This is a genomic window from Acinetobacter sp. V115_6, from assembly GCF_031799025.1.
In the GTDB taxonomy this organism is placed as follows: domain Bacteria; phylum Pseudomonadota; class Gammaproteobacteria; order Pseudomonadales; family Moraxellaceae; genus Acinetobacter; species Acinetobacter pittii.
The window spans coordinates 230,686-312,818 of record NZ_JAVQNO010000016.1 but is presented as its reverse complement, the minus strand read 5'-3'; the positions used below and the strand labels follow the sequence as shown (position 1 = coordinate 312,818).

Genomic DNA, 82,133 nt, shown 5'->3' with positions numbered 1-82,133 from the left:
AAGGTACCAATTCTGGCTCATCAATTACTGACTTAAATTTCGCTCAAATAAACTTCGAGTAATTTAAACCAATCAATCAATGAAAATTATTTCGATTAATCAATCAGTAAAAATCCACACAAGTTGTTCTTCAATTCTCTTAATGATCTTCTTCCTGGTTCGTCACCAGCAAGCTAGGTCGGCTATATTACTCTTAATCTCTTAAAAGTCAACAGGTAATTTCGATATTTTTAAAACTCATCTCTCAAACCAACTTACCATCAAATTCATCACTTAAAGCAATCAACTTAATCACAAGTAACTGTTTTTCAACAAGTTTCTATCTGCATCACCGCCGATGGATGTGCATTATAGACCATTACATTCCCTTTGCAACCCTTTTTTTAAATCAATATTATCAACTGGATACTTTTTAAGCTTTTTAGCATTTTATCTATATTATTTGATCAATTTTACATTGATAATAGGTTATCAATTTTGTATTAAAACATATCTCCACCCAACTGCACATTTAAGTATTAGCCTGGCTGGCGGTTAAGGAATTATATGAATTATTCTAATTTAATTTTATTAAGCGTATTATCTGTAGGTGTTTGTACCTCTCTATATGCTCAAGAAAATACTATAAGTGAATCTTCTGATGCTAGCTCACTAGAAGAAACAGTACCGACTCATACGCGCTCACAAATTATTAAAGATTTAAAAAATATTAAAGTTAAAGATTTAAAAATTAATGCGAATGCAGCACAACCAGATCCTGTAAAAGACCCATTACAATCATTAAATCGTCCAATTTACTCATTTAACGACATGTTGGATCGAAATTTTTTACGCCCAGTAGCTGTGCAATATAGAGAAAAGACTCCAGAAGATGTCCGTGGTTCTTATCGTCAGTTCCGCAAAAATCTTGGAGAACCTTGGAATGCTGTTAACCAGCTTATTCAAGGTCGCCCTAGTCGTGCAGCAAAAACTCTAGGTCGCTTTACAATTAATACGTTAACGACTCTTGGATTAGCTGACCCTGCGAGCCGTTTAGGCTTACCGACTGAAGAAGAGAGTTTTGGTGTAACGCTCGGTTACTATGGTGTTCCTTCTGGCCCATTCCTGATGTTGCCTTTTTTCGGCCCAAGTACCTTGCGTGATGGTTTTGGTTTAGCAGTAGACGCCCAAACACGTCCACAGAAATATGTTATGGATGATCAAGAGGGTCTTTATTGGTCAAGTAATATGTTACAAGCGGTTGATACACGCGCTCAATATCTGGACCTAGATCAGACCTTACAAGGTGATCAATACGCCATGATTCGAGATTTATATCTCCAACGTAAAGCATTCCAAATTGCAGAGAAAAAGGGTGACTCAGCTGATGTATCTTTCATTGATGATGATTCAGAAGATACACCGGATGAGAATCAAAACCCTTAAAAGATAAAATCGAGGTATTGCTCGGATTAAGAGTTCGGCAATACCTTGATTTTGATCATACATACTCTATGATGAACAAAGTGATCATATAAAAGGACTACCATCTCTTCTATGTATTTTATTAAACCGACACGCTCTATCCCTTATTTAGAGCAAGCTTTGGATAAATTGCCAGGCTTACAAGTCATTAACATAGATGATTTAGATTTATATGATCCAACCATCATTGCAATAGCAGATGTACAAGATTTCCTGACATATAAATGGAATTTACCAACGATTGTTATTGCTTTTGAACATGAAGGTAGCGCTTTAGCTCAAGCTTGGGAAGCGGGTGCTCTTGCAGGTTGGGTATGGAATCAACTACCTAACGATTTAAATAAAGCATTATCAAGAATCGATGCTCAATATAAACGTAACCAAGATAGCCGCGATTTACCTTCGGCTGCTGAACTACAAAAAAGACTATTACCTAATCCAATTGATTTATTAAATTATCAAGTCGAAACTTTCTTTCAGCCTTCAGCTTATCTTTCTGGTGATTGGTATGACTACTGGAAATTAAATGATAAGGAAGTTTTATTCTATCTTGCCGATGTTTCAGGACATGGCGTAACTAGCAGCTTATTAACCTCTTGGATGGCAGCTTTCCATGGCCGCTCTAAAACCCCAAGACAATTAATAAAAAAATTAAATGGAATGTTGGTTCAAGAGAATATTGAAAAGCATATTACGATTGTGGTGGGTATTTTAAACCTTGAAACACATACACTTCGCTGGTCAAGTGCTGGGCACTACCCTCCTCCTATCATTTTTGAACCTAATCAAGCTCCAAAAATTCTAACAACAAGTAGCTTCCCATTAGGCTTGACTGATGAACTCGAAGTTGAAGAGCATGTTTGTACATTAAATCACCAAGCACGCTTCATTGTTTGCTCAGATGGGGCCCTTGAACCTTTTGATGGCGGCTTAAATGATCAGTTCCAACAATTGGTTCATCATTTGCAAAATCAATCATTCCAAGCACCCGATCATGTGGCTGATGACATTGCCATTTTCAGTCTTTGTCGAATGAATTAATTTACGAATCAATTAATTACACAATATACGACTTAAGGACTCTTGAGTCTGCGATGGCACTATGTGATAATTTTTCTATCCTTCTCTGAAAATGGCATTTATATGTCAACAGGTCATGTTGAATATGCAAGTTTAAATGGAACGCATATTTTCAAACTTATTGGTGAAGTGCGAGCCCATTCTTGTATAAGTCTAGACAAACTTTTAAACAGAATTGAACAGCAAGAGAATGTTGTTGGTGCAATCGTTGATTTAACCCAAACAACATTTATTGATAGTACGGTGTTAGGCATCCTAGCTAAGCTAGGTTTAAAGCTTAAACAAACTCATCATATTCAAGCTGTGATGCTATCTACCAATCCAGATATCACAACCTTAGCCAACAGTATGGGGCTAGGGCAGGTTTTTGTCATTTTGAATTACTGTGGCGATCCTAACGTTTGCACACTAACGTTAACTGATGAACAGATCACTCATAATGCAATGCTAAGAACAGTTCTGGATGCACATAAGACATTGATGAAACTCAATGCAAACAATCAGAATATGTTTGAGCCACTTGTGAAGCAGTTACAGAAAGAACAAGATACGCTTGAACAGGTATCAGATAAGCAAAATGCCTGACTTTAATCATTAAGCCGGATTATTAGAATATGACCCTTATTTCTGTTGCTCAAATGAACTCTCAAGATGATATTGAAAATAATTTTCAAGTCATTGAGTCGTTGATTCAACAAAGTAAGGCGCAAAATGCTAGCCTGATTGTTTTCCCCGAAAACTTTGTATGTTTTGCAGCTGGAAAACAACGCGAAACAGCTGAGCAATTTGAGTCTATTCAACAACGGCTTGAGAAACTAGCACATCAATATCAAATCTGGATTGTGGCCGGTACCTTACCATGTCCATTTCGTCCAGATGGATCTACCATTCAAGATGGTCGAGTCCGGACGGTTAGTCTTTGTATTAGCCCTGAGCGTACAGAAGCACGTTATGACAAGATCCATTTATTTGATGTACAAGTGGGTGATGCTGTCGGTGGTTATCAAGAGTCTCGTTTCTTTGAACCTGGAACAGACGTAGTAGTCACATCTACCCCTTTTGGCAATATTGGCTTAATGGTATGTTATGACTTACGTTTTCCAGAGCTTGCTCTCACTCTGAGACAACAAGGCGCTCATATTCTTACTGCTCCTGCTGCATTTACTTATACAACTGGACAAATGCACTGGCAGCTTTTGCTACAAGCTCGGGCAATGGATAGCCAATGTTATGTTTTAGGCGCAGCACAACAGGGCTGGCATGGTGAAAAACGACAAACCTGGGGACACTCTGGGGCAACAGATAGTCGTGGCCAAATTTTAAGTATGATTGGATATGAAGGGAGTGGTTTAATCACTGTACCCTTTGATTTAACAGCACAAGAACTCGTCCGCTCTTCAATGCCTCTGATGACTCACCGTAAATTGATTCATTATTAAAAGTTTAATTATTCATGTGGAAATACTTATTTAGCATTTTTTGCTTGGGGGCAAATATTCATTGTTATGCAGAGTTTGGTACAACAAACCATTTTGTTTCGCCTGCTGCACAGCTCAACTCAGATATTCTTCCAGCAACCCCTAAAAATATCCCCTTGCCCGCTTTTGGCCAAAGAATTATTGGCTGGGGTACAGGCGCAGAAGGTGCAAGACAACGTTTAGAAAATATTCAGCCAGCAGATGTTTCTGTAATTAAAAAACAAGGAACTACGCTTGAAATGATTACTGCATGGCAAGATTTTTATGAACAAGAGCAGCAACGCAATGCAAATAATCCTACTGCGAAGTATCGTGCGCGTTTAATGAAAAAGATTGCAGATTTATGGTAAACACTTTCATCTAGAATATTTTATCTTATGGAATAATTGATGTAATTATTCCATTTTTTATATCCCTTAATTTATTTTATTCATAACCTATTCTTATGAACATTTAAGAAACTGAATAGAACGCGATATACTACAAAGTAATACTAGTTTCTTTGAGGAAGATATGGACCAAGACTGTCAAAACTTAAAGCTTGAGAATCAACTATGTTTCCTCATTTATTCAACGAATTTAGCGCTTAATCAACTCTACAGAAAACTTCTAGCACCTTTGGGCATTACCTATCCCCAATATTTAGTGATGTTAGTGTTATGGGAGCAGGATGAAGTGACTGTTTCAGAAATTGGAGCTAAACTTTTTTTAGAATCATCTACCCTCACTCCTATCTTGAAAAAGTTAGAAGCCTCGCATTTACTTCATCGTACCCGTTCAACTCAAGATGAGAGACAAGTGATTATTACGCTAAGTGATGAAGGAAAAAAATTAAAAGATCAAGCAATCCATATTCCAGCAGGCGTATTAGAAGCAAGCTCATGTGATATGACAACGCTATTAGGCCTTAAAGACCAACTTACTAAACTTCGTACAAACTTAGTCAAATAAACAGCAATTTTTTCAAAAAATATACTTGTCAAAATAATTAAGTCGTGTACGATATATTTGTATTCAATTTAATTTAGGAATAAAACGATGTCATTAGAAAAAGTTGTTTATCGTGCAAAAGCTAAAGCAACCGGTGGTCGTGATGGCCGTGCGACTTCATCAGACGGCGTATTAGATGTACAGCTTGGTGTGCCTAAAGAAATGGGTGGCGCAGGTGGTGCTGTAACAAATCCAGAGCAACTATTCGCAGCTGGTTATTCAGCATGCTTTTTAGGTGCTTTAAAATTTGTTGCAAACCGCGATAAATTTAATATTAGTAAAGACGCTTATGTAGAAGGTGAAGTAGGTATTGGTCCAATTCCTACAGGTTTTAGCATCGAAGCGACTTTAAATGTTTACTTAGTGGGTATGGATCGTGAAGAAGCTGAAAAGTTAGTTGCAGCAGCTCATATTGTTTGCCCATATTCAAATGCAACTCGCAATAATATTGATGTGACGTTTAATATTGTGACTGAATAAGTTTTGATATGTAAAAAAATGCCCGAATTAAATCGGGCATTTTTTACATCTTAAATATTATGCTTCACTTGCCTCATTAGTTACACGAAGCACTTCTTCGAGTGTAGTTTTACCCGCCAGTACTTTGCGCAAACCATCATCACGAATAGAACCTGAATACTCACGAGCATGATTTTCTAATTCATATTCAGCTGCATTACCATGAATCAGACGGCGCATGGGTTCATCAACTGGTACGATTTCATAAATCGCTGTACGTCCATTAAAACCTAAATGTGAGCAATGATCGCACCCTTTGGCTTCAGGTAACTGCAACAACGATTCATTATGAATATGCTGAAAAACCTGTTTCTCAAAAGTATCGGCTTCACGCCATGTCATACAATGTGGACATAAAGTACGAACCAAACGTTGAGCAATCACCCCAATTAAAGAGCTTGATAATAAGAAAGGCTCGATTCCCATATCTTTAAGACGAGTAACTGCACCAATAGCTGTATTGGTATGTAGTGTCGATAAAACCAAATGTCCTGTTAAAGATGCTTGAACCGCAATTTCAGCAGTTTCTAAATCACGAATCTCCCCCACCATCACCACATCAGGATCTTGACGTAACATTGCTTTTAAAGCCCGAGCAAATGTCATATCCACTTTGGTATTCACTTGTGTTTGACCAATACCTTCGAGTTGATATTCGATTGGATCTTCAGCAGTTAAGATATTACGAGTATTGTCATTTAGATCGGATAAGGCGGCATATAAGGTGGTCGTTTTCCCCGAACCTGTAGGGCCTGTGACCAAAATAATACCGTGGGGACGATGTACTAACTGAGTTAAACGCTCATAGTCATTGGCCATTAAACCTAAATGAGTCATGTTGAGTCGGCCCGCTTGTTTATCAAGCAAACGCATAACAACCCTTTCACCATGTGACGATGGCAAAGTTGAAACACGCACATCCACTTCACGGCCAGCCAGACGTAAAGAAATACGTCCATCTTGTGGTACACGTTTCTCGGCAATATCGAGCTTCGCCATAACTTTAATACGCGAAACCAGTAGAGGCGCCAGCTCACGGCGTGGTTGTACAATCTCACGTAGTTGACCATCTACACGTAATCGTACAGATAGTTTCTTTTCAAAAGCTTCAATATGAATATCAGAAGCCCCTACTCGAATTGCTTCAGAGAGAAGTGCATTGATCAGACGAACAATAGGTGCGTCATCTTCTTGATCCATCAAATCTTCTGTTTCAGGAACCTGATCGGCCAAGCTCAATAAATCCGGATGATCTTCTAAACCAGCTGCAACTTGTTGTGATTCCCCTGTATCACCTGCGTAACTCGTACTTAAGAGCGTATTAAATTCTTGTTCAGTACATAATTGATAATGAGCTGGCTTACCCAAGATGCGTCTTGCTTCCTGTAATGCAATTTTTTCAGTGTTTTGACGTCTAATAATAAATACCTGATCACCGTCATAACGAAATAAAACACCATGACGCTTGGCAAAACTATATGGAACTTGTATTTGTTTCAATATTTGCATCACAATTTATAATGATGAGTAAGATGATTTTGAGTGTACTCTAAACAGATTACAGCATGAAGTCTGTTTAACAACTCGGTAGAGGAATTTTGCGTCTTGTTTGAAAATAATGAATATCAGCCTCGCCCCCAGAATTCTTTAAAATGGTGGGGTGAACAGCACTTTGAAATTAACCAGTCCAAAGCATGGCAATTCGGTTCAATGCTCTTTCGTTTAACACGTGGCATAAAAGAATGGCGCATCGAATATTATCGTCCATCTCTCCAAGATGATAATGAACAAGATTGGCACCCAATTGCCGATCCACATTTTGCCTTTCCGCATACGGTTCAAGTAGAACGTTACATGTTTCGAAAGACTAATCCAGAATTTTTACTGATGCCACGTCTGGCAGATCGTTCTGTGGTCATTAAACCTGTTGATCCTATTTACATTCCAGCAGGTCAACGTGGGACTCTATATATCAGCACACCATTATGGATTGCAGGCTTAGTTGAAAGTCAGCATGAACCTTTGTTTGAGATTCCTGTGATTCAGCCTAAAGATACGTGGTTTGGTCCTAATGCGCAGCAAGGAGAAATCTGTTATGCCACTTCCGTGGATGGCCGTACTGATTTGAACCTATTAACACCACGCGCTTTCCGTGCTGTTACTCCAATCGACTTTCACAACACAAGTAATCATCAATTACGCTTTGATCGTATGAATGTGCCAGTTACCGCCCTTCCTCTTTTTTATAGTGAAAGTACAGGTCGTTTGTGGACTTCTCAAATTAAAGTTTATTATGAGGGTTCTGATCGTCCGGCACGTATTCGTATTGAAAACCGTACGCCACCTCTTGCTGGTGAAGTGACCTATGTTCACCCACCACGCTCACCTGGTGGAGCATTATTCAATATGTTTGATTCATTCTTTTAAGAGGTTTATATGGCCGATTCAAATATTCCAAAAGATATCGCTGATAGCCTCAAAAGTATATTTACCAATATCAATACCGAACGTATTAGTGAAATTTTAGTCGCTGTTGTACTGTGTTTCATTGGCTTTGTTCTTGCTCGTATTATTTCGAATACGTTTATTAGAACCATTGGCTCACGTTTTAATGCTCACCAACGCCTTGTATGGCGCCGTGGTATTTTTTATTTCATTTTCTTACTCTTCATCATGACAAGTTTGAAAGAAGCTGGGTTCAAACTTAGTGTATTCCTTGGTGCAGCAGGGATTTTAACTGTAGCACTCGGTTTTGCATCGCAAACATCTGCCAGTAACTTGATTAGTGGTTTATTTTTGATTGGTGAAGGTTCATTTGAAGTCGGTGATACGATCCAGATTACTCTCATTCGTGGTAATACAATTGAAGGCGAAGTCATTTCAATTGATTTGCTTTCGGTAAAATTACTTACACTCGACAATGTCTATATTCGTTTGCCGAATGAACAGCTTATTCGTGCGCCTGTACACAACTTGTCTAAATATCCGATACGACGTATCCCAATTACGCTCGCAATCAACTTTCACGAAGATATTATTAAAGTCCGTGAGGTTCTACTGAATGTAGCAGCTCATTATCCACTTGTACTGGATGATCCCAAACCTGCAGTTACAGTTACCGCGTTCAGAGAATCATCAATTGAGCTTTTATTCACAATGTGGTGTCGACAAGAGAACTCTTTAAAAGTTCGAGATGAAATGCAAGAACGAATCCGAAATGGATTCTTAGATAACCGAATTGAAATTCCTGTTCCTAAAATGGGCTTGATTGATCGACCGTCTACCGGTTTTGCTGAAGACGATATCGATCAATATAGCAATCAAAAAGAATTAAAACGAGAGCCTAAAGCTTAGGCTCTTGATTCTTCTGCGCGGTAGACGACGGGGGTAATGGCGCAAGATAAGCAATAATTAACATTACTCCACCTGCTCCAATAAACGAAATGACTCGAGTTAATGTCGCACTTTGTGATAGATCAAGCAAAATCAACTTTAATACCACAATACCTAAAAGTGCAGCGCCTACAAACCAGAGTTGACGAATCATTTTACGGCTTGAGAATGTAGTTAGTACAAATGCCAAAATGACCCAAAGCAATGTCAAACTTAACTGCACTTCACCATTCGTCCAAATTGCTAAGCTCCATAGTGGTGTCCCCCAGTAATGATGTAAGCCCCTAACGACCACACTACTGAATACCAATAACCCAGCTAAAATTGTTGTAATTTTAAAAGTCCACTCTAGTGATTTATCTTGCTCAAAAGCATGTTGATAAATAATAAAGAGCAGACCTGCAAATACTACAATAGAAAGAAAATCAGTTAAGTTAAATAAAGGAACAAAATAAAGGTACTCAGCAGAGTGGCGATCAACGCTCACAACTAGCAACCAAATTAAGCTTAAACACCAAATCGGAATTTGATGTAACAATGCAGTTTTATGAGCCTTATACGCCCAAAGCGAATAAACCACAGGGATAAAAGCCAAAGCAACAACTGGTATTTTTGGGAAGATCGCCAAACCCACTACCGCTAACACCAACCAGCTTAAACCAGCCCAGACATTTAAGTACCCAGACTCATCTGACTGCGGTTGAGCCATAAGAAATAAGGCACTTAGAATAATGGTAGCGACCAGGAAAGAACTCTGCTGTAATAGATCGGTCCATTTAAACAGAATGAATACTTGACTCGCAAACGCTTCACCCAAAACTAACAACAGTAACAGGCTAATTAAAATTAACTGCAAACTTTGCCATTGCACACGAAGTTTATAGTGAACGACTGCGCTAAATATTGCGATTAGAACTACGGCGAACATCAAATATGGACTCAAAGAATGATGATGCCATGTCATTATTTCTACACCAGCTACAGCACCTGCATACATCCCTAAACACAAGAAAATGCCACTAAACATGCTTGCGCTAAAATAGCGTTGCTCTTTACTGTTGTATTGCAATAAATAAAAGGCAGAAATAAATTGGGCAATTGCATAGATGCTTGTGCTTAGCGTTGGGAACTCTTCATTTGCCCACACTTGATAAAACAGTGCAATAGAGCTAAGTAAAACTAAAACTACACCAATATATCGGCTTAAACGGTAGCGCTCAGTTACTCCCCACACAATTAAAGCTGTACCTTGAGCTACCCAACCAATTGCTGTCCAATGTGCTCCTTTTGCAAGCGGGAAAATTAAGGCAAAAAACGCAACCGCGAGAATGAAAAAGCTTTTTGCAAGGACCGAAAGCTGTGGATGAGTTTTTTTAATCCAGAAAGTTAATACTGCATAGGTACCTGCCAAGACGGCTGCACCAATCGTCAATGCTTGTGTAGACTCATGTACTAAGTAGGCATGAAGGGTAAAGCCCAGTACTGGCACACTAAAAATAAGACCAACATCCAAGAGCGGAGGTAAACGAATGCCTTCTTGTTTTTCACTTGCTGATGTCCGAGATATATTTTGGCTATAACGAACACTAAGCCAAATAAATAGCGCTATATGGCACCACAAAATTCTGTCTAGTGTATTAAATTTTGCGGGTTCTGCATAAAATGCGATTGCACTACTACCAATAAACATTGTGGCAAAGAAAGCAATTTGATTTAAGATTTTCCAAGGCTGAATAAAATTAACCGCAGCAACTGCTAAGTTAATTACTAAGTAGTAGCTAAATAGGAAGGTTACATCAGGGCGATATTGCGGAATAACTAAAGGAGCCGCATAAGCCATACCAAGTGCTAATATTGCCAAATAAATAGCTTGTTGTTTTAAGCTCAGGAATACCGTAATAGCTAATAAAATCGTAAACAGAATACTCGCTGTAGTTAGGTTGGCAATTACACCAAAATGATGTGAGAACACAAGTGTCAGGAATACAACAGCCAGCCCGACACCTTGCAGTGCCACAGCAAAAAGCTGATTTTTCTTTTGCAATGTATACCCCAATGCCGTTAACACACCTCCAGCAATCGCAATAAATCCAAGTTTCACACCTAAACTAAGTTGCCAATGCTCGCTTGCAAAACGTAATAGCAACACTACCCCAACCATAAGCACAGCAACAGCAACTCTTAAGATTGGATTACCATGAATCATCCAATCTACGGCTGGTTGCCACCATGCGGTCTGAACATGTGCTGGTTGTTCTGTTTGATTTAAAGGTGCCGTTCCCACTGGGACTAGCGTGTCTGTATTATTGGAACTAACTTGTTCTATTACAGGATTTATAACTTCTGTTTGTATGGTCTCATTTACATGAACAGTTTGTTTTGCTGACTCGAGGTATAATAGTCGAGTATGAAATGCACTGATGGTTTGAATCAAACATAGCAATAAAACCAGTAAAGCCCCACCAGCAATCCACATCCAATGATTGATATAAGCAACTAATGCAACCAAGGCGGCTGCATAAATCACTGTTCTTTGCATGTGAATAGAATAAAGTGGCGTTTTCTGCTGAGAAAACTGCTGTTCTAAATGAGTTAAACGCTCATGCAGATTTGACAGTAATTGAACTAGAATGACAGTAAGTGCAATAGATAAAGCAATAACAGCACTCTGAAATTTAAAACCAATTGAAATGGCTAAAAACAAAGTCAAAGCGATCAAAACAATGATCATTCCCTGTTTGTCTTTTTTATACATGGGCTTAGCAATATGACACCTTCATTACAGGTCATCTTACTTCAAGCCAATACAAGCGTATATTTATACATACAAAATACTGCAAAAATCATAAACCTGCATTCATATCCGTTTTCACGTAAAATACCCCTAATTCAAATTAAGGAATTGTTCAATGCCACCATTTGTCTTGGTTGATGGGTCCTATTTTTTATTTCGTGCATATCATGCATTACCACCATTGACGACCTCTACAGGGTTACATACCAATGCAATACGTGGGGCAATTTCTGCCATTCAAAAATTAATGCGCCGTATGCAGCCGACACATATGGCTGTCATTTTTGATACGCCTGAGCCAACTTTCCGCCACAAGCTTTCACCTATTTATAAAGGTGATCGCCCAACCATGCCAGAAGAGTTATCTCAACAGATTCCATATTTGCATGCATTGATTAAAGCTCAGGGGATTCCTTTATATAGTCTTCCGGGTGCAGAGGCAGATGACATTATCGGTACACTCGCTAAACGTGCCGTACTCGAAGGCCACCATGTACTTATCTCAACTGGAGATAAAGACATGGCTCAGCTCGTCAATGATCATGTAAAACTTGAAGATAGCTTTAAAGATCGTGTCATGGATACCGACGGGGTATTTGAAAAATTCGGTGTTTGGCCAAATCAAATTATCGATTACTTAACCCTTATGGGCGATGCGTCTGATGGCATCATGGGTGTGCCGGGCGTAGGTGCAAAAACAGCAGCTAAGTTACTAACTGAATATGGCACTTTAGACAATATTATTGCCAATGCAGACCAACTTAAAGGCAAACTTAGCCAAAATATTAAAGATAACTTAGACAATATTAAGCTTGACCACCAGTTAGCTAGTATCGTCTGTGATCTTCCTTTAGAACTCGATTGGCATGAGTTAAAGCTTACTGATCCAAATGTAGAGGCTCTACGTAATCTTTATACTGAGCTTGAGTTTAGAAACCAATTACAGTCACTTGATCATCCAAACAATCCAAATAGCTCAAGCTATAAACAACAAGCTTCACAAACTGTTGTTCAAAATGAAGTTAAACCTGCTGAATCTATAGAAACCGAAGATCAAGCAAGCTTAACTAGTCAAGATGACCAGCTTGGAACTGCAAATTATCACACTGTTTTAACCCAAGAAGCATGGGATCAGCTCTTGCAACGCATGCAAAATGCCGATCATTTTGCTATTGATACAGAAACCACAAGTCTGGACTACCGTATTGCCGAGATGGTTGGTTTTTCAATCGCATTTGATGCGAAAGATGCCTACTATGTTCCATTAGCGCATAATTATGAAAATGCGCCGCAGCAACTAGATCGTGATCAAATTCTGGCTCAGATTAAACCTGTGCTAGAAAATGAAGCAGTTAAAAAAATTGGGCATCACCTTAAATATGATGCCCATATCTTTGCCAATCATGGCATAGAACTTAAAGGCTGGTATTTCGATAGCATGCTTGCATCTTATGTATTGAATGCAGCAGCGACTCGTCACGGCATGGATGACGTAGCTCGTGTCTACTTAAGCCACTTAACCACCACCTTTGAACAAATTGCTGGTAAGGGCGCCAAACAAAAGACTTTCAATCAAATTGAGATTGAAGTTGCTGCTCACTATGCTGCAGAAGATGCTCATGTGACTTATCGTTTGTATGAAGTGCTTTCAAACAAACTTAAGCCATTTCCTGAGCTAGAAAATATTTTATATAACATCGAAATGCCAGTTGCCCGTATTTTATCGGGTATGGAAGAAGATGGAATTCGTTTAGATCATGCCTTCTTAGATAAATTAAGCGTTGAATTTGCAAAAACGATGGAAGGGCTTGAAAATCAGGCGATGGAAATTGCAGATGAAACTTTTAATATTGCATCTCCTAAACAAGTAGGTGAAATCCTATTTGATAAATTAGGAATCAAAGGCGGTAAAAAAACTGCAACTGGACAATACAGCACCAGTGAAAGTGTTTTAGAAAAAATTGAACATCCTTTAGCGGAAATTATTCTAGAGCATCGCGGTTTAGCAAAGCTAAAAAGTACCTATACTGACCGTTTAGTTGAGCAATCTCATAACGACACGCATCGCGTACATACGAGCTATCACCAAGCACTGACAGCGACAGGCCGTCTCTCCTCTTCTGATCCTAACTTACAAAATATTCCAATTCGTAGACAAATTGGCCGCCAAATTCGTAAAGCATTTATTGCACCAGAAGGCCGAGTACTATTGGCTGCCGATTACTCGCAAATTGAATTACGTTTGATGGCTCATTTTTCTCAAGATGATGCTTTAGTACATGCGTTCCAGCACGGACAAGATGTTCACCGCCGTACTGCTGCAGAAGTATTGGGTATTGCTATCGAAGATGTGACCAATGACCAACGCCGTCAAGCGAAGGCAGTAAACTTTGGTCTACTGTATGGTATGTCTGAGTTTGGTTTGATTCGTCAGTTAGGTTTCACGCGCCAAGAGTCACAGAACTATATCAAACAATACTTCCAGCGCTATCCTGGCATTTACGAATACATGCAACGTACCCGCCAAGTAGCATCGGAACAAGGCTTTGTTGAAACTATTTTAGGCCGTCGTCTTTATACACCAGATATTGATGCACGAAATGTAATGGTGCGTAAGGCTGCCGAACGTGCTGCAATTAATGCGCCGTTACAAGGTAGTGCAGCTGATATTATTAAACTTGCCATGATTGAAGTCGATAAAATCTTACCAAAAGATCAAGCCAAGTTACTTCTTCAAGTACACGATGAATTAGTATTTGAAGCAGATCAAAATATTGCCGAAGAGCTCTCTAAGCAAATCGCGACTGTCATGGAATCTGTAGTAAAAATTTCTGTGCCTTTAGTTGTTGAAGTTGGGCAAGGGCAAAACTGGGATGATGCCCATTAATTAGTAGAAATAAAAAAGGGCTGTATTAACAGCCCTTTTTTTATTGCGTTAACTTAAAGTCCTGTTAAAAGAACTTTTGCAACTTCATTCATTAAGATCTCGGCAATATAAAGCGCTAAAAAGGCCAAAATTGGAGATAAGTCAATCATTCCCATATTAGGCAACAAACGACGGAATGGCGCAAGTAATGGTTCAGCTAAATCTTGAATCACTTCAATATAAGGTGAACGCGATTGAGTGAACATAACCACCCAACTCAAAATAATTGTCGCGAAAATTAAATAACGGCAGAAACGAATCAAGTCCTGAATCATCGTCACAAATGTCAGAATCACTAAGTGAACCGGACTATTTGGCATAGAACCAGAAAGATACATCACACCAAAAATTTTCAGCAAATATAAAATAATTAAAAGAACCAACGCAGCCAAATTAAATCGGCCTTTTGCGACCGTCGGAAAAATTCGGCCAAAAATATCAACAATTTTAGTCGCCTTTACGGTCGATAAAACCACAGGATTATAAGGACTTACTGCCGCCAATTGCATTAAAAAACGGAAAAAGACCAATAAAATCGCGACATTAATTAAAATTCCAAAAATTAGCGCAGAATTTGCACCCATAGTTGTCTTATCCTATTTAAGCTATTTCGCACTGTCACTCAATTCTTGAGCCAATTCTTGACTACGCTTCTGTGCAGCAGCCAATGCAGATTGAATATTTTGGGAGATTTGTGCACGGTCAAAAACTTCAAGTGCAGCTTGAGTTGTGCCATTTGGCGATGTCACATTCTTACGAAGTTCAGAAGGAGTGTTTGAACTCGTAATTGCCATTTGAGCTGCACCTAATGCCGTTTGAAGAGTCAACGCAGTTGCAACTTTTTCATCAAGTCCTAAATTTTTACCCGCACGGATCATACTTTCCATGAGATAGAAGAAATATGCAGGACCTGAGCCAGAAACCGCTGTTACCGCATCAATTTGAGCTTCGGAGTTTACCCAAATTGTTAAGCCTGTGGCTGCTAAAATCTGACTTGTTAATTCACGATCCGAAGTATCTACTACATCATTTGCATAGATACCATGCGCACCCGTCTGAACTAGAGCTGGCGTATTTGGCATAACTCGAACAATTCGATTGCTATCAATTAAGTTTGATATCGTTTGAATTTCAGCACCAGCAATAATTGAAATAACCAATTTATCTGATAACAGTCCTTTTAAAGGACGTAAAACAGTCGCCAAAACTTGTGGTTTTACTGCCAGTACAACGACATCAGCATTTTTAATTGCAGCTACATTATCTTGTGTCACATGGACTTCTTTTTCTTGCAATAATTGACGTATTTGCTCAACAGGATCTGAAACGGTAATACGTGTTGGCGGTAAACCTCTTGAAATGAGCCCACCAATCAAAGCTTGGGCCATATTACCACCACCAATAAAACAGATATTACTATTTACTGCACTTGTCATAACCATCTTCGCCATTTACCAGATTACAAGAATAAGAAATTAAATCTGGTTGCCATCCTCCTTGCTCACAATACGGAGACTGAGCCAACCAAAATCCTTTCGGTGTAAAAACCCCAAGCATAACATTATCTATGACTAATATTTGAATTGTATGACGAAGCCAAGGCAAAATATGCGCTTCTTGAATTGCTTTTTTTAATGGCCATTGCCCAACACGACCATATAAATGGATCTTTTCACCACCTTGGCGTCGAATAATTTTTAATTTTTTATTTAATAAAGATGCAGACAAACCCATATTTTTTTGAGTAATTTGAAAATTTCCTGAAGCGCAATCCACTATTTTCCCTAGTTGAAAATGATGCTCTGTCTCGGTTTCAACTGGGTTTAATTTTTCAGCAAGAAAAACTTGTCGACTCAACCTATAAAGATGATGTTGGTAACGGACATAGTAAAACTGGTTCCAGTGTAATGCCGCCTGTGCATCAGACTTTGAATCAATTACTTCATTTTTTAACCGCTCAACCATTTCAAATGCAGGTCGATATTGCCCTTCACCTTTCATCCAAACCGAAAGCAATTGACGCTGACGGGCAGAAGATAGTTTTAATAGCTGAGTTAAATCCAAATATTCGTCCGTACCACAATTTTGCAAATCAATTTTTAAAACTTCTTCTAAAATTTCAGAAGCATCTTGCATCAGATAGCTGGTACGACTAAGTGCTTGCTGCATTTTTGGAAAACGGTTTTGTAAGAAGGGCCAAAGTTCTTCACGCGACCACGCCCGATCATAATGGATATCGTAATTTGTAGGATCATCTATATACTCAATTTCAAGTTGAGTAGTCCACTCGGCAATCTGCTCACGGGTTAAATCCAAAAAAGGGCGCCAAATTGTCATATCTACACGATGATCAATAGACTGCATAGCAGCAAGCCCATCAACACCTGTACCCGACAATAAACGCAATATTACCGTTTCAGCCTGATCTTGCTGATGATGAGCGAGCACTAAAATTTCATTGGCTTGCAAATGTTGTAGATAAGCGTGATAACGCGCCTGACGTGCTTGAGCTTCCAAATTACCGTCAGTAACTTGAACTTTTTGAATAGTATAAGGAATATTTAAACGAGTCGCTTGTTTAGCAACGAGTTCGCCCCACTCTGCACTTTTTGATTGCAGTTGATGATCTATATAAATTATTCGGATCTTATGAGGGAAAATTTGAGACATCAAATGTAGTAGCAGCATTGAATCCATGCCGCCACTACATCCAATAAGAAAAGTACTATTTTCTGAAAACTCTTGAGCCTGTTTTAAGACGCGATGCCTAAATTTTCGCTGCCAAACTTCATTAAACGTTGATAACGTGCTTCGCATCGTTCATTTGCATCCATTGGTAGCAACTCATCCAAAGCTTGCTTCAAAACTACTTTTAGGTTTTGCATGACTTGCTCAGGGTCTAAATGAGCACCTTCGCCTTCATCTACTACATATTCAACAATACCTAGAGATTGTAATTTATCTGCTGTCAAACCTAAAGCTTCACTTGCTTGAGCCGCTTTTTCAGCAGTTTTCCACAAAATAGATGCACAGCCTTCTGGTGAAATCACTGAATAAATACTATGCGACAACATAATTACTCGGTCAGCAACACCAATACCTAGAGCACCACCAGAACCGCCCTCACCCAGTACTGTTGCAACAACAGGAACTTTCAAACTTGAAAGTTGAGCCAGGCTAGTTGCAATTGCTTCAGCTTGTCCACGCTCTTCAGCACCAACACCTGGATAAGCACCCATAGTATCAATAAATGTGAAGACCGGAAGGTTAAAGCGCTCAGCCATATCTAATAGGCGTTGAGATTTACGGTAACCTTCTGGGTTAGCCATACCGAAGTTGTGCTTTAATTTTTCACGGGTACTACGACCACGGTGTTGGCCAATAACCATCACAGGTTGACCATCAAAACGAGCAAGACCACCTACCATCGCACCATCGTCACCAAACAAACGATCACCATGCAAGGCATCAAACTCTGTAAAGATTTCACCGACATAATCTAGAAACTGCGGACGATCAGGATGACGTGCAATTTGAACCGTTGTCCACGCTTTGGACTGAGTAGCTTTTTTCATAGGTCGAATATTATCCCTTTAATCGATAAATTTTTCCGACTGAATATTCAATTCAATGTCCCAATGCTTAAACTGCTCTTGCTCATCATGCAAGTCGGCAACTAACAATGGCCATTGTTTGGCATCACCAGAAACACTAAGTTGCCATTGTTGATCATTTATGATGGTCAGTTCAATGGCAGGAAGCATCTGATCACTTCGACTATGGTTGAGTAAAACTGCTAGGCGAAGTAATAAACATAGATAAAGTAATTTATTACCACCAGCCTTCAAAATTTCATTTTTTATATCATTTCGCAATTTACGACGGTGGTGAGCGACTAAATGTGAAAGGTGATTTTGATCAATTTGTGAGAAGCCTGGAATATCAGAATGCTGCAATAAATAAGCACCATGACGGTGATAACCACCATGGCTAATTGCTAAACCAATTTCATGCAAATAGGCAGCTCGACGTAGTAAGTCACTGTCTTCACTCGTTAAATTAAGAGATTCCGCAACACCATCAAATAATTGCTGTGCTGTATTTACAACCCGTTCTGCTTGTTTTGGATCTGCGTTATAACGCCCCATTAAGGCCTGTACACTACGATCACGGATATCTTCATGTTTAAAACGACCTAATAGGTCATACATGACTCCTTCACGTAATGCACCATCAGAATATGCCAAACGATCAATTTCTAAAACTTCGAAAACTGCGTACAAAATTGCCAATCCGGCTGGCAAAACTGCTCGTCGGTCTTCTCTTAACCCTTCAAAATCAATTTCAGAAATATTTTTAAACTTAAGTAATTTATCTTTGAGTTTATATAACCCTTCTCGAGTGACGTTTTCTTGTTCATCACTCAAGCCCATATTCACCATAATTTGGCGGCAAGCTTTAATCGTTCCACTAGAACCAACGACAGTATCCCAACCTTCCATTTTATACGTTGTTGCAATAGCTGAAAGTTCTTTACGGGCAGCAACTACTGCTTTATCAAAGGCTTTTTGTGTGATTTCGCCATCGGCAAAGTAGGCTTTTGTATAAGCCACACATCCCATTTGCAATGACTCTGTATAAATAGGCTCAAACTCTTCACCAATAATGAACTCAGTAGAACCACCACCAATATCTACAACTAAACGTCGACCACCATTTGCCATGGTATGCGATACACCAAGATAAATCAGACGCGCTTCTTCTCGCCCAGCAATAATTTCAATAGGTTTAGGCAAAATTTCTGCTGCTTTTTGAATAAATTCATGACCATTTTTTGCCTGACGCAAGGCATTGGTCGCCACAATTCTTAAACGATTTGGTTGAACAGAACTTAATCTTCCAACAAAACGAGCCAAGCAGGCTAAGCCTCGTTGCTGAGCGGCTTCTGTTAGGTTTTTATTCTCATCTAAACCAGCTGCGAGCTGTACTTTTTCTGACATCGAAGCAACTTTTTTAACTTCGCCATGATCTACCCGTGCAATTGCAAGGTGAAAACTGTTCGACCCCATATCTATGGCGGCAAGTAATTCTTCATCAATCAGAAAGTCAGACATTATTGAACTAAACCCATAACAATTCACGCCTAGAGTAATTCACAAGAATGCAATTGAAAAGCCATTTTCATCAACAATTAGCTGTGATTTAAATTTTTCTATTTATTAGTTGATTGTACAAGTCGATGATGAATATCGTGAGCATCCATTAGACAAATTTAGTTAAGCCTTGAATAATAGCATCAAACCCTTACATTGAACTAAGTAGCTATGTAATACTGATAGAGATAATTTCTCCTGTAATAGCACTTTTTTCTAAAAATTGGAGCCGTACCATGTCTGCGACTATTGTAAATACAACTGATGATAACTTCCAAGCAGATGTTTTAGATGCTGAAACCCCTGTACTTGTTGACTTCTGGGCAGGATGGTGTGCACCTTGTAAAGCGATCGCACCTGTTCTTGAAGACCTATCAAGTGAATATGCTGGTAAAGTAAAAATTGTTAAAGTTGATGTGACTTCTTGCGAAGATACAGCAGTGAAATACAACATCCGTAACATTCCTGCTTTACTACTTTTCAAAAATGGTGAAGTTGTAGCTCAACAAATTGGTGCTGTACCTCGCTCTAAACTTGTTAGCTTTATTGATGAAAACGTTTAAGTCAAAATGCTAAAAAAGAAAATACGCTATACTTTTTTATAGCGTATTTTTTTCGCCTATAAATTGACAAATTTGCTAGGCTGGCTTATATTGCATGCTCAAGAGGCACTGAAGGGAATCATCTTCGTCCGGCTTCTTACAAGACACAAACATAAAGATCGCCACTCGGCAACAGAAATTGTTTTTTCACATTTCTCTTCGAAACAATTAATCAGACTTCTGAATTGTTATTGTGTAAATACAATTGCGATAATCTTTTTTGTATGCGAGCGATTTTTCTCCTTTTTAAACCACACTCTACTCTTTCCTAATTCTGACCCTTATGAATTTAACTGAACTCAAGAAAAAACCAATCGGCGAACTAATTAAAATTGCTGAATTTATGGGCCTGGAAGGTATGGCTCGTAACAGAAAGCAAGATATTATTTTTGCCATTTTGAAACGCCATGCGATGAATGGCGAAGAAATTTTTGGTGACGGCGTTCTCGAAATTCTCTCTGATGGTTTTGGTTTTTTGCGTTCTGCCGCAGGTTCGTATTTAGCAGGTCCGGATGATATTTATGTGAGTCCTTCACAGATCCGACGCTTTAACTTGCGTACAGGTGATACCATCACAGGTACTATTCGCCCTCCAAAAGAAGGTGAGCGTTATTTTGCGTTGCTCAAAGTTAACCAGATTAACTATGACACGCCAGAAAATTCTCGAAATAAAATTTTATTTGAAAACTTAACCCCCCTTTTCCCGACCGAACAATTGGTTATGGAATTAGGTAATGGTACGACAGAAGACTTAACTGCTCGTGTCGTTGATTTAGTTGCGCCAATTGGTAAAGGCCAACGTTCTATTATTGTTGCACCGCCGAAAGCGGGTAAAACAATGTTACTTCAAAATATTGCTCAATCGATTGTTAGAAACAATCCAGAAGTATTCTTGATTGTTCTATTAATTGACGAACGTCCAGAAGAAGTAACTGAAATGGAGCGTACTGTTCGCGGTGAAGTTATTGCCTCAACATTTGATGAAGCACCGGCCCGCCATGTACAAGTTGCAGAAATGGTAATTGAAAAAGCTAAACGTCTTGTTGAACATAAAAAAGATGTTGTGATTCTTCTTGACTCTATTACCCGCCTTGCACGTGCTTACAACACAGTCATCCCGTCATCAGGCAAAGTGTTAACTGGTGGTGTAGACGCTCATGCATTAGAGCGCCCTAAACGTTTCTTCGGTGCTGCGCGTAATATCGAAGAAGGTGGTTCACTTACGATCATCTCTACTGCTTTGATTGAAACAGGCAGTAAAATGGATGATGTAATTTATGAAGAATTCAAAGGTACAGGTAACCAAGAGATTACGCTTGATCGCCGTATTGCTGAAAAACGTGTCTTCCCTGCTATGAATATCAAAAAATCTGGCACACGTCGTGAAGAGCGTTTAATGGATGAAGATAAATTACGTAAAGTATGGATCCTCCGTAAGCTACTTCACCCTATGGATGAGTTGGCAGCAATGGAATTCTTACTTGACCGTATGAAAGAAACCAAAACAAATGATGATTTCTTTGATCAAATGAAACGTAAAGCTTCAACTTAAGTGATTAAGCCTTCAAAAAAGCCACTCTTTTGAGTGGCTTTTTATTTGGTTGACAAGCTTTACACAAAAATACATTTTGCTTATTTTTATGTAAAATTATTTATAAGCTTTTGATAATAAATATTTTTGCATAAAAAAGCTTAGTTTTTTTAGTAGCTTATCTCTACCTTTTCCAATATATACGAGCTGATTAATTGTTTTTTTCTGTTAAAAAACAGTCTGTTTTTCTCTTTTTCATACGTTTTTTTGATAGACGACAGTAGTATTTCAGCATTTGCAATGATAGCATAGCGGCAGACCAGTTAGACTGCTCCATGCGTTGTTACCTAGCTACGTTTTAGGAATAATAAAAGCAAAACAGTCCAACTTAGGTTTTTTTAATCTCAAATCTTTTTTGTGAGAGTGATGCCATGTTATTCAAAAAATTCGCTGTTGCTGCTGCTGTTGCTGCTACTTTAGCTTTCGTTGGTTGTTCTAAGAAAGAAGAAGCTCCTGCTGCTGCTTCTGAAGCTGTAGCTGCTGCTTCTGAAGCTACTGCTGCTGCTTCTGAAGCAGCTGTAGCTGTTGACGCTGCTGCTGCTGAAACTGCTGCTGCTGCTTCTGACGTTGCTGCTGCTGCTTCTGACGTTGCTGCTGCTTCTGCTGCACAATAATCTATATTTTAGATTAGATAAAAAGAGGACATTTGTCCTCTTTTTTTATGTTTAAGTTTTGAGTTCTCAATATAATTTTTTTATTTATCAATATTTAAAAAATCAATATTGCTGCCAATTAAAATTATATAAAGCCATTTAAAAGTATAGGTAAAAAAAGCAGATCAATCGATCTGCTCATTTCCAACGCGTTGTCTAAACTTCTGACCCGCTCTGAAGGTCACTACCCTACGTGCTGAAATTGGAATTTCTTCACCTGTCTTAGGGTTACGTCCTGGGCGTTCGCGTTTATCTCTTAATTCGAAATTACCAAAACCAGAAAGCTTAACCTGCTCCCCTGCAATAAGCGCTTGGCTAATCTCGTCGAAGAACAACTCGACCATTTGTTTTGCTTCACGGCGATTTAAGCTGGTTAACTCACTTAAATGATCAGCCATGTCTGCTTTAGTTAATGCTGTCATGAGGCCCTCAATGTCGCTTGATAAGTGTTTTCCAACACTTGGATTATATTGTCCATACCAGATTTAATTTCAGCATCTTCAAGCGTACGTGAAGGATGTTGCCATAATAATGCAAACGCCAATGAGCGCTTACCTTCTTCGACACCCTGCCCCGTATACACATCGAATAACCATGTAGAGTCTAAAAGCTCTCCACCAGTTTTTTCGATTAACTGCTGAATATCTCTAACATTTATATTATCAGAGATTAAAAGCGCAATATCACGTCTAATCGAAGGAAAACGTGATAATTCTGTAAAATTAGATACATAAGATTGCAAAACGGCTGTTTGATTAAGTTCAGCAACCCAAGTTGTGCTTAAATCTAGCTCATTTTCTAAAGATGGATGCAGACGGCCTAAGTAACCAATTGATTGCCCATCAACTAAAATTTCAGCAGACTGCCCTGGATGCAACCATGCACGCTCTGAACGTAAATATTCAACTTTGACACGACCAGCAGCTAAAATCTCTTCAATCTCTCCTTTGAAGTCGAAGAAATCCATTGGTTGAGGCTTCACATGCCAAGATTCTGGTTGTTGCGAGCCAACGGCCACTAGAGCTAAAGTTGGAATCTGTTTTAGATCGTCAATACTCTTAGCATCTTGATAATCAAAACGAAGTCCTAATTCAAAGTAACGAACACGACTTTGTTGACGGTTGAGATTATATTGTACGCACGGGATTAAACTTGAAAGTAAAGTACTACGCATCGCAGCCAAATCACTTGAAATTGGATTTGCTAGCATTAACGGGTTTACTTGCGGGTTCAATTGTTTTTCAAGTTTTGCATCAGCAAAGCTAAAACTAATTGCTTCTTGATAGCCTAAAGTCACGATGGTTTGGCGTAACTCTGCAATTTCAAATCGGTCTTGATATTTAGCTAATTGAACATCCATGCTTGGTAAGCTAATTTGGATATTGTCATAACCATCAATACGTGCCACTTCTTCAATTAAGTCTTGATAAATAGCCATGTCATAGCGATGTGATGGAGGTACTACATTCCACTCACCTTCAGCTTTAACAGTTACTTCACACCCTAGTCGAGTTAAAGCATCTGCAATGAAATCAGCCGTCAATTGATATCCCAACAATTGGTCTACCTGAGCTTGTTTCAGTTCAATTGCTTCACGCTTTGGTAAAATTTCAGTTTTTTCAGCCACAGTAATTGGACCAAATTCACCACCTGCCAACTCTTGAATAAGCTGCGAAGCACGGTTCATGGCAATCAACGGCAACTCAAAATCTACACCACGTTCATAACGCTGTGAAGAATCAGTATGCAAGCCAAAACGACGAGCACGTCCAGCAATAGCAAGTGGCGCGAAGAATGCACTTTCTAGGAAAATGTCAGTTGTGTCATCAGTTACGCTTGATGCTAAACCCCCCATAATTCCGGCAATTGCCAAAGCTTTCTGATCATCAGCAATCACCATTATATCTTCTTGCAACTCAACTTCTTGATCATTAAGAAGTTGTAGTTTTTCTTGTGGCTGAGCTTGACGCACATGTACAGTCCCTTCGATTTTAGCTAAATCGAAAGCATGCATTGGCTGACCCAGTTCCATAAGGACATAGTTCGTCACATCAACCAAAATACTGTGCGTGCGAATTCCTGAACGAGCTAAAGCCTGCTCCATCCACTCAGGAGTAGCAGCTTTTACATTAACGTTTTTAATTACACGTCCTAAGTAGCGTGGAGCACCTTCAGTGCTGATCACTACTTTCTTCTCATCAGCAATTGTCGCATCAACTGATTTGATTTCAGGTTCATTCATTTGCAGCTTATTAATAACTGCAATTTCACGGGCAATACCACGGATACTGAAACAGTCACCACGGTTTGGCGTAATACTGATATCAATGACATGATCGTCAAGTTTGAGGTATTCGCGGATATTTACTCCTACTGGAGCATCATCTGGTAGTTCGAGCAAACCATCGATTTTATCTTCAAGATCGATTTCAGAAGCACCACAAAGCATGCCTTGTGACTCAACTCCACGAAGTTTACCTTTTTTGATCTTGAAATCACCCGGTAATACAGCACCAATACTTGCCACTGGCGCTTTCATGCCAGCGCGAACATTCGGTGCCCCACAAACAATTTGTAAAGGCTCGCCAGAACCAATATTCACTGTCGTTACACGCAAACGATCTGCATCAGGGTGTTGCTCAACTGTTAAAACTTCGCCGACCACAACACCAGTAAATGGCTTGGCAACAGGTGCAAGTTCATCAACTTCAAGACCAAGCATCGTTAACTGATCAGACAATGTTTCACTATCAATTGCTGGGTTAACCCATGTGCGTAGCCAATTTTCGCTAATCTTCATCTTTATAAACCTTTTTTAATCCTGAAAAATTGTTAGGCAAATTGGCGTAAGAAACGCACATCATTTTGATAGAACATACGCAAATCATTAATGCCATAACGCAACATTGCAAAACGCTCTACCCCTAAACCAAAAGCAAAGCCTTTGTATTTATCAGGATCAATACCCGCAGCACGCAATACATTTGGATGCACCATGCCACAGCCTAATACTTCTAACCAACGTCCACGCTCATCCATAATATCTACTTCTGCACTAGGCTCTGTAAATGGGAAATATGAAGGGCGGAAACGTACTTTTAAATCTTTCTCAAAAAACTCATTCAGTAGGTTGATCAATAAACCTTTTAATTCAGCAAAGCTTGTGTTCTCAGCAACGTATAAACCTTCGATCTGATGGAACATTGGCGAATGCGTTTGATCCGAATCACAACGGTAAACACGGCCAGGGCATACGATACGAATTGGCGGCTCACTCGTCTCCATTGTACGAATCTGTACCCCAGAGGTATGCGTACGTAGCAAGTGAGTGGCATCAAAGTAGAAAGTATCGTGCATAGCACGTGCCGGATGGTGACCAGGAATATTTAATGCTTCGAAATTGTGATAGTCATCTTCAACTTCTGGACCGGTTGCAACTGTAAAACCAGCTTTAGTGAAGAACTGACAAATTCGCTCTTGTACCTGAGTAACAGGATGAACTGTACCAATACGTTGACCACGGCCCGGCAATGTAATATCAATCGTTTCACTTGCTAGCTTTTGTGCAAGTGCTGCCTGTTGTAGTGCCGCTTGACGCTCTGTTAATGCAGTATTAATTGTTTCTCGAACAGCATGAATCGCAGCACCTTGTACTTTGCGTTCTTCAGGGTCCATTTTCCCTAATGCTTTCGATTGTTCTGCAAGCTGGCTTTTTTTCCCTGTAAATTGCACACGCACCTGATCAAGTGCAACAAGGTCTTGAGCTGCTGCAATGGCAGCAAGCGCTTCTGTGGTCAGGGCTTCCAGTGACATATTAACTCTCAAAGCAACAAATTTAAAAAATATAATAAAACACTGCATTCTAACAGTTTTTCATCGAATTGATGAAGTTTATCCATCATGAAAAATGTATTAGGCAACAAAAAGATAAAACGTATAAGATAGTAGCATCGTCAATGAGATCAACTATTATGGCGCTTAATCAGATTTGGAAACAACAACTTACGCTTGTGACATATGGTAATGAATACCTCCGTCAGAATTTAAGCTTTAACCAATGGCGACAACATCATATTTTCGACCATCATAGTTTTCAGTTTCGTGACTTAACTTCTCAACATTTGTTGGCCCAACACTTCCAAGTTTGGCTAGAAGCATTAAAAAAACAAGGTACCTCAAAGCTCAGCTTACATTTATCAAGCCTTCTCAATGAAGAGCAAAATCCAAACAGTAATGTCGAGCTCTTACCTTATACTCATTTTATCGTGAGTCATCAGAATGATAAGAAATTTGCTTGGATTTTTGGCCATGAGCTTGCCGAATGGTATAACAATGATAATGAGTTTGAAGCCCCTGGCTCACAAACCTGTGAGCTTCGTTTAGAAACTTTCTGGCGTTTTGAACTCAATGAAAAATTATCAAAAAAAATTGAAGCTGATTTAAAAAATCCGCCATGGCAAGAAATAGCTGATTTTATGGATAGTGAATTATTTCGTAGTAAATATGCAGCAGGCTTTGAGGAACCAGAACTTCAAAATGCTCTTTTTGATGGTACGAACATTAAAAGCTTAGAGCCAAAACTTGCATTAATTCCAGAGAATTATCCCGCAGATTATGCCCATCAACTTTTATCTCGTACTCAAGCATTAGCTGATTATTTAGAACAAAAGAAACGCCTTGCAAATGATTCTTTGGGAGAAGAACTAGACCAAGAGCAACTCATCAATTTAAGAAACTTTACACAAAAAACTGATGATTTGTTTGCCAAGCTTATTGTAAAAGTTGCCAACCATTATCAGACAGCCCAGATGGTGCCTGTAGTTAAATCATCTCCATTTGAGCAATCAAATGAAAATCCACAGCATCTCAAATCTCAGCCCCATAAAGGTACTGGTTCAGGCGTTATTAAACTGGTTATTCTAACGATTATTATTTGTGCTTTGGCTTATTATTTTGGACTTTAAAGATTAGAGTTCCCATTGATAAAATAACTCTGTTATTTCGGGGCCGAACTCAGGTAGTTCGGCTTCCCCAATTAATTTAGCTCCCATTTTTTCGTAGAAGAAACGACTTGGATTTTTATTAAAAACTTCTAAGCGAATAAAACTGTATCCTTGATTTAAAGCGTATTGGTAGAACTTTTGAAATAACTCACGTCCCATGCCTTGCTTTTGAACTTCTTTTAAAAGATAAAAAGCCATAATTTCAGCAATATTATTTTCTGGGTTTAAATAACCATCGAGAAAGCCTTTCACTGCCCCATTTTCAGTATAGACAAATAACTTGTGATCAGGGCTTTTTGCTATTTCTTTCCATAATAACTCCTTATCTAGGATTTTAAGCTCATCTAATATTTCTTGCTTAATTATACCTGTATAGGTTTCTTTCCACCCCTGTACATGTACTTCTGCAATAGATAATGCATCCTTAAGTGATGCTATACGAATATCCATGTCATTTAATGATTTCAATTTACTTCCCTCACGTCACTACTTTTAAAGTGAAGCATTGATTGGTCTCACACCAACCTACTCAGTTAAAAGTAGCCCTCGAACATGCATTAAAGCAAAACCCAACAAATTTAGTCCTTGCCATAGAGATGGATCTTGAATATGTGGATGGTCCTGCGCCATACCAATTCCCCAAATTTTATCGACTGGAGATGCTTCAACTAAAATACGGTCTTTCGTTGCTAATAAGAATTTCTTCAACTCAGGATGCTGTGAGAATTTGGCAAAATTCGCCTGCACCACTATATCAAAACGGTTCTCTCGCCATATCTGTTCGTCATAATTACGTACTTTGCGGCCGAGTTGCTTTGCTTCATTCGGATGTTTAACTTGCAAAATCTGTGCAAAAATTTTTTCATCATTAAATAATTTTGCTTTTTGCACCATCATATAGTGCTCAGCAGTAAAGTACTCAACACCCTCAATTTCAAATTGCGCAGGAAACCACTGGCTAAAACAGCTTTTATCAACAATATCAACTTTCTTAGGAGTATGTCCCCAGAAATATAGATATTTGAACTGGTGACCTTGCTGTACTTTTTGAATTAAATCATTAAGAAATTTTTCGTCTTTCATCTTTTATCTCTGATTGTTATCTCTTTTTAAAATAGAACCGCTAAAAATAAAAAAGACCGCTAAAAAGCGGCCTCTTTTTTGAATCTCTAAGCTTATGCAGCTAATGCACCTTTAGCTTTTTCAGCTAAAGCAGCAAATGCTACTGCATCATGCATAGCGATGTCAGCTAATACGCGACGGTCGATGATCACTTGAGCTTTTTTCAAGCCATCGATCATACGGCTGTAAGACAAACCATTTTGACGAGCACCAGCATTGATACGCGCAATCCATAGAGCACGGAATTGACGTTTCTTTTGACGGCGGTCACGGTAAGCGTATTGACCAGCTTTGATTACCGCTTGGAACGCTACGCGGTAAACGCGTGAACGAGCACCATAGTAACCTTTAGCGCGAGCAAGAATTTTTTTGTGACGACGATGAGCCACTACACCACGTTTTACACGAGCCATTTATAATCTCCTTAGATGTATGGGCACATACGACGAACTGAATTCATGTCAGAAACATGAACCATTACACAGCCGCGTAATTGACGGATACGTTTAGCAGATTTTTTGGTCAAAATGTGGCGCTTGAATGCTTGTTTGCGCTTAAAACCGTTTGCAGTCGCTTTGAAGCGTTTAGCTGCACCACGGCGAGTTTTTAACTTAGCCATAGTAACCTCTTTTGGGCACCTGTTCGGCACGATCGCACCATTGCAAAATCGACCTGCAGGTAAGGAAGCGCGTATTTTATAGCAACCTGAGCAAAATTAAAACTATTAGTTACTGTTTTTATGAGTGCAAAGAAAGACTTTTTTCACCTTTCATAGTGTCAGCAATATCAATAATAAATAAAGCGCCTGTGCTTTTTTCCATTTATAATACGATCAAATTATCAACATACGATATTCCTAATGCAGAAACATGATGCATTTGCTGCCTTACGCTACAGAGATTTCTCAATTGTTACGATTAATCAATTTTGCTTAACTTTAGCAATTCTGATTCAAGAAATTATTGTTGCCTACTCACTCTATCAAATCACCAAAGACCCTCTGACTCTAGGTTTAATTGGACTCGCAGAAGCCATCCCTTTTATTGCTCTTTCTCTTTGGGGTGGCTATTTTGCAGATAGATTTAATAAACAGATTATTATGAAAATCTGTTTGTTTTTCTCGGTTCCTCTTCCTTTAGTGCTGTGGTCGTTGTTCCATCTGCATGGTTTAGGTCATATCAGCGTAAATTTCCTTTCTTGGGGTATTTATGCGGTTATTTTTGGCTTAGGTACAATTCGTGGTTTTTACAATCCTTCTGCAACATCTTTAAAACCATTTTTGATTCCTCGTGAACTGTATGCAAATGGAGCAACATGGACGACGATCGGTTGGCAAAGTGGTGTAATTATCGGGCCAATGCTTGGTGGTTTCATGCTTGCCTATTTAGGCCGAGAAACAAGTCTATTTAGTGTTGCAGTTTTACTTGGTATTTGTTTTATCTTAATTAACCTATTGCATAAGCGTAGTTTTCCTAAAATTGAAACTGCTAATGTTTTAGAAAGTTTAGGAGATGGTTTCCGTTTTATCTGGAAAACTAAAATTGTTCTTTGGGCAATTTCTCTTGATTTAGCTTCTGTTTTATTTGGTGGAGTCATCGCATTATTACCAATTTTCGCAGAAGATATCTTAAAAGTCGGTCCAGAAGGACTGGGATATTTGCGTGCGGCACCATCTATTGGAGCGCTCGTCACTATGATTGCTTTGACTCGCTTCCCACCAACTCAGCATGCATGGCGTAACATGCTACTTGCTGTTGCAGGATTTGGTGTTTTCACGATTCTTTTCGCGTTCTCAAATAACATGTGGTTATCACTATTTGCGTTGGCTATGACAGGCGCTTGTGACAGTATTTCAGTTGTGGTTAGACAAACCATTTTGCAAATTTTTCCACCAGAAAATATGCGTGGTCGCGTTGCTGCCGTAAATGGCATGTTCGTTTCATCAAGTAATGAGCTTGGTGCATTTGAGTCAGGTTTAGCAGCTAAATATTTAGGAACGATTGCAGCAACTATTTTTGGTGGTTGTATGACACTTGCAGTGGTCACATTTTGTTGGCTAAAAACCAATGACCTATTTAAAGTCGATATTACTAAAAGCTCAGAAGACTAATTAAACCATTTTAATAAAAGCATCTTCAGATGCTTTTATTTTAGATAAAATCTGTAATCACCCAATAAATAAAAATATAACGCCCTGCTTTAGCAATCAAAACGATAATTAAAAAGCGCCAAAAATTTTCTTTGAATAAACCCGCAACTAAAGTAATTGGGTCACCAATCACAGGTGTCCAACTTAGCAGCAACGAATAAAACCCATATTTATGATAAAAACGCTGAGCTTGTTCTAAACGTTTTTCAGAAACTGGGAACCACTTTTTGTGTTTAAACTGCTCTATTTTTAAACCAAGCCACCAGTTCACACACGAGCCCAGTACATTTCCGAAAGTAGCGATAGAAATTAGAAGGAAAGCAGAATATTCTTTTTTTAATAATAAGGTGGCGAGCACAGCCTCTGATTGTAATGGTAATAATGTAGCCGCCCCAAACGCGCTCAAAAAAAGTAAAAAGTAACTTAGCATATTAAATTAGACCAAATCACCTTTCACTTTATTCATTAGGCTACCAATAAGAATTAGATGACTTTGATTGATAATGCTTTTTGTACCGCAGGACGTGCCGTTAAACGTACAACATATTCTTGTACATAAGGATAATCTTCTAATTGAATACCCTGCCATTCATAGCGCAAGATCCAGGGTAAAATTGCCATATCAGCAATCGAGTATTCACCTGCAACAAACTTCTGACCAATAAGCTGTTTGTTTAATACACCATATAAACGTTTAGTCTCATTTACATACCGGTCTATAGCGTAGGGAATTTTTTCTGGTGCAAAGCGGTTAAAATGATGATTCTGCCCAAGCATAGGCCCTAGCCCACCCATTTGCCACATGAGCCATTGTTCAACTTCAACTCGTTCTTGCTCATCAGTTGGATAAAATAATCCAGTTTTTCGACCTAGATATTGCAAGATAGCGCCTGATTCAAATATTGAAATTGGCTCACCACGAGGTCCATCTTGGTCAACAATTGCCGGAATTTTATTATTTGGAGAAATTCTCAGAAAGTCTGGTTGAAATTGATCATTTTCTAAAATATTGATTGGGTAAAGAGTGTAGTCCAGTCCCATTTCTTCTAAGGCAATTGTGATTTTATGTCCATTGGGAGTTCCCCAATAATATAGATCAATCATTCTATTTTCCTATTCATCGTTATCATGACTGCGTCTTGCGTTATAGCATGTTTTAAGAGGGACGATGAGATTTCCAACACTAAAAAATACATAAAATTCAAGAATTGAATTTCTTTCAAAATATAGCAACTGTCTTAAATCAAACTGAATAGATAAAAGTTAAATCATCTTTTTTTATTATGATAAGGATATAAAAAAGCACTGCTTTTGCAGTGCTTTTTTTGAGTATTACTTTTTCTTTTTCGGTCCAAGTAACATACCCATTTGACGGCCTTCCATTTTAGGTGCTTGTTCCACAACCCCAAACTCAGCGACATCCGCTTCAATTTTTTGTAATTGAGCTAAGCCAAGTTGTTGGTGAGCCATTTCACGACCACGGAAACGTAAAGTGATTTTCACTTTGTTTCCTTCTTCAAGGAATTTCAAAATAGCACGAAGCTTAACTTGATAATCACCAACATCAGTTGCAGGGCGCAGTTTGATTTCCTTCACTTGCACTTGATGCTGTTTTTTCTTCGCATCTTTTTGCTTCTGCTTAAGGTCAAACAAGTGCTTGTTGTAATCCATAATTTTACAAACAGGCGGCTCGGCGTTTGCAACGATCTCAACTAGGTCAAGATCTGCCTCTTCAGCAGCGCGCAGTGCTTCATTTAATGAAACAATTCCTTTTTGCTCACCGTCAGCACCAACGAGGCGTACTTCTTTTGCACGGATCTCGTCGTTAATTGCTGGACGGTTGCTTTTTGCACCTTGTTGTTGGTTACGGTCAGGCTGTTTAATCTTTCTTACTCCACAATATACCGGCCACGTTCGGCGACGGCAGACTTCACTAAGTCAATGAATGCATCTACTGACATAGTACCTAAATTTTTTCCTGAGCGGGTACGCACATTCACTGTACCTTCTTCAACTTCTCGATCACCAAGAACTAATAGGTAAGGAATACGCTCTAGAGTACGCTCACGAATCTTAAATCCGATTTTTTCATTTCTCAAGTCAGAAATAGCACGAAGGCCATTTTCTTTGAGTTTTGCTACGACTTTCTCACAAGCTTCAGCTTGAGAGTCCGTAATATTCATGACACAAGCTTGTAACGGCGACAACCAAGGTGGCATGAAACCAGCGTAGTGTTCAATTAGTATACCAATAAAACGCTCAAAACTACCAAGAATTGCACGATGCAACATCACAGGCTGATCACGATCATTGTCTTCAGTCACATAAGACGCATCTAAACGTTCTGGTAAGTTGAAGTCACACTGAATAGTACCACACTGCCATACACGTCCGAGACAGTCTTTCAATGAGAATTCAATTTTCGGACCGTAGAACGCGCCTTCACCAGGTTGTAATTCCCATTCGAGACCCGCTGCATCTAAAGCATCTGCTAAAGATTTTTCAGCCATATCCCAAAGTGCATCATCACCCACACGTTTTTCTGGACGTGTAGAAAGTTTCATTTGCACTTCTTCAAAGCCAAAATCTTTATAAACTTCTAAAGTCAGCTTAATAAAGTCTGCAACTTCTTGACCGATCTGTTCTTTAGTACAGAAAATATGTGCGTCATCTTGTGTAAAGCCACGTACACGCATAATGCCGTGTAAAGAACCTGATGGTTCGTTACGATGACAAGAACCAAACTCTGCTAAACGAATCGGTAAATCACGGTAAGACTTCAAACCTTGGTTGAACACTTGCACGTGACATGGGCAGTTCATTGGCTTAACGGCATAGTTACGATTCTCAGAATGAGTTGTAAACATGTTGTCAGCATAGTTCGCCGCATGACCTGATTTTTCCCACAGTGTAAAATCTACAATTTGTGGTGTTTTAATCTCAAGGTAACCGTTGTCTTGCTGAACTTTACGCATGTATTGTTCAAGTACTTGGTAAATAGTCCAGCCATTTGGATGCCAGAACACCATACCTGGTGCTTCTTCTTGCATATGGAACAAGTCTAAAGCTTTACCAATTTTACGATGGTCACGCTTTTCAGCTTCTTCGATACGTTTGATGTATGCAGCGAGCTGTTTTTTGTCTGCCCAAGCTGTACCATAAATACGTTGAAGCTGTTCGTTCTTCGCATCACCACGCCAGTATGCACCAGAGATTTTAGTGAGCTTGAACGATTTTAAGAATTTGGTATTCGGTACGTGCGGACCACGACACATATCCAAATAATCTTGATGGTAGTACAAGCCCATTTGTGTTTCTTCAGGCATGTCTGCAATCAAGCGTAATTTGTATTCTTCGCCACGCGCAGTAAATTCAGCAATAACTTCATCACGTGGTGTCATTTTTTTAACGACATCGTAATCTTGATCGATGAGCTTTTTCATACGCTCTTCGATAGCTGCCATATCATCCAAGGTAAAAGGACGTGGCATCCAGATGTCGTAGTAAAAACCTTCTTCAATGACTGGACCAATCACCATCTTGGCTTCCGGGAAAAGCTGTTTAACAGCATGCCCTACAAGGTGTGCACAAGAGTGGCGAATAATTTCAAGACCTTCCTCATCTTTTGGAGTGATAATTTGTAAGGTCGAATCTTCGGTAATTAAGTCACATGCATCAACTAAGCGATCATTTACACGGCCAGCAACAGTATTTTTTGCTAGACCAGGCCCGATACTTTGGGCAACGTCCATAACAGATACAGCGTGATCAAAACTCTTTTGATCGCCATTTGGCAATGTGATAATTGGCATAAAAAAATCCTTAAGGAGTGATGCCCTATACGAAGGAGCATTTCACCGCGAGATTATGATCGAGGCGAACCTCAAAATATAAAAACGGTGTAAATCAAAGTTAAAAAACCTGAAAGATTTTACACTTGTTCAAGCAATGTGAAAACCTTTGAGTCCATAAAATCATAAATACATTTTGCTTATCACGTAAACAGCAATAAATGACTTAAAAAATATATTGAGATGATTTTTAAACATGTTTAACACAAGTGGTTTAAGATGAAGAAAATAGCATTTCTGCTCATTTTTTGACTGGAGGGTATCGCTCTTTAAGACTAAAGCATAGATGCTTTGATTAATATTAAATCATATGTTCAAAGAATGAATTAAAAATAGAACACGGAGTTGTTTCACATGGTTAGTGCTTATGATGAGTTACCACGTACACCCGCAAACTTTGTTGCATTATCACCTCTACGCTACCTAGAGCGTGCGGCTTATATTTACCCAGATCAAGCTTCAATTATTCATGGTAAGCGCCAAATTTCATGGAAAGAAACTTACCAACGTTGTTGCCAATTTGCATCTCAGCTCAAGCAACTGGGAATTGAGAAAAATGATACGGTATCTGTCTTATTGCCAAATATTCCAGCCATGATTGAAGCACATTTTGCAGTTCCTATGGCTGGTGCGGTACTTAATACTCTCAATACACGTTTAGATGCAAAAACAATCGCTTTCATGTTGGAACATGCTGAAAGTAAAGTACTGTTGGTTGACCCTGAATTTGTGAATTTAGCAAGAGAGGCCCTCTCACTTATTCCGAATCAACACATTATTGTGATTGATGTAGCTGATACAGAATATGAAGGCGAAAATCAGTTTTTAGGTTCTTTTGAATATGAAGAGTGGATCGCTCAAGGCGATATTAACTTCTCTTGGCATTTACCAGAAGACGAATGGGATGCGATTAGCTTAAATTACACATCTGGCACTACAGGTAATCCCAAAGGCGTGGTCTATCATCATCGCGGGGCTTATCTTAACGCTGCAAGCAATATCTTGGCTTGTGGAATGAAACCGCGTGCTGTGTATTTATGGACACTCCCCCTCTTTCATTGTAATGGCTGGTGTTTTGCATGGAGTATAGCAGCAAGTGGTGGAACCAATATTTGTTTACGCAAAGTCGATCCAGAATTAGTCATGCAATTGATTGCAGCCCATAAAGTTGATTATTTCTGTGGTGCACCTATTGTTCTTTCAATGATTCTTAACTTACCTAAAGAAAAACAAACGGACTTTGATCACCATGTTGAAGTCATGGTTGCCGGGGCAGCTCCACCTGTTGCCATTATTGAAGGGATGCGAAACATGGGGATTAACGTAAACCATGTATATGGCCTAACAGAAACTTATGGGCCTTCTGCACTATGCGCTTCTCAATCTGGATGGAATGAGCTATCAATTGCTGAACAAGCCCAACTTCATTCCCGTCAAGGCGTACCCTACCCATTACAAGACAGCATGCGTGTATTAGATCCCGAGACTATGGAACCTGTGCCTAATGATGGTCAAACCATGGGAGAAATCATGTTCCGTGGCAATATTGTCATGAAAGGCTATTTGAAGAATCCTAAAGCGACTCAAGAAGCCTTTGCTGGAGGATGGTTTCACACGGGCGACTTAGCTGTTTGTCACCCAGATGGTTATGCAAAAATTACTGATCGTTCAAAAGACATCATTATTTCAGGTGGAGAAAACATTTCATCTTTAGAAGTAGAAGATGTGTTGTATAAACACCCTGCTGTATTAACCGCTGCGGTAGTCGCCAAACCCGATGCGCGCTGGCAAGAAGTACCATGCGCGTTTATTGAATTAAAGATGGGTACTACAGCAACGCCTGAAGAAATCATTGCACACTGCCAAAAAGAATTAGCGCGCTTTAAAGTGCCTAAAGATGTGGTTATTACAGAAATTCCAAAAACATCTACAGGTAAATTACAGAAATTTATCTTGCGTGAATGGGCAAAAGAACGGGCTGAAAATGTATAAATAAAAAAGCGACGCCTTGAGCGTCGCTTTTTATGGAAAAGCATTTAGCCTTGATCAGACAATAGAGCAATTTGCTGCACATAGTTTACAAATTTACCTTTTGATGCCTCAAGCTCTGCCTCACTCAATTGTTGACTCTTATCACGGTTGATTCTCAACACATGCTGACGCAAGGTGTGACGCTCCGATGCATTATAAATTTTACTAAATTCATTAATTGCAGGGTCGCCTTGTTCGATCATACGATCAACCCAACGCATCAATTGAGCCTGCTTTTTTGCGCCTTGCTGCGGAGTTAAATAAGACAAAATAACGGTCTCATCTTCATTACGCAATAATTTACCAATACGTTGAAACTGACGACGACGAGCTTCAAAAGAACTAATGTTCTGTACTTCCATTAACGCATCAATTAAACGTTCATCAACTGGGAGTTTTTGAATCTGTTTAACAGAAAGTTGTGCTAATTGCTCACCTAAAGCAGCCATACGTTGAACTGCTTTTTTCTGTTCTGTTTTACTTGCACGTCCTTCTAAAGAGCCAAAATCTTCTTCAGTATAACGTTGGGGACGACGTGCCACGATTAATCTGCCTCATAAAATTTTGCGGCGAATAACGCCTGTACTTCATTTAATGCCTGCTCTTCGTCGGTACCATCAATGACCAATCGTAAAGTGGTCCCTTTACCGGCACCCAACATCAGCAAAGACATAATATTTTTTGCATCTACTAAATGATCGCCTTTTCCAATTTGGATCGACGAACGAAATTTTGTAGTAACCTCTATCAGTTTTCCTGATGCACGAGCATGTAAACCGAGTTTATTAATTACATCAACAGTTGTGTCTATCATGACCAGTGCTTCATTTCTCTGTGTAAGACCTGAACAGACCATTCTGCCTCAAGTGCTTGTTTTAGTCTATCTACGATATAAACGGAACGATGTTGACCACCAGTACAACCAATAGAAATCGTCATATAGTGACGATGTCCTTCAGCAAATGCTGGAAGCCATTTTTTTAAGAAGTGAAGAATATCATCAAACATTTCGTTTGCTTGCGGACTTGCTTCTAAAAATTGTCTTACTGGCTCATCCAAACCAGAAAAACGTCTCAATTCTAAATCCCAATGCGGATTTGGTAAATGCCGTACATCAAAAACATAATCAGCATCTAAAGGAATGCCGTGTTTATATCCAAATGATTGCAATATTACGATGAGCTTATCTGACTGCCCCAATTTAGACAGTAAAATATGCTTTAAATCATGAACACTTTTATCCGTTGTATCAATATGAACCGTAGCGCGGAACTGAATTGGCAGCAGTAACTGCTTTTCTTCATGAATACATTGCAACAGACTTTTAAAACGATTGGCCAATGGATGCGGGCGACGCGATGCACTAAAACGTGCGATCAAATCCTGATCTTGCGTAGTCAGATAAATCACATCAACTGTGCCATGTTTTTGTAGTTGCTCAAAAACATGATCGAACTCTTGCATATCTGCACGAGTGCTTCGAACATCCACACCTAATGCCAACTGCTCTAGATTATTTTCATGATCTAGCTTTGCCACAATTTCGGGCAGCAATGCCAAAGGCAAATTATCAATACAGTAATAGCCCAAATCTTCTAACACTTGGAGAGCCGAAGATTTTCCTGAACCAGACTGTCCTGTCACGATAAGTATACGCTTCATGGCATGGCTGTCCTTTGATCTGTTTATTGGGGTGTAAAGGCAACTTCTAAATTATCAATCAAACGAGTTGCACCCAATTTTGCCGCGATGAACAACACAATATCACGATCAAACTGAGTAGCAGGTAACAGATTTGACTGACGAGCTTCGACATAATCCACAACAAACCCATTATCTGTCAACTGAGTTTTGATATCTTCTAAAACTTGTTGTAGATCTTTGCCTTGATGTAACTGCTGCTCAGCTTGCTTTAAACTCTGATAAATAACCGGAGCGACCTGACGTTGCTCAGGACTTAAATAACCATTTCTTGAACTAAGAGCCAAGCCATCTGCTGCACGAACAATAGGCACACCAATGACTTCTAAAGGGATATTTAAATCTTGTACAAACTGACGAATCACTGCTAACTGCTGGTAATCTTTTTGACCAAAGAAAGCATAGTTAGGTTGCACAATATTAAAGAGTTTGGTGACCACCAAAGCTACGCCATCAAAATGCCCAGGACGTGAACTACCACATAAAGCATCAGTAATTTGGCTAACACTTATATTGGTTAAACGTGGCTGAGTACCGTACATTTGCTCAACTGATGGTGCAAAAATAATGTCACAGCCGACATCGGCCAATAGACGGCTATCTTGCTCTAAAGTACGAGGATAGTTATCAAAATCTTCACCCGGTCCAAATTGAGTTGGATTTACGAAGATGCTAACAACAACAACATCACATAACTTTTTCGCTTCACGAACAAGTGTGAGATGTCCTTCATGTAGATTTCCCATTGTTGGGACAAAACCAATAATTTTACGCGCAGCTCTAGCAGGATTTAAAGAAGCTGCAAGACCTTGTATGGTGGTTTCTGTTTTCATGAATTACAGCTCAACGTGGAAAGTATGTTCTTTGGCTGGAAATGACTGATCCTGCACGGCAGCATGAAAAGCTTTAAAAGCGTCTAGGATTGCTGTTTCTCCAGATTGTTCTTTCATAAAGTTACGGACAAAACGCGCAACTCGACCAAAAGTTAAACCAAGCATGTCCTGTACTACAAGTACCTGACCATCAGTCGCATTACCCGCACCAATACCAATCACAGGCGTATTTGGAAATAGTTCGGCAATTTCTTGTCCCAACTGAGCAGGAACACATTCAAGCAATAGAACTACCGCACCTGCTTCAACCACTGCCGTACAATCAGCAATAAGTTGATCAGCTGCTTCACGTGTTTTAGCTTGTAATTTATAGCCACCAAATACGTGTACAGATTGAGGAGTTAAACCTAAATGTACACATACAGGTACACCATTACGTGTTAACACTTGTACAGTTTCACTTAGCCACGCGCCACCTTCGATTTTGATCATCTGAGCACCAGCTTGCATAACTGTTCTTGCGTTTTGCAAAGCATCATTTAAGGTGGCATAACTCATAAATGGCAAGTCCGTCATAATCAAGGCATGCTGATTACCGCGGCGCACCGCTGCCGTATGATAAGCCATATCTTCAACGGTTACTGGCAAAGTTGAATCTCGCCCTTGAATTGCCATTCCAAGAGAATCACCAATTAAGATTGTATCAATTTCAGCAAGTTCCATTGCTTTTGCCATGCTTGCATCGTAACAAGTTAGACAAGAGAACTTACGTCCTTCGGCTTTAAATTTTCTTAAGTCACTTAGACTAATCATGATGATATCCTCTACAGGAGTTTGCAGAACATAATGAATCGAGAGCTTAAGCCCAAGACTCATCCGCAAGTACAGTCAGCGTTGGCTGCTGTATCAGTTCTAAATTTTTAAGTGGCTGATCATTAATCTGTAAATCAGCATCTAAATCTAATAAAGGAATCACAACGAAATCTCGTTGTAGAATGCCTATGTGCGGCACAGTTAAGCGCTCATTGTGAATTTTTTCATTGCCATAAATAAGTAAATCCAGATCTAAGGTTCGCTCACCCCAACGACGAAGTCGTACACGGCCAGCTTCTTGCTCAAACCGTTGTAAATGATCCAGCAGATCTAAAGGTTCAAGATAGGTATTTAATTTTGCAACTGCATTTAAATAATTTGGCTGGTCTTGAGGTCCCATAGGCGGACTTTGATAAAGTCTAGAGACTTTAACCATTCCTAACGTCTTAAGCTTAGCAATGGCTTCAGATAAAATTTGACGTGAATCGCCTAAATTACTTCCTAAACCAATATAAGTGGTTATTGTCATTGCGTTGGCCCAAAGACGACTTGGCTTAAATCACGTTGTACTCGCTTACGTTTTAAAATTGGATGATCGCCCATCACGCCTGCTTCAGAAGTAGTCGCTTTTTCAACAAATCGGCCAACTGCCTGATCTTGTCTAGTACGTTCTTTTTTCCCACGGCGAGTACGTGGTTCCGGAATATCAACCAAAGGTTCAATTTCCGTGTCAACTTTATTATTTTCAATAGGTTCAGCAGCAGCTTTACGACGGTTTCTAGCTTTCTGACGATTATATTGGCTAATCGCAGCTTCTTTTTCGTCATTTGACATTTCTTGGTAGGCTTCCCACCAGCTTCCCATTCCTTGTGTTGTGTCATCACCTGACTTTTCACGAAGTAATAAGAAGTCAAAACCTGCACGGAAACGAGCATGTCCAGCCAATGCTTCTATTTGCTGTGGTTTTGGATTGAGCAAACGGGTCTGCATTTCCCAAACTTCACGAATAAAAGTTTCTGCAAAGCGAGGAATAACTGTACGTGTTGCTTGACGTTTTAAGACATCTAAACCAGCCTGTGCACGGGCTTCAGCCGGCACAATACCTTTAGATAAATAAAACTCACAACGCTCTAAAAATGGTTGCCACAATAACACTGCATAGAAAAATGCTGGGTTAATTGTTTTCCCAACCTGAATACGTTGATCTGTATTTTTTGCTGCTCTTAAAATAAATGGAGTGAGGTTAGGCTGAATATCTGCAAAGAGTTGCTTCCAGACACCAAACTCAATCAACATTGGCAAAACACGCGCCAAATGTCCCATTGTGAACAGCTTCTGAGATTCATCGTATAAACGATGCGGAGAGACATCACGCAGTAATTGCGTCATTTCAGCATCAAAGATATTGAGAATATTTGAATCAATTTTGAAATTTAACTTAGCTGCAAAACGTAGAGTTCGCAGCATACGCACTGGGTCTTCTTCGAAGCGCTGTGCCGGATCGCCCAATAAACGTAGAGTTTTATTTTTTACATCATCAATTGCTTTGCAGAAATCGAGCACAATACTCTTACGCGGTTGGTAATATAGCGTATTGATTGAAAAATCACGTCGAGCAAAGTCTTGTTCGATAGTCCCCCAGTTATTGTCACGTAAAATCATGCCTGAAGCACTAGTGACTGCTTTTTTTGGAGGAGCACGGAAAGTTGCAACTTCAATAAGCTCACGCCCTGAATAGACATGTGCTAATTCAAATCGACGGCCAATGATTCGACAACGTCGACCAAAAACTTCTTTAATCTGGGAAGGTGTTGCGTTAGTGACTGCATCGAAATCTTTAGGATTAAGCCCTAGCATTAAATCACGGACACCACCCCCAACAATATAAGCTTCATAGCCAGCTTTAGTCAGGCTATCGATCACATCTAAAATCGAAGAAGGAAGTTGGGCTGTGGACAAACCACATTTTGACGCTCGCAAGGTTTGCAAAAGACGCTGTCTCCTACGTCAGGACGTAAATAACAAGTTGTCGCTAATCATAGCTCTAACGCACACAAAGGGCAATTTGATTCTCTGTAGTTTGCACATGAAATGATAATTGACAGACAGATGATTTATAAAGTCAAACGCATTTTATTCTTTTCAAAAATGGCTGGACCAATGCCCTTTACGTTTTTAAATTCATCAATATTTTTAAAGCCACCATTCTTTTGACGGTATTCCACAATTGCCTGAGCCTTTTTCTCACCAATACCTTTTAGCTTTTGGAGCTCATCAATATTGGCTTGATTCAAATGAACTTGTCCCGAAGAGTCAGTCATGGCTGAGCTTTTTGGAACACTAGAATGAGAAGCGTGTTGTATGCTCAACTTCTGATCATACCTCTGCTGTTTCGCCTTCCACTCCTTAAAATTTTGATCAAAAGATTGAGCCTGAACAAAGGTTGAAGAAATCAGGCTCCAAAATAAAACAATGAAAATATTGTGCTTATTCTTCCAAAGGTTCATGCTGAGCTGCATGTGTTTTTTCCCCTAACTTTAACTGCCGCTTTGCCTGATTCCACAATTCATCCATTTCAGACAGGGTCATGTCTTCTAATGTTCTTTGCTGTTTTTGGGCTTGATCTTCAATAAAAGCAAAACGGCTTCTAAATTTATGTATTGTCGATAAAAGTGATGTTTCACTTGAAATCGCAAGTTTACGTCCAACATTGACTAATGAAAACAGGCAATCTCCAAATTCGTCTTGAATTTCATCAATATTTTGATTTTTTAGGGCCTGCTTAAACTCATCCAACTCTTCTTCTAGTTTTTCATAGGCATCTTCTACCGTTTCGAAATCAAACCCAACCTTAGCTACATTTGTTTGAATTTCTTGTGCCTGTAACAATGCTGGCCCATGCTTTATTTCATCTAATCTTGATTGCGGCTTGCCTTGTTTTTCTTGTTGTTTAATTTGTTTCCAAAGCTCACTTACTTGTTCTGGGCTTAAATTATTAAGTTGATCTGCCTGAAAAACATGGGGATGACGGCGTATTAACTTTTCACTTATTGCCTCAACAACATCTTGAAAGTTAAAAGCGCCTTGCTCACTAAACATTTGTGATTGAAACACAACCTGTAATAACAAATCGCCTAGTTCATTTCTAATTTCATTAATATCGCCATGGCGGATGGCCGCCTCGACTTCATATGCTTCTTCAATCGCATATTTAGTCAGTGACATTGGAGTTTGCTGTTGATCCCACGGACATTTTTCACGTAACTCTTGCATGATTTTAAGCAATTTATCCATGGTAACCCTCAAGTTTAAAAAGTCGGTCAGTCAAACTAAGATTTTAATTTGTTATGATCAAAATCAAAGCGATTAAATCAGTCGCACTATTGTACTGACAAAGAGAAAAAAGATGAGATACAGTATTCTGATTAGTGGTGCCGCTCAAGGTATTGGGGCTGAAATTGCACGCGTATTCTACAAACAAGGATATAAAGTAGGCATTTATGATATTAATGAATCGCTTGCTCAGGAACTAGCAAATGACTTAGGGCCAAATGCCCGTGCCGGCTATCTAGATGTAAGTGACTACAGCCAGTGGCAACACATATTAAAAGAATTTACCGAATGGGCTGGTGAACTTAATATTTTGGTAAATAATGCAGGTATTTTATATTCTGGCGCTTTTGAAACGACTGATATTAAAGCTCACCAAAGAACAATAAATATTAATGTAAACGGCGTAATCAATGGCTGTCACGCTGCTCTACCCTACTTAAAGCAAGCGTCTTTTGCACGCGTTATCAACCTCTCTTCGGCTTCTGCAATTTATGGTCAAGCTGATTTGGTCTCTTATTCAGCCAGTAAATTTGCTGTTCGCGGGATTACTGAAGGTTTAGATGTGGAATGGAAAAAATATGGTATTCGCGTTTTAGATGTGATGCCGCTATTTGTACAAACTGCAATGGTTAACAATATGGATGCAGGCACTATTCAAAATATGGGGATAGATTTAACCCCAAATGATATTGCTCAGCAGGTGCTTACGCTTGTAGAGAAAAAGGCTCATTTTTGGACACCTACCCACACTCCAGTGGGTATAAAAACCAAACTGCTTTATCAACTATCAACGTTGAGCCCACAATTTCTAAATCGACTCACCAATATTTATTTATCTAGAAAGTAATTTGCAGTAAAAAGGCTGTCATTTGACAGCCTTTTTACTTAATTTATTAAACACCTTGAATCATGCGTCGCGCACTAATGATTCCCGGTTGTTGCTCTAGGCGAGCCAATAAACGAGAAAGCTGCGCTAAACCTTTAACCTCAATGAGCAACTTCATATTGGCAATACCATCTGCCTCAGAAATTGTATTAACCTGACGAATATTGATTTGGTCAGAGAAAATCACTTGAGTTAAGTCTTTAAGAAGACCACGACGATCATAAGCTTCCACCACAATCTGAACGCTTTGACCACGTGTTGGCTGCATTTCCCAATCAGCTTCAACAGCACGCTCTGGCTCTTGCTTAATCATACGCTGATAGTCAGAACAAATGACTTTATGGATGCTGACACCACGGTTCAAAGTAATATATCCAGCGATTGATTCACCATGTACCGGCTGACAGCACTGAGCGATGTGCAGCTCTACATTATCTAAACCATCAATTAAAATGCCATGTGCTGATAGCGTATGGCTAGCACGCGGATTTAACGTTGGTTTAAGTACTAGTTCAGGCTCATCCTGATCTAGATGCATTTGGCGGTTCACCTGATTAATCAGGGCATGTAAGCTAATATCGCCACTGACCAAATTCACCAAAATGTCGTCGCCGGTCTTCACATTAAAATGTGATGAATAATCGTTTAAGTCGATACTTTTTGGGTGAATCGCAAGACGAGCTAACTCTTTATTAAGCAGTTCTCGGCCTACTTCAAGATTCTTACTACGGTCTTGCTGCCTAAACCAATGACGCAACTTGTCACGTGCACGAGAGGTTTTAATATAACCAAGAGAGTTCACCAACCAATCACGGTTTGGTTCACGATCTTTTTTAGTTAAAATTTCAACCTGTTCACCCGTTTTTAAAGTATAGGTAAGTGGCACATAACGCTGGTTGACCCGCGCCGCATAACACTTATTCCCTACTTCTGTATGCACATGATAGGCAAAATCTAAAACTGTTGAGCCACGCGGCAATTCCTTAATATCACCATCACGACTGAAAACATAAATCTTCTCAAAGCCCTCAAAGTCTTGTAACTGTTCAAAGCCTTCTGTTTCATCTTCGTTTTGATGTACCGTCGTTTCATTACGTTCTTGATAGTGTTCTAAAACGGCACGTAATGAATGCAAACGATGGTTAAAAGAATGGTCGGTATTCTTTGAACCTTCTTTATAGTTAAAGTGTGAACATACGCCTAACTCTGCTTCATCATGCATCTCGTGAGTACGAATTTGCACTTCAAGAGATTTGTTTTCAGCAATTACAGCCGTATGCAAAGAACGATAACCATTGGCTTTCGGGTTTGTAATATAGTCATCAAACTGATGCGGAATATGACGCCAGATTTGATGTACGATACCTAAAGAGTGGTAGCACTCTGGCACACTATTGACCAACACACGCAAAGCACGAATGTCATAAAGTTGGTCAAAGCTCAGGTTTTTGCTCTTCATTTTTCGATAAATCGAATAAATGTGTTTTGCACGCCCTGTAATTTCAGCTTCAATGCCGTAAGACGCTAACTCATTTTTCAAACGGTCAATGACGAACTGAATATAATGCTCACGCTCTAAACGCTTTTCATTGAGTAATGAAGCAATCTCTTTATAGCGATCTGGAGCCAAATAGCGAAACGCTAGATCTTCAAGTTCCCATTTAAGCTGAGCAATACCAAGTCGATGTGCCAACGGCGAATAAATAGTAAGAATTTCACGCGCTACACGTTCTTGGCGTTCACGAGAGGAATTTGCAAGCTCTCGCAAAGAATAAGTACGTTCAGCAAGTTTAATTAAAACAACACGAACATCTTCGGTCACCGAAATCAGCATTTTATAAATGCCGCTTAGATGTTCTCGTTGATTATTATTAAAGTGATCTTCTAACCGTTTATTTTTTTCAATAAGTTCTGAGAGTTTACCCATTGCCAAAGTACCTTTGACAAGGTTGTAAACTTGCTCCCCGAATTTCTGTTTTACTTCTTCTATATCGGTAATGCCTTCACGCACACTACGATAAAGCATTGCTGCTGATAAAGTATCTTCATCTACATGGAGATGTGCCAGAATGTCGGCCATTCCAACGCCTGTAGCAAAAGTATTGGAACGATGATTAACCGTTGAATCTAACTCTTTTTGCAGGGTTAAATGAGCGACTTTTTCAAGTTGTTCAAGCTCCGCCCCATCTAATATTTCACGCACCCGATCCAACCATGAGGCTAAACCGATTTGCGTTTCGGCGGCATGCTCTACAGTCGTTTCCTCTGACAACTCGGTTAGTTGTTCAGGTAACTGTTCACGTACTGTGACCATACCATTCTCCTCAATATGTAACTCATGTTTTTAATCGTTTATCTCTTGAATTTTTTCAAATAGTGCAATGGATTCAACATGTTCGGTATGCGTAAACATGTCCATCACTGCTGCTTTTTTTAACTGGTAACCATATTGGACCAAAACACCCGCATCCCTTGCCAGTGTAGCTGGATTACATGATACATAAACGATTCTTTTTGCTCCAAAATTTGATACATACTGCATAATTTCATATGCACCAGCACGAGGAGGATCAATCAATAATGCATCAAATCCTTGATTTGCCCAAGAATGATGCGAAAAATCTTTTGTTAAATCTTGTGAAAAGAAGGTTGCTTGCACCAAACTATTGCATTCCGCATTAGCTGTTGCTCGCTGCACCATTTCTTCACTCCCTTCAACACCGACAACCTGACCACTCTCACCAACACATCGTGCTAACGGGAGTGAGAAATTGCCCAAACCGCAAAATAGATCAAGCACCTTTTCACCTGGTTGCAACTGAAGCAATTCACATGCCAATTGAACCATCTGTTCATTTACTGTGGCATTGACCTGAGTAAAATCCAATGGCGAAAAAGCAAAATTTACATTAAACCTTTCTAAGGCATAATGTAAACGTAAAGCACCTTGTTCATCATCAATACGACGAATGCTTTCAGGACCTTTAGGTTGCAAATACAACTGCCACCCTTTGTGTAACGCAAATTGCTTTAATTGGTTGACATCAGAATTGTTTAATTTTTCTACATGACGAACCAATAAAGAAATTTCATTATCACCTTTTGCTAATTCTACATGACCAATGTGCGCTTTGCCTTTTAGACTTTGGAGTAAAGTGCGTAACTCAGGCAGACTATTTGATAAGTTTTTATCCAAAACACTACAGCTATGGATCGAAGTTAAACGATTACTATGATGTTCGCGAAAACCCATGATTAAGCGATCTGGTTTTGGCAAATAGCGCACGCCTATTCGAGCACGACGACGATAATCACTTTGTAAAGATCGAATCGGTTCTAGCCACTGTTCAGGTTGAATACCTGCAAAATGCTGTAAATGTGACTGGAGTACATTTTGTTTTAAACGGATTTGTTCATCAGGATGAATATGCTGCATGCTACATCCACCACAGATACCATAATGAGGACAAATTGCCTCTATACGATGTGCTGAAGGTTCTCCTAACAACTGCAACATTTCAGCTTCTTCAAGACGCTTCGCTTGATGGGTAATCCGAGCTTTTACAGTTTCTCCTGGCAATGCATAACGAATAAAAACTTTTTTGCCATGCTTATCTGCAGGGTGCTCAGGATGAGAACCATAATGCGCAATTCCACGCCCCTCATGAGAAAGTGTTTCAACCTGAAAAATATATTCAGGCTGTTGAAGGTTGCGAGATTTGGCTTGTTGTTTCAAAGAATGAACCTAAAAATCTGAAGAATTAAAATAGTGAGAAGTAAATTCGGTATGTTTCGAAGTACGCTCCCATACTTCAAGGAAATCGGCTTGCTGTGGCATAGTCTGTAAATATTCAATACTCGAACTGATCCAATGGTTATGCTCATCTGCATTTAATTGGCCTTTTAGTACTAACCAACGCAAATAAATAAACCATGTATTGAGCACATCCCCTTCACAATAGCTCGTCAATTTTAACCACTGTTGATTACGAACATATTCCGGCACATGATAACCCGACTCACCACGCTTACCCGGTAAACCTAAAATACAGGCAATATCATCAAGCTTTTGAAAATTACGACCATTAAACATTGCCATCACGTCCATTAAATCTATATGGCGATGGTGATAACGGTTTTGGTAATTATTAAAACGCTTCTGGCTATCAATCTCACCTTGATCAAACAGACCGGGTGCAGAGAGCCCATGATACATAGCGCGAAATAGGATAACTGGTAAATCAAATTGTGAACCATTCCAACTTACTAGAGTCGGATGGCGCTTATCAAAAATAGATAGAAATTTCTGCAAAATTTCTGCTTCAGAATATTGTTCTCGACTAAAAGAAAATAATCGAAAACCAGACTCATCGATCCATAAGCCAGAAATACACACAATTTCATGTAAAGGCAAACGCTGAAAATCCATACCAGATTCTTGGCGACGGATTTTCGTCAATGCTTGCTCTACATCGGCCTCAGGTAAATCAAGATGATATAAATGCGCACCCGCTTTTAAATCAGTTAAAGTTTCAATATCAAAAACTAAGGTAGGGAAACGCATTATTTCTCTCAATTATGAGTTATCGTCCTGTACTGAAAACAGACCTGTAGACAAGTAGCGATCGCCACGGTCACAGATAATGCAAACAATAACAGCATCTGGATTTTCTTCTGCAATTTTGATTGATGCCCAAACTGCACCGCCTGAAGATGTACCAGCACTAACACCTTCCATACGTGCTAATTTACGCATAGTTTTTTCAGCTTCAATTTGTGGAATATCAATAATACGATCCACACGGCTACTATCAAAAATAGTAGGCAAATATTCTTTTGGCCAACGGCGAATACCAGCAATACTTGATCCGTCTGCTGGCTGTAAACCAACAATTTGAATATCTGGGTTTTGTTGTTTTAAATATTTAGAAACGCCCATAATAGTACCGGTTGTACCCATTGAGCTTACAAAATGGGTAATCTTCCCACCTGTTTGTTTCCAAATTTCAGGGCCAGTTGTTAAATAATGTGCTTCAACATTATCAGGATTACCAAACTGATTTAAAACGTGACCTTTACCTTCTTTTTCCATTTGCAAGGCTAAATCTCGTGCACCTTCCATACCTTGCTGTGGTGTTACTTCAATCAGCTCTGCGCCATAAGCCAACATTGCGTCTTTACGCTCCTGGCTCATGTTGTTCGGCATAATAAGTTTCATTTTATAGCCGCGCATTGCCGCAACCATAGCCAACGCAATACCTGTATTACCGCTAGTTGCTTCAATTAATGTATCACCCGGTTTAATTTGACCACGTTTTTCTGCCTGCATAATCATGTTATATGCAGGACGGTCTTTTACAGAACCTGCCGGATTATTACCTTCCAATTTTGCTAAAACTATCGCTTGCGTATGAGAAGCTAATCGCTGCAAACGAACTAGAGGTGTCTTACCTACATAGTGATCTAACAAAAATTCGTCAGCTAAAAAATCAGGTTGTGTATTACTCATGATCAACACCTATATCGAGGTGGGCCTATTGTATGAAAAAATGCTCGGTACTGCACCCATTTCAATATGCTTTTTCATGAAAGCGATTAAAGCTCGGTCATTTATAAAATGCCGTCTGTTTTAAAATAAAGCGTGATAAGATGCCGTACAGAGAGATAAATCTGATGTAGCCATGTCTAATTTCAATAAAACCTTATCGAAACGCTTACGTCTGAATCACGCATATGGGCAATTGATTGCTCTTATTTTTGTGCCCATTATGATTTTAACGTGTGTTGGTGCTTTTCTGGTTTTAACTGAAACCTCGCATTCAGTAAAACAACAACAGCTACATCATGCCTCAGCAATTTTAGCCCGCTATAATCAAATCGCACTAGATTTATACCACCTAGTTGAACTACAGCCCGATGAATATGACCATGCTCAGCACATCATGCAAAGCATGTTTAATGAAAAAAATCTAAAACGTGCTGCGTTAATTGATAGCAATGGTCAGACTTATTTAAGTATCGGTTATCGAGACAATCGTTATTGGCCAAACTTTACTGAAAAAAATAATTTTTTTGGTCCAATCTCTTATAACCACAACAATATTTATGGACAGCGGATTAGCGACACACCCGGAAAAGCACCTGTCTGGCTTGTGATTGAAATGGATAATCAGCCACTAGAATTGGCACGTTACCGTATTTTGATTGCCCTCGTCATTACTGGCTTAATGACCTTACTGTTACTTTTACTTTGCTTGAATTTTTACTCTCGTCGCTGGATTGCACCGATGTACGAAATTCGCATGCAGTTGCAACGTTTAAATGCAGACACGTTGGACCAGCATATGGTCATTAACAGTACGGGTGAATTGCGCTTATTACAGCGTGATATTGCAAACGTTGTTAAACGATTGCACTTTAGCTTTTTAGAGTTAAAAGAACACACCGAACAAACCGAAGAAGACTTACGCAGAACGCTAGATACCTTAGAAGTTCAAAACATTACCTATCGTCAAGCACGTGACCAAGCGATTTCTTCAAACCAAGCCAAATCGGTTTTTCTTGCCAATATTAGTCATGAGCTTCGAACGCCTTTAAACAGTATTGATGGCTTTATTCATTTATTACTTCGTCAACAAAACCTAAATAACGAACAAAATCTTTACCTGCAAACTATTCGCAAGTCATCAGCCCATTTATTGGCATTAATTAATGATGTATTAGATTTCTCAAAAATTGATGCTGGTAAATTAGAGCTCGAAACAGCGCCGTTTGATTTAGAAGAAGCCGTCTTTGACGTCATGGATATGCTGTCTCCACTGGCTGCCCAAAAGCATATCGCTATGGCTTTTTACTATGCCGACAATATTCCACAACAAGTGATTGGTGATGCTTTACGCTTCAAACAAATTCTGACTAACTTGATTTCGAATGCGATTAAGTTCACTCCAGATGGCGAAATTATTGTTCGTGTTCGTATGGAGCATGATGATATCGGACAGTGCCTACTTCATTTTAGTGTTCAAGACAGTGGTATTGGTTTAAGCGGTACAGATCGTAAAAAATTATTTGAATCATTCTCGCAAGGTGATGCATCCGTTACACGTCAATTTGGCGGTACAGGTTTAGGTCTTGCGATCTCTAAACAGCTCGTTCATCTCATGCATGGCCAAATTGGCTTTGAGGACAATCAGGAACGTGCTCCAACAGAAAAAGGTTCAACCTTCTGGTTTACCGCACAATTTGTAGTAGATGAAGATTACGAGATTGAACACCCGCACTTTGAACATTTACAAGTGGTGTCTTATCTTGCCCACCCCGCTACAGCAAGTGTTTTACGTTATTACCTTGAGAACTATCATGTTCCTCACATCGAGACGCAATCGATTCTGGACTTGTTTAGCCGCTTAAAGCATCTTGATCAGAAAGATAATACATGGCTCATTGTTGACCATAGTGGTGATACTGAAGCGTTATTAAAAGAAATTCGTAGTCGTTATCAAGGTAATTTGGCAGTTTATGGCTATCAAATGACGCTTGAGCCAAACATGCTCACTGAATATCGTGCTCGTCCTCTCTATCAACCACTCAGCCGAAGCGGACTCATTCAATTATTAAATGATCAGCCTATTTTTGAAGAGGAACAACAAGACTTTAATGGTCAGGGTTTACACATTCTGGCAGTGGATGACCATTTACCTAACTTAATTGTTTTAGAAGCCCTACTGGGTGAACTTAACGTTAGAACAACTAAAGCAATCAGTGGTCAAGAAGCGCTTAATCTGATTCAAGAGCGAATCGATCAGAAACTCAAACCATTTGATTTAGTGTTTATGGATATTCAAATGCCTGTTATGTCAGGTATTGATACAACTCGCGCTATTCGTTCATTAGAGTCGACTTTAGATGGTGAAATGCAACTTCCAATTATTGCATTAACAGCCCATGCCCTTGCCGATGAAAAACAAAAACTTCTCAAAGTCGGCATGAATGACTATGTCACCAAGCCAATTCAAATGGAACAAATTATCCAGATTCTAACGCAATGGACTAAAAACAACTTTACAGCAAAAGCTCCAGATAAAGACCATCATGTCGTTGCAGAAGCATTAGACCCAGAAATTCTAAACTGGCAACAAAGCTTGCAGCTTGCAGCAAACAAAGAAGATCTTGCTCAAGATTTACTTAAAATGTTAGTTGATAGTTTCCCAACTGAGCTAGACGAAATGCAGCAGCTTATTGAGCTTGAAGACTTCCCTCAACTTGAGCATGTTTTACATCGTCTTTATGGCGCTACACGCTATGTAGGGACTCCAAAACTACAACAAGTGACCGGTGACTTTGAGCAATTTGTTTCAACACTACGCAAAGAACGCCGTATAGCCGATGAAAGCTTTATTGAAGAAGTTATGAGACGCTTTGATGAGTTAGGACTTGTTGTAAAAGAAGTAGAAAGTGCTGCTCATCAAATCTTAGTAATCCCTGACTAACAGACCGACTAAATAGGCATGACTGAGCTGTCATGTTTCCAAATTACAGCCATGTTATGCTCCGCTTATCGATAAAAAAATAAGCGGGAATTTCATGGCACTTTTACGTATTGAAAAGAATAATGGCATTGCAACAGTTTATCTAAACCGTCCTGATAAACGTAACGCCATGAGTTTTGCCCTTCTCAAAGAACTCGTTTCAACAGCAAAAGCCATTAAAAAAGATAGAGAGATCCGCTGTGTGATTTTGACAGGTGAAGCACAAGTTTTTAGTGCTGGAATTGATTTATCTGATCTGAATAATCCGAAAAACTCCGCTTTTGCCATTTGGGAGCTTGTGAAACCCGGACAAAGCCTATTCCAGAAAGCATTCCTGATTTGGCAAAATTTACCTGTACCTGTGATTGCAGCTCTTGAAGGATATTGTTTTGGTGCCGGAATGCAACTTGCCTTAGCAGCTGATATTCGCATTTCTCATCCAGACACTAAAATGTCGATTATGGAAAGCCGTTGGGGCTTAGTGCCAGACATGGGACTTACTCGTTCATTGAAGGGACTAATTGGCGTTGATCTTGCAAAAGAACTCACCTTAACCGCTCGTGTTTTCGATGGAAATTATGCAAAAGAAATTGGTCTTGTAACTCATTTAAGTGACTCTCCGCTAGAAAAAGCAAATGAAATTGCCACTGAAATGTTACAACGCTCACCCGATGCTCTCACTGCTGCAAAACGTGTACTTGATGCAATGGAACACCAACCAGAAAAATCATTACGTCTAGAAAAAATCTGGCAACTTAAATTATTACTTGGTAAAAATAGCAAACTTGCTCGTAAAAAAGACAAACATCCGGAAGTTAATTTTTTACCACGCCAATATAAATAAAGAGCTTAGATTATGAATTTTGATCGCAACACCCCTATTGCTTTTTTAGGTATAGGGCTTATGGGGAGCCGCATGGCAACCCGCCTTATTCAAGCTGGCTTTCAAGTTGCGGTTTGGAATCGAACCCCTTCTGCATGTGAAGAACTGATTGATATCGGCGCACAGCCTCTAGATCTTATAAATATTGGCGAATATCCTGTTATTTTAATCTGTCTAGCAGATGACAAAGCCGTAGAGGCAGTATTTGAACAAATTCAGCCGAACTTAAAAGCTAAACAGGTAATTGTTGATTTCTCGAGCTTATCTGTTGCTGCAACAAAAACGCTTGCTCAAACTTCTGCCACACATGACGTTATTTGGATTGATTCACCTGTATCAGGTGGAACAGCTGGAGCAGAACAAGGCACGCTTGTTATTTTTGCAGGTGGTGATGCTCAAACCATTACAGAATTAACGCCTGTTTATAATGTTTTATCTCAACGTGTAACACGGATGGGAGATACAGGAACTGGCCAAGCCACCAAAATCTGCAATCAACTCATTGTTGCAGCCAACAGTGCGCTTATTGCAGAAGCTGTTGCTCTTGCAGATCGAGCAGGTGTAGATACGACTTTGCTCGCTCCAGCTTTAGCGGGTGGATTTGCAGATTCAAAACCTTTTCAAATTCTCACCCCACGTATGGCAACTCATACCTTTGAACCTGTTCAGTGGAAAGTTCAAACATTATCAAAGGATCTTAACAACGCAGTAACATTGGCTAACAATGTTAATTTAGATATCCCAGTTGCACAAAAAGCTCTATTACAGCTACAAACTCACCAAAAAAATGGCTTTGCCGAGAAAGATTTAGCTACTATGATTCAATTAATAGAGCAAAAATAAACGGAGTTTGAGTATGGGTCGTCTTGCAGTCAATTTATCCATGATTTTTACCGAAGTTCCTTTAATTGAACGCTTTGCTCTGGCCCATGCTCAGGGCTTTGAATATGTCGAAATTCAATTTCCTTATGAATTGTCTATTGCAGATATTCAAACTCAACTCGAACGCTACAACCTCAGCCTTTGTTTAATTAATGTGCCTGCCGGTGATCTTATGCAAGGTGGAAACGGTTTAGCAGGCATTCCTGGCCAAGAAACAGCTTTCCATGAGGCATTAGAATTGGCTATTAGTTATGCTACGGCTTTAAAAGTTCCTCGTGTTAATATTTTAGCGGGCAAACAACCACTAGATGCAGACTTGCTTCCTTGTTTAAAAACACTAGCAGCCAATTTAAAACTTGCCTGCAACTTACTCAGTGAACATGGTATAGAACCCGTTTTCGAAATGATTAATGGCACGGATATGCCACGCTTTTTGGTGCAGAACATTGCGCAGGGCCAAGAAATGCTAGAAGCAGTCAATCACCCTGCCCTCAAAATGCAATATGACTGCTATCACATGGCCATGATGGGTGAAGATGTACTTGAGGGTTTACAAGAGAATATTAACTTAATTGGACATATTCAATTTGCAGACTGTCCGGGCCGCCATGAGCCTGATACAGCTCAAATTCCTTATGAACAAATTTTTTCCTGGTTAAAGCAAAGTTCATATCAGAACTATATTGCAGCGGAATATAAACCTGAAAATGGTTCAAATCAGTCGTTTACATGGAAGAAAAAATACTTTTCTGATGATGTAAATATATAAACTGTTACGACTTCTGTTTGAAATTTAGTGCGAAAACCACTATATTAGATAGTGAGTAATTGTCAGGAAAATATACCCTATATGAATTTAGAACCATCGCCCAGCGTGTCTAATTCTCACGATTTCGCAATGAACACCTCAAATAAAGACGTACAAGCTTGTCTCAAAGTCGTCCACGACGCTTTAGTTGATGTAAAAGCAAAAGATATTCTCCAGTTAGATGTTAGCTCAATTAGCAATGTCGCTGATGCTATTGTAATTGCAAGTGGTACTTCTACTCGCCATGTCAAAGCACTTGCTGACAATGTTGCAGAAGAAGCTCGAAAAGCCGGTTTCCGCCCGATTGGCGTTGAAGGTGAACGAGATGCAGAATGGATCTTAATTGATCTCGGCTTTGTTGTAGTACACGTAATGCTACCAACAGCTCGTAAATTCTATGATTTAGAAAGCTTATGGCGTACCGCTCCAGAGTCGGTTGCTTAAAATTTTGCTTTTAAAAAAAGCGGCTCTTTTGAGCCGCTTTTTTAGTTGTTAAAGGTGATATTTTTCATTACCACCTACAGTTTATTGTGTACTAACTTTTCTTTCTTCTCGAATAACTTTAAGCATTTCCTCAGTCATATTTATCTTCATTTTCTTTACAATATCACTTTGTAGCTCAGAAATTAGTTTGAGTTGCTCCTCACTTATATTTTTATAATCATCACCCGCCAATTTTTTTATATCAGTTACCCCCATCCATTCCTTTTCCTCTTGTCTACATTTATAGAAAGCATCTTCAACAATATCATTTTCATCTTTATTCATTTTTATTTGAGGCCCAACTTGCCCCATCAAACAATTTGCATATTTTTCACTTACCTCCTCAAGAGGCTCTGCCAAAGTTACCGATGAAAAGGAAAAACTGATAAATGAGATTAAAAAGAATATTATTTTTTTAACCACTTAAATTCCTTAAATAATTACTATATATCAATCAAATATTATCATTCTTAGCATCCAGTTAAAGTAAAAAATAGCCAATATAACCCCCATCACATTAAATAAAAATAAATACCTCCATTTTTGATTATAGAGATTAAGTGAAAGTCCAAAAGCTGTCAGTCATCACCCATTCTTAAATTTGACATGACAAATTGTCAAATTTGCAGCACTATACAAATTCTTGAAGTCCCCACCAATAAATAGCATAACCGGAGTACAGAAAGTGAAGATATTAATTACTGGTGCCAATACAGGCATAGGTTTCGCCACAGCAGAACAACTCGTTAAACAAGGGCAACATGTGATCCTGGCATGTCGAAATCCTCAAAAAGCGCAAGAGGCACAAAACAAACTACGCTCACTTAACCAAGGACAAGTCGATGTCGTTTCTCTCGACTTAAATAGCCTTGAATTAACTAGAAAAGCTGCCGATGAAATTGCAGATAAATATAGCAATCTTGACGTACTCATTAATAACGCAGGTTTATTTGCCAAAACCAAACAGTTGACCAGTGAAGGCTTTGAGCAACAATTTGGGGTTAATTATTTAGGCCATTTTTTATTAACTCAAAAACTACTCCCAGTTTTACAACAATCTCCTAAAGCGCGCATTATCCATCTTGCATCTATTGCCCACTGGGTGGGTTCAATTAAACCCAACAAGTTTCGTGCAGAAGGTTTTTACAATCCCCTGTTCTATTATGGTCAATCAAAGCTTGCAAATTTATTATTTAGTAATGCATTAGCAGAACAGCTAGCTGGAAGTTCAATTACCAATAATGCATTACATCCCGGCGGTGTTGCTTCTGATATTTATCGAGACCTACCAAAACCTGTCTATGCGGCGATGAAATTAGGACTAGTACCAACTTCAGTTCCAGCAAACCTCATTACAGAAATGGCAACTGGAGATGCATGGCAGAACCGTAATGGTGAATATGTGAGTGCACATATGCCAGACTGGAAATCATCACATGCTAAAAATCAGCAACTGGCACGTGACTTATATCAACAATCTATGGATCTTGTAGAAAAATTTCTTTAAAAAATCAGCCCAAATAAAAAAACCACCCGAAGGTGGTTTTTTTATTTCAAAGCAAATTAGTGGCCTGTACCGTTAATTGCTTTTGTCATATCTTCAACAACTTTCTTAGCATCACCAAAGATCATCATTGTTTTTTCGTTATAGAACAAATCGTTGTCTAGACCAGCATAACCAGTTGCCATAGAACGCTTAATCACCATGATTGTACGCGCTTTATGAGCCTCAAGAATCGGCATACCATAAATCGGTGAGCTTGGGTCATCTTTTGCAGCTGGGTTTACAACGTCGTTTGCACCAATTACAAGTACTACATCAGTTGCAGGGAAGTCTGAGTTGATCTCATCCATTTCCAAAATGTCTTCATATGCTACGTCTGCTTCAGCAAGTAGTACGTTCATATGACCAGGCATACGACCCGCAACCGGATGGATTGCAAAGCGAACGCGAACACCCTGTTCTTTCAAAAGTTCACACAACTCTTTTACCGCATTTTGAGCACGACCTTGCGCCATACCATAACCCGGTACAATCACAACGCTGTCCGCATTTGACATTAAGAAGCCAGCATCATCAGCAGAACCTGAACGGTAGTTACGTTGAACTTGTTCACCTTTATCTGCAGATGCAACTGCTGCACCACCCATTGCTCCACCAAACAATACATTGATGATCGAACGGTTCATTGCTTTACACATGATGTACGACAGAATCGCACCAGATGAACCTACAAGAGAACCCGCAACGATCAACATGTTGTTTTCAAGTGTAAAACCAATACCTGCCGCAGCCCAACCAGAGAATGAGTTAAGAAGCGATACCACTACAGGCATATCACCACCACCGACTGGTGCAATCCACACCCAGCCAAATGCAAGTGCAAGTGCTGTCATTGCCCAGAAAGCAGTCATGTTGCCAGTTGTAAAGAAGTAGAAACCACAAGCCAACATCGCAACAAAGATAAGTGCTTGAACAGGTTTAACCCATGCACCAGAAATTGTTTTAGCCCATTTTTTCGCAGCCAATTTACCGTACGCAAACACAGATGCGGTAAAGGTAATCGCACCAACGAAACAACCAACAAACAATTCAAATAAGTGAACCTTACTCATGTGTGCATGCTGCACGCCAGCTGCGGTTAAAGCCGCCTCATTTTGAGCAAATAGTTCAGTAAGTTGGTTATTATGTAAAATTGCAGCAATCGCAATTAAAACAGCAGCCAAACCCACTAATGAGTGCATAAGCGCAACAGTTTCCGGCATTTGAGTCATTGGCACTGTACGTGCACGCGCGATACCCACGATTGCACCTAACACCATTGCCCCAACGATCATCCAAATAACTGGGTTATTCGCAACAAAGAAGGTAGTTACAACTGCAATCGCCATCGCGATCATACCGTAACGGTTACCTTGAATTGCTGTTTTAGGGCCAGATAAGCCACGAAGCGTCAAGATAAAGAGGATTGCGCCAACAAGGTACAACCAGTTTGCATTTGCTTGAATAAATTCCATGTCAAAGCCCTCTTATTTCTTTTGCTTAGGCTTGAACATTTCCAGCATGCGTGCAGTTACTGCAAAGCCACCGAAAATATTAATGCTTGCCAAAAATACTGCAATCGCACCGAGTACGCTCACCACATTCACACTTTGAAATGCAACGTTAGCATCTACACCTAAAACTGGCAGACCTACAGTTTGCAACATCGCACCTACCACAATAATAGATGACAACGCATTGGTTACCGCCATAAGTGGTGTATGCAAAGCTGGCGTAACACCCCAAACCACGTAATAACCTACGAAGATGGCAAGGACGAAAATTGTAATAGTTTCAACCATGAGAAATCTCCTTAACCACGCTTAAGCAGTACTTGACCGCCATGAGTGACCAATAGGGCTTTTTGAATTTCGTCTTCCTGATTAATCGCAAAGTTTTTCTCTTTGTCGAATAAGGTCTCTACAAAATTAAAAACGTTACGCGCATACAATGCAGAAGCTTCTGTTGCTACAGTTGCCGGAATATTTGGAACACCCAGAATTTTCACGCCATTTTCTGTAAACACAGTCTCACCAACTTTAGAGCCTTCAACGTTACCACCAGTTTCAACAGCCATATCTAAAATGACAGAGCCCGGTTTCATCTTGGCAACAGTTTCAGCTTTAATTAAACGCGGTGCATCACGACCTGGTAACAATGCAGTAGTAATCACGATGTCAGCATTAGAAACAGCTTTATCTACAATCGCAGCTTGGTCTTTGATGTATTGCTCACCCGGCATCCATCCATAACCATTTTTAGCGGCATCTGCTGCACGTTGTTGCTCTTCTTCAGACATTGGGACGTCTAACCACTTACCACCTAAAGACTCAACTTGATCTTTAGCTGTAGGACGTAAGTCTGTCGCTTCAACAATTGCACCTAAACGTTTTGCAGTTGCAATCGCTTGAAGACCAGCAACCCCAACACCCATGATCACAACACGCGCAGGCTTTACAGTACCCGCAGCAGTCATAAGCATTGGGAACATGCGTTGATATTCAGCAGCAGCAAGTAAAACTGACTTATAACCAGCTAAGTTTGCTTGAGAAGACAACACATCCATGTTTTGTGCACGAGAAAGCGTACGAGGAAGCAGTTCTAAAGCAAAAGCAGATACTTGTTGATTCGCAAACTGATCTAGCTCGGTATTACGATAAGGATCAAACATTGCTACAACAGCGGTATTTGCTGCAAGTTTCTGAATTTCCCCGCTCTGTGGTGCGCGAACTTTCAAAATAATTTGACTACCCGTATAGGCATCATCCGTAATGGTTGCACCGACCTGTTCATAAGCACTGTCAATGTACGCAGCCTTTACACCAGCACCACGTTCAATCACAACGCTATGACCAGCGCTAATCAACTTCTTTACTGTCTCTGGCGTAGCAGCTACACGATTTTCACCGACGACAGTTTCGGTTGGGATTCCGATCTGCATGAGCGTTCCTCAAGCTAATTTCTCATTGTCAAAAACATTGCGAGCTGCAATGTTTCCCCCATGTGTATTCTTTGTACAGAATTTGGATTCTAATTGAACTTTTTTAAAATACCACCCACTATTTATTTAATAAATACCCATATTTTGAACTGATGATTCACGATATTTGTTTAGAGGTGTAATATGGGAAGGTTTTTCTTTTTTTACAGACAATAGTCTCTCTTATACAGTCCTGTATATGAAAATTTCTTTATCTTCGTTTCAAATCGGGTCTTTTTTTGCTCTTTGCTCTGCGTTTCTATTCAGTACAAAAGCAATCTTTATTAAACAGACTTATGCCCTTTCTCCATTAGTAGACGGTACGGTCCTGATGGCTTTACGTATGTTAAGCGCTTTACCGTTCTTTCTATTAATTTGCTGGTTTAACAGGCATCATAATCAGGGCATAAAAAAGAAGGATTGGCTAATTTTAATTTTTGCCGGTCTATTAGGCTACTATTTTGCAAGTTGGCTCGATTTCATGGGCCTTATGTTTATTAGTGCCTCTTTAGAACGAATTATTCTATTTTTATATCCCACGCTTACAGTCATTGTATCAAGCTTACTCTACAAACAAAAATTAGATGTAAAAAGTTTATTTGCCATTTTTCTTAGTTATGGTGGAACGGTACTGGTTATGCTTCAGGAGCACAACAACGCACCAATTCAGGGCAACTTCTGGATAGGGACAAGTTTCGTATTTGCAAGTGCCGTAGCTTTCGCCGGCTATTTGTTGCTTACGCCACCTCTCATTAAGAAATTTGGCTCTTGGAATTTCACAGGGTTAGCCTTAACTGTAGCTTGTATCGGCACATTAACTCATTACGTATTAAGCACACCTCAACCTATTCAACTTCTATTACAACTCCCCTCTAGTGTAATTTGGTATGGCATTGGCTTAGGCTTTTTAGTTACCGTGTTACCCACCGTTATGCTCATGCAAAGCATTGAACGATTAGGTGCCTCTCAATCTGCAATGATTGCTTCAATTGGACCAGTTTTAACAATTTTGTTTGCCGTTGCTTTTTTAAATGAACACCTAAATATATGGCAATGGGTTGGCTGCCTTCTTAATATTGTCGGCGTCATGATGATTACGCTTAGAAAGAAAAGACTAAAACATTAAATTCTCTTGACCTCAACTTAAGTTGAGGTTGGATACTCATCTAAATTTTAATGAACGGTTGAGTTCCAATGAGTCAAGAAACTTTTAAAATCATAAATCCATCAACTTTATATAACCCAACGCCAAACGCTTATAGTCATGTTGCTGTAGTGGAAAGCTTTAAGAATATTATTCATGTAGCAGGTCAAGGAGGCGAAAATTCCCAAGGTGAATTAAGCCCAAGTTTTGAAGAACAAGCGAACCAAGTTTTTGATAATATTCAACATGCTTTAAAAGCAGCCAATGCAGAGCTTAGCAATATTGCTGTATTGAGAGTTTTAGTTGTTGACCACTCGGTCGAAAAACATCAAATTTTGATTAAAATTATGCAAAATTTATGGAAAAATCATCCTTTTCCTGCCTGTACACTTATTCCTGTGCCGCGCCTTGCGCTAGAACACATGCTTATTGAAGTTGAAGCAACGGCATACACCCAATAAAACTGAGAGAACGTCATGTCTACCCCTGAAGATATCAGTCAAAATAAACCTTTGCTTTGGTTGATGGCAGCAGCATGCGGTTTATGTGCAGGTGTGAATTATTATTGTCAGCCTCTAATTCACTCTATTCAGCAAGAGTTTGCTGTAACTCAAGCACAAGCCGCTTTAACAGTGACATTTGCTCAGGTGTCTTATGCCCTCGGTTTACTCTTTATTGTCCCATTGGGTGATATTGTCAATAAAGCCAAAGCTATTCCGTTTTTGATGGTGCTTTGCGCAGTTGGTCTATTTACATCTGCTTTTGCGGTGAACTTACCCATGTTGTGGATTGGTACAATTTTAGCGGGATTGTTTTCTGTTGCTGCCCAAGTCCTGATCCCACTTGCCACAATGACCGTAAAACCCGAAAAAACTGGCGAGATCATTGGTTTTTTAATGAGTGGCTTATTGGTCGGGATTTTACTCTCTACCAGTCTAGCTGGCTTATTTTCCAACCTTTTCCACTGGAAAGTAGTGTATGTCGTCAGCGGCGTATTAATGCTTCTATTGGCATTTACCTTAAAAAGCCGCCTACCTTATGTCTTACGTATGAAAATGAACTATGGACAAATATTTGTTTCCATGGCTCAACTCTTAAAAGAGGAAAAGCGACTATTATTAAGAGCGCTTACAGGCGCTTTCGCCTTTGCCGCAGTAAGTATTTTATATTCTACCATCGCCTTACTTTTGACTTCGGCACACCATTTGCCCGATCTATTTATCGGACTGGTCCCACTAGTCGGTATCTTTGGGGCATTATCAACACGCTATATTGGTAAATATGCCGACCAAGGCTACACACGATTACTCACTTGGATGGGTTGTGGGCTATTTTTGGTAAGCTGGCTTTGTTTCTATTTCGGACAAACCCTCCTTTCTACTTATGTTATTGGCTTTGCTTTAATTCAATTAGCACTCGCGCTCGTCCATACCAGCAACCAGAGCATTATTTTCCGTTTACGTCCAGATGCTAAATCTCGTATTAATGCCATCTATATGACGACTTATTTTATTGGAGGAGCTGGTGGCTCTGCCTTAGGGATTTTTGCTTGGAATCATGGCGGGTGGACTATGACATGTGTTGCAGGTGTAGCTCTTGTTCTGCTTTGTATTTTATTTAGTGTCATTGATGCTTTCTTACAAAAAAAAGCAGCTCGCTCACTCATAAAGTAAATTGTTATAAATCATCTTACTATATTCAACATAAGGGTGGTTATAAATTACCCGGTTAAATGCCACTGTCGATTCAAGGCTAAACCCCGTATAATGCTGCCCTTCCATTAATTTAGCGACTTTTGGGTCTATTGGCTATGCAATCACTTCAATCGTTACAACCTCGTATTTCTGTCGCACCTATGATGGACTGGACTACAAAGGACTACCGATTCTTTGCACGCTTGTTTAACCCAAACGTTGTGCTCTATACAGAAATGGTGACTACAGGTGCGATTCTATTTGGCGATGCAAAACGTCATTTAGACTATAACGCTCAAGAACACCCAATCGTATTACAACTTGGCGGTTCAAACCCACAAGAGCTTGCCACTTGCACAAAAATGGCTGAAGACTGGGGCTACGATGAAGTCAACCTGAATGTAGGCTGCCCAAGTGACCGTGTACAGAACAATAAAATCGGTGCATGTTTAATGGCAGAACCAGACTTGGTTGCTGAGTGCATTCACAGCATGCAAAAGGCAGTGAATATTCCGGTAACAGTAAAGCACCGTATCGGTATCGATGACATGCAGTCTTACGAAGAAATGCTACATTTCGTAGATACTGTCGCTGCAACAGGTTGTACGTATTTCGTTGTGCATGCCCGTATTGCTATTTTGAAAGGTTTGTCTCCAAAAGAAAATCGAGAAGTTCCTCCTTTACGCTACGAAGATGTATACCGCTTAAAACAAGAACGTCCACACCTAACCATTGAAATTAACGGCGGAATTAAAACTTTTGCCGAAACTCAAGCTCATTTACAACATGTTGATGGTGTCATGATTGGCCGTGAAGCCTATCACAATCCTTATCTACTCGCCGAATTGGGACAGCTTTGGAATTTAGAAGCGCCAGATCGTTTCGATATTATGGAACAAATGCTACCTTATATTGAGCAACGCATGGCTGAAGGTGCTCCTCTTTCAATCATTACACGTCATATTTTAGGTTTATTCCAAAACTTACCGGGTGCTCGTAAATGGCGTCAGGCGCTAAGTGGCGGAAACGCAAAAACTTTAGCTGATGTTGAAAATGCAATTCAGAACATGCGAGCAGCTATGATTCGCACTGAAGAGTATGTAAAAGAGCAGCAGGTTTAAGTTGACAACGACTTCTTAAATTGTAAGAAAATGTGGCATTTTAAATCAGAGACTTAGATTTCGAGTATATTCGCAAATGTTGGAAAAAAATATTCAAATTTAAGCTCTGATTAGTTATTTATTTATAATGATATCAATAATTTAAATTTCACAATTTTTGACCACCTATTTTGATAAGTATATTTTCGCTCCAAGGCAGACACCTCTGGAAAAAAGATACGTTATTACATAACATAAACAAAACTTTTAAGATACGCCTATTAGTATCTCTGAACGCCACAGGTAGGTGGTGATTTTTTTTAATATGGATATGGGTAGCACGGTAGAGATTTCACGATGATTATTTATGACGGACAAGTAGCTGATAATTACATGTATCAGGATTCAAATCAGGCAGCCATTGTTGTATCGCACAGCGCACCCAGCCTACCTTATCCTTTCACCATGAAACCCAATAATCATCAAACTTCAACCAACCCACCGATCGATGTAGAAAAGTTTGTAGAAAAATTAGAAAGCGTTACTTCTAGACGCAGTAAAGCTAGATGCGCACGTAGTATCCGTCTTGCACTCGAATCTGCTGGTGCTAATGTTGAAAACCACCCAATCGCAGCTTCAGATTGGGGCGATACCCTCAAAAAGATTGGCTATAAACAAATTGATCCAGCCTTCGACGAACCTCAAGAAGGTGACATTTACATCATTCACAGAACCCGCAACCACGTTTATGGTCACATTGCAGGGTACACTGGAAGTGAATGGGTCTCTGACTTTAAACAAAATAGCTATGACGTCTATAAAGATGACAGCGTAACTTATACCTATTATCGACTAGGGTAATCTACCTAAGAACTAGATGTTCAATTGCTTTAATTGTTTCAAACAACTGATCAAACGAGTGTTTTAAACCCAGCTTGGCTTCTTTTTTGCTTTATTTTCATATTGTAATTATCAAAAATAATGATGGAACTTTATGAAAAGAATACTGCTGAGCTTCTACTTACTGACATCGTTTAGCATGACTTATGCCGCCTCTGATACAAACATTATAGAGGTTTTTAAAAAAGTACCCGAAAAGCGGATTTACCAACCTCAATATTTATTAAAAGGGACGACTCCTCAAGCTCGAATCCATGTGATACGAAAACAATATTTAAATGGAATATTAGACTGTCCTTCTGTGATTTATCACGACAAGAAGAAAATTCTATCTTTGCACTCATTTGAAGAAGCAATATTTTATCTAGAGCCGGATCGTTACTATATTCGCTATGCGGTTAACAATAGTGGTTGTATCAATTTGGAATTCTACCAGCATAAACGTCCCAAAATGGACATTCTATCTCAGGAACGTCAGTTAGAAGGTGATACGGAATATACATTTTCTATTAGTGAACATATTAGGCCACAATAATTATTTCAGCTCACACTTCCAGCAGATGGTAGATCTGCTCAACATAAGGTTGAATCAGATCACTCTGGTTAGTTCTGTAAGCTAAAACCACTTCAGATAAAAGATTCCTATTTTCTAGAGGAATCAACTTTACATTTTGGGGTAATATTTGCTCAAACTCTTGGGGAACAATGCTAATACCCAAGTTTGCAGCAACTAACTGTAATTGGTTTAGCTTACGTGATTGGATCGTCGCTGCTTTAGGCCAGAAGCCAGCCCCTATACACAAGTTTGAGACTAAATAACTCAAACCTCCCCGCTTAGGATGTGGAGTCGAAACAAAATATTCATCTTTTAAATCTTTTATCTGGATACTTTGTGTTTCTTTAAATTTAGGGTGATCAATATAAACAGCTGCAAATAATGGCTGCTCATATAGTTTCAAGGGCGTTATTTCTTCAAGGCTATGCAGAACTGGTGGTCTAATCAAACCAATATCAATTTCCCCATTCAGTAAAGCCAAAATCTGATGCTCAGATGACAAGGTATTTATCTCAAAATTGATTTGTTGCGTTAAGCTAATTTCTTTTAATATCTGGATCTTTTTATCATCCATAATAATACTGCTCGAATGAGCAATTTTAATCTGACGATTTTTTCCTTCTGCAATATTCTTAGAAACTCCAATGATCTCATTTAAATAATGCATATTATCTTTAATTTTTTTATAGAAGACCTCTCCTGCCGCCGTGAGTTTTACTTTCTTATCAGTACGATCAAATAACTGAAAATCAATTTCTTCCTCTAATAGCTTCATTTGCCGACTTAAAGCAGACTGAGCAATGAATAATTTCTCTGAAGCAGCAGTGAAACTCCCTTCTTCAACAATTTTTATAAAATATTGAAATTGTTTTAATGTGAGCATAACCATCTCAAAATTAGATTATTAGGTCTATTTTCTATATTAGATTAGATAGATAGCCTTCGCTAGAATTTTATCAAGACCATTCAATTGATTGAATTATTCATGAAGTATTTAAAAGGGTTTGTCATTTTCACCGTTGTTGTTCTAATTTTATGGTGTTTTAAATTTTATGATCAGCAGTTACCCACACAACCCCAGCAAGACAACATAGAGCTGTATGATTAAATAGTTTCTCTCAAAAATAAAAAGGCATGCACTCACATAAGCACATGCCTTTTCAATATTTAAATTAGGCTTTCTTTAAATCAAGCTTTTTCAAAACTTCAGCCACAGCAATCATAGCAAAGCTTGAAGTCACCACTACAGCTGACCCATAGCCACCACAACGTAAGCCCGCTGATGGGCAAACATCTGCACTTGAAAATGGATTATCGATTGAGTAAATACAGGTAATACCAAATTTCTCTTTTGGCTTTTTACAAATGCCTCGAGCACGAAGTTGACTCCGTAGCTTCGCTAACATTGGGTCTTGTTCTGTTTTTGATAGATCGGCCACGCGGATTTTAAGTGGATCGAGCTTACCACCTGCTCCACCCGATACAATTAAAGGAATTTTATTAAAACGACAATGAAGCATTAAAGCCAGTTTTGCTTTAACATCATCAATACAGTCCAAAACAATGTCTGGTACAGGGTTTAAAAGCTCTGTGACATTTTCAGGCGTTAAGAAGTCATCAATAATATTAACTTTAATACGTGGGTTAATTTGGCGACAACGTTCCGCCATAATCTCAACTTTTTCACAACCCAGAGTTGATGTCATTGCAGGTAACTGACGATTCACATTTGATGCTGCAACCACATCCATATCTACTAGTGTAATCTCACCAATACCTGTACGCGCTAAAGCTTCTACCGCCCAACTACCGACCCCACCAATACCAATCACCATCACATGACTTTTTTCATAGTGCTGGAACGATGAATCACCATAAACTTTGGCTACACCTGCAAAACGGCGGTCATATTCATCTTGTTGGAGATCGGTCATTGCTACTCTTTGAGGGGATATAAAACACGGGAGTTATTTTACTGCTTTTCAGAAGAAAGTGTATTTTAGATCAAAGAAAACTTGAGACTGTAATATTTAAACTCACGACAAGTCTTATGATTATTAATCAAATTATACGGCTTAAGATTTAAACTATTGTTTACTAGTGTGACAGGCGCATGGATGCCGCTCAGTTGGGCTGCGGTATAAGGACATACCGTCAGCCCGACAAAGGATTTTTGTTACTTTTTATCCTTAAAAAGTAAGGATATGGCTATATACCCAACATTAACTCATTCATATTCATTACAAGGCTGTGCAAGCTTAGCCAATTTATGAAGCAATCAAATTCCGAAGTACATAATGCAAAATACCACCGGCCTTAAAGTACTCAACCTCATTTAACGTATCAATTCGACATAACACATTAAAATGACTCGCTACTCCATTTGGCCCTTTTACATCAACTTCAAGAATTTGATGAGGCTCTATGCCATCCGACAAACCTCGAATTGATATCACCTCATGACCAGTTAAGTTAAGAGATTGTCGAGTTTGCCCATCAATAAACTGCAATGGCAACACGCCCATACCTACCAAGTTTGAACGGTGAATACGCTCAAAACTTTCAGCAATCACAGCCTTCACGCCTAATAAGTTCGTTCCTTTGGCAGCCCAGTCACGTGAAGAACCTGTTCCGTATTCTTTCCCAGCAATAATAATGAGTGGTGTATGCTCTTGTTGGTAAAGCATTGCTGCATCATAAATAGCGAGCCTTTCACCACTTGGCACATGAATAGTATTACCACCCTCTTCACCACCTAGCATCTCGTTTTTAATACGAATATTGGCAAAAGTACCTCGCATCATGACTTCGTGATTACCGCGTCGAGAACCATAAGAGTTAAAGTCTTTTGGTTCAACACCTTGCTCTTGCAAATATCGGCCAGCCGGACTGTCTTTTTTGATATTACCTGCCGGTGAAATATGATCAGTTGTTACCGAGTCACCAAGTACTGCCAAGATACGTGCCTGTTCAATATTCTTAATTGGTTTTGGAGGTTCGCCAATGCCCTCAAAGAACGGCGGGTGGCGGATATAAGTCGAATCATCAGCCCATTCATAGGTTTTACTTTTTGGAATCTGAATCGCTTGCCAGCTTTCATCACCATCAAAGACCGCAGCATATTCTTTATGGAACATGTCTGTATTTACTTTCTGTAAGACAGTATCAATTTCAGCCTGACTTGGCCAGATATCTTTTAAGTAAACAGGTTGTCCATCTTTACCCTGCCCAATAGGTTGCGTAGTTAGATCAGTACGAATATTACCAACAAGACCATAAGCGACTACCAAAGGTGGCGAAGCAAGCCAGTTTGTCTTAACTAATGGGTGTACGCGTCCTTCAAAATTACGATTACCAGAAAGTACAGATGCAACATTTAAATCATGGCATTGGATTGCTTCTTCAACTGGTTCGGGTAGTGGACCTGAGTTACCAATACAGGTTGTACAACCATATCCCACCAAGTTATAGCCCAACTCATCTAAATACGGTGTAAGCCCAGCAGCTAGCAAATAATCCGTCACCACCTTCGATCCTGGTGCAAGTGAGCTTTTCACCCATGGTTTACGCTGCAAGCCTTTTTCAATCGCTTTTTTTGCAAGCAAACCTGCGGCTAGCATTACACTTGGGTTAGAAGTATTGGTACAAGAGGTAATCGCTGAAATAACAACATCACCATGAGTTAATGGATACTCTTTTCCTTCAATCACACATGACGGACTTTCATGCTGGATATTTGCTTTTTTTGCCTCTACGGCTGTGCCACCACCGCCTTCATTTTCTAAACGCTCTTTAGCTTCTTTAGCCGGTTTTAGCGTTAACTCCATTAAAGCATTAAAGGTTTTCGGCACATCAGATAAAAGAACTTTATCCTGTGGACGTTTTGGACCAGCTAGGCTTGCCTGAACTGTGCCCATATCTAAACTTAAAGTATCTGTAAAAACAGGTTCATCACCAGGGTTACGCCATAAGCCTTGTGCTTTGCTATACGCTTCAACCAGTTCAATACGATCACTTTGACGACCAGTTAATTTCAAATAACCCAAAGTCACTTCATCAATCGGGAAGAAACCACAAGTCGCACCATATTCTGGTGCCATGTTGGCAATAGTTGCACGATCAGCCAGTGGTAAATCGGCTAAACCATCTCCATAGAACTCTACAAATTTCCCCACAACTCCTTTTTGACGGAGCATTTGAGTAATAGTCAACACTAAATCAGTTGCAGTAATTCCTTCTGGTAGTTTTCCTGTTAATTTAAAACCAATGACTTCAGGAATCAGCATCGAAATCGGTTGACCTAACATAGCCGCTTCGGCCTCAATTCCCCCTACACCCCAACCCAATACACCTAAACCATTAATCATGGTGGTATGTGAGTCTGTACCGACTAAAGTATCTGGAAAAGCAAAGGTTTGTCCGTTGTCCTCACCTAACCACACCGCTTGAGCCAAATATTCTAAATTAACCTGATGACAAATTCCCGTCCCCGGTGGCACTACACTAAAGTTATTAAATGCAGATTGTCCCCAACGTAAAAATTGATATCGCTCACCATTACGCTGCATCTCAATTTGTACGTTTTCTTCAAAAGCCTGATCATCGGCAAAATAATCGACCATGACAGAGTGGTCAATCACCAAATCAACAGGAGATAATGGGTTAATTTTTTCAGGGTCGCCACCCGCTTGCGCCATCGCTGCTCGCATTGCAGCTAAATCAACCACTGCAGGCACACCCGTAAAATCTTGCATTAGAACCCGTGCAGGTCGATATTGAATTTCTTGATCGGAACTACGGTTTTTTAGCCACTCAGCTAAAGCATGAATGTGTTCCGTTTTAACACTATGTTGATCTTCAAACCGTAATAAGTTTTCCAACAGTACTTTTAATGATTTCGGCAGTCTGGCAATGTCACCTAGCTTTTTCTCGGCTTGGGTTAAGCTAAAAATCTGATAATTGCTGGAACCTACTGTTAGCGTCTGTAAAGCATTAAAACTATTGATATTGCTATACTTAGCCATTGGGTTATCCTCCCATGTCTGGCAATGTTATTTTTCACGTTTTTACATGTTGTTTTCTTACTTTAAGCTTCTTTTCTAATCGCTGTGTTTTGTTTTAGTTACTATTTCTAATCTTTGATTTTTATTACGATAATTTCAAAGCAGATTGAGAGTTTTTCCACAGCAACTCAGCTAAATCTGGCTCTGACATATTTAAATTTTCGGCCAAACTTTGTAGAACGTAAGGCAAATTAACAGGGGTATTACGAGTACGCTGTTCAGTTGAGGTTTGACAACAAAGCGGCGTCATATCTGGGCAATCTGTTTCAATTACCAAGTGCTCGGCACCTATAGCATTTACCACAGTATGAAGCTTTTTCGCATTTGGGTTGGTAATTTGCCCCGTTACACCAATTTTAAAACCAAGCTTAATAAGACCCTTTGCCTCTTCTACCCCACCACTAAATGCATGAGCAATGCCTCCCAATTTAAATTTTTGAGATTTTAATATAGCAAGCACATCACCATGCGCTTTTCGAATGTGGAGCAGCACTGGTTTTTGGTATTGGGTTGCCAGCTCTAACTGATCAGCAAAATATTGTTTTTGCTTTGCATATACAACTGGCTGCTTATGTTCTTTTAAAAAAGTATCTAAGCCAATTTCACCCACTGCCACACAATTTTCTTGCTGCAAGATGTGTTCAAGATGAGTCAAATGTTCTGATTGATGCTGCTCAATATAAAACGGGTGTAAACCTGGTGCTAAGTATGAAGTAGGCACATTTTCCCAACTTTTTAACTGATGATGAATTTGCACCAACTCATTAAAGCGTGACTGCATAAACCCAATTAACACTAAAGCGTCAACACCCACCTTTTTAGCGTCGACTGCTAACTGTTGCCGGTCTTCATCAAAATCGGCAACATCAAAATGGGTATGAGTATCAAACAAATGCATTAGCCAGCACTTTTTGCAACTGGTGCCGAAGCTGGTTTAGCTTTAGGCTGTGGCAAATATTCCTCTTTCAACACATCTTGCAATTGATCATAAGGAATGACTAATCGAGGGAGTCCAACCACATATGGTCCAATTTCATACTCACCGTATTGAAGGATTAAACCTTGCTCACCCAGCAAGAAGTTATTAGATAATTTAAATGGCCATGCTTGTTCATAGTCAGCAACATTATCAGCCAATTTAGAGTCCGTTACCCATGTCTTAAAGGCTTCATGAGCTAACTTCTCTAAACTTGCTTTTTGCTGAGGGCGTAATAAATCTTCAAGCTTAATTTGCTTTTGCTCTTTTAAATCAAAATTATAATAATGCTGTGCAGCAGAGCCATGAGCCCCTCCTAAATAGCTACTACTATTAAGCACTACAGTTACAACTTTACCTTGAGCCTGCAAAATCTTAGGTTTAACTAAAAGATTAATCTGATGATTACTACTTAAAGCTTTTAACTCATTATCTAGATCAATAAATGAATTTGCATAGCGTTGCACCTGTGTATCAAAGCTATTTTTTTGCTCTGCACCCGCTGCCGCTGAAGCTTCTGCTTTTTGTTCCGCTTGCGTATTCTTAGCATCAGGTTCAGCAATTTCTAAAATTTGATTTAATGTATTTAAGATTTGTTGATCTATAATTTTGTCAATAAAAGGAAAATTACTCTGTAAGCGCTCTACCGTAAATTCTGGACAAGTTTTACCATCACAATCAGGTAAAACCACCTTATTAGGAATTGTTTCACCCTTCAAAGTCAACTCTACTGGCTTTTGTTCCTCGACTGCTGGTTTCTGCTGCTCTTGAGAATCCTTAGGATCAGCTTTAGGTTGGCATGCTGCCAAAAATATAGCAGAAGCAAGCAAAGTTAATCGCAGTGAAGCTTTAGAAGATAACATCATATTTTGCCTTTTATTCTAAGGAGATTACGCTGTGCCTTTCTAAGAAATTAGCGCATATAAATAGAGGTTGCAAATTCTGCTACCATCTTAAAACATTTGTTCATAAACCTCGGGTTGTAATATTTTTTTGGTCTGTTCTTTAGATAAATAAATATCGAGCTGTGGAGCTTCTTTAGTAATCTGGTTTGCCTGATAATGTAAGCCAACGCCTTCACCATCAAAGAACCAATCTGCCTGCCCCCAATATAAAGTTTTTGGTGCTTCTTTTTTTATGTCAGCAGTCTGCTTTTTTAACCAATCTTGATATGCGACCTGCACCATTTGATGCACAGCTGTTTGCTGATCCTTTTTTAAAACCTCTAACAAAGTTAAGCTCTTATGCAGTTTTCGGTCGGCCACAAAAAAGTAATAACGATCTTTGATCGTAAGCTCCTCTTGCTTGGTATCAAGTCCTAATTGCAATAAAACATATTGGTTACGCTGCGATGCAATACGTGTATGCAGATGCAATTCGTAAGCCCGATTCTTTGAATATTTATCTTGCCATTCATCAGACTTTTTAACATAAGCATTAATGGCTTGCTGCAAACTTAAGTCTTTTTTCAAATCAATTTGATCTTGAATTACCTTAGCCTGACTTTTCGCGATCCATTCATTTAGCCATGCATCTTGGGTCTTTATCGTTTGAATATCGACATCAATACAATTTTTCTTCTCACAAAATGGTAAAGCATAATCAGCTTTTACTTGCTGCAAGTTTAGAAATGGTAGTACTTCAGCTTTCTCTATATTTTGATTTTGGGTAGAAGCTGATTTTATTTGAGAAGATGATGAAGGTTGAGAGCTTTTCCAGACAAAAAGGCAAATAGCCAAAAGTAATATGATTACCGCAACTAAAAGTGCAATAACTGTCTTTCTATTCAAATTCATTTCATCATCCTTTCTTATTTTTCAAAACAAAACAGCTTCTGTTCGAAGCTGTCTGTCAAATCTTAAAGATTAGTGTTCACGTGTGTTACGGAACTGAATATCAGGCCAACGCTCTTGCATAATCTGCAAGTTCACACGACTTGGCGCAAGATAAGTTAAGTGACCACCACCATCGATAGAAAGCTGATCATGCGCTTTTTTCTTAAACTCATTAAGAATCTTGTCATCATCACAATGAATCCAACGCACAGTATTTACACTTACAGGCTCGTAAACACAGTCAACTTTATATTCTTCTTTCAGACGGTAAGCAACCACATCAAACTGAAGTACACCCACAGCACCCACGATCAAATCATTGCTAATTTGTGGCATAAATACCTGAGTTGCGCCTTCTTCAGACAACTCTTTCAAACCTTTTTGCAACTGCTTTGACTTTAATGGATCTTTCAAACGTACACGGCGGAACATTTCTGGAGCAAAGTGAGGAATACCTGTGAAGTGCAAGTTTTCACCGCTAGTGAAAGTATCACCAATTTGAATTGTGCCATGGTTATGTAAACCAATAATATCACCTGGCCACGCTTCTTCTAAGTGCTCACGCTCACCCGCAAGGAATGTCAATGCATCACTAATACGAACATCTTTACCAATACGTACATGATTCATTTTCAAACCTTTCTCGTATTTACCTGAGCAAATACGCATAAAGGCAATACGGTCACGGTGTTTCGGATCCATATTTGCTTGAATTTTAAATACGAAACCAGAAAAGCCTTCTTCTTTTGCATCAACAACACGCTCTTGTGTTGGATGAGCTTTAGGTTCTGGTGCCCAATTCATAAATGCATCTAATACATGGTCAACACCAAAGTTACCTAATGCTGTACCAAATAGAACTGGAGTTTGTTTACCTTGTAAAAATAATTCGCGGTCTAAAGGTTCGTTCGCCATTTGTACGAGCTCAAGTGACTCTTCAAAAGATGCCCAGGCCAACTCACCTACTTTTTCACGGATATCTGCGTGGTCATAACCTTCACGTACTTCAATATCTGTAATCGTTGAGCCAAAGCCTGCTTTGTAGACATACAACTTATTCTCAAGAATGTTGTATACACCCGCAAAATCACGTCCCATCCCTAATGGCCATGTAATAGGTACACAACGAATATTGAGGACATTCTCAATTTCATCCAGCAACTCAAGTGGTTCACGAATCTCGCGGTCCATCTTGTTTACAAATGAAATGATAGGAGTGTCACGCATACGACAAACTTCCATCAATTTGATGGTACGTTCTTCGACACCTTTTGCACCGTCAATCACCATAAGTGCCGAGTCAACAGCGGTTAGAGTACGATAAGTATCTTCAGAGAAGTCTTCATGCCCTGGTGTATCGAGCAAGTTAATAGTATGACCTTTATATGGGAACTGCATAACCGAAGTGGTAATGGAAATCCCACGCTCTTTTTCCATTTCCATCCAGTCAGATGTAGCTGCGCGGTCAGATTTACGGCTTTTTACCATCCCTGCAACTTGAATTGCTTTACCCCATAACAGTAATTTCTCTGTCATGGTCGTTTTACCGGCATCGGGGTGGGAAATGATGGCAAATGTGCGGCGTTGAGCAACCTGTGCCGCTAACTCATCTTTAAAACTCATGAAATACACCTACTGCGGAGATTGCAGTGCCAAAGACCTAAAGTCGATCAAAATAAAAATTGGCGTAATTGTAGCAGATTTATAGAAGTGTTTAATGGTTGTTGATAAGCCATGAGCCACTCACAAGCTTTTTAAATACTTTTTTTAAAATAGGGCTTAGCGTCTTAGAAATTTTATAATAAAAAAGCCCATCTGATCGTAGATGAGCTTTTTTAAGAATTAGTAGAATAGTTATGCCAGTTTTTTTTCTTCAATAAATTGGACATCCGCAATTTGTGCATCCCAGAATTCATTCCATAAAGCACAATAATCAATACATAACTTGGTTAAGCTTTCATAATCATCTTTTGTAATTGCTTGCGCTAACGCGAACCAAAGGTCATCTTCATGATCATCGTCAGCAGCCTCTGAAGCTTCATCAGTAGATACCCCATGAACATGGTAATAACCCCCACCTTCAACATCAATATTCACAAATTTGGTTGCTTGTCGTAATGGAGGACTAAAAAGAATGACTTCTTCTTCTGCAACAGCTAATAATGCCACAACATTAATATAGCTATCATAAGAAGACTCTAAAAATGACCTAACCTGATCAGCAAATTTTGATGGTCTATAATTACGGCGATCATCTTCTGTTAAGCCATAATCATTAAGTAAATCTTCATATAAAGGATAATGAGCATATTCAGGATTCCCCAAATAGTAATTATCTTTATCTAGCCCAGGACGAAAACCAAACTCATCAAGTATATTTAAACTTAATAATACCCTTGGAAACATTTTAGCTCCAGAATGGAGTTTAGGTTCCAACTGCTTTGTCAAAAACTGAGCCTTTAATAAAGCATCAGTAAAAATTTGCACTATCGCATGACGATATTCCAAATGAATACGTATTAAACTTTGCTTATCAAGATATCCACTGTTTAACAATTCGATAGCAGGATGCTGACAAACTGGTAATTCTGCAATTGTTTTTCTTAACTGTTGAAGAAATTGTAAATTTTCATCCCATTGTTTTGCAGGAATACTATTTCTCATCCCCTGCAATGCTTTTTCTCTTGGATTATTAAAGTCTTCAAATTTTTTTAACATAATGATTCTCTGTAAAAAGTTTTTCTTATAGTTAAGTTACAGGCTTTCCCTTTATTCCAATTTTGCATTCAATTGCTAAAATAAATTCCGTACACCTATACTTAACAAGTTGATACTATGTGTATTATCTCAACAAATCAACGGATTAATTAATAATATTTAAAAAAGTAAACTATTGCCAATTAAATATATAATATGTTGTTTTTTTAAATTAACCAAGCTATTGAATAAATATAATTTTTTAAATATTATAAAATAAGTTTTATTTAAGCTTATACACTTTACAATAGCAAACTTAATCAAAAAATATCCGTAACGGGGAACCCGATGACAAAAAGAGAAAATATTATAACAACAGCAACAGCCCTCTTTAACCAAAAAAGCTATACTTCCGTTGGAGTTGATCGCATTATTGCCGAATCAAATGTTGCAAAAATGACTTTTTATAAATACTTTGCCTCTAAAGAAGCTTTAATTGAAGAATGTCTTTATAAGAGAAACTTAGAGATCCAATATTCAATATTGGAAAAAATAAAAAATACCAATAACCCATTGATTAAACTAAAGAAAATATTCAACTGGTATATTGATTGGATTAATACAGATGACTTTAATGGCTGCTTATTTAAAAAAGCGACCATCGAAGTCATGCAACTATATCCCTCTATTAAGCATCAAATTAATGAGTATCGGGAATGGATTTACTCATTGGTTTTTTCAGCCCTTTCGGAGTTAGAAGTAGAAAATACAAAAATACTAACTGGACTTTTTCTTAACATCGTAGATGGAATCATAATTGATGGCACCATAAACAAAAAAAAGATTAATTCAGAAGAAACATGGTCTTATATAAATAAACTTATTGAGTTCGAAACAACTCAAGAATGTGTAGCTATTTAATTTACAACTCAATTAAACTTTTATATTTTAATAAGATATAAAATATTTTTAATCCGGTGGGGTCCAATCTCCAACTCCACCAACTAAAAACAATCACTAAAATTAAGATATTTATATTTTATAAAAGTGAATATTTTAATTAACTCTAATTATTATACATACTTCACAATACTCCATAAAAATCTATTTAAATTTTTATTCTTTATAGAATATATCCATTAATTTATTAGCAATACTTTATACTCACAGTATATTAATTTTAAAAACATATAAATATCTTTCAAAAACTAGCATTATCTTAATTATTTATTTTAAGAATATAAATTATAAAATTGATGATAGATTATATTAAGCGAAGTGAGCCCCTTGAGACTCAATGAGTTCATCGACTTGAACTGGCATTCCCAACAAATAACCTTGGAACTGCTGACACCCTAAACGCGTTAAAATCTCAACCTGTTGCTGGGTTTCCACCCCTTCTGCTGTTACAGTTAAGCCTAACTTTTTAGCTAAATGTATAATACTTTCTAGAATAACTTCTTCTTTAGAGCCCGGCTTTAAATCAACAATAAAGCCACGATCAATTTTCAACTCATCTACAGGTAAATCTTTTAAATACAAAAAGCTTGAATGGCCTGTTCCAAAATCATCAATTGCGACCCGAATACCCATATCACGTAGCCGCTCACAAGCTCGAATACTCAAGTCAATATGACGCATTGCTGTCGATTCAGTAATCTCAACAATTAAATGGTGAGGTTGAATCTGATATTTTTTTAATAATCCTTCGAGTGTACTAAATAACTTTTTATTTTCGAACTGTAGTGCAGATAGGTTTACTGCGACTGGATAAAATGGGGTGTTACTACGTTCCCACTCCTGAATTTGTAGACAAGCTTGTTCGAGTGCCCAATATCCCATTGGAATGATCAAACCCGTTTTTTCTGCACCTTCTATAAACATATGCGGCGTGAGTATACCTAAAGCTGGATGATTCCAACGAATTAATGCTTCAACACCACAGACTTCAAGATTCGTGTTAAATTTTGGTTGGTAATATAAAATAAACTGCTTTTCTTCTACGGCTTTATAAAGGTCATTAATCAGTTTTGACTGACTTCTCGTTTCTTGTTGATGGGTTGAATAACTAAAGATGGTGTAAGTATTCCGGCCTTGCTCTTTAGACATGAGCATCGCGGCATCAGCATTCATAAGTAGATCCTGAACATTTTGTCCATGTTCAGGGAATAGTGCTACGCCTAAGCTTGCAGAAATATTAATTTCTTTACCTGAAATTTGATAACTTTCCTGAATTAGTTGCAGAACTTTCTCAGCCAAAATAACTGCTTCTTCTGCATTTGTATTTTCTGCAATCAGTAAAAACTCATCACCGCCAATTCTAAGCAGTTTACACTTCTCATTGAGTTGCCAATGTAAGCGGTTCGCCATCTGAATAAGTAATTGATCACCCACATGATGTCCAAATGCATCATTCACCGATTTAAATCGATCTAAATCAATGTATAAGAAAGCAATTTTCTGGTCTTTGTATCGATGATCTGAAAGTAATACTTCAGCATAATCCACCAAATAAAGGCGGTTAGGTAATTTGGTTAAATTGTCTTGTATAGATAGGTTAGCTAATTCTTTATTTGCTTTGCGCAGCTCTAAATTCTGTTGAGTAAGGCGTTGCTCTAACATTGCAACAATAAAACTTGCTACGAGTACCAAACAGGTGACTAGAATAATTGTGAATAATAATAAATCATGTTCAGCCTGATATTGGCTAATAAATTTATCAGTAATATTTGTCGCGATAAGTGCTGTATAGTGCATCCCCATAATGCTTAGGGTCATCATAACTGAAAATGCGACTTTTAAAGTTAAACGGTATCGTTCCGTATCTTTTAATTTATAGGCGAGTAAAAACGCTAGTCCTGAACCACTCATTGCAATTAATACAGAAAATAAAAGTAAAAACGAAGTGTAATCTTTTTTATAAACATTAATATTCCAACCTAGCATGCTAATGTAATATGAGGCTGAAATTCCAATTCCCATGATAATCGAGCTCAGAATGAGTCTGAATAAAGGGAGTGTAAAACGTGAAGTCAACCACATCGCAATGCAAGATAACAAAGCACTGATGGCATAAGAAACTGCAATTAAAGGAATATTAGAGTTAGTTGTATCAAACAGATGATAAGCTTGTATACCAACAATATGGACAATACTAATTGCTAATGCGAGTAGCAAACCATTGATAAATAAAATTAAAGACTCAAATTTCTTATAGACTTGCTTGAATATTAGCTGCTCCATGGAAATTACAATATAGCAAATGAAGCCAGCTGCAATAAAAGAGCCGACGATCAATGTGCTATCGTAATCAACATGACCCATATTGGACTTCCATGATTATTCAATACTTTTTTTTATTTTGTTCAACTCATTGCCCAAAATACAATTAAACATGTTAAAGAAATTTTAGTAAATTTGACTTATTCAGTCAGTTATAAACAATAACATTATCTATCTTTTGGTCAAGTATTTTTTACTTTACAAATCAATAAAGTAAATAAAATTTAAGCAGCCAATTATATGAAAAATATAGAATTTATTTAATCTAGTCAAGTTGACCTAATCGCAATTTTCATATTCAAATAAAATAGTATAAATAAAGAACCCTGCTTAAAGCAGGGTTCTTTTAAAACGTTAGATAAAGAAAATTAGTTCTTTTCTTTATCAACGATTTTGTTTGCTTGAATCCATGGCATCATTGCACGCAACTTATTACCAGTTACTTCAATACCATGTGCAGCATTTTGACGACGACGAGCAGTCATAGATGGGTAGTTTAACGCACCTTCTTGAATGAACATCTTAGCGTATTCGCCAGATTGAATACGTTTCAACGCATTACGCATTGCTTCACGAGACTGTTCGTTGATTACTTCAACACCCGTTACATATTCACCGTATTCAGCATTGTTAGATACTGAGTAGTTCATGTCAGCGATACCGCCTTCGAACATTAAGTCAACGATCAATTTAAGCTCGTGTAAACATTCGAAGTAAGCCATTTCTGGTGCATAACCAGCTTCAACTAAAGTTTCGAAGCCCATTTTCACTAATTCAACCGCACCACCACAAAGAACTGCTTGCTCACCGAATAAGTCAGTTTCAGTTTCTTCGCGGAATGAAGTTTCGATAATACCAGTACGGCCGCCACCTACGCCAGAAGCATAAGAAAGAGCAACGTTACGTGCATTACCAGAAGCATCTTGGTGGATTGCGATTAGGTCAGGAACACCTGAACCACGTTGGAACTCTGAACGTACAGTGTGACCTGGTGCTTTTGGAGCAACCATGATTACGTCTAAATCTTTACGTGGAACAACTTGGTTGTAAAGAACAGAGAAACCATGAGCAAATGCAAGAGTCGCGCCTTCTTTGATGTTTGGCTCAATCACGTCACGATAAAGTTGTGATTGGAATTCATCTGGAGTCAAAATCATTACGAGGTCAGCTTGCTTAACAGCAGCAGGAACTTCTGCAACTTTAAGACCTGCATTTTCAGCTTTCTTCCAAGAAGCTGAATCTGCACGTAAACCTACAGTTACGTCTACGCCTGAGTCTTTAAGGTTAAGTGCATGAGCATGACCTTGAGAACCGTAACCAATAATCGCTACTTTCTTGCCTTGGATGATTGATAAGTCACAGTCTTTATCGTAAAAAATTTGCATTTGTGTTCTCCGCTAAAATACTTTTTAAAAAATTAAATGGCTAATACTTTTTCGCCACGGGCGATACCAGATACACCTGAACGAACGACTTCTAGAATAGTGTTTTCTGCAAGCGCATCGATAAAACCATCTAATTTTTCAGTTGTCCCTGCTATTTGAATGGTATAGGTAGTTGGTGTCACGTCTACAATCTGCGCACGGAAAATATCCGCTGTTCGCTTAATTTCAGCACGTGAAGCACCTAACGCTTTTACTTTAATCAACATCAGTTCACGCTCAATATGTGAACCTTCTGATAAATCAACTACTTTTACAACTTCAACAAGTTTATTGAGCTGCTTTGTAATCTGTTCAATCTTATGATCATCACCATAAGTTGTTAATGTTAAACGTGACAAAGTTGGATCTTCGGTTGGCGCAACATTCAGTGTTTCAATGTTATATCCACGTTGGCTAAATAAACCAACAAGGCGAGAAAGCGCACCAGCTTCGTTTTCAACGAGTACAGAAATAATATGTCTCATTATGTACGCTCCCCTTTACCTAACCACATATCCTTCATAGACTGACCTGCGATCAGCATTGGATAAACATGTTCCGTGCGATCAACCATGACATTAATGAATACACATTTATCATTAATCGCCATTGCTTCAGCAAGCTTCGACTCTAGTTCATCAGCATGATCAATCTGGATACCAACGTGACCATAAGCTTCCATTAACTTGCCAAAATCAGGCAATGATTCAACGTATGAGCTTGAGTGACGGCCTTCATAGTTCATATCTTGCCACTGCTTCACCATACCTAAAGCACGGTTATTCAAGCACAATATCTTCACATTCATGCCGTATTGCTTACACGTTGAAAGCTCTTGAATACACATTTGAATTGAAGCTTCACCAGTAATACAAACGACTTGTTGATCTGGGAAAGCAAGCTTCGCAGCCATTGCATAAGGTAAACCTACGCCCATGGTGCCTAATCCACCCGAGTTAATCCATTGACGTGGACGCTTGTATTTGTAAT

General features: G+C 39.0%; 78 protein-coding genes and 2 pseudogenes (1 of these 80 running past the window's edge). 31 read left to right on the top strand and 49 right to left on the bottom strand.

The genetic code is table 11. The features are described from left to right. The first annotated feature begins 546 nt into the window (after positions 1-546). The 7 genes from RMA94_RS04695 to RMA94_RS04665 all read left to right on the top strand — a co-directional run bounded on the left by RMA94_RS04695 (position 547) and on the right by RMA94_RS04665 (position 5,492). Positions 547-1,425: a VacJ family lipoprotein gene (locus RMA94_RS04695; protein WP_311082003.1), complete on the top strand. Its 879-nt coding sequence runs from the start codon at positions 547-549 to the stop codon at positions 1,423-1,425. A gap of 111 nt (positions 1,426-1,536) precedes the next feature. Next, positions 1,537-2,505: an RsbU family protein phosphatase GigA gene (gene gigA, locus RMA94_RS04690; protein ID WP_002117221.1), complete on the top strand. Its 969-nt coding sequence runs from the start codon at positions 1,537-1,539 to the stop codon at positions 2,503-2,505. Between the two features lie 102 nt (positions 2,506-2,607). Next, positions 2,608-3,129, top strand: coding sequence for an anti-anti-sigma factor GigB (gene gigB / locus RMA94_RS04685; RefSeq protein ID WP_002117273.1), 522 nt, complete (start codon positions 2,608-2,610; stop codon positions 3,127-3,129). Positions 3,130-3,158: 29 nt separating this feature from the next. Further along, positions 3,159-3,983: a carbon-nitrogen hydrolase family protein gene (locus RMA94_RS04680; RefSeq protein ID WP_005066320.1), complete on the top strand. Its 825-nt coding sequence runs from the start codon at positions 3,159-3,161 to the stop codon at positions 3,981-3,983. Positions 3,984-3,997: 14 nt separating this feature from the next. Further along, positions 3,998-4,372 carry a DUF4951 domain-containing protein gene (locus RMA94_RS04675; RefSeq protein ID WP_005804300.1) on the top strand — a complete coding sequence of 125 codons (375 nt, stop codon included), beginning with the start codon at positions 3,998-4,000 and terminating at the stop codon, positions 4,370-4,372. A gap of 163 nt (positions 4,373-4,535) precedes the next feature. Beyond that, positions 4,536-4,973 (top strand): MarR family winged helix-turn-helix transcriptional regulator, encoded by a 438-nt coding sequence (locus tag RMA94_RS04670; RefSeq protein WP_016803111.1) that lies wholly within the window; start codon positions 4,536-4,538, stop codon positions 4,971-4,973. An 87-nt stretch (positions 4,974-5,060) separates the two neighbouring features. Then, positions 5,061-5,492 (top strand): organic hydroperoxide resistance protein, encoded by a 432-nt coding sequence (locus tag RMA94_RS04665; RefSeq protein ID WP_005066315.1) that lies wholly within the window; start codon positions 5,061-5,063, stop codon positions 5,490-5,492. A gap of 57 nt (positions 5,493-5,549) precedes the next feature. On the opposite strand, the gene gspE is transcribed toward RMA94_RS04665, so the two are convergent. Continuing rightward, entirely contained in the window at positions 5,550-7,040 is a 1,491-nt protein-coding gene (gene gspE, locus RMA94_RS04660) for a type II secretion system ATPase GspE (RefSeq protein ID WP_311082001.1), read from the bottom strand. A 96-nt stretch (positions 7,041-7,136) separates the two neighbouring features. On the opposite strand from gspE, the gene RMA94_RS04655 reads away from it, so the two are divergent. Both RMA94_RS04655 and RMA94_RS04650 read left to right on the top strand, forming a co-directional pair. Next, positions 7,137-7,958, top strand: a complete 822-nt coding sequence (locus RMA94_RS04655) for a hypothetical protein (RefSeq protein WP_002117309.1) — start codon at positions 7,137-7,139, stop codon at positions 7,956-7,958. Between the two features lie 9 nt (positions 7,959-7,967). Continuing rightward, complete coding sequence (locus RMA94_RS04650; RefSeq protein WP_005066312.1) at positions 7,968-8,885, top strand: mechanosensitive ion channel family protein; 918 nt, start codon at positions 7,968-7,970, stop codon at positions 8,883-8,885. On the opposite strand, the gene RMA94_RS04645 is transcribed toward RMA94_RS04650, so the two are convergent. Beyond that, positions 8,875-11,679, bottom strand: a complete 2,805-nt coding sequence (locus tag RMA94_RS04645; RefSeq protein WP_311081999.1) for a DUF2339 domain-containing protein — start codon at positions 11,677-11,679, stop codon at positions 8,875-8,877. The two genes, RMA94_RS04650 and RMA94_RS04645, sit on opposite strands and share 11 nt — an antisense overlap. Before the next feature lie 154 nt (positions 11,680-11,833). Here RMA94_RS04645 and polA point away from each other — a divergent pair, with 154 nt between their 5' ends. Continuing rightward, positions 11,834-14,605: a DNA polymerase I gene (polA, locus tag RMA94_RS04640; protein WP_086264986.1), complete on the top strand. Its 2,772-nt coding sequence runs from the start codon at positions 11,834-11,836 to the stop codon at positions 14,603-14,605. Positions 14,606-14,658: 53 nt separating this feature from the next. Here polA and RMA94_RS04635 read toward each other — a convergent pair whose 3' ends face one another. From RMA94_RS04635 to ppx, 5 genes are read right to left on the bottom strand one after another with little or no spacing between them, the layout of a single operon-like run. After that, positions 14,659-15,228 (bottom strand): YggT family protein, encoded by a 570-nt coding sequence (locus RMA94_RS04635; protein ID WP_000501183.1) that lies wholly within the window; start codon positions 15,226-15,228, stop codon positions 14,659-14,661. Between the two features lie 21 nt (positions 15,229-15,249). After that, positions 15,250-16,086, bottom strand: coding sequence for a pyrroline-5-carboxylate reductase (proC, locus tag RMA94_RS04630; RefSeq protein ID WP_130173175.1), 837 nt, complete (start codon positions 16,084-16,086; stop codon positions 15,250-15,252). Then, positions 16,061-17,461, bottom strand: a complete 1,401-nt coding sequence (gene tilS, locus RMA94_RS04625) for a tRNA lysidine(34) synthetase TilS (RefSeq protein WP_311081996.1) — start codon at positions 17,459-17,461, stop codon at positions 16,061-16,063. The genes proC and tilS overlap by 26 nt, the downstream gene beginning before the upstream one ends. Further along, entirely contained in the window at positions 17,398-18,219 is an 822-nt protein-coding gene (locus RMA94_RS04620; protein WP_005066304.1) for an acetyl-CoA carboxylase carboxyltransferase subunit alpha, read from the bottom strand. The genes tilS and RMA94_RS04620 overlap by 64 nt, the downstream gene beginning before the upstream one ends. A gap of 18 nt (positions 18,220-18,237) precedes the next feature. Beyond that, a complete protein-coding gene (gene ppx / locus RMA94_RS04615) occupies positions 18,238-19,758 on the bottom strand; it encodes an exopolyphosphatase (RefSeq protein WP_019767962.1) in 1,521 nt (506 codons plus the stop codon). A 275-nt stretch (positions 19,759-20,033) separates the two neighbouring features. Between ppx and trxA the strand changes: the two genes are divergently transcribed. Continuing rightward, the gene (trxA, locus tag RMA94_RS04610) at positions 20,034-20,360 is read left to right on the top strand and encodes a thioredoxin (protein WP_002054512.1); all 327 of its coding nucleotides are present in this window, start codon (positions 20,034-20,036) and stop codon (positions 20,358-20,360) included. Positions 20,361-20,682: 322 nt separating this feature from the next. Next, positions 20,683-21,951, top strand: a complete 1,269-nt coding sequence (rho, locus tag RMA94_RS04605; RefSeq protein WP_002117304.1) for a transcription termination factor Rho — start codon at positions 20,683-20,685, stop codon at positions 21,949-21,951. 190 nt (positions 21,952-22,141) lie between these two features. On the opposite strand, the gene RMA94_RS04600 is transcribed toward rho, so the two are convergent. Further along, positions 22,142-22,267 carry a hypothetical protein gene (locus RMA94_RS04600; RefSeq protein ID WP_002117184.1) on the bottom strand — a complete coding sequence of 42 codons (126 nt, stop codon included), beginning with the start codon at positions 22,265-22,267 and terminating at the stop codon, positions 22,142-22,144. 94 nt (positions 22,268-22,361) lie between these two features. Between RMA94_RS04600 and RMA94_RS04595 the strand changes: the two genes are divergently transcribed. Next, complete coding sequence (locus RMA94_RS04595) at positions 22,362-22,604, top strand: hypothetical protein (protein WP_069035832.1); 243 nt, start codon at positions 22,362-22,364, stop codon at positions 22,602-22,604. Between the two features lie 164 nt (positions 22,605-22,768). Here the strand turns inward: RMA94_RS04595 and RMA94_RS04590 are convergent, their stop codons facing one another. The 3 genes from RMA94_RS04590 to pheS are packed head-to-tail and all read right to left on the bottom strand — an operon-like array spanning position 22,769 to position 26,456. Further along, complete coding sequence (locus RMA94_RS04590) at positions 22,769-23,065, bottom strand: integration host factor subunit alpha (protein ID WP_000126166.1); 297 nt, start codon at positions 23,063-23,065, stop codon at positions 22,769-22,771. Next, complete coding sequence (pheT, locus tag RMA94_RS04585; protein ID WP_311081995.1) at positions 23,062-25,443, bottom strand: phenylalanine--tRNA ligase subunit beta; 2,382 nt, start codon at positions 25,441-25,443, stop codon at positions 23,062-23,064. Before pheT ends, RMA94_RS04590 begins: the two co-directional genes overlap by 4 nt. Before the next feature lie 32 nt (positions 25,444-25,475). Then, positions 25,476-26,456: a phenylalanine--tRNA ligase subunit alpha gene (gene pheS, locus RMA94_RS04580; RefSeq protein WP_002117277.1), complete on the bottom strand. Its 981-nt coding sequence runs from the start codon at positions 26,454-26,456 to the stop codon at positions 25,476-25,478. A gap of 158 nt (positions 26,457-26,614) precedes the next feature. Here pheS and RMA94_RS04575 point away from each other — a divergent pair, with 158 nt between their 5' ends. Next, positions 26,615-27,607 carry a hypothetical protein gene (locus RMA94_RS04575; protein ID WP_311082015.1) on the top strand — a complete coding sequence of 331 codons (993 nt, stop codon included), beginning with the start codon at positions 26,615-26,617 and terminating at the stop codon, positions 27,605-27,607. Positions 27,608-27,610: 3 nt separating this feature from the next. Here the strand turns inward: RMA94_RS04575 and RMA94_RS04570 are convergent, their stop codons facing one another. The 5 genes and pseudogenes from RMA94_RS04570 to RMA94_RS04550 all read right to left on the bottom strand — a co-directional run bounded on the left by RMA94_RS04570 (position 27,611) and on the right by RMA94_RS04550 (position 29,589). Then, positions 27,611-28,114, bottom strand: coding sequence for a GNAT family N-acetyltransferase (locus RMA94_RS04570; RefSeq protein ID WP_161282891.1), 504 nt, complete (start codon positions 28,112-28,114; stop codon positions 27,611-27,613). Between the two features lie 57 nt (positions 28,115-28,171). Then, positions 28,172-28,729 carry an NADAR family protein gene (locus RMA94_RS04565; protein ID WP_069036423.1) on the bottom strand — a complete coding sequence of 186 codons (558 nt, stop codon included), beginning with the start codon at positions 28,727-28,729 and terminating at the stop codon, positions 28,172-28,174. A 92-nt stretch (positions 28,730-28,821) separates the two neighbouring features. Then, positions 28,822-29,181, bottom strand: coding sequence for a 50S ribosomal protein L20 (gene rplT, locus RMA94_RS04560; protein WP_000124858.1), 360 nt, complete (start codon positions 29,179-29,181; stop codon positions 28,822-28,824). Positions 29,182-29,192: 11 nt separating this feature from the next. Then, on the bottom strand, positions 29,193-29,387 hold the full coding sequence (gene rpmI, locus RMA94_RS04555) for a 50S ribosomal protein L35 (protein WP_002054552.1): 195 nt from the start codon (positions 29,385-29,387) through the stop codon (positions 29,193-29,195). Continuing rightward, positions 29,375-29,589 (bottom strand): annotated as a pseudogene (locus tag RMA94_RS04550) (hypothetical protein). Before RMA94_RS04550 ends, rpmI begins: the two are co-directional and overlap by 13 nt. 38 nt (positions 29,590-29,627) lie before the next feature. Between RMA94_RS04550 and nreB the strand changes: the two are divergent. Continuing rightward, a complete protein-coding gene (gene nreB, locus RMA94_RS04545) occupies positions 29,628-30,878 on the top strand; it encodes a nickel resistance MFS transporter NreB (protein ID WP_032056076.1) in 1,251 nt (416 codons plus the stop codon). 40 nt (positions 30,879-30,918) lie between these two features. Here the strand turns inward: nreB and RMA94_RS04540 are convergent, their stop codons facing one another. The 4 genes from RMA94_RS04540 to thrS form a co-directional block, all read right to left on the bottom strand. Next, complete coding sequence (locus tag RMA94_RS04540; protein ID WP_057077543.1) at positions 30,919-31,347, bottom strand: YqaA family protein; 429 nt, start codon at positions 31,345-31,347, stop codon at positions 30,919-30,921. 53 nt (positions 31,348-31,400) lie between these two features. After that, positions 31,401-32,021: a glutathione S-transferase N-terminal domain-containing protein gene (locus RMA94_RS04535; protein WP_032056074.1), complete on the bottom strand. Its 621-nt coding sequence runs from the start codon at positions 32,019-32,021 to the stop codon at positions 31,401-31,403. A 228-nt stretch (positions 32,022-32,249) separates the two neighbouring features. Then, positions 32,250-32,801, bottom strand: coding sequence for a translation initiation factor IF-3 (gene infC, locus RMA94_RS04530; protein WP_075383312.1), 552 nt, complete (start codon positions 32,799-32,801; stop codon positions 32,250-32,252). A 5-nt stretch (positions 32,802-32,806) separates the two neighbouring features. Then, positions 32,807-34,729 (bottom strand): threonine--tRNA ligase, encoded by a 1,923-nt coding sequence (gene thrS, locus RMA94_RS04525; protein ID WP_069122297.1) that lies wholly within the window; start codon positions 34,727-34,729, stop codon positions 32,807-32,809. A 393-nt stretch (positions 34,730-35,122) separates the two neighbouring features. Between thrS and RMA94_RS04520 the strand changes: the two genes are divergently transcribed. Continuing rightward, complete coding sequence (locus RMA94_RS04520) at positions 35,123-36,760, top strand: acyl-CoA synthetase (protein WP_311081994.1); 1,638 nt, start codon at positions 35,123-35,125, stop codon at positions 36,758-36,760. Positions 36,761-36,804: 44 nt separating this feature from the next. Here the strand turns inward: RMA94_RS04520 and yjgA are convergent, their stop codons facing one another. From yjgA to mazG, 9 genes are all read right to left on the bottom strand, one after another. After that, entirely contained in the window at positions 36,805-37,341 is a 537-nt protein-coding gene (yjgA, locus tag RMA94_RS04515; RefSeq protein ID WP_130173180.1) for a ribosome biogenesis factor YjgA, read from the bottom strand. A gap of 2 nt (positions 37,342-37,343) precedes the next feature. After that, on the bottom strand, positions 37,344-37,613 hold the full coding sequence (locus RMA94_RS04510; RefSeq protein ID WP_000567533.1) for an HPr family phosphocarrier protein: 270 nt from the start codon (positions 37,611-37,613) through the stop codon (positions 37,344-37,346). Next, the gene (rapZ, locus tag RMA94_RS04505) at positions 37,610-38,461 is read right to left on the bottom strand and encodes an RNase adapter RapZ (protein ID WP_005066272.1); all 852 of its coding nucleotides are present in this window, start codon (positions 38,459-38,461) and stop codon (positions 37,610-37,612) included. Before rapZ ends, RMA94_RS04510 begins: the two co-directional genes overlap by 4 nt. A 23-nt stretch (positions 38,462-38,484) precedes the next feature. After that, positions 38,485-39,333 (bottom strand): pantoate--beta-alanine ligase, encoded by an 849-nt coding sequence (gene panC / locus RMA94_RS04500; RefSeq protein ID WP_002117191.1) that lies wholly within the window; start codon positions 39,331-39,333, stop codon positions 38,485-38,487. A gap of 3 nt (positions 39,334-39,336) precedes the next feature. After that, positions 39,337-40,146 (bottom strand): 3-methyl-2-oxobutanoate hydroxymethyltransferase, encoded by an 810-nt coding sequence (gene panB / locus RMA94_RS04495; RefSeq protein WP_311081993.1) that lies wholly within the window; start codon positions 40,144-40,146, stop codon positions 39,337-39,339. A 46-nt stretch (positions 40,147-40,192) separates the two neighbouring features. Further along, positions 40,193-40,675 (bottom strand): 2-amino-4-hydroxy-6-hydroxymethyldihydropteridine diphosphokinase, encoded by a 483-nt coding sequence (folK, locus tag RMA94_RS04490; protein ID WP_311081992.1) that lies wholly within the window; start codon positions 40,673-40,675, stop codon positions 40,193-40,195. After that, a complete protein-coding gene (pcnB, locus tag RMA94_RS04485) occupies positions 40,672-42,135 on the bottom strand; it encodes a polynucleotide adenylyltransferase PcnB (protein ID WP_311081991.1) in 1,464 nt (487 codons plus the stop codon). The genes folK and pcnB overlap by 4 nt, the downstream gene beginning before the upstream one ends. Positions 42,136-42,260: 125 nt before the next feature. Beyond that, the gene (locus RMA94_RS04480) at positions 42,261-42,665 is read right to left on the bottom strand and encodes a ComEA family DNA-binding protein (RefSeq protein WP_238517066.1); all 405 of its coding nucleotides are present in this window, start codon (positions 42,663-42,665) and stop codon (positions 42,261-42,263) included. Next, entirely contained in the window at positions 42,634-43,440 is an 807-nt protein-coding gene (gene mazG, locus RMA94_RS04475) for a nucleoside triphosphate pyrophosphohydrolase (protein ID WP_068612366.1), read from the bottom strand. Before mazG ends, RMA94_RS04480 begins: the two co-directional genes overlap by 32 nt. Positions 43,441-43,552: 112 nt before the next feature. Here mazG and RMA94_RS04470 point away from each other — a divergent pair, with 112 nt between their 5' ends. Continuing rightward, the gene (locus RMA94_RS04470; RefSeq protein ID WP_032035272.1) at positions 43,553-44,326 is read left to right on the top strand and encodes an SDR family oxidoreductase; all 774 of its coding nucleotides are present in this window, start codon (positions 43,553-43,555) and stop codon (positions 44,324-44,326) included. Between the two features lie 46 nt (positions 44,327-44,372). On the opposite strand, the gene RMA94_RS04465 is transcribed toward RMA94_RS04470, so the two are convergent. The 4 genes from RMA94_RS04465 to cysM are packed head-to-tail and all read right to left on the bottom strand — an operon-like array spanning position 44,373 to position 49,874. After that, positions 44,373-46,679, bottom strand: coding sequence for a bifunctional (p)ppGpp synthetase/guanosine-3',5'-bis(diphosphate) 3'-pyrophosphohydrolase (locus RMA94_RS04465; protein ID WP_002117181.1), 2,307 nt, complete (start codon positions 46,677-46,679; stop codon positions 44,373-44,375). A gap of 30 nt (positions 46,680-46,709) precedes the next feature. Next, on the bottom strand, positions 46,710-48,101 hold the full coding sequence (gene rlmD / locus RMA94_RS04460) for a 23S rRNA (uracil(1939)-C(5))-methyltransferase RlmD (protein WP_060465329.1): 1,392 nt from the start codon (positions 48,099-48,101) through the stop codon (positions 46,710-46,712). A 9-nt stretch (positions 48,102-48,110) separates the two neighbouring features. After that, positions 48,111-48,929, bottom strand: coding sequence for a 3'-5' exonuclease (locus tag RMA94_RS04455; protein WP_005066255.1), 819 nt, complete (start codon positions 48,927-48,929; stop codon positions 48,111-48,113). Positions 48,930-48,941: 12 nt separating this feature from the next. Next, positions 48,942-49,874: a cysteine synthase CysM gene (gene cysM / locus RMA94_RS04450; protein WP_019767976.1), complete on the bottom strand. Its 933-nt coding sequence runs from the start codon at positions 49,872-49,874 to the stop codon at positions 48,942-48,944. A 172-nt stretch (positions 49,875-50,046) separates the two neighbouring features. Here cysM and RMA94_RS04445 point away from each other — a divergent pair, with 172 nt between their 5' ends. The 5 genes from RMA94_RS04445 (at position 50,047) to rsfS (ending at position 55,910) form a co-directional block, all read left to right on the top strand. Beyond that, positions 50,047-52,854 (top strand): ATP-binding protein, encoded by a 2,808-nt coding sequence (locus tag RMA94_RS04445; RefSeq protein WP_032062470.1) that lies wholly within the window; start codon positions 50,047-50,049, stop codon positions 52,852-52,854. A gap of 94 nt (positions 52,855-52,948) precedes the next feature. Further along, positions 52,949-53,737, top strand: a complete 789-nt coding sequence (locus RMA94_RS04440; protein WP_057075677.1) for a crotonase/enoyl-CoA hydratase family protein — start codon at positions 52,949-52,951, stop codon at positions 53,735-53,737. A gap of 12 nt (positions 53,738-53,749) precedes the next feature. Continuing rightward, the gene (locus RMA94_RS04435; RefSeq protein ID WP_311081985.1) at positions 53,750-54,619 is read left to right on the top strand and encodes an NAD(P)-dependent oxidoreductase; all 870 of its coding nucleotides are present in this window, start codon (positions 53,750-53,752) and stop codon (positions 54,617-54,619) included. 13 nt (positions 54,620-54,632) lie between these two features. After that, positions 54,633-55,427, top strand: coding sequence for a hydroxypyruvate isomerase family protein (locus RMA94_RS04430; protein WP_202733099.1), 795 nt, complete (start codon positions 54,633-54,635; stop codon positions 55,425-55,427). An 81-nt stretch (positions 55,428-55,508) separates the two neighbouring features. Further along, positions 55,509-55,910 (top strand): ribosome silencing factor, encoded by a 402-nt coding sequence (rsfS, locus tag RMA94_RS04425; protein WP_001047580.1) that lies wholly within the window; start codon positions 55,509-55,511, stop codon positions 55,908-55,910. An 81-nt stretch (positions 55,911-55,991) separates the two neighbouring features. Here rsfS and RMA94_RS04420 read toward each other — a convergent pair whose 3' ends face one another. Continuing rightward, positions 55,992-56,372, bottom strand: a complete 381-nt coding sequence (locus RMA94_RS04420) for a hypothetical protein (protein WP_206236598.1) — start codon at positions 56,370-56,372, stop codon at positions 55,992-55,994. A 262-nt stretch (positions 56,373-56,634) separates the two neighbouring features. Here RMA94_RS04420 and RMA94_RS04415 point away from each other — a divergent pair, with 262 nt between their 5' ends. Next, the gene (locus RMA94_RS04415) at positions 56,635-57,456 is read left to right on the top strand and encodes an SDR family NAD(P)-dependent oxidoreductase (protein WP_311081981.1); all 822 of its coding nucleotides are present in this window, start codon (positions 56,635-56,637) and stop codon (positions 57,454-57,456) included. Positions 57,457-57,512: 56 nt separating this feature from the next. Here RMA94_RS04415 and RMA94_RS04410 read toward each other — a convergent pair whose 3' ends face one another. From RMA94_RS04410 to RMA94_RS04400, 3 genes are read right to left on the bottom strand one after another with little or no spacing between them, the layout of a single operon-like run. Then, positions 57,513-58,967 (bottom strand): NAD(P)(+) transhydrogenase (Re/Si-specific) subunit beta, encoded by a 1,455-nt coding sequence (locus tag RMA94_RS04410; protein WP_017387605.1) that lies wholly within the window; start codon positions 58,965-58,967, stop codon positions 57,513-57,515. A gap of 12 nt (positions 58,968-58,979) precedes the next feature. After that, positions 58,980-59,294: a proton-translocating transhydrogenase family protein gene (locus tag RMA94_RS04405; RefSeq protein ID WP_000230434.1), complete on the bottom strand. Its 315-nt coding sequence runs from the start codon at positions 59,292-59,294 to the stop codon at positions 58,980-58,982. Positions 59,295-59,305: 11 nt separating this feature from the next. After that, positions 59,306-60,433 (bottom strand): Re/Si-specific NAD(P)(+) transhydrogenase subunit alpha, encoded by a 1,128-nt coding sequence (locus tag RMA94_RS04400; protein WP_069036438.1) that lies wholly within the window; start codon positions 60,431-60,433, stop codon positions 59,306-59,308. Positions 60,434-60,671: 238 nt separating this feature from the next. On the opposite strand from RMA94_RS04400, the gene RMA94_RS04395 reads away from it, so the two are divergent. The 6 genes and pseudogenes from RMA94_RS04395 to RMA94_RS04370 all read left to right on the top strand — a co-directional run bounded on the left by RMA94_RS04395 (position 60,672) and on the right by RMA94_RS04370 (position 65,845). Beyond that, positions 60,672-61,598 carry a DMT family transporter gene (locus RMA94_RS04395; RefSeq protein WP_311081977.1) on the top strand — a complete coding sequence of 309 codons (927 nt, stop codon included), beginning with the start codon at positions 60,672-60,674 and terminating at the stop codon, positions 61,596-61,598. A 68-nt stretch (positions 61,599-61,666) separates the two neighbouring features. Continuing rightward, positions 61,667-62,077 carry a RidA family protein gene (locus tag RMA94_RS04390; protein WP_017399913.1) on the top strand — a complete coding sequence of 137 codons (411 nt, stop codon included), beginning with the start codon at positions 61,667-61,669 and terminating at the stop codon, positions 62,075-62,077. Positions 62,078-62,092: 15 nt separating this feature from the next. Next, positions 62,093-63,284: pseudogene (locus tag RMA94_RS04385) on the top strand (MFS transporter). A 142-nt stretch (positions 63,285-63,426) separates the two neighbouring features. Then, positions 63,427-64,431, top strand: a complete 1,005-nt coding sequence (gene dusA, locus RMA94_RS04380) for a tRNA dihydrouridine(20/20a) synthase DusA (RefSeq protein ID WP_206259013.1) — start codon at positions 63,427-63,429, stop codon at positions 64,429-64,431. Positions 64,432-64,767: 336 nt separating this feature from the next. Continuing rightward, positions 64,768-65,271 carry a hypothetical protein gene (locus tag RMA94_RS04375; protein WP_199977472.1) on the top strand — a complete coding sequence of 168 codons (504 nt, stop codon included), beginning with the start codon at positions 64,768-64,770 and terminating at the stop codon, positions 65,269-65,271. 178 nt (positions 65,272-65,449) lie between these two features. Beyond that, complete coding sequence (locus RMA94_RS04370; protein WP_078224463.1) at positions 65,450-65,845, top strand: hypothetical protein; 396 nt, start codon at positions 65,450-65,452, stop codon at positions 65,843-65,845. A 10-nt stretch (positions 65,846-65,855) separates the two neighbouring features. On the opposite strand, the gene RMA94_RS04365 is transcribed toward RMA94_RS04370, so the two are convergent. Continuing rightward, on the bottom strand, positions 65,856-66,755 hold the full coding sequence (locus tag RMA94_RS04365) for a LysR family transcriptional regulator (RefSeq protein WP_311081972.1): 900 nt from the start codon (positions 66,753-66,755) through the stop codon (positions 65,856-65,858). A gap of 96 nt (positions 66,756-66,851) precedes the next feature. Here RMA94_RS04365 and RMA94_RS04360 point away from each other — a divergent pair, with 96 nt between their 5' ends. After that, entirely contained in the window at positions 66,852-66,974 is a 123-nt protein-coding gene (locus tag RMA94_RS04360) for a hypothetical protein (protein ID WP_002117232.1), read from the top strand. A 64-nt stretch (positions 66,975-67,038) separates the two neighbouring features. Here RMA94_RS04360 and RMA94_RS04355 read toward each other — a convergent pair whose 3' ends face one another. The 7 genes from RMA94_RS04355 to RMA94_RS04325 all read right to left on the bottom strand — a co-directional run bounded on the left by RMA94_RS04355 (position 67,039) and on the right by RMA94_RS04325 (position 76,458). Then, the gene (locus RMA94_RS04355) at positions 67,039-67,800 is read right to left on the bottom strand and encodes a ThiF family adenylyltransferase (protein ID WP_014208375.1); all 762 of its coding nucleotides are present in this window, start codon (positions 67,798-67,800) and stop codon (positions 67,039-67,041) included. A 333-nt stretch (positions 67,801-68,133) separates the two neighbouring features. Next, on the bottom strand, positions 68,134-70,890 hold the full coding sequence (gene acnA / locus RMA94_RS04350) for an aconitate hydratase AcnA (RefSeq protein ID WP_311081969.1): 2,757 nt from the start codon (positions 70,888-70,890) through the stop codon (positions 68,134-68,136). Positions 70,891-71,014: 124 nt separating this feature from the next. Then, positions 71,015-71,827, bottom strand: a complete 813-nt coding sequence (locus tag RMA94_RS04345; protein ID WP_311081967.1) for a TatD family hydrolase — start codon at positions 71,825-71,827, stop codon at positions 71,015-71,017. Further along, a complete protein-coding gene (locus RMA94_RS04340; RefSeq protein ID WP_311082012.1) occupies positions 71,827-72,768 on the bottom strand; it encodes an RsiV family protein in 942 nt (313 codons plus the stop codon). The genes RMA94_RS04345 and RMA94_RS04340 overlap by 1 nt, the downstream gene beginning before the upstream one ends. Before the next feature lie 90 nt (positions 72,769-72,858). Then, the gene (locus RMA94_RS04335) at positions 72,859-73,701 is read right to left on the bottom strand and encodes a hypothetical protein (RefSeq protein WP_311081965.1); all 843 of its coding nucleotides are present in this window, start codon (positions 73,699-73,701) and stop codon (positions 72,859-72,861) included. 69 nt (positions 73,702-73,770) lie between these two features. After that, on the bottom strand, positions 73,771-75,363 hold the full coding sequence (locus tag RMA94_RS04330) for a peptide chain release factor 3 (RefSeq protein WP_002117155.1): 1,593 nt from the start codon (positions 75,361-75,363) through the stop codon (positions 73,771-73,773). A gap of 231 nt (positions 75,364-75,594) precedes the next feature. Further along, the gene (locus RMA94_RS04325; RefSeq protein WP_199977461.1) at positions 75,595-76,458 is read right to left on the bottom strand and encodes a hypothetical protein; all 864 of its coding nucleotides are present in this window, start codon (positions 76,456-76,458) and stop codon (positions 75,595-75,597) included. 327 nt (positions 76,459-76,785) lie between these two features. On the opposite strand from RMA94_RS04325, the gene RMA94_RS04320 reads away from it, so the two are divergent. Further along, positions 76,786-77,358, top strand: a complete 573-nt coding sequence (locus RMA94_RS04320; RefSeq protein ID WP_130173199.1) for a TetR/AcrR family transcriptional regulator — start codon at positions 76,786-76,788, stop codon at positions 77,356-77,358. 348 nt (positions 77,359-77,706) lie between these two features. Here RMA94_RS04320 and RMA94_RS04315 read toward each other — a convergent pair whose 3' ends face one another. The 4 genes from RMA94_RS04315 to RMA94_RS04300 all read right to left on the bottom strand — a co-directional run. Continuing rightward, positions 77,707-79,761: a GGDEF domain-containing phosphodiesterase gene (locus RMA94_RS04315; RefSeq protein ID WP_086265023.1), complete on the bottom strand. Its 2,055-nt coding sequence runs from the start codon at positions 79,759-79,761 to the stop codon at positions 77,707-77,709. Between the two features lie 326 nt (positions 79,762-80,087). Then, positions 80,088-81,104 (bottom strand): ketol-acid reductoisomerase, encoded by a 1,017-nt coding sequence (ilvC, locus tag RMA94_RS04310; protein ID WP_002115094.1) that lies wholly within the window; start codon positions 81,102-81,104, stop codon positions 80,088-80,090. Between the two features lie 32 nt (positions 81,105-81,136). Then, positions 81,137-81,628 carry an acetolactate synthase small subunit gene (gene ilvN / locus RMA94_RS04305; RefSeq protein ID WP_002114824.1) on the bottom strand — a complete coding sequence of 164 codons (492 nt, stop codon included), beginning with the start codon at positions 81,626-81,628 and terminating at the stop codon, positions 81,137-81,139. Continuing rightward, positions 81,628-82,133, bottom strand: partial view of an acetolactate synthase 3 large subunit gene (locus RMA94_RS04300; protein WP_005079103.1) — the 3' portion only. The gene runs 1,219 nt beyond the window's last position; only the last 506 of its 1,725 coding nucleotides appear in the window; its start codon lies off the right edge, out of view; it ends in the stop codon at positions 81,628-81,630. The genes ilvN and RMA94_RS04300 overlap by 1 nt, the downstream gene beginning before the upstream one ends.

Bases quoted from the DNA above. Each gene is read 5' to 3' on its own strand.
- RMA94_RS04695 (WP_311082003.1), top strand. From the start codon at position 547: ATGAATTATTCTAATTTAATTTTATTAAGCGTATTATCTGTAGGTGTT.
- gigA (WP_002117221.1), top strand. From the start codon at position 1,537: ATGTATTTTATTAAACCGACACGCTCTATCCCTTATTTAGAGCAAGCT.
- gigB (WP_002117273.1), top strand. From the start codon at position 2,608: ATGTCAACAGGTCATGTTGAATATGCAAGTTTAAATGGAACGCATATT.
- RMA94_RS04680 (WP_005066320.1), top strand. From the start codon at position 3,159: ATGACCCTTATTTCTGTTGCTCAAATGAACTCTCAAGATGATATTGAA.
- RMA94_RS04675 (WP_005804300.1), top strand. From the start codon at position 3,998: ATGTGGAAATACTTATTTAGCATTTTTTGCTTGGGGGCAAATATTCAT.
- RMA94_RS04670 (WP_016803111.1), top strand. From the start codon at position 4,536: ATGGACCAAGACTGTCAAAACTTAAAGCTTGAGAATCAACTATGTTTC.
- RMA94_RS04665 (WP_005066315.1), top strand. From the start codon at position 5,061: ATGTCATTAGAAAAAGTTGTTTATCGTGCAAAAGCTAAAGCAACCGGT.
- gspE (WP_311082001.1), bottom strand. From the start codon at position 7,040: ATGCAAATATTGAAACAAATACAAGTTCCATATAGTTTTGCCAAGCGT.
- RMA94_RS04650 (WP_005066312.1), top strand. From the start codon at position 7,968: ATGGCCGATTCAAATATTCCAAAAGATATCGCTGATAGCCTCAAAAGT.
- RMA94_RS04645 (WP_311081999.1), bottom strand. From the start codon at position 11,679: ATGTATAAAAAAGACAAACAGGGAATGATCATTGTTTTGATCGCTTTG.
- polA (WP_086264986.1), top strand. From the start codon at position 11,834: ATGCCACCATTTGTCTTGGTTGATGGGTCCTATTTTTTATTTCGTGCA.
- RMA94_RS04635 (WP_000501183.1), bottom strand. From the start codon at position 15,228: ATGGGTGCAAATTCTGCGCTAATTTTTGGAATTTTAATTAATGTCGCG.
- proC (WP_130173175.1), bottom strand. From the start codon at position 16,086: ATGGTTATGACAAGTGCAGTAAATAGTAATATCTGTTTTATTGGTGGT.
- tilS (WP_311081996.1), bottom strand. From the start codon at position 17,461: ATGCGAAGCACGTTATCAACGTTTAATGAAGTTTGGCAGCGAAAATTT.
- RMA94_RS04620 (WP_005066304.1), bottom strand. From the start codon at position 18,219: ATGAAAAAAGCTACTCAGTCCAAAGCGTGGACAACGGTTCAAATTGCA.
- ppx (WP_019767962.1), bottom strand. From the start codon at position 19,758: ATGTCTGACTTTCTGATTGATGAAGAATTACTTGCCGCCATAGATATG.
- trxA (WP_002054512.1), top strand. From the start codon at position 20,034: ATGTCTGCGACTATTGTAAATACAACTGATGATAACTTCCAAGCAGAT.
- rho (WP_002117304.1), top strand. From the start codon at position 20,683: ATGAATTTAACTGAACTCAAGAAAAAACCAATCGGCGAACTAATTAAA.
- RMA94_RS04600 (WP_002117184.1), bottom strand. From the start codon at position 22,267: ATGGAGCAGTCTAACTGGTCTGCCGCTATGCTATCATTGCAAATGCTG.
- RMA94_RS04595 (WP_069035832.1), top strand. From the start codon at position 22,362: ATGTTATTCAAAAAATTCGCTGTTGCTGCTGCTGTTGCTGCTACTTTA.
- RMA94_RS04590 (WP_000126166.1), bottom strand. From the start codon at position 23,065: ATGACAGCATTAACTAAAGCAGACATGGCTGATCATTTAAGTGAGTTA.
- pheT (WP_311081995.1), bottom strand. From the start codon at position 25,443: ATGAAGATTAGCGAAAATTGGCTACGCACATGGGTTAACCCAGCAATT.
- pheS (WP_002117277.1), bottom strand. From the start codon at position 26,456: ATGTCACTGGAAGCCCTGACCACAGAAGCGCTTGCTGCCATTGCAGCA.
- RMA94_RS04575 (WP_311082015.1), top strand. From the start codon at position 26,615: ATGGCGCTTAATCAGATTTGGAAACAACAACTTACGCTTGTGACATAT.
- RMA94_RS04565 (WP_069036423.1), bottom strand. From the start codon at position 28,729: ATGAAAGACGAAAAATTTCTTAATGATTTAATTCAAAAAGTACAGCAA.
- rplT (WP_000124858.1), bottom strand. From the start codon at position 29,181: ATGGCTCGTGTAAAACGTGGTGTAGTGGCTCATCGTCGTCACAAAAAA.
- rpmI (WP_002054552.1), bottom strand. From the start codon at position 29,387: ATGGCTAAGTTAAAAACTCGCCGTGGTGCAGCTAAACGCTTCAAAGCG.
- nreB (WP_032056076.1), top strand. From the start codon at position 29,628: ATGCAGAAACATGATGCATTTGCTGCCTTACGCTACAGAGATTTCTCA.
- RMA94_RS04540 (WP_057077543.1), bottom strand. From the start codon at position 31,347: ATGCTAAGTTACTTTTTACTTTTTTTGAGCGCGTTTGGGGCGGCTACA.
- RMA94_RS04535 (WP_032056074.1), bottom strand. From the start codon at position 32,021: ATGATTGATCTATATTATTGGGGAACTCCCAATGGACATAAAATCACA.
- thrS (WP_069122297.1), bottom strand. From the start codon at position 34,729: ATGCCAATTATCACATTGCCAAATGGCGATCAAAAGAGTTTTGATCAC.
- RMA94_RS04520 (WP_311081994.1), top strand. From the start codon at position 35,123: ATGGTTAGTGCTTATGATGAGTTACCACGTACACCCGCAAACTTTGTT.
- RMA94_RS04510 (WP_000567533.1), bottom strand. From the start codon at position 37,613: ATGATAGACACAACTGTTGATGTAATTAATAAACTCGGTTTACATGCT.
- rapZ (WP_005066272.1), bottom strand. From the start codon at position 38,461: ATGAAGCGTATACTTATCGTGACAGGACAGTCTGGTTCAGGAAAATCT.
- panC (WP_002117191.1), bottom strand. From the start codon at position 39,333: ATGAAAACAGAAACCACCATACAAGGTCTTGCAGCTTCTTTAAATCCT.
- panB (WP_311081993.1), bottom strand. From the start codon at position 40,146: ATGATTAGTCTAAGTGACTTAAGAAAATTTAAAGCCGAAGGACGTAAG.
- folK (WP_311081992.1), bottom strand. From the start codon at position 40,675: ATGACAATAACCACTTATATTGGTTTAGGAAGTAATTTAGGCGATTCA.
- RMA94_RS04480 (WP_238517066.1), bottom strand. From the start codon at position 42,665: ATGCAGCTCAGCATGAACCTTTGGAAGAATAAGCACAATATTTTCATT.
- mazG (WP_068612366.1), bottom strand. From the start codon at position 43,440: ATGGATAAATTGCTTAAAATCATGCAAGAGTTACGTGAAAAATGTCCG.
- RMA94_RS04470 (WP_032035272.1), top strand. From the start codon at position 43,553: ATGAGATACAGTATTCTGATTAGTGGTGCCGCTCAAGGTATTGGGGCT.
- RMA94_RS04465 (WP_002117181.1), bottom strand. From the start codon at position 46,679: ATGGTCACAGTACGTGAACAGTTACCTGAACAACTAACCGAGTTGTCA.
- RMA94_RS04455 (WP_005066255.1), bottom strand. From the start codon at position 48,929: ATGCGTTTCCCTACCTTAGTTTTTGATATTGAAACTTTAACTGATTTA.
- cysM (WP_019767976.1), bottom strand. From the start codon at position 49,874: ATGAGTAATACACAACCTGATTTTTTAGCTGACGAATTTTTGTTAGAT.
- RMA94_RS04445 (WP_032062470.1), top strand. From the start codon at position 50,047: ATGTCTAATTTCAATAAAACCTTATCGAAACGCTTACGTCTGAATCAC.
- RMA94_RS04440 (WP_057075677.1), top strand. From the start codon at position 52,949: ATGGCACTTTTACGTATTGAAAAGAATAATGGCATTGCAACAGTTTAT.
- RMA94_RS04435 (WP_311081985.1), top strand. From the start codon at position 53,750: ATGAATTTTGATCGCAACACCCCTATTGCTTTTTTAGGTATAGGGCTT.
- RMA94_RS04430 (WP_202733099.1), top strand. From the start codon at position 54,633: ATGGGTCGTCTTGCAGTCAATTTATCCATGATTTTTACCGAAGTTCCT.
- rsfS (WP_001047580.1), top strand. From the start codon at position 55,509: ATGAATTTAGAACCATCGCCCAGCGTGTCTAATTCTCACGATTTCGCA.
- RMA94_RS04410 (WP_017387605.1), bottom strand. From the start codon at position 58,967: ATGGAATTTATTCAAGCAAATGCAAACTGGTTGTACCTTGTTGGCGCA.
- RMA94_RS04405 (WP_000230434.1), bottom strand. From the start codon at position 59,294: ATGGTTGAAACTATTACAATTTTCGTCCTTGCCATCTTCGTAGGTTAT.
- RMA94_RS04400 (WP_069036438.1), bottom strand. From the start codon at position 60,433: ATGCAGATCGGAATCCCAACCGAAACTGTCGTCGGTGAAAATCGTGTA.
- RMA94_RS04395 (WP_311081977.1), top strand. From the start codon at position 60,672: ATGAAAATTTCTTTATCTTCGTTTCAAATCGGGTCTTTTTTTGCTCTT.
- RMA94_RS04390 (WP_017399913.1), top strand. From the start codon at position 61,667: ATGAGTCAAGAAACTTTTAAAATCATAAATCCATCAACTTTATATAAC.
- dusA (WP_206259013.1), top strand. From the start codon at position 63,427: ATGCAATCACTTCAATCGTTACAACCTCGTATTTCTGTCGCACCTATG.
- RMA94_RS04375 (WP_199977472.1), top strand. From the start codon at position 64,768: ATGATTATTTATGACGGACAAGTAGCTGATAATTACATGTATCAGGAT.
- RMA94_RS04370 (WP_078224463.1), top strand. From the start codon at position 65,450: ATGACTTATGCCGCCTCTGATACAAACATTATAGAGGTTTTTAAAAAA.
- RMA94_RS04365 (WP_311081972.1), bottom strand. From the start codon at position 66,755: ATGGTTATGCTCACATTAAAACAATTTCAATATTTTATAAAAATTGTT.
- RMA94_RS04360 (WP_002117232.1), top strand. From the start codon at position 66,852: ATGAAGTATTTAAAAGGGTTTGTCATTTTCACCGTTGTTGTTCTAATT.
- RMA94_RS04355 (WP_014208375.1), bottom strand. From the start codon at position 67,800: ATGACCGATCTCCAACAAGATGAATATGACCGCCGTTTTGCAGGTGTA.
- acnA (WP_311081969.1), bottom strand. From the start codon at position 70,890: ATGGCTAAGTATAGCAATATCAATAGTTTTAATGCTTTACAGACGCTA.
- RMA94_RS04345 (WP_311081967.1), bottom strand. From the start codon at position 71,827: ATGCATTTGTTTGATACTCATACCCATTTTGATGTTGCCGATTTTGAT.
- RMA94_RS04340 (WP_311082012.1), bottom strand. From the start codon at position 72,768: ATGTTATCTTCTAAAGCTTCACTGCGATTAACTTTGCTTGCTTCTGCT.
- RMA94_RS04335 (WP_311081965.1), bottom strand. From the start codon at position 73,701: ATGAATTTGAATAGAAAGACAGTTATTGCACTTTTAGTTGCGGTAATC.
- RMA94_RS04330 (WP_002117155.1), bottom strand. From the start codon at position 75,363: ATGAGTTTTAAAGATGAGTTAGCGGCACAGGTTGCTCAACGCCGCACA.
- RMA94_RS04325 (WP_199977461.1), bottom strand. From the start codon at position 76,458: ATGTTAAAAAAATTTGAAGACTTTAATAATCCAAGAGAAAAAGCATTG.
- RMA94_RS04320 (WP_130173199.1), top strand. From the start codon at position 76,786: ATGACAAAAAGAGAAAATATTATAACAACAGCAACAGCCCTCTTTAAC.
- RMA94_RS04315 (WP_086265023.1), bottom strand. From the start codon at position 79,761: ATGGGTCATGTTGATTACGATAGCACATTGATCGTCGGCTCTTTTATT.
- ilvC (WP_002115094.1), bottom strand. From the start codon at position 81,104: ATGCAAATTTTTTACGATAAAGACTGTGACTTATCAATCATCCAAGGC.
- ilvN (WP_002114824.1), bottom strand. From the start codon at position 81,628: ATGAGACATATTATTTCTGTACTCGTTGAAAACGAAGCTGGTGCGCTT.